We start from the raw sequence: 113,048 nt of genomic DNA on the forward strand, positions 1-113,048 counted from the left end.
GTTGTTTATATCGATTATAAAGATCAAAAACGTCTCAGGGGGTTTATTACCGAAAGGGGAAAAATAGTTCCTCGAAGAATATCCGGTAACTGTGCCTATCATCAGAGGCGTCTTACCACCGCCATTAAGCGGGCAAGACATATTGCTCTGCTTCCATTCACGGCAGAATAATTCATTGGGCGATGAGTCCTGGGGGATGAAGAACGGCCCTCTCTTTTATCCCTCATCTCCCAGGATCCATCGCCTGGGACTTCTAACATGCAGGTGATTTTAAAACAGGATGTAGAAAAGCTGGGTAAACGGTGGGACCAGGTTAAGGTAGCAGATGGATATGCCAGGAATTATTTGATTCCAAAAGGATTAGCCATGGAAGCTACTCCCCAGAATCTGATGATCCTTAAGCGGTTCCAGGAGGCTGAAGCAAGGAAGAAACAAAAAGAATTGGAACAGGCTGAACAGATCGCCAAGAAAATCAGAAGTTTATCTTGTGTTATTACAAGACAGGCCGGGGAAGGTGATAAACTCTTCGGATCGGTAACATCCATCGATATCGCTAACTTTCTAGAAGAAAATAAAATTCAGATAGACCGAAAGAAAATCGATCTGGAAGAACCCATTAAATCTCTTGGGGTGTTCAGGGTTCCGATCAAGCTTCATCCCGAAGTTATTGCAGAGCTTAAAGTTAAAGTTGTTAAGGAAGAAAATCCAAAGTAGCCAGCAGGAATAAGAGTGGGAGAATAGGAGAACAAGAAATAGGGGCGGATCCTAGATCCGCCCTTACTTCTCCTATCTTCCCATCCACCCATCCTTTTAGATGAATACAGATCCCCTTTCAAATCCAGACAGCGAAACCTATATTACTCAGCTACTTAATTTATATAAGGATTCCCCCAATACCGAACTTGTTAAGGGTATTATTTTAAATATCTTAAAGCTGTTAGAAAACAATACCGATCGTGGTGATATTAAAATCATTTATAATACCTTGAAAGATATGGGGCAGGCGCTCAGAACTTTTGCACCCTATCGACATATTCGAAAGGTAAGCATTTTCGGTTCTGCCCGAATTCCAGAAACAGATCCTGAATTTGAACAGGCCGTTAAGTTTGCTGAGAAAATTAGGGAGCATGGATTTATGATCATCACCGGAGCGGGGAATGGAATTATGAAGGCGGCCCAAAAGGGAGCCGGTCGAGAACATAGTTTTGGGGTTAATATCCGGTTGCCCTTCGAGCAACAAGCCAATGAGTATATTCGAGGCGATCCGAAGCTTATTCATTTTAAATATTTCTTTACCAGAAAGCTGTTCTTTATCAAAGAGACCCATGCGGCTGTGTTCTTCCCAGGAGGTTTTGGTACCCTGGATGAAGCCTTTGAATCCTTGACTCTGGTTCAGACTGGTAAGTCTATGCCCCTTCCCCTTGTTTTTTTAGATATCCCTGGAGGAACTTACTGGTCGGAGTGGAAAACCCATATTGAACAGCATATGCTTAAAAGAGGGCTTATCTCTCCGGAAGACCTCCACCTTTTTAAGGTTACCGATCATGTGGATGAGGCTTGTGAGGAGATTCTAAACTTCTACAAAGTTTACCATTCCCTCCGCTATGTAAAAAATCAACTCATTATTCGGTTACAAAAGCCTATTGAACCTGAGTTGTTGGATATCTTGAACGCTGAATTTAAGGATATCCTGGCCCAGGATAGGATACAACAAACACACGCCGCCTATGAGGGTCTGGACGAGGGGGATCTGGCCAACCTGCCTCGATTGGTCTTTTATTTTAACCGCAAAAGCTTCGGTCGGTTACGTCAGATGATCGACCGGATCAACAAGGGGATATAGCTATGCGTGCCATTTTTATTTTTATCAAGGTCGATTTAGGTCGCGTTAAAGAAGTAGCTGATAAACTCATCGAGGTCGATGAAGCCTCGGAGGTATATTCCGTTGCCGGAGAATATGATATCTTAGCGAAATTCTATGTTTCTGATCTGGAAGCCCTGGGGGAGATTATCCAGACCAAAGTACATACCATTCCCCACATCCGGGAAACCCATACCCTTATTACCTTTAATGCCTTTAAAACACCGCACATAAAAGTGGAATCGGTAGGAGATAGACCCCATAAATATGCCCCTCGCCTGGTGGAATGACCCTATCTTTGGGACTGAGAATCCCGGGTCATGAGGAAAGGTCTTAAGCCCCCTAACCCGAGACTTTTCCGGCAAAGGGGATATGCGGTTGTATTTCGCTCTTTTACTTTAAGCGCTCCCAGGTAAGACGCGCAGTCGCCTGTTCACCGGCATACAGGAAAGGAGGCGGCCTGAGCGTCAACCGATCCCCGGAGAACTCGAAGAATCGCTTCTGATCCATACCTAACCAGTTGGGAAATAAACTGAGTTCTATATGATGAATGACAAAACCCTCCTCTTCGTTGACTGTATAGGTACTACAATAAGCGATGTATCCTTCATAAGCAGCCTTTTTCTCCTCTGGAGTCCCTCCCTCCAAAAGATTATCTGAAGAAAACTTCGTACGATTGGGACGCATAATCTGAACACACATGTGCCCATTCGCATCATACATGATCCAACCGGTTGCATCTTGTCCAAAAGGGGGTTGGATCTTTTCACCGTTTGATCTTTGCATCTCCCAAGAAACAAGCTTCCAGGTTCCAACAAATCGGTCTTTGACCTTTTGAGAAGACTTCTGGGTCGTCTGAGAAGGCTCTTGCTGACCTCTGCCGGGGTAATCCCATAAGAGGATTAAACTTAAGAGAAGGGCCATTATACCTAGATATTTTATAATTTTTAAACTCACTGCTAACCTCCTTTTCTTAAAAGGGCTATCTTCTATTAAAGTATTTCAGCTCTATTTCATTGAATCTATTTAAGATTTTAGTGTCAATAAAAATGATATTTTATCCGATCAAGCGGGACGCTTAACCTACTATTTATTATCCAACACACACCAGTTTAACAAACCCTTTACAGGAGAACGATAATTATGAATAAGTATACCGCCTTGCTTATCCTCGCGTTTATTATTAAGCTCATCTGCCTCATAGATATCTTTATGTACGTGCTTACAAGCCGCTATTTTTTTCATCCCTTTGGGGCAATTATTTTGTTCATCGGTGCTACCTTCTTATCCTTGTTGGTTAAAAAGAAGAGTCGGATCTAATCCCTGGATCCAGTCTACAGAGGGTGCGAATAGGAAGGCAAAGGAGTTTATCACTTCCTGTTGGCTTGAAATATTCTACCCATCCTGAATTTTATGCCTTCAACAAGAACGGTCCACATAACAGGCTAAATCAGAGGTATCGGAGGGATGAGAGATCTTGCCATTTCTTTTGTAAGTTGTTGGCTTAGAAACCTTTCCACCAGAGTCCTCAACCCTGATTTCTTTAATAAACACGGGGAGATTCATTGCTTTAGATATTCTCACCTGCTCGTGTTCGGCTTCCTGGATACTTTTAAAGCTACCAACACAGGCCATAAATTTAATCCCTTCTGGAGTCCTTCTCTGAAGTAAATAGAGATCAGAAAAGTGATTAAGGGATGATCGAATTTCCAAAACGGAATTTTTCGCCTCCTCTTGGATCCTGTAACCTTTATCCAAGCAGACGAGATAAGTAACAGGAGGAATTTCTTGTTCTATCTTCGGAGGGATTGAAGGAACGGAGGCTTCAGAGAAATTATTTCCCATAGAAGATGGGGTATCTATAGACTCGGATTTTGTTTTTATAGAAGATGTAGGATGGGACAAATTTTCCTGTTCTATTAACTGTCTAACTTTTGCCAAGTAATGATCTGTTTCCGGCGAGGGAATGTTCAAAGGATCAGTAGGTTCAAGTCCTTTTCCATGATACAGGGTGCCGTTGGGGGTTTGTAGCAAGGCCGTTGTAAGAATAAGGGCAGAGCCATCTTTTAATTCGATGACATCCTGCATTATCCCCTTTCCATAAGTTTTTTCACCTATGGACCTGGCACGGTCATTTTGCACCAAAGCAGCGATGAAAACCTCGGCGGCACTGGCTGTTCTTTTGTCCTGCCATAAAAAGAGCTGAGAGGTTCTATTTGTGGGAAGACTGGTACTTTTATACTGGATACTCACTCCGGCTCGGGTTTTGATACTTACGATTTTTTTATTTTTATCTAAAAATAACATGGCTGAATCAACGGCCTCATTTAGATCTCCCCCCGGATTTCCTCGTAGATCAAGAACCATTTGAGACACTTCTCCCAAAGTAAGAAGGAGGTTTTTAAGCTCACGTTGGGTATTGCTTTTAAAAGATGAGAGGGTAATCACCGGAAGGGTTCCCTGCCAGGTTATCCACACAGACCTGGCCTGTATTTCTTTACGTTTCACCCTGAAGGTTTTCAATTGGTCTCCGCGTCGAACTTTGAGGACAACTTCCTTTCCGGCTTCACCCCTTACCAGGATACTCACATCCATAAGAGATTTTCCTGAAACGCTTATGTCATTAACCGATTCAAGAATATCACCGAATTTAATCCCCGCTTTCTCCGCAGGTCCATGGGCATGGGGAATACAAAGAATCCGATCGGAGGAAGTCACTTCGATATCCATTCCTATACCCACATAGCGGCTTTTCTGAGATGCCTTAAAAGAGGCGTATTCTTCCGGAGATAAATAGGTGGAGAAACGATCCAGGTTTTTTAAATAGGCTTTGAGAGTTTCCCGAACAATATCCTGGGGTTTGGTTCCCGGCTCTAAATAAAAGGCATTTTTTTGAATCTGGTTAATGGCCTCAAGATAAAAAGGGATATCCTGGTCTTGGGAATAGGTCGAGGAAGTCTTGAATCCAAAAAACAAGCAGAAAAAGAATAGAAAAGCCCATTTCTGTGGGTCCATAACTTTGTCCTATGGGTTAAATTCTCACTGAAGGAACCGGATTTAAAGAAACAGAGAGTTTCCCATTAAGCCCTTAGAGCGAAGCTGCCATTTCTAAAAGGGTATCGATTTCCTTGTTAAGATTTTGAATGCGTTGTTCTTTTTCTTGAATCGTGAGCTGGGTATGTTTTCGCAGGGCCTGGATTTCATTTTTTAGCCGGGTAAGTTCCTGCTCAACGCGTTGTTTCTCTTTTTGTTTCGCATCGGTTTCCGCCTGATATTGTGCTAGGATCTCCCTAAGTTGTTCCAGCTCGACATCCAAACGCTCCAACATCTCCCTTTGCTCATCGAGCTGAGCCTGTAATCGGGCCCTCTCGTCTTCTAAATCCCGGGATCTTTGTCTTTCTTTTTCTCCCTCTCTCCGCAACGCTTCGAGTCTTTGTTGTCGCTCTTCGATTCGTTTTTTATAATCTTCCTTATACTGCCAATAACCGATTAATCCACCTTCCCGGGGATTACTTGAAGTAGCACAACTCGTCAAGAATCCCAAGAAAAAAATGTAGCTTAAAATCTTTTTCATCGTAATGCCTCCGTTTAACAGGCAAGAGGTGCTACCCTTGCCGATATGAATTCTCCTATCCCTCAAATGCTCATCTTTTGATTGATGGCAGCTAAGTGCTCCGTTGTTTGCTCAAGTTCTGCTACACTTTGTTCGAGTTGTTTGATTTTAGCATTCAAGGCAGCCAGACGTGCCTGAGATTGTCCCTGTTCTCGCCTCAAAACCTCTCGCTGGATTACAATTTCATCCCTCGCTCTCTGCAATCTTTTCTCGGCCTCATTTAGACTGGCCTGTAGGGATTGTTGCTTTTTCTTGAGTTCAGTTTTTGTAACCTGTTTGCTATTATAGGCGTCTATTAATCTATCCACTTCCTGTTCCTGGTCTCTAATTTCGCTTTCCAGGTAAGCGTTATACTGTCGCGTTTCCTGATTTACCTTTTCAGCCGAGGCGATACAGGCATCCAGATAATCTTCTTCTTTAACATATTGGGCTTTAAGATTAGCCACATGGGTAGCATAGGCATAACCCCCTATCAGTCCGATTCCTCCACCTATGAAGGCTCCTTTCAAGGCCCCTTCTTTACCCCCGGCAGCGGCGCCTATGGCCGCACCTACCGCAGCACCTGCAGCAGCCCCCAGACCGGCCCCCTGGGCCTTGGTTCGCTGCTGGTCTGTAGCACACCCTACGATCCATACAACCAATAGCATTAAGCTTATGATTTTTTTTAACATAGCCCTTCCCCCTTTTTCCTATCGGCTTTACAGAATTTCTAAAATTCTGCAAGCTTATTTGTTAGACAGGTTAATAAAGAAAAAGCTGATCAGAGATTTTTTAGATCGGCTTCCCATTGCTCTTTGTTTGATCTTCTGGTCCGAAGATACTCTTGAAAGTGTTTTTTTACCAGGGTATTGACCTTAATTTGCTCATCGGCACCCTGTAATTTTAGATAATTATTGTATTCTTCAAAGGCTTGATTCACCGTATCTTCTTTGATTTTTGCCAGTTGCTCAAAGGCACTGCCATATCTCGTTAATCCCCCTTCGATATTCTGCTCTGTTTCGGCAACCCGTCCTTTAATGAGTTCTGTCTGGGCCGATCTTCCGATACTTTCTGCGGTTTTGAGGGCATCTTGAAGGCGAGGAAGCCTTTTCAATTCCCGGTTAATAAAAAAAGCGGCTTCTGCGGCAATTTTTACCCAGGCATAAGCGGAATCGTTTTCTGCTTTGTTAACGGTAGCTTCTATATTTTTGAAAGAAGCACTCAAGAGTCCTAAGTGGTTCCAGACGGTGGGTGGTATTACCCCAGAAGACTTATCCAGTGCAGTCAATTCATCGGTTAAGCGTTTCAAAGCATCTTCGGCATCGGCAAGCTGAGCATTGGTTTTAATAGTAATGGGAGCGATGGTCAGAGCCGGCTGAACGGGGGTTGCCCGGCTCTTTACATACTCAACCCAGGCTTCTTCTAGTTTTTTATTGGTATCCAGGCCGGTAAAAATTTGAGAAGAAATTACAAGGCGCATTCCTAGCGTCTCCTGTCTGGTTTGTGTTATTTTACCCTGGCTGTTAAGTTGATAGAATGGGATTTCGGTCCGTAAGGAAGAACGAAGGGCACTTTCTTCGGAATGGACGTGACCCCCCCGAGCCACAAAACCACCTACACGTCCCTGATAATATTCAATTTGATAAAGTGAACCTGTCATTTCTGAAACATTCCCCAACATATCGTGGATACCTAGAGGATTTGGCTCACGGAGGCCGATATCCTTTATCTTTCCATGGGAAGAGGTCGGTCCGGCAAACCACTCGTATTTGCTGAGGGGTCCGGTGTAGGGATATTTCTTATCAAACTCAAGGGGCTGAACTTCACTTCCACCCCGGGCTGCAAACTCCCATTCACTTTCGGTTGGTAGCCTCAAAAATCCAACCGCTTTATCATTTCTAGGTAATTTGTCCAGGGCGTTTTCAAAAAGCCAGAGGTTATATTTATTGATGAACTCCTGGGCCTCAAACCAGGAAATATTCGTTATCGGCTTCTGGCTATCGCCTGCTTTCCCAGGGTCCACAACGGCATAATACTGGGCCTCGGTGACTTCATATTTTCCCATATAATAAACCCAATCCGGCTGATTATGGAGATTATTTTCAACAAATGCCCCCCCGAGGATCACACTGGTCGGAAACTCTTTAAACCCGCCACCGGATCTATCCCCAACTTTGAATTCTCTCAAGGCAAATGGTTTATCTCCCTTCCCGATAAAAACCCGCCGGAAAACCATCTTTGCCTGGTTAGGCATAGGTAAAATAAAGTCATCGTTCTGAGGCTTCGGATTGTAAATGTCTGCGGCATCTATGGATATCGTCCAGAACAGGTAAAGGATAAAAATAAAAACAATTGGCAGGTATTTCTCGGGATTATTCATCTCTCAAAGCCTCGGCAGGCTCTATTTGGTTTACTCTGAAAGCAGCCGTCATGGCGGCACAACCTGCGATCAGAAGGGTACCAATCCAGGCCCCGAGGATATAGAGAATCGGAATCTGGCAGAGATTTTGTTGGACATTTAATGTACTCAATGAAAATCCAAGCAACCTCTCTACATGGGGTTTAAAAAGGGAATTGATGAGCATAGAGAAGATCCCAAACAGGGTTATGGCCAGCAGGAATCCTCCTATCCCGAGTAAGATTCCCTGATAAATGGGGAAGCGAAACAGGGCGGCTCCGGACAAACCGATTAACCGTAAAACCCCCAGTTCCCGTTTCTTTCGCTCAACGGAAGCATAAAGACTGGCAATGAGCGAGGCCACCGTACCTGAAATTCCGACCGTCGCAATAAGCCAAAAGATCAGATCCAGATAGGTGGTTAATTCGATGACTTTTCGAATCTCTTCTGCGGCAGATTGAACCGGAAGGGATTGTTTTTCAAAAAATTGCCTTAACCCATCCACATCATAAATGGTCCTGGCATACATCCGGAAGCTTGCATACCCTCGTCTGGCCAGAACAAATTCCTTATGATTTTCATCGTAATGGAGATCCCTGGATTGATACAACCTCAGAATTCCGGCAAGCCCGGTGGGGATAAAAGCCATACCGTTTATCGGCGACCGCTCAGAAACAACCGAAACCGGAAACATCAGAAATTTATCTTCTTTAATTACTTTTAGAAACAGGTTTTCTTCACCTGGGAACAGGTCAGGGGGCAACATGATTTTAAGTATTTCCTGGGTTGAGGTCTGGGATTCTCCCCAGGGGGGAACCGGTGAGATCCCGATTTCTTCGACCTTTTTAGGATCCACAGAGAGTGCATAGAGATTTAAAGAAGCCATCTCTTTTTGAGAGGAGTCGACGAGCCGGGCCATAATAGGAGAAACATAAGGGAAGACAAAAGCTTTTTTACCTGATAGCTTCCTCTTTACGTTTTTTATGCTATCTTCTCCCACCGATTTACTTGCCGTAGAGAGGAAATAAATTCCCATTTCGGGAAATACTTGAAAACCTGTTTTAGAAAGAAGGGTATCGTTGTTCAATTCCTCAAATTTTGTGAAACCTGTTCCGATCAGAAGTTCTCGCTTTTGAACCTCCTCTAACCCCTGGGGGGTTATCACAACAAGTCCATCATATTGAGGATAGGCTTTAGGTATATCTCCCGACCAACCGAGCTCAGGGACTGCCTGTCCATCTTTAAAACGTTCAACGGCTTCCAGGATATGGAGTTGAACATACATCAACTTTCGAACGCTGGCCCTTAACGGTAATATGCCTGCAACCCGAAGCTCTACGGAGCCGTATTCATATTTACCTTTGACAATGCGACTGGCCGTAGCAATCAGGGTATCTCCGATTTTTGCTTCCAGGGCTTCGGCGGCGTACTGGGTTAACACACATTCTCCCGAATAGGGTACTTGCATGCCATTTTCTAAAATCAAGGGGTCCCCTTCGGCTGTGGGGATAAGTTCAAGTTCTTCTTTTTTCTCCTTGTCTTTTACATGGGCGATGATTGTTGCCGAAAGCTGTCGGGTGTTAGGAATGATAAAGGCAACCTCGGGCCGCTGCCTTATTTCTTCAAACCAGGCTTTATCATAGGATCGGCTGCTGAGGGGCCTCATCTCCCGGTTAACAGGATTTTGCGTCATGTAATGGGTATAAATGGTAATAAGGCCGTATTTTAGGCCAAATAGAATAAACAAGGGAGATAAAACGGCGGTAATGGCGGTTATCAAACAAAGTGTTAAAATCCACTCGTGCCGAAGATCGGCCCAGGATAGCCATAGCACACTTCCCTTCGACCTTCTTACTTTATGAATTACAACCTTCTCCTCAAGAGCAGACATGGAGTTTCTTCGTAAAAGTTTTTGTCGGTTATTTATTCCCTCTGAGGGTTTCCGATGACCCCTCCCTACATTCCGAGTAAGTATACTCATTACTCTCTTTATGCACATCAAAGGTAAACGTTCGATCTACCACTCCCTCCACCAGGTGTTTATCATGGGTTACTATCAAAAGTGTGACACCGATCTGTCGGGTTAATTCCTTGAACTGATCTCTAATTTCATAGGCTGTAAGTTTATCCACTGCCGCCGTCGGCTCATCGGCTAAAACAATAGAAGGGCGATGCGCCAGCGCACGGGCAATGGCAACTCGCTGGCGTTGTCCACCCGATAGAAACTGCGGTTTTTTGTTCAACTGATCGGCAATCTTTAACCGCATGACAAGGGTCTGGATATGGTCTTCCACCTGGTTCATCCCATTAATCGAGCACGGCAAAAGAATATTTTCCTTAGCCGTTAAAAACGAAAGCAGACCACCCGTTTGCAACACATAACCTAGATGGGATTTTCGGATATTAGCCAGCTCTCCCTCAGATAAGTCCATAATGGAATGTTCAACTCCTGTTTGAGGGATACAAACTGTAAATTCCTCTGCCCGGGTCGGTCGCATAATCAAACCCAGCATATCCAACAGTGTACTCTTCCCACATCCGCTTTCTCCTACAATGGCAATAAACTCTCCTTCCCAAAGGATAAGTTCAGGAATTCTAAGTTCAAATAAATTCCCACCTTTTTCTCTTTTCTTGACGACATTCTTTAAACGATACACCTCAGACTTAGCGTGATTATGAGAACCTGGACCCATCTCTGCTTTTGTATTTTCTCGTAGATGATGGATTTTATTTATCCACGAAGAAACCGAAAAGTATGGGAGTATTTATTTCCATACTCCCATACTCCCATACCCCCCATACTTTATACCCTTCACAGTTATGGCAAGGCTTCTAAACTGATGGGGTGAACGTATTCACTGGGATCATCTCCCGGATTCAGGGCAATCCATCCTTTGGGATTATCATGGATGGCTGCGTAGAGTTTTATTTTGGCATCGATCTCATGGAGAAATTCCTCCTGCTGATCCGGGCTCCAACTGGCCCATAGTTCGTTACTCATCTCCATAATTCGGCTTCTATAGGGTAAATCCAGCATAAATTCAGGGAGAAGCCCGCTTTCGGCCAATGTTTTTGCGTTTCTAATCTGATCTCCAGCCCGTGCGGCGACACTGGGAACTGCCTGCAGGGCTTTAAAGAAATCCTGGCCTCCGATCATACCAGCCCTACCGGCCGTCATGATTTCTTGAAGGACCGTTTTCAATGAATCCAGTTCATTTTTGGTGACCAAGACCCGTACCTCCAGAGATGGGATATTCGGATCCATAAGGTCTTTGTCGGTAATCCAGGCTGTGATATCTGGCGGAGCTTTGGTTCCTTTTTCCCGACCAAGCCATTGAACCAGGGCAGCATAGCCCATCTTCAGGACCTTAGCACCAACGTCCTCTTTTTGAGAAGGCTTCTCCGATTTACCTGTAGAAGTAGTAGAGGCCACATCCACAATCTTCCCCTCTTTAGCCTGCTCTATGATATAGACAAGCTTACTGGCGATTTCTTGAGAGGCCTTGTCAAATCCGGCTTTATCTTTTGAATCCACGCTCCAGTAGGAGGACTCTCCTTGTAATCCTGGATTTTTGGAGAGGGTCTGGAACTGCCTTTCTGCAAGGTCCCAAAACGCCTTTGCCCTTTGATCCTTGATATGGAGGGCAAAAATATAAAAACCGTTATCACTGGCAAAGGTCCGCAACGTATCTGCACTTTGTCCCGATTGGTTCCATTTATGGCCCGGCTCGTGGCTTGGGGCGTCTCCTATCAGGATAAGCATATGAAGAGCGTCCTCGGTCCATTTGGTTTGCCGCATGGCCCCATCGACTCCGGAGAAAACATCTTCAGGATAATCTCCACCGGATTTTGCATGAACTCCGGCCAGCGTATTTACAAAATCACTTACCTGCTGGAGCTCTGGGGTAAAATTTTTAGTAACAAACTCTATATCAGGTATTTCCAGAGAATCCCGATAACCCCACAAACCAAATTTAACACTCTTGGCAACTTCAGCATTTTGGGTTATGGTTAAAGTCATGTTTTTGATGGTCTCTAAAGTGGCCTGTATATACGGGTCCATACTGCTGGTCATATCCACTACATAGACGATATCCATTTGCACCTTTCTGACTACTTCAGAATTACTTGGAATAGATTCAGGATGCGTCTGGATTGTTTCAGGGCTTTGGGAAGGTTCTTCCAGGCTTTGGGAAGACTCCTCCGGGTTTTGCTGATTTCCTCCTCCCGACTTTTTTGCCGCAACAACTTCGGTTTCTGAAGTTCCTATAAGATTCTTAAGGTTTCCTCCACCTCTTTCCGACTTTGTTGCTGCTGCTACTTTAAGGAGTCTTCCTTCGATCCCATCAATTTCAAAAGGCGCGTATTCCAGGATGGGGAGAAGATAGAATTGCTCAACAATATCGATATAGTCATTGGGCTCCTTAGAGATAACAGGAAAATCTTTGGAAATATTTCCCGATTCGATATCCTGGTAATATTTCTCCGCCGCCTGTTTGCGTTGATCCTCCGGTGATTTCAGAAGCTCTCGTAAAGGTTCAAGCTTTTCAAACATTAATACGGGTTTTCTACCCCCTGGGTGGGTATAGGAAAGGCATAGGGTCTGCTTCCATTCCATGACGTCTTCTGCTTTCATCCAGCCGAGAACTTTACCCCGCACATCGCTACCCACTTCATACCAACCTTTAGTTGTTGTCGACGTAGTACTCACATCCGGACGGGTATAGACAAAATAAGATTGAAATACAGGGACATCTTCCACTAGAATTTCCCCGTCGGGTTTTTTATAGATATGAGAGAAAGGCCGGGCCAGTACCCGCAATGGCAGAAATGTTTTCCCCGGTACGGTAACAGGTTTTCGCTGCTGGGCAAATACATCAGAATACATTCCACCTACCCAAAACAGGGCAACAAATAGGATAAGGCATCGTCTAAAAGGTATCATGAATTCCTCCTTAAACGGTAATTCGGTATTAATACCATTCTTCCCTACATCTTTTTTTATGGTATAGAATACAAGAGTCCTTTGTTTACTTAGTTTTGCATAGCTTTTAAGTCACCCCTCCAGCCCCTCTCCTACAAGGGAAGAGGGGAGTTGGGGAGTAAAAGCAGTCCTGTGAGAGCAAAATTAAGTAAACAGTGTAAGAGTGTTTTTCTAATTTAGTCAGGGATAGAGAATTCTTCCGATTTAGAATTAACCTCCTTTCTTCTCGGAAAGGTTTTTGGTTTTAGATTTTACTAACAGGCCACCCAGGATAAAAACCCCAAAGTAGCTAGAAGGTTCTGAAATCGCGATCAGCCCCTGGGAAACTTTTTATGATGTTGTCCCTGCGAGATGCCTTTTTAACCATTCTATCTATATCATCCCTTAAACTTGCTTAGCTCCCCAATCGGGCTGGTTTAAAAAATTTTCTGGCTAAAGAGTAGAATCCACTTATGGAAGGAAATAGGGTTCGGCGGGAAATCTTATAGGAAGTTCTATCTAAATTCTCTCATCTCCCTATTCCTACAAGTAGATCGCATAGGAGAGAAATTTTTTATATTCTTTTCTATATCTTCTATTATCCCGGGGTTGTCAATAAAAAAGTTATTTGGAAAAGAAATTTCTACCTATGATCTTCATGGGAGGTCACGGCAATTCTAAGACATGGATTTTTATTTCTTTTTTGATTAAATCGAATCCATGGTTTTAGATTAACCCTACAAGGGTGATTTTTGCCGGTAATCGGGCCAGGCTATTCCCTGCATCCTGCTTTTAAAATTTCCGGGTAAACAACTCTTGACTTGTAAACTTAGGGGTTCTACCATCGTTTTAAGCTCTTATGAATTCATTCTCAAAGCTCAAAATCAGAAGCCTGTTTTTTCTGAGAAAACGGGTTTTTATGGGGTAAGTTTGAAACTGAATTCGTATCCATTTAACCAGTTAAAAGGAGGGATCCATGAAGATAAAAAGTTCTATCAAAACTTTATTAATTGGAATTCTGGCCGTGGGGATTTCACTTCTACTCCCCTTGAGGGTAATTGCCGCCTCTGTTTCCACAGAAGATCTGTTAAATGCAGACAAAAATAAGTCTGAGTGGCTGATTTACGGACGTACCTATAGCAATCAGCGCTTTAGCCCCCTGACGCAAATCAATCCCGACAACGTTGCCAACCTTCGTCCAGTCTGGGCTTTTTCCGTGGGGAACCTGGACGGTCTGGAGGGAACGCCGATAGTTCACGATGGGGTGATCTATATCACGGCGGCTTATGCCCATGTATTTGCCTTGGATGCAAGGAATGGACGTATGCTCTGGCATTATGCTCCCAAGTATCCAGATGGCCTCGGAACGGTACTCTGCTGCGGTCCTATCAATCGAGGCGTTGCCATTAAAGGGGATTTGATCTATGTGCTGACCCTGGATGCCCGTCTGGTTGCATTGGATAAGAATACCGGCTCAGTGGTTTGGGAGAGAACAATAGGGGATTGGCAGGAAGGGATTACGGCTACAGGTGCGCCGCTGGTAGTGAAGGATCATGTCATTGTCGGAATTGCCGGAGGCGAATACGGCGTACGGGGTTATATCCGATCCTATAATGCAAAAACAGGAGATCTAGAGTGGAATACCTTCACCATTCCAGGTCCTGGCGAACCGGGTCATGAGACCTGGCCGGGCGATACCTGGATGCACGGGGGTGGAACGACCTGGCAGACCGGAAGCTACGATCCGGAGTTGAACCAGCTTTACTGGGGCACCGGCAATGGAGGACCCTGGAATTCCGACCTGCGCAAAGGGGATAATCTATGGATCAGCTCTCTCCTCTCTCTGGACCCGGATACAGGAAAGATTAATTGGGGCTATCAATATACACCCAATGAAGGATGGGATTATGACGGAAACAATGCCCCAATCCTTGCAGATATTACCATTGACGGTAAACCGATAAAGGCCGCGATACAGTCCAACAGAAACGGCTTCTTGTATGTTCTCAATCGGGTCAACGGTGAATTTATCTACGCGGTTCCAACCGTCGAAGGCATCAACTGGGCCAAAGGTCTCGATCCCAAAACCGGTAGACCTATCGTGAATGAGGCGATGCGACCGTTGTCCAACGGTAAAACGGTAGAACCCATTGTTCCAGGCCTGGAAGGCGGAACAAACTGGTTCCCTATGGCTTATAACCCGGATCTGGGGTACGTATTCTTTGCCACCAATCAATGGGCTATGGGTTTAACCGCCCATCCGGCCTCTGAAGTGAAGTATGAGAAAGGGAAGGTATACATGGGGGTAGACTACCAGATGTATCGTCAGAGTCCGACCATAGGGCATCTCAAGGCGTTCGATGTGATAAAGAGGAAATTTGTCTGGGATATGCCCAGCCCCTTGTTCTTGTTTGCCGGTGTGCTTGCCACCAAAAGTGGATTGGTATTTACCGGAGATCAATTTGGATTTTTCATGGCTCTGGACGCCAGGTCAGGTAAAGTCTTGTGGAAATTTCAAACCGGATCAGGGATTAATGCTTCCCCCATCACCTATGAGTTAGACGGTAAACAATATGTGGCCATTCTCTCCGGTTTGGGCGGGGATCCTTCTTTTTATATTCAAAGTCCCAAAGGGGGAATGCTTTGGGTTTTTGGGCTTGAAAATCTTCCTCCAGACGTTGCCGGCGGTGGTAACTGGCAACCTCAACCTGTAGAAAATGCATTGAAAGACTATCCCCCTAAATAGGAACTGAGGTAAACGACCTACCCTTCAAAAAGAAGCCGATAAATGCTGTTAAAAATAGGGGATTGCAGGAAAGTTCCTCAGGCCATTTCTTAAGTACAGGACAATTTAAAAATGAACGATCCAGGTAAGTACTTTCATGACCATCGAAGATTTGATAAACTACCCCGATGGGTGACGGGAAGTCTAGACCTATTGTTTTTCCTGACTGTTCTCATCCTGTTTATCGTTCCGATGACTCTTGGGGTCCGAGCTGAATCCAATGAGGCTGCGCCCCAGGAGAAGAAAGGGCAGACGAATCCCTTTTCGGGGGATCCTAAAAGTATCCAGGAGGGAAAAGTTTTATACGGGAGTACCTGTGTAATCTGCCATGGAAAAAAAGGGGGTCGAGGGCCGGACCTCACTTCTACCAGGCTCAGTAATGAAGCATTTATAGAGGTCGTGCTGAACGGACGTAAGGGGACCCAGATGCCCGCCTGGCGGGAAAAATTATCGGAAGAGGAGATCTGGAAAATCCTGGCCTACCTGGAAGACCTGAAAAAGTCAACGACGCCACGCTGATCAGTAACTGTAATCATTTAGTTATAGTTAGTAAGTGTCATGTTTTTCTGTCTGAACCCTCCCCATCTCCTCTCAAGGGAGAACTGAGGTAGGGTTGCTCCTACTGAAGTCTCCCCTCCAGGGAGCTTTTAAGGGTAAGTTTTTTCTAACCTATGTCAAGGGGGGATGATTGACCTACCACCCCAACGTAGGAAGGGAGCCCTTGGGAATGATCTGGGTCTCCAATCTCCCCTTCTCTGAAAGGGAGTCGGAGAGGTTAAGGTTCAAAAAATCTACCCCTGAAAGCCTCCAAGGAGGATGAGGAGGCACAGACACCAGAATACCAGTAAGCTCCATAAGGAGCGCCCCCTTCTGAACCTTCCCCCGCTTGGCAGGGGAAGGAACTTTGAAGCGAATGTAAAATGGGGGAGGAACCGGGGCGGGGGCATCTTAACCTGGCGCCCGGGAAGTGTCTGGACCCCACGCCCCGTCCTTGGCTGGATAGGTATAGGACCGGGATTAGAAGAGTTTAGTTTGCTTTAGCGGCCTTAGATTTAATAGATATAAGCCAACCTTTGCATTATATTTATGGTACAGATATCAGGTAACCTATCCACGGATAGGGATTAATGCCCCTTTGAATATTCTCGCTGTAGGACGGGTACAACATGCCGTGCGCCTGGCTTGGGGATTTCTTCCCTGGAAGTCCAGGCCTGGTAATACCTCGGGGTAGTCACAAATATCCTGAAAGCCCATGACTTCCGATGGGGTTTTTTGTTTTGAAGGGGAGGATATTTCTATCTTACAGGTTGAGTTTGGAACTAAGGGGTTTGTTCTCCACTCCAGAAAATCTTATCGCGACACTTTAAGAGATTTAAAAAAGATAAAGTTTGCAACGAAGGGATTTGTTTGCCACTTCAAACAACAGAGGTATAAAGACGGAAACAAACCATAGCCGGCAGAAAATACTAAAAAGAAATTAGAACACAAACTGCTTACAGGCCATCTGTTTACTGCTTTTTACCTCTGTAGGAAGTGGGGGGAATGGGATTATGAAATTAGAAGATATCCAAAGAGTCGCCGTTATCGGTGCCGGTACCATGGGCCATGGGATTGCTCAGGTATTTGCTTACAATGGCTATCAGGTTCGTTTACACGATATAAAACAAGAGTTTGTAGATCGGGGTATGCGTCGAATCCAACTCAATTTAAAACTATTCATCGAAAAGGGTCTAACGACTCCAGAACGGATGGAATCAACCCTTTCCCGGATTCGACCCACCACGGATTTAGCTGAAGCTCTTCGAGACGCCGATTTTGTTATGGAGGTGGTACCCGAGGAAATGAGTTTGAAGAAGGACACGTTCAAGCAAATGGATACTTTGGCTCCGCCTCAAGCCATTCTGGCCAGTAATACCTCTACTTTCATGATATCTGAGCTGGCTTCGGTAACTCAACGTCCGGATAAGGTCATCGGAGCCCATTGGATGCAACCCCCCCATGTTTTACCCCTGGTAGAAATTATCCGAGGTGCAAAAACCTCTGAGGAAACCCTCTCTATCACAAAGGAGATCCTAACCCGAATGGGTAAAGTTCCTATTATCTGTAAGGAAGTTCCCGGCTTCATTGTCAACCGGGTCCAGGGAGCTATGTTGAAAGAAGCCTGTAATTTGGTGGAGCAGGGAATTTGCAGTAAGGAAGACGTAGACAGGGCCTGGACCTATCATCTGGGATTACGTTATGCCTTGTTTGGACCCTTTGAAGCTCTGGATAGTTTGGGGATAGACACCTGGTATAAGTGTTTCGTTTATATGTACGAAACTTTAAAAGATCCCCGCTTTGAACCCCCCAAATTAATGAAAGAGAAGGTTGATGCTAACGAAGTAGGTCTTAAAACCGGTAAAGGCTTCTTCGATTATACAGGTCAGGATATCGATGCCATTATCGATCAACGGAACGAACAAATCATCCAGTTACTTTTGTTCTTAAAAAGGGCCCAGCTTTAGAAGGACACGGAAGTGTGGAAGTGTGGAAGTGTGGAAGTGTGGAAGTATGTATGGAAGTGTGAGAGGGTAAGTGCAAATCCTCCCACACTCCCACACTTCTATTTAAGACTTTTTCTTTATTTCGGTCTTTGCAAAGTCTTCCAGAAGTTTGACCAGCGAACCGTTATCGTCTTCTCCTAAACCTCGAGTGGTCAGAGCCAGCATCATCTGTTGAACCAGGCTGGTAATGGGAAGGGGAACACCTAAATCTTTGGCTGCCGATAAAGCATTATTCAGATCTTTAAGGTGGAGTTTTAATTTAAATCCCGGCTTAAAGTTTCGTTCCATGATAGCCGGAATTCGAGATTCCATCATGTTACTACCGGCGAGGCCACCTCGAATGGCCTGAAATATTAAATTAGGGTCTACCCCGGCTTTAACTCCCAGGACAAAAGCTTCTCCGAGGGCTTCTAAATTGATGGCCGCAATAATCTGATTGGCCAGCTTGGTAAAACCGCCGGCTCCTATATTGCCAACCCGTACGACACTCTTTCCCATGGCCTTAAATATGTCCAGGCATTTATCAAAAACTTCTTGATCACCTCCTACCATGATGGCCAGGGTTGCGTTAATAGCCCCCGTTTCACCTCCACTGACCGGAGCGTCTAACATCTTAACCCCTTTTTTTGCGACCTCAGCGGCTATTCTTTGTGAAACAATGGGAGAGATGGAACTCATATCAATGAGGATGGTACCGGCCCTGGCACCCTCCAGAACCCCGTTTTCTCCCAAAATGACCTTCTCTACATCGGGTGAGTCCGGCAGCATGGTAATAACCACTTCAGCTTTTTGGGCAACCTCCTTGGGAGAATAGGCAGCCTCTGCGCCTTCCTTCATTAACTCTTCCACCGGTCCTCTGCTACGGTTATGAACAACGAGGGGAAATCCTGCCTTTATAAGATTCCGGGCCATGGGCTTTCCCATGATCCCTAAACCGATGAAACCAATTTTTTTCATATCTATGAGACTGCAGGCTAGAGGCCGAAAGATAATAAGACAAGTCTCCGGTCTCTAGTCCCCGGCCTCTATTCAAAAATCTTCCCCGGATTCATGATATGATTCGGATCGAAGGTATCTCGGATGGCCAACTGGATGGTATAACTGGCTCCCTGGAATTCCCAGGAACAGTATTTTCGTTTGGTAATGCCGATTCCATGTTCACCGGAGCAAGTTCCGTTCAATCGAAGGGTCAGCCGGAAGATTTCATCGATGGCCTCCTCACCCCGTTTAATCTCCTCGGGATCATTTTCCAGCATAATATTGACATGGATATTTCCATCTCCGGCATGGCCATAGTTGACCACATGGACCTGATATTGTTCTGCTATTTTCTTTGTACCTTCCAGCATTTCCAGTAAGGCTCCTCTGGGAACGGCAATATCTTCGGCGATTTTAACCGGTTTATATCGCATAATAGCCGCATTGAGGGAGCGTCTGGCAAGCCACAGTTGATCCCGTCGTTCTTTGGTTTCCGCTATTTGAATACTGGCGGCACCGTTATTTTTACAAATATCCAGGATTCGGTTAAATTCGATTTCCGTGGAGATAGAATCCCCGTCCGTTTCGATAAGGAGGAGGGATTCGGCCTCTACAGGCAGTCCGGCATGCATGTAGGCTTCTACACAACGAATGGCCGCATTATCTATAAATTCCATGACGGCTGGTAAGATGCCGGAGTAAAAAACTCCAGTCAAGGTCCTGGCCATAGCGGTCAGATCATCAAACCCAACCAGCATGGTACGATAAACTTTAGGGAGGGGAATTAACTTAATATAAGCTTTGGTAATAACGGCCAGAGTTCCTTCGCAACCGGTAATCAGACCGATCAAAGCAGAACTGGCATAATCCCGGGTCCCAAAGGGGCCTGTGTCCACAATCTCCCCATGGGGTAAGACTACCTCTAATCCTTGAACATAATCCCGGGTAACGCCATACTTTAAACAATGGGGACCTCCGGCGCATTCTGCAATATTACCCCCAACGGTTGAGACGCCCTTACTGGAAGGATCTGGAGGAAAGTATAACCCATATTTCGCCACCTCCTGATTCAGGTGATCGTTGATAACATGGGGTTGGATAATGGCCAGACGGTTTCCTACATCTACTTTTAAGATGCGATTCATCCGTCGGGTGGAAAGGACGATTCCTCCGAAGATGGGTACAGATCCGCCGGTTCTTCCTGTGGAAGCGGCAAAGGGGGTAATGGGAATTTTATAATGATTGGCCAGCCTGACAATTTCAGAGATTTGTTGTGCAGAAGTAGGCTCTACCACTACCTCCGGCATCGCACTGTAATCTTGAGAATCATAGGAATGACAGACAAGGACTTCTGGAGCCGTATGAACCAGATCCGGACCGAGGATCCGCTGGAGTTCGGCTAAGACTTCGGGTTTCACAGGCTGATAAGCCGTTTTATCAAGGGTTGATTCGATAAACGCTTTCACGGGCCATGAACAATCAACAATGAACCCTGTACCCTAGAGGATAGATACCCGCTCATTGCAAATTGTTCACTGTTCCTTGCTAATCTGTTGGGCAATATTTATGAGATTTTCTTTTTCTTCGGTAAAAACACAAAGTTGACTTATTTCCAGTCCGGCCCAGGCTTCGGTCAAAGTACGTTTGGCGTTGGCAATCACCATCTCGGAAGTAACCCCGGCATGGGGCTTGATCTCAAAACCTACGAACCGTCGTACTTTCCCCCTTAAGAAACCAATCTCAAAAAGGGTCTTGAGATAGTTTCTCAACTCCTCTACATCGTTGACACCACCGGGAACGCCGAACAGGGGATGTTGATCGCCATACAAAGGACTGGATTTGTCCAGAACACAATTCCCCATGTGCATGGCTACCAGATAATCTTTAATAACGGGAAGTACCTTGGCCGGATCTTCCCCTAACAGGGGAAGGTGGCTGAGGTCATGAATCAACCCAAAATCGGGATAATCCTGTCGTATAGCCTCGGCGAGCTTTTTGGCTTCATCAACCGGCCCGATGAGGGATTTTTTCTCAATTTCACGGTCGAAAATTTTGAGGGCAACAGGAATTCCGGCTTTTTCTCGGGCATAGTAACAGATTTGCTTAATGGAATCGATTAAGAGCTCCATGGCTTTCTCCCGTTTGTTCGGACCCGGGTCGTAACCACTCAAAATGGATAAGCTACTCGCATTGAGATCAACGGCATGGTCTATACATTCCTTAACTATCTGGATGGCTCTTTTTCTGGCTTCTGGATCTTCTGCATTCAAATCTCCTTTGAGGGGAAGGAGAACAGATTGAGCTGCAAAATTGACTTGAAGGCGACTGTATTTCAAAAGGACTCCGACTTCCTTTCGAACCTTTTCATCCTTAGCACCTACAATATCAATGGCCCCAAAGAATTCATCTTCTGCAATTCGCCGGATGGTTTCAAAAACAGGACCTTCCTGTCGAAGGGTCTCGGGAAACGCCATAGGATGAACAATCCCAACCTTCATGTACATGTCCCAGGGTGTTTTCATGTGAGAATCTCCTTTCAAAATCTTATGAAAAGAATAAAAAGTGTTCAGACAAGATTCATTTTAAGTTTTAAGGACAGATCCGTCAAGGAAATTAGGAGGGTGAAGTATCTGTTAAGGAAAGTGGCCTTTCTTTCCAGGCAAGCTTTTATTAAAACAAAAAACAGAGAACCAGAAATCTAAAATCGGTTTGGATTCGTATTACTCTTACGAGATGAAAAGGAATGAGATTTCATTTTAAAATTCTTATCTGTTGGCCCGGGGTCTAAAGGGTATAAAGACACCGGACTAACCTTACAGATACAAGGAGCGTAGCCATGAAACGACTGAGATTTTTGGGAATGTTTCTGATAATGGGATTGGTCTTTACCTTATTAAGCTGCACGAAAAAAGAGATGAAGGATCAGGGGACGATGACACAAAAGCCGGCTGCGGAAACCCAAAAGCCCATGGGTAATCAGCAAATGGCGCAGAAGTCCCTTTACGAGCGTCTAGGTGGAGAGCCCGCTATTACGGCAGTGGTGGATCAATTTATTGCCAATGTCCTTGCAGATGAGCGGATCAATAAGAGATTTGCAAGAACCACCGGTGAACGGGCTCAAAGATTTAGAACCAACCTTATTAATCAAATCGGGGAGGCAACTGGTGGTCCCCAGAAATACACCGGTCTAAGTATGAAAGCGGCCCACGCCGGAATGGGAATTACCACTGCTGAATTTAATGCTTTGGTTGAAGACCTGGTCGCAGCCCTGAATAAATTCAACGTGCCTGAAAAAGAAAAAAGCGAGCTACTGGCCATTCTGGGTCCTATGCAAAAAGATATCGTGGAGGCGCCCTAGATACTTTTCCACTGCCCTCCTTCGTCAAACGAGACGTTTTACCTACTTTAAGATTTTCGAATTTAACCTGCCTGCTGGTAGGCAACATGGTTTATTAATACAATTTTTAATTTTATTTGACATCTTTATTAAATATTTCCTACTATCTCTGGACGTAGAGACGCAGCCCTACCCCTTCCCTCCCCGCATGCGGGAAGGGAGAGAGGGGGGGGGGACTGCATCTTTATGCTGAAATAAGACTGAGTAATCGTAAGCAGAGTAGGATACGGTACCTTCTATTTCGTTCGCAGGCATGCCACTCTTCTTAGGATTTCGTCTGAAAAAATAACCTGCAGGTTAGTCTCAGTTATCCTGAGAAGGGAGGACTCTCACGCTTCCGGGAGGTAAAGGGAGAGTGGGAACCCAGGCCACCTGCAAGCTCCTTCCTGACGCGGAGCTAATCATTACCCATATTTTTCATTTCGAGGATTAAGAGAGGGTTCAAGGAGTCCCCGGGTTGAGTAGCAAAATGGATTAAACCCCCTTTAGGCGGGCAAGATCCTTCTTTTTGTAAAACGAGTCATTAATCCTCAAAGTCTATCCTGCCCCATGGAAGAGGCTTGGATACGAGCTTCCGTTTCACTTCCAATTTACTTGATCCCCAAGCCTGGTTAAGCAGTTTTGAGTCCCCTTCTCCGAAATCGAAAAATGCAGGTAAAGAGAAGAAAGCTTCGAGAGAGGGGAGAGGAAAGTACCATCGCGCTTCCAACTAAGCCTTATCCCGACGTGTCCACAGCATGGGAGAGGGGAAAGGGGTGGAGGCCGATAAATAATTTGCACAATTTGTTCCAACCGGCCAGACCCTCTGCACTATCAAATGAGGACGTTTGATCTACTCTTTCCTATGAGTTGCTGTGTGAAGGACTGGGGAATGCCTGGGAGGATACCTTCAACGGGAGATGACAAGGGTAACCTGTAACGCTCTCGAGGAATTCAAAATTCCGTCAAGTTTCTGTAGGAAGATTTATAAATTTGCTAAGGACCTGTGTTATCAGGCAATTACGATGGATTACCTGGAAGAAGCATCCAGGATCTGCCCTGAGTAAGACAAAGGGTTGCCGTACCTGACCTTAAGTCAACAGGTTAACCGATCCCTTAAATCCCAGAGAATTCCCGGTTTGGGAGGTTGACAGGGGGAGAATTAAAAGCTATATTTCGCATAGGATTCAATGATCATTGGCGATTATTATTTGGGAACGAGAAAGTGTAAAACGTAATGCCGGGTAAAACAACCAGGTAAACCTTATTCCATTTGTTCATTACGTTTTACGTTTTAAACCTGTGCCGTATCGTGCTTCTTTTTATACCCTGGGTTGTCGCTTAAATCAAGCCGAGACTGCCATCATTAGTAAGACCTTCGAGGAGAAGGGTTATCAGATTGTTGACTTTGATAAAGAAACGGATCTGTGTGTTATTAACACCTGCTCGGTCACAGAACATAGCGAAGCCAAGTGCCGAAATATTATCCGTTCTGTCCTTCGGAGGTCTCCCCGGGCATTCATTGCAGTGACCGGTTGCTATGCCCAAATTGGAGTCGATAGCCTTAAAAAAATAGAAGGAATAGATCTGATTGCAGGGACCGAATATAAAATGAAATTAGCCCAATATGTTCAAGAGCCTCTCAAGCTCCCGACCCCGGTCATTCTTCATTCGCGGCGAATATCCCGGGATAATTTTATCCTGGAAACAACCGGAAATCATAATGAGGTGACCCGGGCTAACTTAAAAATCCAGGATGGTTGTGATTTTTTCTGCACATTTTGTATTATTCCTTTTACCCGGGGGCGTGAAAGAAGTCGGAAGTTAGGAGATTTACTCCGGGAAGCCACCGAGCTGGCCCGACAAGGCCATAAGGAAATCGTTTTGACCGGGGTCAATATTGGAAGATATTCCGATGAAGGAAAAACCCTTTTGGACGTGATTAAGGCCTTAGAGGAGATCGATGAAATCCAGCGTATTCGGATTACTTCCATTGAACCTACCACTGTTCAGGAGGAAGTAATAGATCATATGGCCTCTTCGCAAAAGCTCTGCCCTTATTTTCATATTCCCGTTCAAAGTGGGGACGATAAGATCCTTCGGGCCATGAACCGAAGGTATACGGTCAGAGATTATGTTCAATTTGTAGAACGGATTATGCAAAAAGTTTCCGAGGTAGGATTAGGGACCGATATCATCGTAGGATTCCCGGGAGAAGGAGAGGCTGAGTTTGAAAATACCCGAAGGCTTTTGGAAGAGCTTCCCTTAAGTTATGCCCATATATTCAGCTACTCTAAACGTCCCATGACCAAAGCGTCTAAAATGAAAGAGACGGTCCATCCTGAAATTATTAAGGAGCGGAGTCAAATTCTTCGAGAGCTTTCTGCAAAGAAACGGCAACAGTTCTACAGTCATTATCTCGGGAAGACGGTTCGGGTTCTGTTTGAGACTCGAAATGAAGAAGGAATTTTTACCGGTCTTACTTCTAATTACATGCGGGTCGGTACCATTACCGGTCTGGATCTGTCCCGCCAAATTCGAGATGTCAAGATAACCGAAATTCTGGGAGATATGGCCTTAGGAATCCTGATTTAACAAAGGAACAGGTTTTTTCAATGACCACATCGAGGTTCTTGTTTTCCTTTATCATACCCTTTCTACGTTGAAACTTCGTATGCCTCACCCCCTTCCCCATAGGAACGATCCCACCTTGTGGAGGGGGGATGCTAACCTCCTGACCTCCCTTCCCGACGCGGGAAGGAGGAACCGATGGTTGCTAGATTCCTGGGTTCTCCTCTTCCCTTGAAGAGTACATTTTTGCCTACAGCCCTGTTTTCTCATCTCAAGACTCTATTTGCCTTAAGAAAACATAGGGCAGAACCTGGAAGGAAAGGGGAATGGGAACTGTGATACCAGGTATAGGCTCCTGAACTCATTATTTTCTTGACAGAATCCGGAATTTGTTCTAGAGAATTCAAAAACAGTTAAATCGAGAGGGTTTTATTAAGAGCTTTAAAAAAGAGGAGAATCTAAAGTATGGGTCAAGTGAAAATTGTAACAGATACCACGGCGGATCTGTCGAAAGAATTGCGAGAGACCTATGATATTAGAATGGTTCCCACGACGATTTCTATTGATATGAAGGCTTATAAGGATACCGTAGAGCTAAGTGCCGAAGAGTTTTACCAAAAGATGAAAGAATCGGATAAAACTCCTGTGACTTCTCCTCCTTCTCGAAAGGAGTTTTCTACCGTTTATACCGAATTAAGCCAGATCACCGACACCATCATCTCCATCCACCTTTCCTCTAAACTCAGCAAAACATTCGAAGTAGCCACCAATATGGCTAAATATTGTATAGATTTAGCCCGAAAGCAAGGAAAAAATCTCACCATTGAAGTTGTAGATTCTCAGAATACCAGTATTGCCTTAGGGATGATTGTTATGGAAGCGGCGAAGTTGGCAGCCGCCGGGAAAAATAAGAAAGAAATTTTAGACTATCTGGATAGACTGATCCCACAAGTTAAGACGCTCTTTATGGTAGATACCCTGGAATATCTTCAAAGGAGTGGTCGGATTGGTCGGGCGGCTGCTTTCATTGGGAACCTCTTTAATTTGAAGCCTATCTTCAGTATCGAACAGGGGGAAACGACGGCTAAGGATAAAGTCCGGGGAGGAAAAGTCTTCGAGCGCCTTATAGAACTCATGAAGGAGGAAATACCCGCCGGGAGCAAGATTAGTTTAGGATTTGCCCACGCCATGGCTGAAGATAAAGTTCGAACCATGCAGCAACTGGTAGAAGCCCAGTACGATTGTGTAGATGTTTATATTTCGGTTATGGGTTCCAGCGTAGGAGCCACCGTTGGTCCAGGCTCGTTTGGAATGGTTTATTATCCTGCACAGTAGATTCGCTTCAGGTTCTAGCCCAGAAGTTCAAATAACGCCCTATCCAATCCGTATTTTTGAATAAGTTCTTCGTCTACCATCTTAACCGAAGCTAATCCTTTTTGAGCATAGGAGACGATTTCTGCACGGGGGTGCTGAGGGGTTTGCAGATAACTTATACACTGATCCAGTACGTCGCTAATCCCCAATACCATCTCATCTGGAGATGTTGCATCCTCTATGGTGAAGTTGTTCTTATTGGCTAATAAATTGTCATGGAGCGATTTGAGAAACGGATAGTCTTCCGACTTTTGAGAAAGCGTCTGCAAAAAGACTCTGAAGAATTGACCTTTTCCAAAAAGTCGATCTAAGGATTGTTCTATTCCCAACACGATCTTTTGTATCACTTCCAACACTTCTGTAATATCCGTAGTTGAAAATGCTTCTGAGGTCTCCAGCTCCTCCTCTTCTGCTTCAGAAACAGGTTCCAGCTCGGCTTCCCCCTCCTCTACCGGGTCAACTTCTTTCTCTTCCTCTATTTCCTTCCTGGGAGTCGGGATAGGTTTAGCCGGAGTTGACTTTTTAACCTTTCCGGAATCTGTAACCTGGTATACGTTCATGACATATCCTACTTCGTTAGCAACTTCCAAAATTTTAGCCAGACCTTTTTTCCCGGATAACGTAACGCCATCTTCTCCGCTAAACAAACTTTCAATAAGCCTTCCTTCTTCCAGAAAAATAAAAGCCTGACCGTGGCCCTCGTTCATTTGAATTTCTACGTGCCCGGTAATCGCCTTGGTTTTGAGGGTAACCAGAAGATTTTTAATCTGGGTAAACTCGGATAAAAGGTCTTTATATAAGATTGAACTATGAATCGTCCGCAACATCATTTTAATGACCTGAGGAGAAAGCTCCTGAACGGTTACAAATCCTCCGGCCCCTTGTTTAACTTTTTTTATAATGTTAACGACCGCTTCTTTGCCAAGAACTTTAGGTTTTCCATCCTGATATTCCTCTATACTTTCCATTAACTTCCCGTCTTCATAAATAAGGGCACCCTCGTAATTATCAAAGCGAACCCGAATATACCCGGTAAAGTTATCTTTTTCTAGTTCCCGGAGAACTCCATCTATATTTATAAAGGATGTTTTGAGATTTTCAATGATTGCCTTTCCTTGCGGGTATAACATAATCGTAACTTCGGGATTCCAAGGCTCAAGAGATCGGACTTGATACCTTAGAGTCTTCTTATTTTTTTAACCGAACAGATCATCCGCCAACTGGTCATAGTCTGGTTTTTCCTGCTTCTTTTTACTTTTCTTCTTTTCAGGAACCCGGATAATCTTCTGGTTGTAGAGTTTGAGAATTAATTTGAGTGTATCCAGTTGGTTATAATTACTATGATAAACAACCTCGTCAAGGGTTGAATACCGATTAATGAGATTAAGAATATTTAACTCCTGGATACTTAGCCCTTCTTCGGTTAAAGAGGTTACTTCCAGGGGAGTATCCGGAGAAGGAAATTGATCCAGCAAACGGTGATACTCATCTAAACGCCGCATCCCTTCCATGAGCAAACCTTCTGCACTTTTTTTCATAGTGGCGACGGGTGGGAGAACTCCTGTATCAAAGGTGAATTGTCCACTTTTCCAGGTCAGTAAGCGATATACCGCTTCTTCCCCCTTTCGTCGATCCACTATGGCATGGATTACGTTCCCATCCTGAAAATAAATCTCTCCTTTTCGTTGCCCCGATGTAACAACCAATCTGCCGGTCTTTTTGGTAAGAACCACAAAGGTCTGAAAAAGCTCTCCGATACCTACTTCTTGCAGGTTACCTTTAATGGCGGCGACGTCTTTTTCCGTCTCCGCCGTTGAGGTTCTCTGAGCAACCTTCACCCGCTCAGATCTCTGGAGTAAAGACCGGATACGGGCTACGACTTCCACGATGTGGAAAGGTTTACTGATGTAATCATCGGCACCGGCATTTAGACCTTTGACCCGATCTGAAACATCTTTTTTAGCCGTCAGAAAGATAAAGGGTATCGAAGCCGTACGAGGATTATTGCGCAACTGTTGACAAAAATCGAAGCCGTTCATATCCGGCATCATCACATCAGAAATAACCAGGTCTGGATCTTTCTTTTCTATTTGTTCCAGCCCTTCTACCCCATTGCTGGCAATAAAAACTTCATAACCTTCATCCTCTAAAGCAACGGTTAGTAATTCTATCATTCCAGGTTCATCTTCCACGATCAGAATCCTGTGGGCCATCGCTCTATCCCTCTTTAAAATCTTTAAGGTTAAATCCTTTCTGGTGAGACAAAGATCAGATAATTAAAAATGGACATATAAAAATGGCATATAAATTGTAACTTTGAGAGAAAAGATTAAATTGGAAATCATTATATAAAGTAAAAATTTGGAGTCAAGAAAAAAGTATGAAGGTTTCTACCCCGGGTTCCTCGATTTATTTATCTATTATTATTCCGGTCTATAATGGCGGAAACCAAATTGCAGGTAGTGTAAAAAAAATTATTGATTCTGTAAAGGATCGGGGTTATACTTTTGAAATCATTTTGATCGATGATGGAAGTCTAGATAATACAGGTCTTGAAATTACAAAACTGGCAGAAAATCTGCCCTGGATTCGCTCTCTGTTTAATGAGCAAAACAAAGGAAAAGGATTTTCTGTCCGAAAGGGAATCTTAGCTTCCAGGGGAGAGTATGTGCTTTATACCGACGCAGATGTAGCTTATCCGATTTCTCAAGTAGAAGATCTGCTAAAATGCCTTCAAGAAGGGTACGATATTGCTTTGGGTTCCAGGGCGTATGAAGAATCTCGATTTATTTTAAGTCCTCGAGATTTTAGATATATCTTTCAAAGACATCTGATCGGTCGGATATTTAATCTATTTGTTCGTGCCGTTCTTTTAGAACAAATACGAGACACTCAGAGCGGTTTTAAGTGTTTTACGAGAAAAGCCGCCTTGCACCTGTTTTCTAAACAGTTTCATAATGATTTTAGCTTCGATGTGGAGGTCCTTTTCCTGGCCCAGAAACTGGGTTATCGTATTAAAGAAATCCCTGTCGTTGTTGAGTACACAGGAGGGCCCAGTAGCGTTAAGTTGCTGAGAGATTCCTTCAGGATGTTCTGGGAAGTCTGGCGCATTAAATTCGATTACTGGCGAAGATGTTATCGATTAGATGAAGTCCGACGGATTTAACTCTCTCCGATTATGACCATCGAGATTAACCATCTTACTAAAAGATACGGTAACATCACGGCAGTATCTGATCTGACCCTCCAAATTGCCCAGGGGGAATTTTTCGGGTTTTTAGGTCCCAACGGAGCCGGAAAAACAACGACCATAAAAATCCTGGCCGGATTGTTAAAACCAACCTCAGGAACAGTTCGAATTGCGGGTTTTGATATCCAGCACCAACCTTTGGAAACCAAACGGATTATTGGATTCATTCCAGACCGACCGTTCATCTACCCAAAGCTAACGGGACGGGAGTTTCTGAAGTTTGTCGCAGGGCTTTATGAATTGGAGAGCGATGTCTGTCTAAAACGGATCGAACGGCTTCTAGACATGTTTGAATTAACCGCCTGGGGAGATGAACTCATAGAAAGTTACTCCCACGGCATGAAGCAAAAATTAGTCATGTCTTCAGCTTTACTTCATCAGCCCAAAGTTCTCATCGTAGACGAACCCATGGTGGGATTGGATCCCAAAGGGGCCCGGGTAGTTAAAGAAATTTTTAAACGGGTCAGTCAGGAGGGAACTACGATTTTCATGTCGACCCACAGTTTGGAAGTTGCCGAACAAATGTGCCATCGTATCGGGATTATCCTCAAAGGAAATCTTATTGCCCAGGGAACTATGGGTGAATTACAGCAAATGGCCCAAACTTCCTTGAACCGACTGGAAGATATCTTTTTAGAACTGACCGGTGGTTCCGAGATACAGGAAATCGCCGTGTTTTAAAAAATCATGCCCTCCTTATTCCTGATCTCTGACTCCCAAAGAAAATGACCTTTTCCGCCGAACTCGGCCTTCTTTTCCGGCTTAAAAGAAAAACCCTTAAAAACAACCTGACTTACCTCACCGGAGAGAAGGTAACTAAATTTCTTCTCCTCTTAACCCTGACGGTTGGTTTCCTCTGCCTGGATTACCTATTTTTCCACCGAATCCTCTCTTACCTGGCAAAAGTTCCCGTGATCGGAACCATTTTGACCGTCCGTCTTTTAAATATGACCTTTCTGACCTTTTTTTCTATGCTCCTTTTTTCCAATATCATTACTGCACTTTCGACCATTTATCTGTCCACGGACCTTAGTCTTCTTCTCTCATCCCCTATCCGAATTACTTCTGTGTTTATTTCCAAGTTTATAGATACCATGCTCCATAGCTCATGGATGATCCTTATTTTTGGTTTTCCTATTTTTATGGTTTGCGGTCAAGTCTATGCGGCCCCCTTTTTTTATTATCTTCTCATTCCGGTTATTCTGATTCCTTTCCTGGTTATACCGGCGAGTCTGGGGATCGGGATAACGGTTCTCCTCATGAGATTCTTTCCGGCCAAACGAACCCAGCAAGTTTTAACAATTCTGGGTGTCCTACTGGCCGGAGTAATGGTTATATTTTTCCGGTTTTTAAAACCAGAACAACTTATTCAAGAAGTAGGAGTGACCGAACTCCTGCAATACCTCAGTCAGTCCCGAATACCCTCCTCTTCTTATCTACCCAGCACCTGGGCCACCGAAGCCCTTATGGGTATCATTGAAAAAAAACCCGAAGCAGTCGTGAAAAACCTCTTCCTGCTGGGTTTGGGAGCTTCCCTTTCCTTCGGGTTTATCCTTTACCTGGCTACTCGATTCTATTATGAGGGTTGGTCCGGTTCTGCAGAATCTAAAACGGTTAAAGCAGTTCAATGGCAGACTTCACCGGTAGATACCCTCCTTTCCTCTCTTACCTTTCTCCACCCTGTCAGCCGGGCTCTTCTGATGAAAGACCTGAAAATTTTCTGGCGGGATACCTCCCAATGGTCTCAATTACTCATGCTAGGAGCCCTCCTGATTATTTATTTCTTCAACATCCGAAATCTTCCATTGGATAACATTTATCTCAAGAACCTGGTCTCTTTTCTAAATCTCGGTCTGGCCGGGTTTGTCCTTGCGGCCTTGGGCTCACGATTTGTTTATCCCACGACCAGTCTGGAAGGGGAGAGTTTTTGGGTCCTCCACAGTGCTCCTCTGGATTACCGCCGATTTCTGCTTGAAAAATTTTTTCTCTTCCTATTCCCCCTTATAGGTCTGGCCGAGGTGTTAGTCGTGGTGTCTAACCTTCTTCTTAAAGTAGATTCTTATATGATGGGACTGTCTGTGATCACCATTTTTTTTATTACACTGGGATTAACCGGTCTGGGGGTCGGGATGGGAGCTCTATATCCTAAATTTATCAATGAAAATCCTGCCCAGATAGCAACCAGCCTTGGTGGAATTCTGTATATGATTTGTAGCCTGGGCTATATTGGATTGATAATTGTTTTAGAGGCCCGACCAGTCTATGTTCACTTCTCAGAACAGCTATTTTTCCGTTCTATAGGTGGAGTTGAGGTTTATCTCTGCTATGGGATAGCCCTGCTAATCAGCCTGGTGGTTACCATCCTGCCCATTCGAATGGGGATTTCTGCATTGAAAAAATTAGAGTTATAAAATCGGAATCCTGAATAATTACTAAAAAATTACTTGCTTTTTGTCTCCAGAGCGCGCTACACTAAAAACAAATTAGTTAAGTTCTTGGTTAAAAAGGGAGGGGAAGCTATGAAAGTCTCGGCAGGCCTTGTAGTTAGTTTTCTAATCCTTTTATGGGTAAACAATCCGGTTTCTGCCAGAATATATAAGTGGTATGACCGCAATGGGGTTGTGCATGTCGCCAATAAGTTTCCCGACCAGGCCCATGAAAAGGATGGGGTGTTTTCCCTTGAAGAAGTGGATGTATCGGAACCTTCAGGTGTGGTATCTTCTGCAAGCTTATCGATCCTGAATGCTCAAGCTTATTGGAGCGATGGGCGAGTGACGGTGGTAGGGGAGGTGCAAAATAATACTTCGTCTCAATTGGTGGATCTACGACTTCAGGTGGTAGGATATGATTCTTCTAATAAGCTTTTTAATATGACCTGGGTAACTCCAGACCCGTCGGTCCTGGATGTAGGAAAGTCCGGGGTTTTTAAAACCTATCTGGAAGATCCTTATCAATCTGTTAATCGGGTAGAAATTCGATGGGTTGACGCGGAAAATGTCCAGAGAACCCTTTCAACGGTTTATGTTACGAAACCCGGGACGGAATCCTCTACAACTTCCCAAAACGTATATACCCCTAGACAAGAAGCCCCTGTAACCGGCGCACCCTATTCATCCGTACCTTCCAGTCCGACGCCTTATTACGGTACCACCGGGGGATATGGGTCTATGATGTATGGGTTTGTCCCTTATCTACCCCCTGTTTATGTTCCTTATTCTTACGTGTATCCGGGTACGGTTATCTATAACAAAAAGATATTTATTTGTCATCGCTGTGGGATACCTCCTAAATTACCTTTTCGTTTCGATCCACCTGTTCGTTTTAATCCCCGGGCTATGCCGCAGAGTCCTGTGATTCCTATTCAGGAAGGAAAAGCAAAGGGAGGTTCGGATGTTTATCGGAGAAACCGTTAACTTTTCTTTGGAATTAAGTTATGAGATCAAAAACGGGTATGCTAACCTTTGAAGGTAAAGAGAAAAAACTGATCACCCTTCTTATCATCAGTCCCATTCTTTTAGTTCTGGGGATTTTCACGGTGACTTTTTTCCACAAAACCGGTACCAGTCAACCCCTGCAAAAACTGGAACCTCCACGGGAAGGATCTCTGGCTCCGAACTTTACCTTTCCTGACCTGGAAGGCCGGCCGGTGAGCTTGAGCGACTTCAAAGGCAAAGTGGTTTTTGTCAATATCTGGGCAACCTGGTGTCCGACCTGTGTCGATGAAATGGCTTCTATGCAACAGCTTTACGACCGGTTCAAAGGAAGAGATTTTGAGATTCTCTCGGTGAGTATCGATGCGTTGGGAGAGCAGGTTGTGGTTCCCTTCATGAAAAAGCATCAACTGACCTTCCCGGTGCTCTTGGATCCAACCGGAAAAATCAAAAAACTTTATGCAACTACCGGAGTTCCCGAGAGCTTCATTGTAGATAAAAACGGAACCCTCGTACTAAAGGTTATAGGACCTCAAAACTGGGCGGCCCGGGAAGTTGTTACCTACTTTGAGAATCTCCTCAAACAGGGATCAGGATAATCCTTTATCACCTTACATAGAACCTTAACCGGTGTGACCGGTGCTGACAGAAGCAGAGTAATTTATTGAGGTAAACCTTTGATTCCTCTCTAACGCTGCCTGGTAGGGGCGCAAGGCCTTGCGCCCCTACCAGGGGGATTTCTTCAACTCTGTAAACTTTCCAATAAGCTGGCGAGGTTAGGTGAGAAAAAACTATTCCTGAAAGCTACACCTCTCTCCCGAAGTTTCGGGAGAGGAGCCGGAGGTGAAGGCAAAGTAAACAGGTTCAGGTTTCAGAGGAAATATCCGATATTTTAGGCTCTGTCAACGCACGATTCAGGCTTTCCAGCAATCTTGAATTTTCTCCTACATAACGATACTCAAGAAAAAACGCCCGGATATTGAGAATAACGGCCAGAATCGCAAAAAATCCATGGATCCAACCGGGGATAAGGAGGGTATGGGCTGCCGAGCCCATGGCTACAACAACGATGGTAAGAAGGGTAGAAAGGAGTGCGAAAGGAAAAACTCTGGCTTTGAACCTACGGGTCTTCTGAATATAATCAAAGCCTAAATTGTTGGCGAGAACGGCTTCTTTAACACTTAAACCAGAACCGATGAAGTGGGTAAAGACGATGGAGTGGACAACGCAGGTGAAGAGAGCCGTGAGCAATCCGGCTCCGATGTGATATTGAAAAAGCCAGAGGGATTTCATTGCAATAAATCCGAGAATAACTGTGATACTAAAAGCAAGGAGGTTCAGGCTAGCCAGAAGGACAAAAATGAATTGCATGGGTTTCAGGAATCAGAGATCAAAAGTCGGAGACCACTTTAACTCTTGGTTCCGATCTCTGGTTCCTGGCTTCTAAGTAAGGTTTTTTTCCAGTTGAGTCCGGATTTCATAGAGATGAACGTTATCTGTAAGTTTCTGTCCTTTTATATCTGTAACATAAAACACGTCAATAACCTTATTGGCTTCTGTGTTGATTTTAGCCAGGTAAATATCCAAACCCAGACCGGTTAAGGTTCGAGCAATGGTATAGAGAACCCCCAGCCGATCTTCGGTAATGACTTCCAGAATGGTATGGGTACTGGAAGCTTTATTATCGAACCGAATTTCAGTAGGAATTTGAAGTGCCTGAGGCCTTTTACTGGGATGGGGCAGGGACCCTGCTTTAAAGAGGGTTTCTGTAAGGCGTGCACCGGTGAGCACGGAAGTTAAATCCTCTTCAAATCGTCTCAGTTTACCGGGGCTGGGGGGTTCATCCGGATAGAAATCGGAGATCCATAGGGTATCCAGGGCAATGCCATCCTTTCGAGTATAAATTTCTGCTTTGAGAATGTTAATCCCATTTGCCGCCAGACAACCTGTAATATCGGCGAAAAGGCCGGGTCGGTCGGAGGTACAGACGGTCAGGGTTAGATACCCGGTTTTTGGATCTTGTGCATACCAGGTTTTGAAAATTTTTTCTCCTCGTTCATCAATCAACCGCAGATGTTCTAAGATAATCTCGGCAGAGGTTCTATAAAAATAGCTGGAGGGCATGGTGTCCAGGTGATATTGAAGCCTGGCTTCATTGTAATGACCACGGAGTTGCTCTCGAAGCGAATCCAGGATACCGGGCTTTTGGATTTCTGTTAAATCTTCTTCAAACTTTTGTCGGGTTAAATTGTAAAGTTCCTGGAGTAAAGTGGCATTCCAGCTATTCCAGATATTCGGCCCTACGGCCCTCATGTCGGCATAGGTCAGTAGATATAACATGCGGAGATTATCTGCAGAACCCAACTCCTGGGCAAATCGCGTAATAATTTCCTCATCGTAGATATCTCGACGGGTTGCCAGCTTGGACATGCTTAAATGTTTGAGAACCAGAAGCTCAACGGTCTTTATATCCTCTTCCTTAGCTCCGAGCCGGGTTAAAACATTTCTGGCAATCTGGGCACCGACCTGGGAATGATTCTCTTTGACATGCTTACCGATATCATGAAATAAAATTCCAAGCCTCAGATTAGCCGGTTTCTTTATCTGGGTGAAAATCTCGACCAGGGGTTTCAATTGAGGATCTTCGGATTCGGTGAGTTCCTCCAGATTCCGTAGAGCGATCAAAGTATGTTCATCGACGGTATAATGATGGTAGAGGTCAAATTGAACCCGACAGGTAATATGTTTAAATTCCGGGATGAACTTTTCCAGAAATCCAGAGCTTTGCATGGCCCGAAGAATTCTATACAGGTCCCTACCGGATTCAAAGAGAGATAAGAAAAGCTGATTAACCCGTTTTGAAGCACAAAAGGCGTCATCAACCAAATGTAAATTAGACCTTATGAGACGGAGGGTGTGGTCGCTGGGAATGGCACCAACTTTCTGAGCAATAACAAATACCTCCATTAATTTCTCCGGGTCTTCTTCAAAAATGTTTTTGTTCCCTTTGTCTGGAAAAATCGTACCATCGTAAACTGCAAAACCGTTATGGAGGCTTCTTGTCCTCAGTTTAGCGATCAATCGACGGGTCCTGGATTTATTTTTGCAGGCCTTACGCATAAAGATAGAGGTAATATCTGCAATCTTTCGGGATTGACGATGATATTGCTCCATAAACTCCTCAACGGCCAGAGAAGAAGAAGTATCCTTGTATCCCAGAAAACGGGCCACTTCTGTCTGTACGTCCACATATAACACATCGGCTTTTCTACCGGCCAAGAAATGGAGATGATTTCGTATCTTCCAGTAAAATTCCAGGGCATTTACAACCTCGTGACGATCTTCCTCCAACAGATATCGTTCTCCGACGAGATAATCCAGATCCGAAGTCCCAAATTTAGCCTGGGAAACCCATCGTATCTCATGGATATCCCTTAAACCCCCTGGACCCTCTTTAACATTGGGTTCCAAAACACATCGAGAATCTTCATACTTCTTTAACCGGGCTTCTCGATCCAGAAGCCTGTTTTTAAGATAAGTATCCAACAGGGAGGTTCCGATCAGGTTCATGGCCTTTCGATAGTATTCGTCATAGAGTTCCCGAGTTCCGGCCAGATAACGAGAATCAAGAATAGCCGTTATAATCGTATGATCGGTGGGCATAAGCTTGATCACCTGATCGATGGATCGGCAACTGTTTCCAATTTGAAATCCCAAATCCCAGAGCATATACAGAATCCGTTCGGTGATCGTCTCCACAAAAGGGGTCATGGTATAAGGATACAAAAACATGATATCAATATCCGAATACGGATTTAACTCCCGTCGCCCATATCCCCCCAGTGCAATCAAAGTACACTCAGAACCCAGTCGGGTCATTTTCCGTTGATATTCTTTCACGGCCCGATTAAACAGGTTGATCAAAACCGCATCCAGTAAACCCGTATATTCTCGAACGACCCATTCCCCCCTGACGCCTCTTTCATGATCCTGTCGGATTTTATCCTTATATTCCCTGATAAAGGATTTATACACTTCAAAATCAATTTGCCGTAATTGAACATCCTGCTCCAGTTCCTGGGTCCTGGAATTGGTTTGAAGCCAGACCTCCTCTGCCTGATCTAGCCGCTGGGTAAGTTGGGTTTTGAGATCCGAGATCATAAAATTATCATTTATCCGCCGTCCGTTGCTCCTGGCCTGTAGGGGTGAAAACAAATATAGAAATGAGAGCCTTCCATCACAAACAACGGTTCACGGGCTATTTTTTAAAGTTTTTTATAACTCAACACCTGTCGATAGAACCAACAGCCGCCGACATAAATACTATTAAAGATTAATATAGATTTGACTAAAAAACAATTTCTTTTAAATTTTCTTAATTTTTTTTATAATAGAACCCGATATTTTCGATTTCAAGGAGCTTTTTCCTTTTCAGAAGAGGAGGGAGATAACTTTTGCATTTTCTGGGGCTTGGGTAATTAATAACTTCCCTTCGAAGAAGGAGGGAAAAAATATGGGATTCAGGTATCCGAATCCGTTTAGTAGGTGAAAAAAGAAACACCCCCTGGCCCCCCTCCAGGGGGGACTGACACAGAGTTGCTGCTGCTGAATCCCCCCTGGAGGAGGGCCAGGGGGGTGTTCAGACAGAAAAAGTGATATCTACTAAATTGTTACAGTTACGGATTCAGTTTTTCTCTTGACTTCCCTTTAAGCCTACTTTATGATGATTATATCTTTGTTATTAATAAGTTATTAATAAGGTCTCTTAACAAAGATCTTTTAAAATAAATGGAATTTTCTGAAGATTCAAGATGGGAGGAAGGTGGGTCGTGTTAGATAAGGATAAATTAAAGTACTTTAGAGAACAGCTTCTTAAAGAACGGGCAAGTCTTTTACAGGAGGCCAGTAAAACTCTCAATGAAGGGGTTCTCCTTGAAAATAACCACATACCCGATTATGCAGACATTGCCTCCCTGGAGTCTGATAGATTATTCTTATTGAGGTTGAGAGATCGGGAACGGAAGCTTATAAGAAAAATTGACCAGACCCTGGAACGGATTGAAAATGGAACCTTCGGAATTTGTGAGAATTGTGGGAAACAAATCGGCGAGGAAAGGCTCAAAGCGAGACCGGTTACGACCTTATGTATTTCTTGTAAAACTAAACAAGAAAGGCAAGAAAGGGAATAATTTCCGATTTTTCCAGATCCTACTGAATGAATTTACCGAATCTGCTTACGATTTTGCGTATCCTTCTTATCCCGTTCTTTATCATTGCCTTATCTTATCAATATCAGGGTTTGGCCTTAGTTGTCTTTGCCTGTGCAGGCCTGACCGATGCCCTGGATGGTTTTATTGCTCGCACTTTCCAGCAAAAAACTTTGATAGGAGCCTATCTGGATCCTATTGCCGATAAACTTCTGCTGGGAACCTCGTTCGTTACCTTAACGGTTCTTTCTTTTCCTAATAAAATCCCCTTCTGGCTTACCATTGTTATTATCAGTCGAGACGTTATCATACTTTTGGGTATTGCCATCCTTTTTATGTTAGGTAAAAAACTGGTTATTGCGCCTTCCTTACTGGGTAAAAGCACCACCTTTTTCCAGATTCTTATTATTGCTGTCATTCTCCTTTTTAATTATCTGGCGCGACCTATCCCTCAGCTGGTTACCTTACTGGCCTGGATAACTTTAGCAGTTACCGTCGTTTCAGGCCTGGACTATCTTTATAAGGGGATCAAGCTCCTCAACGAGGTTGGAATGTAGGAAGAATTTTGGTAGGTCAATCGTCCCGATTGAAAGGAATGGAGAGAAAGGGTAGGTCAAACGTCCTCGTTTGACATAAGGTAGGAGAATAGGGAAGGGAAAAACAGCTTCCCTTTCCCCTATTTTTCCACTTTTTCCACTCTTCGACTCTCCTGCTTTCGACATTGGATTACCTTTTCATCGGTCTCTGGATTCTGCTGGGTACTATCCTTATCGCTATCATCGGACACCCTTTATGGTTATTGTATGCAGCACTCCTTCGAAAAATTTTCAGGATAGGTAAAAAACCCTTGATCCAGGTATCTCCTGAAGAGAGAGGCCCGGCTGAAAGGGAATGGCAAACCCGATTTTACTCCCACCTGTTCTCCGGAGAAGGATTGAAATACGTGGCCTACTTTGGGAGCATCGTCTTTGCCCTGGCTTTCATTCTTCTCCTCAAGGACTTCATTGCCCGGCTTCTGACCATTCGGTATGTTCAATTCGGAGGCCTGATTTTGTTTACTGTATTAACTTACGGAAGCGGGTGGAAGCTCTTTATCCGGACCCACCATCGAATACTGGCCAATGTACTCCTTTTGATTGGGGCCATTCTCTTTCCCGTAAACTTTTGGTACTACCAGGTATATATTCTCGAAATTGAAAGCCGGGATCACCATCTGGTGGGTTTTCTCTGTACTATTTTATATTTTCTGACCGCCGTTCGACTTTCCCATGTAATTTTTTCCTATCTGGTTCCGTTGGGGTTTTATGTTTCCTTACTCCTTCTCCTCTATCGGCTCAATGAAGGACTGGAGTGGTTTACTCTTGTTTCGGCCTTTATGGCAGTGCTCTACGCCTACCTGGCAGAGTATCTACAAAATCAGAATAAACCTTTTTTCAAATACCCTTTGATCATGACCTCCCTAATAGGTCTTCTCTTTTCTGCAATCAGCTTTCCGTTTCTTAAATCCATGGAAAACACTTACTTACCTGTCTACCTGTTTATTTGTGGGATTTTGGTCCTCTATAAAGTGACCCAGATTCAACTGGATTTCCGCTATTTATTCCTGGGTATTCCCTTCGTAGGGATGATTTATACTAAATATCTTACCCAGTTTGATTTAGCCTCCTATTGGACAGGTATCTTCTTCTCGACCCTCTCCCTGACAATGGCTGTGATTTTCTGGCTGCTGAATTATAAAGCCTTCGCAAACACTGGACTCTCAGTTCACAGGGATTTACCTACCCTCGGGTTCTCCGATTCCCAAACTTCTTTAAACCGTAAGAATTTAAAAGCCTTGCCTCTCCTCTTTCTGGCCGTAACGCTTATGGTCTTTTCCTTTCCCATGGATTTTGCTTCCTATGTCTATCTGGTCTATCAGTTAACCTCTCTGTATGAATTAAGTCGGCAGTATTTGAATATGAATTTTTCCTTTGATCTTCTGGGAGAAATGTGGAAAGGACTTCAGATATCCATTTATTACCTGGGCCATTTCTCCTTTATGAGTATAATTATTCTATTATCCATGTTATTTACAGCCATAAGTGCCGGAATACTGGGCAGAATGATTCTGTCCAGGTTTCTTGGATTTTATAGTATCCTGGCTTTTTTAGGCTTTTTTACGGTGACTTTAATTAGATTCTGGCATCCCCTCTTATATCTGGAGTATTATTTTTTGTTTTACTTAGGCCTTGCTATTCTATCGCTATTCCTTCTCCTAGGTTTATCCCAAAAATCGGGAGAAATGTCCCAAATTTTTACCCCTCCCCTTTATACCCTGACGATTGTCTCTCTCCTGATTTCTTATATACTGGCCGGACGTTATTTCAATTTCTCCCTGGACCGAAACTTCGATTATTATCTCTGCACCCTCTCTCTGTTTGGGATTATAATGCTTGCTCTAACCCATTCAAAGGGTTGTGGGGAGTTTTCTCGGGCCAGATTATTCGGAGCTTTAGCTACAATCATTCCTGTCTGTTTGAGTTCTTTTGTAGATTGGACTTCTTATACCTTTTTTATTTTTGCTACCATTACCCTGGCACTCATTTATTTGGTCTATGGCTGGATCCGACAGGACATGGTTTTTGCCTCGATAGGTATTCTATTTTTACTCATTCAGGTGATTTATATTTTAGCCACGGTCCAGCCGGGCCAGGTTTTGATAAAATTGATCCTGTTAACCCTGGGAATGATTCTGATTGGTCTGGGCATTTACCTGAAAAAATGGAGTTCCCGGATCCATCTTTTGCCCTTTGTTTTTTGCTTTTTGTGTTACTCCTCAGCATGGGGAGCCAACCCGACAGACACCAAATCTAAACTCGACAGGTTGGTAAAAATGTCCCTCATCAATCCCGAGGATGAATTACTCAAAGTTCGGATTCGAAGATATGCTACCGAAAACCAACTTCCTGTTCCCGATCTTCCCATTTCTGAGGCGAGGAATCAATTCCACAGAACCTTCCTGAAGGACAATCTGGCCGTGGTAACAGCAGCCAGGGCCATTGAAGGAACACTCCAACTGAATGCCTTACGACAACGTATTTATCAGCGGGAACCTCAAGATATAGAAGTTACAACCCTTCAACCTGTCCTGATAAGGTCCTACGATTATCAAACCCTCTTGGAAAAAAAGGGCCTTTACCGTCCTATACCCCCCATCGCCCGAATAGTACCCGAAGATAAAATTTATCTGGGCTTTAAAAACCTCAGGGCCCTCTACCAGTTTATTAACCTGTGGGACACCTTTGTGGTCCCGGCTCTCAATTACTTAATGACTTCTGTACCTCTTGAACCGATGAAAGAGCTTCTGGAATCCCAACTGGGAATATCGGAAAAAATGGTAACCACCCCGGAATGGAATGATGTTGAAGAAATAGCCCTTCTGTTTGGTGATCCTTATTTACAGGAAGGAACCGATATAAGTCTGATTGTTCGATTTAGTCGAGAAGATTCTCTAAAGGCTGCTCAGAAACTTCTGTTAGAAGAAAAACAAGAACCCCTTCCGACATTGCCGGAAAGGTCTTTTACCGAGAATCTCCTTATCGGAACGTCTCCTCTAACCCTTTCCCATGGGGATCTTGAGAAGAAGCCCATCATTACATCCATGAACTCGTATCTGATTATTTCTAACGATGCCCAGGTCGTCGACCGGATCCAGAACGGACAAGATAAAAAACTGGCAGAGAGTTTGGATTTTCTCTACGTTTACAACTTAAACTTACCGGGTAAAGATGGATTTTTCTTTCTGGGTGAAGGATTTATCCGAAAACTGACGAGTCCGGCTTTTAAAATCAAAGACCTTCGACGGCACATCTGTCATCTTACCCTGGAAGATCTTCAAACTGCTTCCCTTGTTTTTTCCATTGAAAAAAACTACTCGGAGCCTGTGACCATCTCAAAGCTTATGGCAGGAGGGTATTTACCCTATCTTCCCCTTTGTCCGGATCAAGGGGAGTATCAACCGACTGATACTGGATATGGCTTTGCCTGTTCCATTCACGGTCGCCTGAACTCTTTAACTCATTTAGAATCCCTCTCCATCCATAGAATCACACAGACCGAGCGTACAGAGTATGAGCAGTTCAAGGCCCAATATGAGAGTTACTTCAGTCGATTTATAGATCCTGTTGGGGTCGGAATCAGTCTGGAAGACCACTCCCTTCAATTGAGTACGGTAGTACTTCCCCTGATCAATGATCCTCTCTACACCCATATCCTTCGTTATAGGGATCGGAGAGTATCGACCTCTTTGAAAGACGCCGTGGGAGGACCCTCAAAATTTTTTGTTTTTAACACCATTACCCCGGATTATGGTATAACTACGGCTATTCGAAGTTCCATGTTGAAAAATATTTTGGACAATGGCTTATGGTTGTCGAATTACGCTTATTTTCACCGTATCTTGAGGACCTATCTGGATGAGAGTATTTTTGGTAATGAGCTGGTGGTGGGAGTTTTTGACTTTAAGTTCCCCGGAAAGATTCCTAGGGATCTTAAAGAACTCGCCCGGGCTCAAATAGAAATTCCCCTATTTCTTATCCAGAATTTAGAACGGGAAGGAAAGGCCTGGGAATATTTGCAAACGCTTTTTCACCTGGCATCCACCGAGAGTTATAAAGGGATTGAAATCAAAAAAGTTAAGATCACAGACTATTTGAATATCTACGGCGCGATAGTCAGAAAATTATTCGTATTATCAACCTCCTCTGAAGCCATCAAACGGATCATAGATTTTCCTCAGATCTCCCAACAGAAGGATCATCTTCCGGAGGCATCGATGCCAGAGGTTGACCTCCAGACAGAAATTAATTTTGATAAAATTCCGCAGTTGCAGGGATATTTGCTTCAACTGGTTAGGAACCAGATGAAGTGGTCCTGCAAGAAAAATCTGGTTACTCTCCAAAATCTGTTGGAATTATCTGGAGGCCCGAAATTAGGGTTGGATGATTCCGAAGTAATTCAAGACTTACTCAAATTTGGAAATGTAAAGCACCCGCCGTTTTGTCCGGAAGGAGGTCGATACTACGTTGAAAACAACCAGGTCTATTGTTCTATTCATAATTCCCTGGAAAACTACGTAGAACCCGAGGAAATAACCGAGAAGTTTTTTCTCCTGCCTCTTTTTGCAAAGCTTGAGAAACTTTTAGCCCAGCTTCATTTTATGGAGGATGGAATCCTTTCACGGGTTGAGCTTTTTTTCAAATAAAGCCATTGACAGCTTTTTCTTCAGGCTGTTTTATATTTTTAAAGTAGGGATAAGACATTTGCCGGGCAGACTCAAAAAGTCGACACCTGAACGACCGGTGAGGGTCTTATATCAAATCAGAATTGGTATTACACCCTAAAGTAGGGATCCCGCAAAGTAGGTATGAAGGACACCTTGCTAGCCGAAAGAAGACCTTTTATGAAAAAAAAGATATGGATGCTGAGTCTGTTAATATTCCTGGGAATTGCTTTGGGTATTGGTCTTTTTATTGGAATTCCCCTTTTTCTGGTAACCGGAAATGAAACCATTGAAAAAGACTTAGAACTTCCGACGGCGCCGGAAAATACTTCCCATCCCCAGGGCTCTCCATCCCCGGAAAAAGAGGATTCTCAGTTGACCAAGAAGATTTCCTCATACATGCGACAGATGGCCATACAAAAATTTGAACGAAACCTGCAATCCGAGGATTTTGCCTTACCCAGCCTCTCTGGGGATGAAGTTCGATTAAGTGATTTTCGTGGAAAATGGATTCTTTTAAACTTTTGGGCAACCTGGTGCGGGCCTTGTCGGGAAGAAATGCCCTCCATGGAAAAACTTTACCAGGAGTTTAAAGATCAAAATTTTGTCATCCTGGCTATTTCCATTGATCAAGAGGAAATGGGAGTGGTAGCGCATTTTGCAGATGCCTTTCATTTGAGTTTCCCGATTCTATTAGATCCAAAACAAGCAACCACCTCCACCTATGCGGTGAATTCTATTCCCACCACTTATGTAGTGGATCCCAATGGGATGATTATCGGAGGAGCCCGAGGTTCTCGTAATTGGGAAAGTGAAGCCGCACGCAATCTGATCAAAGTTTTGCTGGAGACTTCACAGAAATCTCGGAGTTAGAATAACATCCATTGATAGTGTATAACGTAAAACTGTTAGTACGAGGAACGGGAGCGAGGTCAAAGGTTATAAAGATGAATCCTAGAGAGGATAATCTCTTTGACTTACAAACTCCTCGTAATTTCGCTTCTCGTAATAACAGGAGGCCCTTCTAAGGGAAGTAAGCCTATGTCTAAACTACCTCTTACGCTTGCATGTTGGGATTACGACCGGGTTAAACCCTTGATGCTCAAGCAAGTAGAACCTGAAGGAATTGCTTTAAATCTCTTGCCTTATGCACCCGACGATTCGGTCTGGAGAATGGTTCGAGGACAGGAATACGATGCTTCAGAGATGACCATGGGAACCTATGTCCTTTTAAGATCTTTAGGACAGGCTCCTTACATTGCTATTCCGGTATTTCTGGCCCGATTCTTCCCCCATTCCGGTATTTTCGTCAATACCAAAGCCAATATTCATGAACCTGCAGATCTGCGAGGCAAAAAGGTAGGAGCTCCTCAATATCAAATGACCACAGCGGTCTGGACTAAGGGAATCCTTCAGCATGATTATGGGGTCATGCCGGAAACCATAAACTGGTACTTGGGACGGGCCGAAGTTGGACTCGATCTTCCACCCAATATAAAGTGGCAACTGATTCCCCAGGGAACCGGCAAGATGCTGGCGGATTTACTCATTGAAGGAGAATTAGATGCGTTATTCATGCCTCGGGTTCCACCGAAATTCAAAAATGGCCCTCCTCATATCAAACAACTCTTTGCCAATCCCAGACAACTTGAAATCGAGTACTACAAGCGTACAGGTATCTTCCCCATTATGCACTGTGTGGTCATTAAGGAATCTCTTTATCGAGAAAACCCCTGGATTGCTTTCAGTTTGTATCGGGCTTTCTGTAAAGCTCGGGATATCTGCTATGAAGATCTGGATCAGACGCTGGAAGGACTGAAATATATGGTTCCCTGGTTAGATATGCATATGAACGATGTCCGTCAAATTTTGGGAAAAGATTTCTGGCCCTACGGGATCAAAGCCAATCGGAAAGTGTTGGAGACCTTCATAGAATATATGTTAGAACAGCACCTGATCAAGAAGAAACTTTCGGTGGAAGAGTTGTTCTGTGAGACTACCCTGGATACCTGATTTTAAGGAAGTCATGACACACATATATACCGGCATAAAGAGTGAAAGCTCCGGTGGGGCAATAGGGTCGTAGCCTTCGATTCCTACCGAAGATGAGGGAAGAGAGTCGAAGAGGCGCTTCCCTCGTCGGTCTCAAACCGATACGCCTTATCGATCTGAACCCACGGCAACTCCTGTCGCCGCCGTGTTGCGTGAGTTTCTTCTCCACCCCGAGCCGCGCTGCAAGTCACGCTTCACGTGTCCCAGTCTTGTGGCTCATCACCGTTCTTATCTCCCTCTGGTTAGTTGTCAAACCTGTCAGGTGGTCTAACGGCAAAGGCTAAGTTGACGAGAAGGGGGGGAACGGGACGTGGTTCTCAACCCCTTCCCCCACCGCCCCCTTCCCATCAGCTTCAGCGTGTGTTAGACTGTTTTTACGGATTCTCCCGTTGCAAGATTTCTTCAATTTCTCGGCGAAGTAAAGGAATCTTATTGGTTACTACATCCCACACGATATCATAATCCACGCCAAAATAATCATGTATGAGCCGATCCCTCATGCCAGCTATCGCTCTCCACTCTACTTGGGGATAACGTTGCTTCAGATCAAGGGGAACTTTCTTTGTCGCTTCCCCAATGATCTCCAAACTCCGTACAAAGGCCCGCTTAAGCGTCTCATCCTGATCAAACTGTACCTTACTTAATCCCTGTACCTTGGCTGTAAGATAATTGGCCTCCTCAAGGATATGTCGAAGGTACTCAATTGCCAAAAGTGACATATTCAACCTCCTTGAGGATATGGGGACCAATATAGGGACTCAGGGCTTCTGGAGTCACAAGCTCTACCCGGCGATGCAATAACTCTTCCAATAAGAAGGCGAGATTCATGAAGTTGTCAAAGGTCTTTTGGCCCGGCTCAAACTCAACTAACAAATCTACATCGCTCTGGTCATGCGGCTGCTCGCGCACAAAAGAACCGAAAAGCCCCAACCGCTTTACCTTGAGCTTCCGAAGCTGTGTACGGTGTTCAGAAAGTACTTCTAAAATATCCTGTTTAGTTTGTACAACCTTATTCATTGCTATTCGACTTTCATAGACAGGCTAACAGCTCGCCGTTCGGCTACCGACGAAGCCAGTCGGCTGCAGTGGCTTGTTAGGTGATACCTCCTTTTTCTTGGTTTTTGCCTAGATGCTGCGCTTTGAAAGATATGCCTGATAAGCGCTCTACCGCATCCTTACCCCCTTCATTATTACCGTAACGTCTTTTGTGTATCATTTCTTTGGTAATCTTAACACTCAGATTATCTTTTGTAAGTGGAGTTTTTTCATACATTATATATATATAAAATCCATATCCCTCTTGTAAGACAGATAAAGGGAATTTTGCCAGAACTCCTTACTCGGTTACTCCTACTCCAAATACATGGGTTGCTATTATTTCGATTTTATGAATGGATAGCTGAGCCGTCCCCACCCGCCCCGCTGGCAAAACTAACCTGACTAACCAGCCACCCTCGCAGGCAGAACAAAGTGGTGAAAAGCACAAGGACGGGAATCAGCTCCAGCGTGGGTTAGCCTACCGCTCGTCCTTTCGGAAGAGGTAGAACCTCTCCCCTTTGCGCCTTCTCAGACATTTTCATGATGAGGTGAGTGATAACCACTCTTTAGAGTAAATGTCAAGAACTCCATCCATGTTCGGGTCTTTCAAGTCGAGCGTACCTTGCATCTCATAGATGTAATAGGCCAACTCGAGGAATTTAGAGAGAACCAGCTTGGGAATATCGTCCAGACGTTCAGATCCGTACTACTTCGAGTTGCATTTCTTACACGCGCAGACACAGTTATCAGATGAGTCAAGGAGGGCTGTAATTCTGGAAGCAACCCCTGCTCTTGAGACTGGGATAATATAATCAGTGCTCAGACTGCCAGTGGCCCTACAGTAAACGCAAACCTTCCCTTTCTCTAGTTCCTTCTCGTAGTCTCGTATGGATGAAGACCAGCTCATCTCACTGGATTCGAGCTTCTTGTAGCGAGAGATCACAAAGCCGTAATTACCCTCAAAACCGGCAACTTGAGTAATAAGCGGGGCATACTGCCGGTAGATAAGGCGTCGTACCGTGTCAACGTATTTTGGGGGCTTGAGAGGCATATCGACCGCCTTCGATCCTCATAGTCATGGCTTTTCAAGCAGCGGGCTAACAGGCAGTTCCCCTGCGAGCGGAGCGAGCCGGGTGTACCTTCAGGGTTTGTGAGTGCGAAGCAGAGCACCTCACAAACCAAGTTATTGTATAGTTTCTGGATAACTCCACGACGTTGGAAGGCTCCCCGGGTCTCTATGCGGCAGCAGGCTCTCTGATTTGAGGTCGCTCGCCGGTGCCAGGACCTCCCACATCGTCCTTTGTCGGATTATATTCCATACCTAAATTCTTAACAAGTTTTTTCTGCTATTTTATCTTCTTCTTTCTGTATATCCTGTCAGGTAGAAGATGATCTGGAAAACTATGTCACTTCAGGAGAATACCTTAGGCTCAATAGCTCTCCAATCTTACAAACCTCCTTTGAGACTCGTTTAATGGAGTTCAGGTGCTATCTGGAAAAGATAAAACCGGGTTTATCTATCGGAAGAGGATATTCCATCCCCCGTCCTTAGGTCGCCAGGTTGCCAGGTCTATACTTCCATTTCCATCATAGTCGGCGGGTACAGGAATATCTCCCGGTTGACCCCCTGGAATTACCTGGGAACCGCCGCCGGAGAAAAGGATATACCAGTTTGCCTCCCCGGGTCGCCAGACTGCTATATCTGCCTTTTTATCTCCATCGTAATCGGCGGGTACGGGAATATCTCCCGGCTGGCCATGCCGGGTGATTAAGAAGCCACCGGTAGAAAGAAGAATATACCAGTTTCCCTCATCGGGTCGCCAGACTGCTATATCGATCTTCCCATCTCCGTCATAGTCCGCCGGTACCGGCGTATCCCCCGACCGACCCCATTGAATACTTATGGGATTTTTAGTATCTGGGGACTGGATGGTCCATTTACCCAGAGATGGTCTCGAAAAGGGCGTAGGGTTGAAGGTGGCCAGATCCAGGATTCCGTTTCCGTCATAGTCTCTAGGAACAGGAACATCTAAAGCATCTCCAAATTGGAAGATTTGAGTCGCACCCTGAGAACTTAAGATATACCAGATGGCTTCGGAGGGTCGGAATACGGCAAAGTCTGCCTTTCCATCCCCATCATAATCCCCGGGTACGGGTCGATCTCCCAATATCCCCCAGGGCTGAATGGTAAGAAAACCGGTACTTCCTAAAACATACCAGTTTCCTTCCCGGGGTCTCCACACGGCAATATCCGCTTTTTGATCCCCATCGTAATCTTGAGGTACCGGGATATCTCCGAAGATCCCCCAGATCAAAAGAGGATTTGATATGGGAATCGGGCTCAAGTTGAAGTTTTGGGTTAGCAGGTTACCGTCAGGGATCGTGACAGTACTCGGGGTTGAAGTCTGATAGCCTGGTGCCGAAGCGATCAGGGTATAAGTCCCTGGTGGTAGAAGTCGGGAGTAATTTCCGGTTTCATCCGTGGTGGTTTCAAAGGTATGGGTTCCATCATCGGCCATAATACGGGCTCCTGCAAGGGGGCCACTTGAAATAGTATCGGTAACTACTCCTTGCAAGGTACCCTGGGGGGGTGGGGTACACGAAGGAAATCGGAAAGTACCTATACGGGTATGCCAGCCTGTTTTGCTGGTGGTTGGGTAGTATTCATTGGTATACCAGAAGGTGCAATCGTCTAGGGGATCAACGGCCAGCATTGAGTAATCCCCCCAACGGCCAGAAAAATCCTTTTGTGAACCATTTCCTGTCATAAGCACCGCTTCACCTCGAAACAATCCGTTGGGTGGATCGGTGGCGAGTCGACCTGCGTATCGGATGGAAGGAAAAGTTGTCGTACTGGAAACGCTATATCCGACGGCGAGGTTCCCATCCTTATCCATGGCCGCACTTCCCATCCAACGATGGTTGGTATCAGGGGCAAAGCTGGCCTGTTCCTGGATGAAAAAAGATCCACCGGGGAGGTTACGACGTATCTCATAATAACGAACTCCAGCATGGTTTTTATCTACATCTACAGTATGATTAACCACCAGCGATTCATGGGTACCAAAATTTCGATACTGTAAGCGGAACATCAACCGGTCCGAGATAACCGATAATTTTGCGTTTGTCCCGGGTTGGGGAATACAAAGATCTCGGGGATTTGCCGAAGACGTACACAGAAAAACAGGATCAAAAGGAGCCGTGATAAGAGGGCTTTCAGGCCTTTCGATAAAGGTAGATCCGGCGGGATTGAGAAAATCAGCATGAAACTCAAAGATCCTCAAAGCATCCCCGGGGGCTCCTGCTTCATCGGCTACACCGACAACGAAATAGTTGGGCGTACCGGCCGGTGGAGGGGAACCATCCAGATCGGCAGGAAGCATACCAAGTAAGGAAGGATCTAAAGAGTTCAAATCAAAATAAATAAAGCCGGCATCCGGGTCCCCTGCCAGCATTTTGGTCCGATCTAAAGCAAACACCCCTATACTGGCATAGGGACCAAAAAAGGGATCGAACTGATTAACAGTCATGTAATAACCATCCGGCCATACTCCTAATTTGGGATAATCGTTAAACTTGTTATTGGGCATAATAAAATCATATCGAAAGTAAGCTCCCGTTGGATCATTGGTTTGAGAAATTGCAATACACTCATGGTAGGGTGGTACATCAATGGCACCGGGTGTAAGAAGAAAAGCGAATTGACTGATCAACCACCGATCGGCCAGGGGATCATAGAGAACAATGGGATCTCCTTGATCTACCGTCTCACAGACCCCTCCAAAACCGGCAAACAATAAACTAATCGGAAAAGGACCGAATAAAGAGAGTCCTGTTTGTTTATCAAAAACTTCGATGAGTGTGTTAACAGCCTGAACATAATGCCTGGGACCTACATCTCCGTTGGTATCGGGCGGAAGACTTCCAAGTCCTATAACTGCCAGATTATCTGCATTACTGATTCCTTCAAAGCTCTGTAGGGGAGCCGGCATGAGATTAAGAAACAATTCACGTTGAACTACCGGATCCCCGGATGGGGCCAACCTGTTTTCAACCAGGGGCAATCGATAGATCGGAATCTCACGGACCTTGTTTTTCCCCCCGGTCCCGGGTTTAGGCAAAATCGGTTTGAGATGGCGAATCGGTGGGGATATATCGAAATGAGCAGCATACCCTACCCGGGGAACCAGATTCTTTTTTACAAGATTTTTCTCTACCTTCTCTTCTATGGGAGGACGTTGGGCATAGCCCGGAATTAAATAAGCACTTATAGCCAGAAAAACCAACAAAGTTAGAACAAAAGACCAGACTTTCATATTTTATCCCTGTTTGGTGTAGAGAGGTTAAACCAAATGACTATCCAGAAGGGATCCTTCTTTTACCCCTGCTACAGTTTGTATGGTGGTTCAGTGTAAGCCTCCAGTGAGTTCACAAGATGCATTGATGTTATTAAATTATTTAATGGCTCCCTCGGTTAAACCCTGAATAATATAACGTTGTAAGATCAATACAATAACCAGCAGAGGGGCACTGGCGATGATACTCCCTGCTGAGAGTTCACTGAAGTGAATATCATAAGGGGTAATCCAGTCAGAGATGGCTGGTGTGACAAGCCTGATATTAAAGACTCCCAGAACCTTAGCGAACATAAGTTCATTCCAGGAAGTCAGAATGGCAAAAATAGCCGTTACCGCGATCCCTGGAGAAGAAATGGGGAGGATGACCCGGGTCAAAGATTGAAGCCGTGTGCATCCGTCTACCCGGGCTGCTTTTTCGAGATCTAAAGGTACACTTTCGAACAGGCCTTTTAAAAACCATATCACTAAGGGAAGGAGAAAGGCACTAAGAGCCAGAATAATCCCCAGATGGGTATCGATAAGTCCAAGCTTGCGGATGATAATGAGTAAAGGGATGAGCATGGCAATTCCCGGCAGCATATAGAGGATCATTAAGGAAAAGTAAAGGGTATTCCTGAAGGGGAATCTCAATCTGGCAATGGCATAAGCGCCTAAAGTACCTGCAATTAAGCAAATTGCCGTTGTTGTAAAAGAAACAATGGCGCTGTGATAGAGGGAATTCACGAATTTCTCATCCTTCAGAACAAAGTTATAAGATTCTAGGGTTAATTTTTTTGGAAGGATGGGCGGGGGGTAGTTGTATAGATCCAGCTCTTTTTGCAGACTGGTTAATATCATCCAAACATAGGGAAGCCATATCAGGAGAAGCATGCCTATAATTAGGCCGTAAACCAAAAGTTTTCTCCCCTTTTCAAGGTAAAGATATTTTGTTTGTTCACCTGAAAACATGTGAGTAATAACTACACGGCCATGAAGCCACCCAGACCGTAAAATCTTTGTGGCTAGATGGCCTTCCTTTCTCTAAAAAATCGATGCATTAAAATAGCCAGGATCACCACGATAAAAGTAACCCAATAGGCGATGGAAGCCCCATAACCCAATCGCAGCCAATCGAAGGAGGTCTTATAGGCCAGGAAGTACAGCATGAAGGTAGAATCTGCAGGTCCCCCTCCCGTCATGGCATAGACCAGATCAAAAGTTAACAGAGAGAAGACGATCAAAACAATGGAAGCAGCCAGGATGGTGGGTCTGAGATGGGGAAGAATGATATACCTGAAACGTTGAATCGCGTTGGCTCCGTCGATCTTTGCAGCCTTGATCTGGTCCCGGTTCAGGTTTTGTAATCCGGTTAACAGAATAAGGGTGACCAGAGGAACGAATTTCCAGAGATTAACGAAGGTAATAGTGTAGAGGGCATAGGCCGGATCTCCCAGGAACTGGATCGGCTCCCGGACAAGACCTAAACTGAGTAAGGCATAGTTCACGATGCCATAGTTTGCATGGAAGATCCATAGAAACATGACCGATACAACAATGGGAGAGATGGCCCAGGGAACCAGCAGAGAAGTTTTATACAAGGCTTTTCCACGTATCGGCTCATCCAAAACCAGGGCCAGGATAAGAGAAATAGTTATACCCAATATGAGGTTTAAAAGGAGATAAATCAGGGTGTTTTTCAAGGAAATGGCAAATCGCTGATCCTCAAAGATCACCAGATAATTCCTAAAGCCCACATAGGTTCGGGTCATTTCCTGAATATCAAAATTCGATAAGGATAACACAAAGGAATAGATCAAAGGGTAGAGGATGAGGACGGCTATGAGGATTAGAGAAGGAAGGAGAAGGAGAAAAGCGAATTTTCCTTCACTCATTTGTCTTCTATCGGCCATCTCTTGTTCATTATTTTTTAGGGATATTGCCCATGAATCGTAGGTTTGCATAGGACTTAGAAAGTTTACTCTTGTTATAGTTTTGGGTCTTTACCTGCTGTTAACCCGGGCTTTCAAAGGCAGGTTTTTAGGAAAGGTTTTTAGGAAAGTGTTTGTTCCTGGGTTCCCTTCCCTGACCTTTCTACACCCTAGCAGGGTAAATCACTTTGCCCCAAAATTCCCATCCTTGGGATAGGCAGGTCAGGGTAGAGGCCTGTTCCCCTTCCCTCTTAAACCTAAAAACCTACCTTTATAAGGCCGGTTATAAAGGGTAATCTTTCCAGAACGAATAACCTCCAAAACAGATTTTGGACAGCCTTTAAGCTTTCTCTCTGGAGATGATTTCTTCACATTTTTTCTGGGCTGCTTCCATAGCCTGTTCCGGGGTTTGTTGGCCAAGCAGAGCTTTTACAATGGCCGGTTCGATGGTATCTATCAACTCCTGATGGGCGGGTCGGATCATTCGGTCGTAGTCGTATTTCCACTGTTCCAGGGTTACTTTGACATGTTCCATGTCTTTCACACGGTCGTCTTGATGATTGGAATAGTAGCAGGGCATTCCGCCGCCGGACTTTTCGTAACCATCTAGAATAAGGGCCACTTGAGGCTCATAACTGGAGAGATATCGAATGAGTTGCCAGGCCACCTCTTTTTTCTTGCTGGTCTTGGGTACCACATAACCTTCCACAGATTCTACCGTACCGGATCGAACCACCCCTTCGTGTCCCGGAATCAGAGCAACTCCTCCGATATTGAGCAACTTGGTTCCAGGTTCTCCGTTCTCCCACTGGCGATAGGTCTCGCCGTAGTAGATGGTATGTCCGACCTGTCCCTGGACCCATCGTTTATTGCTGACACTATCGGCTACATCCTTGGCAGCCGATGCAGGCATGTACTTGAGGATCTCAACCATATCTTTGAGCCCTTTAATCACTCCCTCGCTGGTAAGCTGGATTTTACCATCCGGCGCGGTGAGTTTGCCTCCGTTGAGATGGGTAAAGACGCAAAATTGAACAAAGTTATATCCCTGTCCGAATCCCACATCAAAACCGTAGGCATTCCCCTTTTCATCGGTATGGATCTTCTTGACGTTTTCCAAAAATTGTTCGTAGGTCTCAGGAACGGTGAGTTTATGTTTATCGTAGAGGGCCCGGTTGTAGTGGAGAATCATAACCTTGGCAAATCTGGGCAATCCGTAGACAACCCCCTTATAACTGGCTCCTCCCGGGGCCCCCGGTAGCATATCTTCCAGGACTTGTTGGGGGATCTCGGCACCTGGAATCTCACTGAGAGGGGTATAAAAATTTCGCCATTCCGCAGTCCAGGCAGACCATGTATAGGCAACGTCATACAAATGGGTTCCGGAAATGTACATGTTAGCGAGCTTATCATGCATACCGAAGAAAGATCCTTCATCCAATCTGACCTTGATTCCGGTTTCTTTTTCCCATTTTCTTACCCACCGGGTAAAACCTACGACATATCCGCTGGGTTGAAACATGGTAATTTCTTTTACATTGGTCTTGGCTGCAACTTCTTTGGCTGCTTCAAAAAGCTCCGCCTCAGAGGGTAAAAATTTGGAAGCACTGACCGGTTTGGGCCGGGGTAATCCACTCCATGCCGCTAAAGCCGCTGCCCCGGCTCCTATTTTAATTCCTGTCTTGAGAAAATCCCGCCTGGACATCTGAGAATCTGGATTGGGATTAAAAATATTTTCTGGCATAGTTTATGTCTGTTGTCCGTTGCCCGTTATCGGTTATCTATAGGCCGTGTACCTGTTGTAACCGACAACGGGCAACGGACAATTTCACCTGATGGCTATTCCGGTCTCCTTATCAAAGAGATGGGACCTGGTTTTATTCAAGGTCAGATAGACCGTATCTCCGACCCGCAAAGGAAATTCCGGTGTTGTATAAAGTACAAAGGGGGTTGAATGGACCAGGACTTCTACAATATTCTCTTTGCCGACAGGTTCTATCACATTCACAACGGCAGGAAGGAACTCATTGCCAGATCCTTTTTCCCTGAAAAGGCTTATATCTTCTGGTCGTATTCCAAAAATGACCTCCTCGGTCTTTTTCCTTTTCAGAAGGGCCTCTTTTTGGGACTCTGTAAGGGTTATTTTCAGATTCTCCCCCTCAAAAAAGAGATGAGGATGGATTTCTCTGATCTTTCCAGGGATCATATTCATGGAAGGACTTCCGATAAAACCTGCTACAAAGAGATTAACAGGTCGATTATAAATCTCAAAGGGGGTATCATACTGAAGTAACTCTCCTTCATTAAGGACTGCGATTTTATTTCCCATGGTCATGGCTTCCTGCTGATCGTGGCTCACGTAAATAAAAGTAGTTTTGATCTCCTGATGCAGCTTTTTAATCTCCAACCTCATGTTGGCTCTGAGTTTCGCATCGATATTACTTAAAGGCTCGTCTAAAAGGAAAACCCCAGGATTTCGGATCAAAGCTCTACCGAGGGCTACACGCTGGCGTTGACCTCCTGAGAGTTCCCGGGATTTTCGGTGGAGCAGGTCCCCAATACCTAACATGGTGGCTATTTTTTTGACCCTTTCGGCAATTTCACCTGGGGGAACTTTTCTGAGCTTAAGGCTAAATCCGATATTTTCCGCTACCGTCATGTTAGGATACAGGGCATAACTTTGAAACACCATGGCCACATTTCGTTTGTTGGGAGGGACCCAGTCCACCGGTTTATCATCAAAGTAAACATGCCCCGAAGTCTGCTGTTCCAGACCCGCTATGATTTCCAGAGTCGTGGATTTTCCACAACCGGAAGGACCTAACAAGATCACAAAATCGTGGTCCTCAATTTCAAGGTTGAGATCTTTAACGGCCACAACCTCTCCAAAACGTTTATGAATGTTTTCTAACCGGACTTTAATGGGTGATTCACCTCCTATGTTAGGCTAAAGGGTCGTAAAAAATTAAAATCAAAAATTAAATATGAAGTCAAGGATTAAAAGTGAATTCTGAAAAAATACTTGACAGGATTCGGTTTCCTGGATACATGACAGATAAGTTTTCCTAAAAAATCAAAACAGGAAACAAGAAATAAAAAGCGAGCAGGAGGCGATAACCTCTTGTTTCTTATCCCTTGCTTTTTGCTTCTTGTTTTACCATGAAGCGGCTGGAGAATAAAAAAGCCATTATCACCGGAAGTGCCAGAGGGATTGGGAAAGCCATTGCCCGGAAGTTTTTACAAGAGGGGGCCCATGTTTTTCTGGTGGATATTCAACAGGAAAGGCTCCTGAAAACCAGGGATGAACTGGCTTCTCTGGGTGGAGAAGTACAGGTCTATACCGCCGATGTTTCGCAAAAAGCTCAGGTTCAGAGTCTTGTAGAAACCGTTCTAAAAACATGGGGGGAGGTAGACATTCTGGTCAACAATGCAGGAATCGCCATTGTAGAGAATTTCCTGGACCTCAAAGAAGAAAATTGGGATCGCACCTTAGACGTGAATCTTAAAAGCATGTTTTTAGTCTCCCAACTTGTTGCCAGGGACATGGTCAAAAAAGGTCGAGGGGGAGCCATTGTGAACATGGCCTCCACCAATGGACTCCTGGGTGAGGCTGGACTGGCCCATTATAATGCTTCCAAGGCAGGAGTTATTCTCCTGACCAAAACCTTAGCGATTGAGTTAGCTCCTTATAACATTCGGGTCAACTGTGTATGTCCAGGATTTATAAAAACAGAACTGGCGGCGGAAGCCGGATTTAACGACACTTTTATCGCGGAATATGTAAAAAAGATTCCCTTAAACCGACATGGAAAACCCGAAGAAGTTGCCAATGTTTTTGCATTTCTGGCCTCGGATGAGGCTTCTTTTATTACAGGAGCTTCCATAGTCATCGACGGGGGACAGATTATTAAGGAATAAAAAAGCCAGGAGCCGGGAGTCCGGAGTCAGAGGAAATTTTGGCTTCTGGCTTTGGGTTTTTCTTTATAATGGAGGAAATTGCTAAAAAAATAGATCGTTGGGTTGACACCCATGCCGACGAGATAATCGACCTGGCCAGTCGGCTGGTTCAAATCCCTTCAGAGAATAAGCCACCCGTTGGCTTTGAGCTGGCCTGCCAGAACTACTTGAGAAAAGTATTGGAAGACGCAGGGGCCCATGTGGATTATTTCTTTCCGGAAGAGGTCCCCGGCTTTAAAGAGAGTCCTCTTTACCTGCAAGGGCGTACTTACAAGGACCGCCCCAATGTTGTGGGAACATTTCCGGGAACCGGAGGGGGAAAGTCCCTCCTGTTAATAGGACATATCGATACGGTACCTATGGAACCCATGCCCTGGATCGAATCCTCTCCTTTTAGTGGTGAAGTAAAAAATGGTAAACTCTACGGTCGTGGGTCCTATGATATGAAAGGGGGCATGGTGAGTATGTTCTATGGCATTAAGTGCCTTCGAGATTTAGGGATTTCATTGAGGGGAGATGTCCTGGTGGAAAGCGATGTAGATGAAGAGTATGGCGGCTCTAACGGGACCCTGGCTTCCCGAATCCGGGGATATACCGCCGATGCAGCTATCGTTCCAGAACCAACCAATATGGTGGTCTATCCGGTCCACAAAGGTGGCAAATGGTGGAAAATTAATCTGAAGGGAACCCCGGGTAGATCCTTTAGTCAGGAAGAAATCGTAAATCCTATCCATCAAATGGCCGAAATCATCCAAATCCTTCGGGATTTCGAGAAGGAGAGAAATACCCGACCAGGTCCTGATATTCACCCGCTTTATCAGGATAATCCGAACCTGCTGGTGCATATTTGGCAGGTAGGATGTGAAGGGGCTACTTATAGCCCGGCCCCGGGGATAGATGAAAAGGAACATTTAAACGTCCTGACCGGAGCTCCCAGTGGTTGTTACCTCCATGTCTTTGTAGAAACCCATGAAGGAACTTCTGAAGAGGATCTGGAGAAAGAGTTTACAGGTTATATCCTGAACAGGATTGAGAAAAATCCCCTCTTTAAACATTCTAAACCTGAGTTTGAAAAGAAAATTCGATACCTGGAAGGAAGCCATATCCCCATGGATCACCCTTTGCTAAAATCCATGGAAAAAGCTTATCACTCTTTATCCTCGCGTCCTTTTACCGTCCAGGGGGCTCCCTACCAATGTGATGTATACCTGCTCAATCGTTATTATCGCGTGCCCACTGCCATTCTGGGACCTGGAGGGGCCAATGCCCATGCCCCGGATGAATACGTGCTTATCCAGGACTTGATTGATCTCACGAAGATTTTTGCCAGAATTATAGTGGATTGGTGTTCTTGAAGCCGTTCACCGTTTTTGGTTAGCAATGAATAATTGGCTAATTGTTCATTGTTAAGGGAGGAAGGAGGGAGTTATGGCCAGGAAGTACAGAGTCGCCGTGCACGGAGCCGGTTGGGTCTCCGGAGAACATATCAAAGCTTTTCAGAGTAATCCCCACGCTGAAGTCGTTGCTGTAAGCAGTCGAAAAGAATCCAGTGCCAGAGCTAAGGCTCTGGAAGCCGGATTAAAAGACGCAGAGATCTACACCAATTATGAAAAACTGGTAGCCAACAAAGATATCGACATTGTTTCTATCTGTACCCCCAACGATCTACATGCCCAGGAGACCATCCTGGCGGCTGAAGCCGGTAAACACATCGTGATCGAAAAACCGGTTGCTCTGAATCTGGAAGATCTGAAAAAGATGCGGGATGCTGTAAGAAAAGCGAAGGTCAAAACCGTGGTCAGTTTTGTCCTTCGCTGGAATCCTTTATTTGAAACCATTAAAGCTTTGCTGGCCGATAATGCAGTGGGAGATGTTTTCTATGTGGAGACGGATTATCAACACAATGTGGGTCCCTGGTATGCGGGTTATGAATGGGTTACCAAATTTGCCCGTGCGGGTGGGACGTTTCTTGCCGCCGGATGCCATGCCATGGATGCCTTACGATGGTTTGCCGCAAAAGGTCAGTACGAAACCATGGATATTGCGGAAGTTACCGCCTATGAAGGAGGGTATCGTCAGAAAGTCGATTTAGACTATCCTGGCTTTAGTTTGGCCATTGTCAAATTCAAAAACGGGGCTTTGGGAAAGGTGACTTCTAATTTTGATTGCATCATGCCTTACAATTTCCCCATCGAAATCCATGGTGACAAAGGAACCATCAAAGATAACCGGGTCTATTCCCACAAATTTCCAGGACAAAAAGGATGGGTCACCATCCCCACGATCCTTCCCGATAGCGGTGATGTAACCCACCATCCCTTTAAAGGCCAGATTAATCACTTTATTGAATGCATTATGCAGGATAAAGAATCCCACTGTAACCTGGAAGATGTGGTCAATACCCATGAAGCCTGCATTGCTACCATGATCTCGGCCAGGGAGAAACGAACGGTAAAATTGCCATTGATAGAGGATTAAAGAGATTGCCCTCTGGGGAGGGGTGACCCTGCGGAGTCCTCACGTAGGCCGCCTCCTCCTTTTCTCCTTACTCCCGGCCCCCATACGCACCAGGATAAGAGTGAGATCCCTGAGAGGGTCCCCTTAATGTCAAACGAGACGTTTAACCTACTAACCTTTCCCCGCTTTGCAGGGGAAGGAACTTTGAAGTGAAGTCCCCTCTTCCCCCACCCCTTCCCTCCCCGTATGGGAGGAGGGGCTGGAGAGGGGTCGGGGGTGAGGGTCACTTAAACATTAAGCAAAATTAAAGTAACAAAGCAGTAATAACTAAGGGTCAAAAATTGACTTGAAAAATTCCAGATCGTTGGTTATCCTTCCCTTATTGCCGTAGAGCTTATTCATCCCGGGGAATATATTTTTTGAAATCAGGAGAAATCCAGGGGTATGGAACAATCCATTCTGGGAAAAGTACAGGTACTGCCTTTCGACAAGCAGCGGGAAGTTTTAGACTCTGTTAAATTCCTTCGGCAAAGGGCCACCGGGAAACGACCAGGACGAAGTATAAGGGAGATGCAGGGGAATTCTGTCCTCCGTATTCCCGCATTCCCCTGTCTCCGCGTCTCCATATCCCCCTGTCCTCGCGTCCCGGGAGTGGCGGGAAAGAAGTGGGGCAAATTTTTGTTCGATGGGGTAGTTCGGTGGTGACTCCTTCTCACTGCTCAATTTTTCCCTTAGAGCACCGCGTGAAGTAAAAATTTCAGGCGGTTGTCTACTGGAAAAGGAGGTTAACCCTTATGGAAAGATTATCAATAAATCGGCGAATTTTTCTAAAGACCGGAATAGCCTTACTTGCAAGTGGGGCCACCACGGTTATGTGGAGTAAAAGTGGTAATGCAGGATCTTTGAAAGAGAATGTAGATGGGTTACTGCGAAGTGCTGCCGACGCAGGTGATATTCCAGGTGTGGTGGCCATGGCTACTAACCGGGACGGCACGATTTATGAAGGTGCCTTCGGCCAGCGCATACTGGGTCAAAACATCGCGATGACCACCGATACCGTGGTTTGGATTGCTTCCATGACCAAGGCCCTTACCACTGCTGCAGCCATGCAGTTAGTCGAACAGGGAAAGCTTGAGCTGGATAGTCCTGCGAGCCGCTGGGTACCGGATCTTGCTAACGTTGAAGTGTTGGAAGGTTGGGATGCCAGTGGCCAGCCACGCACCCGTGCCCCTAAACGGCCCATTACCCTACGCCACCTGCTCACGCACACGGCGGGGTTTTCCTACGAGTTCTGGAATGCCGATATCCAGCGTTACCAGCAAGTTAAAAATATTCCCGGAATCGGAACCTGCCAGAACGCCGCCTTACGCACACCCCTCGTGGCCGATCCGGGTGAACGCTGGGAATACGGTATCGGAATCGACTGGGCGGGAAAGATGATTGAGGCGGTAAGTGGGAAACGATTGGGGGTTTATCTGCAAGAAAACCTCTTCAATCCCCTCGGCATGAAGAATACGGCGTTTAAAATCACACCGGAGATGCGGGAACGCCTGGCCAGGGTTCATCAACGTGGTAGTGACGGTAAACTTACCCCTACCGACTTTGCGATGCCGGAGGAGCCTGAATTCGAGATGGGTGGAGGCGGGCTTTACTCCACGGCCGGAGACTACCTCCTGTTCATACGTATGATCCTTAATCGGGGTAAAGGAAACGGTAATCAGGTGCTCAAGCCGGAGACCGTAGATCTGATGTCACGAAACGCCATAGGAGATCTCAAGGTCCGGATGCTTAAAACCGTGATGCCGGATCTGTCCAACGATGCGGAGTTCTTCCCCGGTATGCCGAAGAGTTGGGGTCTTGGCTTCATGATCAATGAACAGACTGCACCCACAGGTCGCTCGGCAGGCAGTCTGGCTTGGGCGGGCCTGGCAAATACCTATTTCTGGATTGATCCTTATAAAGGTCTAGGTGGGGTGTATTTAACCCAGATTTTCCCCTTTGCAGACACGAAATCACTACCGTTGTTCTATGCCTTCGAAAAGGCAGTGTATCAATCCCAGGCCTAATCGGTGAGAGCAAACGTGTAATTGAATCTAAAGCTGGAGGTGAAAGAAAAGGGTTCCCTATCTCAGGGTCGGGATCTAGAGGGGGATACACGGATATAAATATCCTACCCTCCCATGACCGCCTTTGGACAGACCGCCTTACCCCCTCTCCTGAAGTTTCAAGAGAGGAGATAAGGGGGATTGAGGGGGGAACCGGATCGTCCAGGACGTACTTCAATGTAAAACCGATATCCGGGCCCTGAAACCTTTATTTAGTCGCCTTTTTATATCCTAAAAGGACCGTAATTTTGGAACCTTCTCGAAGGTTTTTGGAAGCATCCGGGAAATGGAGGGTCAGGGTACCGGCATCGGTATGCACGTCTACCAAATCCTTTTTATCTGCAGAGGTGTAAATTTTTATAATCGTACCCGTCATCTCATGTTCGCCATCGTATTTTCCAGCCGTACCGGTTGTGGTTTCAGGTTTCTGGCCTGTCTGGGTTGAATAAGGCTGCTCCGATCGAGCAATCTGATTCATTCCCATCCAAACGGTTGTTACTATTAAAGCCAGAAAGAGGATAAACACTTTCCTCATCATATCCTAAACCTCCTTTTTAAAGGTCACTCCCTTTGAAGCATTGGCTTCAGGGGTTACCTTTTTTCTTTTTAAGGTTCTATTACAACCGAGAAGATTTAAGACGAGGAAACTACTTGAGGTACTACTTCCAGGGGAAACTACCTTGTGGTAAACCAGGTGCGGGATTGGGAACTGCTCAAAATAACCCTTGTCCTGAAATAACATTAAAGAAAAAGATTCTTTTTAGCAAGAAAAATTTTTTATCCCCTTCCTTTGAATCCTACTCCGGTTTTTCTATCTGGATACCGATAGGATAAACCTTTCTGGCCAGTAAGAATCCGGGATTCTTCCTGTGATAGACAAATGAAATGTTATCTATCCAGATATCGATTTTACCATAATAGCGGATCCGAAATTTAAAAGTATCCGCTTCGGCCAGGTGAAAATTTAAATTAAAATTCTGGTACATATCCGGTTCCTGAAAGGCCGTTCCTGTAACCTCCAACTGTCCTTGATCCTCCTGGTGATTGGCAATCACTTCCCAGGTGAAAATTTTATCGGCGAGTTGATTACTCTCTGCCTTTACCCGGAGACTCAACGTGTAATCTCCTGGAAGGAACTTTCGGTTGAGGAGAAAAGTCCAGGTTCCGGAAGACCCCGGCTCGGCTCCTATAAATACCGCCTTTCCTCCAGAGGCTTCTGGATCCTCCTGAATCTTACCGAGATTACCCTTTACCGACTCTGCTTCCACAGAGAAGGTCTCCCGGTTATCCTCTTCATCTCCGGGTTGAGCAGCCTGTAGAATAAGTGTATAAACTCCTGGATGATTCGGCGCAGGAAGGGGAATCGAGATCGATTTTTCTTCTCCACCATCCAGTCGGACCGTCACCTGCTGGCCGTTTATAGAGGAAGTTTCGTCAGGCAAAGATGAAGTTTCTCTGGGAACTGCTTCAGCCTGGATATTTAACGTATGGGATTGAAAACTATCTTGATTTTTCAAAACTACCAGGGCAGTTCGATTTTCCTTTACTTGAATGGGAAGGGGGGTTTTCATGTTCAGGGTTATGAGTTCCAGCTCATAGGAACGAACTTTAAAAATATCCACTTTGGAATTACTGTAAACCTTCTCAAAGAGTCTAGGAAAGTGATAAAACTTTTGAACCCCAAAGGGATAGGAGGATTTTTCCCATTCTCCTACATAAACATAATCGATCTGGTACCTTTTTAAGATTTCTTGAGCTTCAACCAGGTTGTTGGTTTCAAACAAACGGGAGATATCTTTCTGCCGGTGATCGACTTTAGTCTGGGGGATTTGAAAGATACGGGAGTAGAACCAGTCGGATATGGCCGTTCTTCGCTGGCCTAACATAGGGACAAGGGTCAGGTAAGTAATCTTATACTCGGGAGGTAGAGATTGGACAACGGCCAACTCCGGAACTTGAGTCCTGATCCAGGTCACCGCCTGCATATCCTCTTCTGAGACATAATAGGTAAACTTCGTATTGTAGATATCAGCCAGATGACTCCGATCCATTAAAACGGTTAGAAGGGCCGGGAGGCTGATAAGGCCAACCCAGAAGTAAAAAGCCGGTCGAGACCATTTCTCATAGAGAAATTCTAAAGAAATAGCCGAGAAAATCAGGAGAGTCGCTACAAGTACCAGACCCAATTTTAAGCTTACATCGGATAAAAACCCTTTAAGGGCTACCGTAGAGATGACCGTAATGGTTAAAATAAGGAGAAGCAGAAGAAACAAGAAAGGAAACCCATAGGAAGGCCACAGCGCTGCTGTGCCTGTACCAGAGGAATGGAAAGGTATTGGTACCCCTATTTTTCCATTTTCCCAGTCCTCCCTCTTTCTGTTCCTTTTCCATACCAGGATAATACCCGGGATTCCAAAGATAAAAGGTGGGCCATAATTCATCAGGAAAACCAGGGGGCCATACTTTTTCAAGGCTCTTCCTACATGAATTATTAACCCGGTGTTGGGGTCTCGTATAAACATTCCAAGGCTATAGTAAAGGATTATCAGGAGACCCGCTATGCCCATGCTCAGGAGGAAGGAAGGCCATTGTTTTTTAAATTTTTTACCTGACAGTAATTGTATTCCAAGGCAGAGTCCGTACCATAGCGTAATAAATAATCCGATAAATAAACTGTACCCCGCAGAGACTCCAACCATAAATCCGGTCATCAAAGCCAGGGAAGGACTTTGTAATACCCGACCCAGCGTAAAGATGGTTATCACTCCGAGAAGAATAGATAAGGATTGGAGGTGTTGAGGGCTATACAGGATGGAGCGAAAAAATCCATCCATTTGAGGCTCTCCCCAAAACCACCGGGTGAGCCCATCGAGATTGTAAGCCCGGGCCTGCTCTAAAAAGCTTGTAAAGGATCCTCCCAATACCCACCATAGGTAGATCGCTTCGTAACTATAGGCCCCGATCCCGATTAAGATGGTCAGAAACGGCACGATCTCACGTTTGGTAAAAAGTCGAAGGGTTGAAAGGAGCATGAAGAGGAAGAGGACATCTGACAACAGGGTAGACAGTACGGTGAGGGCCTTGATAGAGATCTCCATTCCTGTGAGACGATAAAATGTAGCAGAAGGGATAAAATAAAGCCAATAGTAGTGAAGGGTTTCCCCGGCAACCCAGGGATTTTGCGGGGGGATTTCTCCTTTAACGAGTTCGGCCGTAATAACCATCTGCTTCACCACATCTCCCAGGAAATACTTTCGATAAGCGTATCCGGCAGACGTTTTCTTCCCCAGATTGGCAAAGGGCTCAAAGGCCAGGGCCAGGGTTATCACAACGAGTACCCCATAGGAAATATAAGTCCGACGGTTCCACCCTTTAAGGGGGAGTTTAGCATGGGTTTGAAGCTCACGACCGGGGGACCACCGTCCCTCATCCCCACCGGTCGGGTTCGACAGGCTCACCCCCGATCTGTCTCTAAGGAGGTATTTAAAACTGATAACCAGCCAGGCCAGAGCTAAACCGATAAAGATCCAGATCGATAAAGAGGAAAAACCAAACAGGTAGATGAGAACAACGGCGATACCGGAACTCAGAAAATGGCCCAGAAGGAAACCGTAGGCAATGGCTTCAGGATGTTTTCTTATATTTTTTCCGCAGAGCCATAACCCCAAGGGAAATCCCGGAAGACAGAACAACAGGAAAAAGCCGAAATAGGATATCAATTTGAGGGTTGTTTCCATAATCGTCTCAGCGGCTGATCAGGCTTTAAAGTACTCATCTTTCTCGGCCATGGCATGTCCGTAAGAAAGATGCCTTGCCATATCCATAGACATTTTCATGGAATGATCCGAGTTGTTATACCAAAAAGCACCGGTTCTTCCTAAGAGCTTTAGATTTTTGAAAGGCTTGGCAATTCTAGCTGCCTGGGAGAAGTTCTTCCGATAATCGAGGTCATAGATGGGGTAACTATCCCGAATCCGCTCGATATGTACACCGAAGATACAGTCTACCCTGGGAATGAGTTTAACCCGAACCAGATCCTTCTGGATCTGGGGAACCAGACTTTCCGGAGTTTTCCATACTTCATCTCCTTCCAAGCAGGTTACCTCCACACAAAGTCCGGACATTCCTTCTGGAGCCATATAAGGGGCCATTTCCCTGGTAATCGAGACCCGGCTCATACGGAGATCCGCTCCACCATAATAAATCCACTGGGCTCGTTGGAGAGGGTCTCCCTTCATTTTAAGGTTATAACAGATGGTGGAAAGGTATCTGATCCTCGGGGCAGGCTGGGCCAGAAGTTGAGCTAAATTCAACAAATTTCCACTCCAGACCACATAATCAGGTCGTAGTCGGGTTCCATCTGTCAAAAGAACCTCAGAGATCCTATGGTCTTGTATATTCAGTTGGGAAACCGTCGTCTGGAGAAGGATCTTCCCTCCCATTTCACGAAGTCTGGCCTCTAACTTTTTACAGAAAGTACCAAACCCGCCGTAGCTCGGATAGATAAACTCCGTTTTAACCGGTGCAGGCAATAAAACCGTCTTTACCAGATCCAACAAGGACTCTGATTTAACCCGCTTGTCGATTATTGCTCGATTGATACCGGTCTTAGCCCAGTCTACATGGACTTGTTCACAAGGAATCTGCAAGAATTTTTCCGTGTAAGGTTTAAAAAACAAACGATAAAGGGTTTCTCCATAACGGGACCGGGTATATTCAGAAAAGGAATCGTTATTTTGGGCTTCACGTTTTCGAATCAGATCGATAAAAGACCGGATCATAATCGAAGGCGGGAGTTTAAATAAAGCTTTGGAATTAAGGGGCCAGTCAAAATATTTACCAAACATATAAACACTACTGGCTCGGGTTACAATCAGGTGATCCCCCTGCAAGATCTCATGGAGAAAAGCAAGAACTTCTTTATCATCGGTATGAAAACGTTTAGGCCCGATATCAAAGATAAAATCATCGTATTGAAAGGACCGTGCAAGTCCTCCCACGGTTTTGTCGCGCTCAATAACGGTAACCTCCCACCCTTCCTTTTTAAGAAGGTATCCTAAAGTCAAGCCGGCGACTCCTGCGCCCACAATGACAACACTTTTCGAAAAGGATTTATTCATAGGGCTTCAAATTCCAGATTTCAGATCAGCTTAAAATGAACCGCTTACCTTTCATCTTGACGACTAGCAAGTAGTAAGTAGCAAACAGTCCCCATCCTCCTCCCCTTTCTGGGGGTAGAGTTTTGGGAACTGACTCTTCCGACTCCCATACGCGCCAGGATAAGAAAGTTAGCCCTGATAGGGCAACCTGGGGATAGCCCCTGACTTACGCCAGGGGAAACAACATCCTATCTATCAAATGGGGACGTTTGACCTATTAAGCCCAGGCGGAACGACCTGTTTCACAGGCTGCTGCTACGGAGCTTGAAAAATTCTAAATTATTGAATCCCCCGACTTGTGTCGAGGGCTACCGACTGTTCGTTCCGGAGGGGCTTTTCAGCTTAACCTGGCGCCTATGCTTCCGACTTCCCTTCCCTGCGAGGGAAGAGGAGAGTTGGGACCCCGGCAATCCCCGAGTACCCCTTCCCGACGTGGGAAGGGGAAGGTCAGGGAGTTAAGTTAGAAAAAACCTATTCTTGAAAGGGGTTGTGGAGGGGGCTACTCACCAACTTATTGACAATAACAGGTTGCCCATACCACAATCCTTTCGTAAACTCAACCCGAATTCGATCGATCCAGATATCCGCTTGGCCATGGGAAAGTACTCGAAATTCCAGTTTCTCAAGATCTTCTAAGTAACAGAACAATTCAAATTCTTCATAGGCCCCCGGCGTTTTAAAATCCCTCCCTTGGAGATCCCGGATGGCCAGGGCCTTCCTTCCCATCTCTGAGGTTACGTCGATTCGGGCAATGGGTAAATCTTCCGTATTATCGGAAGTTTTCAATCGAAAAGCAACTTTAAGGTATCCTGGTGGATACCTGAGATAAGGGCCGAAAACCGCATAATTCCTATCCCGACCGGTTTTGGAAACCTTCCAGGCAATCCCGTTATAGGCTTCAGGATCCTTCTGTTCTTCCCCAATCCGATGATCCAGATATTCAGCTTCAAATATATTTTCATAGGATGGTAAAGTAAAGGCCAGGAGGTGATAAGATCCCGGGGTTACCTCCCTGGATAGGGTAACCTGACCGATTTCACCGGGTTGAAGAGAAATTGAAGAAGATGCTAAAGCGATTATATCTCCCGAACCTGAAGGATTTTCTAAATCTAGAGGGTTCGACACGTTCTCCTCGGATTTTAAAGGAGAGGGATGTAAAACCCAACCAATTTTTACATCTCGCCGATTGGTATACTCATTGTTTCGGACAAATAAAGTAACCTTTAAAGGACGGGCAGGCGAAAGAGAAAATCCCCCTTTTTCTATTTCCCCACTCCCCCCTTCTGGGTCTTTTTCCTCAGAGATCCTGATCTTTTCGATGGAGGGTTCCACCAAAGAGTAAAAGTAAAAATGGGAATCCTTGATGGGATAGACTTTTTCTAAAACGGCCCTTTGCATTTGTGGAAAGAATTGTCGGTAGTAAAATTTAACCTCCTGGTTATAAGCTCCCATGAAAAGATGGGTTATGGGATAACGATCGAAGGTATTTCGATAGTTAAAAAAGTTTTCATAAACATGGATAGCCCGATGCCTGTTTTCCAGGCAGATGGTGGGAGCCCCCAGGCCGGCGATAAAGGCATTTTGCAGCCTATTTCCCAGCTCCCGAGAAATATCCCGAACGGTATATTGAGGATAAGCTGCCCATTCATAATACTGATAACCATTGATAAAAATCGTAGCCATCAGAGGTAACAATAGAAACCCCGTGAAAAAGGCTCTATGAGGAAGAATCCAGCTCTGCCCACCCCATTTCTTAAAAATCGAGGCCATCGTCCCGATAAAAATTACAGAGATCAACGCCGAAATCCCCAATCCTCGCTTCCAGGTTAAATCGGGAAGCTTCAGAGAAAAGACCCCGGCGAACCGATAAAGAAGAGGGATCACTCCATAACTCAGGAATACGGTCAACCAGAAGATCAAAAAGGGTATCGATCCAGGGGATAATCGTTTTTGAACTCTCCAGGATCTTAATCCTCCCCAGGCCATCATGGCTCGTGCAGTCAGGGCGCACATAGGAGGAATGATGGGAACATAATAACGTACGGGGCGATAAGTTATTATCGCAAAAAGGAAAAAGTGCATGAGATACCAGCAAAGCATAAAAAGATCGACGGGATGAAGCCGTCGGTTATCTGCTATCGGTTCTTTGTCCGGGATTGTTTGCGGATGGTCATGGAAGAAAAGATAGATAAAATACCCTATACAGGCAAAGGAAAGAAAAAGCTCAAGGGGGGTTTTCATGAAATAACCAAAGAAGGGGAGGTGGGAGATATTAAAAAGTATCTGGTCCAGGGATCGGGGTGCCGATTGTTGTTTATAATAGCTCATGGCCTGATGGATGGAGGGAAAGTAGCGGAGATAAAAGAAAGTATACCAGATGAGAAAAGGAACCAACATTCCCAGCAGAAGAGAGGTAAGGATACGAAGATAAGAAGGCAGAGGCATACGGGAATACGAAGACCTGGAGACGGGGGGTTGCGGAAGAATATGAAAAGACAGAAGCGTTGCCAGGAGGGGGACAGGTAGAAGATAGGGGAGATTCTTGAAAATATAGGCGGTAAAGCAACTGACCCCGGAGAGGAAGAAATAGATCAAAGAGGCTGTATTCTGAGATACAGAGCTACGAAAATCCGGGGGTACGCTCGTTGAGTCTGGTTGTAGAGACGGATTGTGTGCTTCGATCTCTTCCCATCTCCCCTTGTTCCAGCCTCTCTGCCAGAAATACGCCGACAGAATCATAAAAAAAACCACGGAGGTCTCTGTAAGCCCGGGACGGTTGAACATAAGGAAGAGATAGTTAAAGCCCAGGAGAAATAAAGCCAGGGAAGCTACTTTTCGCTCGAAACTTTCCTTAAAGGTCAGATAAAAGAAGATAAGACTCAGGCTACTGAAAAACAAAGGAACCAGACGTACCTGGGCTATTCCAACACCCGCCATATAGAAAACCAGCCATTTAATGTAGGCCAGGATAGGGCTGATATAAAAATCATTCCATTCATCGAGATCCCACTGACCAAAGAGAATTTTATTTCGGGCTCCATGGGCCAGCATCCCTTCATCAAAGAAAACCCCACCGCTCCAATCTAAATTGGCCGGGGGGTCTGCGGTTAAGTGGATAATCCGAAGCGAAATAAGAAAAAGAAGCAGAAGAAGAATCCCGCAGGAAGATGATACGTATTTTTTGCTCACCCATCGCATTGAAGTAACACCCAAGATATCAAACGAGGACGTTCGACCTTATCAAACGAGACGTTTGATCTACCAAACCCCGGTTTTTACCCATCAGATTTCATTTCAGAGTCTTGCCCTTGGGGAGATCCTAAAATACCCCGCACGATATATAAAGGGCGATTCTTAACCTCATCATAAATACGTCCCAGGTATTCGCCGATGATGCCAATGGTAATAAGTTGGACACCTCCGAGGAAACAAATCATGATAATGGTTGTGGTATAGCCGGGAACGGTGGTATTGGTAAAAATTTTCTGAAAGAAAGTTCCCAGACCATAGATCAGACTAAAGGCAGAAACCGAAAACCCGGTATAAGAGGCAAAGCGGAGGGGTGCATAGGAAAAAGAGACAAAACCATCCAGGGCCAATTTCATCAATTTGCCCAACGAGTACTTAGACTCTCCCCCGAATCTTTTGTCCCGTTCGTAAGGGATTCCGATCTGGTTAAAACCCACCCAACTTCGTATTCCACGAACGAACCGATTTCTCTCCGGAATGGAATTAAGGAGCTTAACAATTTTTTTATCCATCAGGCAGAAATCTCCGGCGTCCAGGGGAATTTCTATGGTTGAAACCGTTTTTAGCATTCTATAAAAGAGTGCATACATGATTCTGAGAAAAATATGCTCTTTTCTCTTTTTTCTGATTCCATAAACAACCTGATAACCTTCTTGCCACTTTTGAACGAACTGGAGAATGATTTCGGGTGGATCCTGAAGATCTGAATCCATCACCACTACGGCATCTCCGGTGGCATAATGAAGACCTGCGGTAACAGCCGTTTGATGCCCGAAATTCCTGGAGAAGAGGATGACCTGGATTCCGGCATCTTTCTCACACAAACTCTGGAGAATCTGAACAGACCTATCTTGACTTCCGTCATCCACAAATAGGATTTGATAGCGGACTCTCAGTTCTTCAATGACCTTTTTGATTCGTTCATATAATTCCAGCAGAGTTTTTTCCTCGTTATAAACCGGAATAACAAAGGATAATTTAAACTTCTTATTTTCCACAGATTGACTTTCCATATAAGAAAATAAACAAAGCGTAAAATACACTGAAAGTCAAGGAAAATCCAGGATATTTCACAAATTCTTAGGTAATTTTTACGCCTGTTTATAGATAAAGAGTTTCACCAAATTCTCCAGACCGATTAGTCCTCCGGCCAGGGATCAAGGACGTTGAAGATAAAAACCGAATTACCCGTAAATCGCCACATCGGTTAAGGTAATAAGAAAAAACAGGATACTAATCACTCCATTGACTTTAAAGAAAGCCAGGTCGATCTTTGAAAGATCCTCCGGTTTGATCAACCGATGTTCATAGATGAGTAATCCGGCTATTACGGAGAGACCTACGCCATAAATAAGGTGCCGATGGGATAGAAGACCTATGGCAAAAAAGCAGAGGAACGTAACCCCATGGAGGGCCCGGGCCAGGAGCAAAGCGTTAGGGATTCCGAACCGTTGGGGAATCGAATGGAGTCTGTGCGTGATATCAAACTCATAGTCCTGGCAGGCATATAAGATGTCAAATCCTGCGATCCAGGTTAAAACGGCCAGGGTTAATAAAAGAGGAACCCTATCGAGGCTACCTGTCAGGGCCAGCCAGGCTGCAGAAGGGGCGATACCTATAGCAGTTCCCAGGAAGAAATGACTGGTCCAGGTAAATCGTTTGGTATAAGAATAAAAGAACATCAGGAACAGAACCACCGGGGAGAGCAGAAAGCAGAGGCGATTGAGCTGATAAGCCGAAAAGATGAAGAGCAAAGAGAAGAAGACAATAAACAGGCTGACTTCCTTTTTAGATACAAGACCTCGAGGTAGAGCGCGATTTTGCGTTCTGGGATTTAAGGCATCGAGGGAATGATCAACCAAACGGTTAAATCCCATGGCAGCACTTCGAGCCCCCACCATAGCCATCAGAATCCAGAATATCTGCTCAAAGGTAGGCAAGTGTTCTCGAGAAGCCAGAACAACGCCACTCAAGGCAAAGGGAAGAGCAAAAACCGTATGGGAAAATTTAATCATCTCCCCGTAAATCCGGATACTCTTATAAACCGACATAAGGTTTAGAGGGCCTGGTTGACCAGACGTAGGTCAAAGAGAATATCTGAGATGGTTATAAACCCGATCATTTTATCCCCTTCAATAACCGGAGCCCGGGTTATTCCCGTATTTGCAAAGAGCCTGGCCACATACTTGATATTAAGATTAGGTGTCACGACGATAACCGGTTTTGTCATGACTTCATGGACTTTGACATGATAGGCATCTAATCCCTTAGCAACAACCTTATAGGCCACATCTTTATAGGTAATGATACCATACCCATCCTGCTCATTTCGTCGCTCGACAATCAAGCTTCTAATCTTTTTCGCTTTCATTAACTCAACAGCATCTGCCACCGTAGCATTTCCATCAATGGTAACAACGTTTTTCGTCATTATGTCCCGTGCGGTTGCCATAATCTTCCCTGGCTTTATAGCTACCAAAGCGCGCAGGCAGTAAGATTTAAAAATCAAAAGACAAAGGTAAAAAACCCCTGTGCCTTTGACTTTCCCGGCAGCTTTGCAGCTCAAGCATAACCCCTTATAAAAACACAAAAATTTACCTGACCGATTGTTTATTAAATAACTCTACCCTTTTAAAAGGTCAATTCAAAAATAAGAGTTCTTGGGTTGACAGAGTTGGAAATTATCCTTAATTTACTCAGCAACATGAAAGAGCTTGTCCTTAAATCTCCGGCTAAAATTAATTTAGGTCTCCAGGTTTTGGGAAAGAGGTCCGACGGCTATCATGAAGTTCGGACGATCCTTCAAGAAATTGAACTTCATGATCTTCTCTACCTGAGCCGGATCGAAGAGGGAATACAACTCCAGTGCAATCACCCTCGTCTTCCCCTCAATGAGCAGAATCTGGCTTTTAAAGCCGCCCGACTCATCAAGGAAAAAACAAGGTTTTCGGGGGGGGTTAAGATTTACCTGGATAAAAAGATTCCCATAGGCGGAGGGTTAGGGGGTGGAAGTAGTAATGCCGCCTGTGTTATTAAAGGATTAAATCAACTTTGGGGCCTGGGACTTACTCGGGAGGAGATGCAAAATTTGGGAGCAGAAATCGGTTCCGACGTTCCATTTTTTATCTCTGGAGGAACGGCGCTGGCTACGGGTCGGGGAGAAAAAATTCAACAACTTCCCTCTTTTCCCAAGACCTGGCTTATCGTGATCACTCCAGATGTGGAGATTTCGACCTCGTGGGCTTATAAAAATTTAAATTTGGAGTTGACAAATTGTTCTACAAATAGTAACGTGATTTTGCCGGAAGATGAGAGGAACAGGTGGTTTTCCCGAGTATGGGAAGGTAAGTGGATAAACGCCTTTGAAGACCTAGTTATCCGCGAGTATCCGGTTGTAGGGGAAGCTAAAAAACTTCTTGAGCAGATTGGGGCCAGGTGGGTGTCCTTATCCGGTAGTGGATCTTCTGTATTTGGAATCTTCAACAATCAAGGAGAAGCGGAGCTGGCCCGTTCCCAGATAACAGAAAGTACGTGGTTTGTATATCTGACCCACACGGTAGAGCGGTAACTTGAGAATAGTAAGCAGTTATAAACTATCCAACTGCGTAACCCCGTTTTTCCATTCTCATTCTTATTGGGGCGTCGTCAAGCGGTAAGACACAGGATTTTGGTTCCTGCATTCGGAGGTTCGAATCCTCCCGCCCCAGCCAAAATTGGACGTAAGCTGTCTACGTGCACGTCGTTTTCGGCATAGCGAAAGATGGAAAGCTTTCCTGCTATGACGAAGAATATAAGAGCCAACCTGTTGACCACGTCCTGCATCAACCGAAACATCCCTACTCCCTTCACCCGTCATCCAAGGCGATTTGCTCATATGTGACGAGAATAGGGGTGCAGGGTCCACCTCTTTTTGAACCCCTTCATACTTCCAATGTAAAGTGGTTTAAAGTGTCAGACCTCTTAAGGAAAAAAGCCATCTATTTTACTATTTTCCGTTTGATTCATCTTGGGAAATTCTCATGACCAGTCAACGAAACTTTTTTCTCTAAATTAGGAATAAAATTACTAAATTTCGTTTATTTAAATTGAGTCTAGTAAAGCATGTCGTATTCAAAATAAAGAGGAGTGACCGGCCGGTCACTCCTCGGAAAGGCCCTACGGCCTGTTCAATCGGAACTGGTATTACCTTGTAAGCTTCCTTTTTTGAAAAAAAGTGACGCCTTGCGGACTAAAGCATTGCAAGAAATTCTTTCCACGGTGTCGCGCTTAGTGTCTCGGTGGTCGAATGTCCATAGGCCCGAATAATCATGGCTGCTTTTTCAACTTGCCGGGGGTCATCCGATTCAACAATATCAACTACATCGAAGCGCCCCAGGGTTGCAAAACTATCCTTCCAGACCACACCAGGGCACTCACTCTTAATTTTTGCAGCCACGGTATCGGCTAATTGCTTAAGATCCTTAGGATCTGCAAAGGCTTCAGGGGAAAGCCGGCTCAGAATAATATAAGTTGCCATCTGATACCTCCTTTTAAGTAAGCTTTAAAGCCTGTGTGGTTCGAAGTTACCCTCAATGTCCTGCCCATATGGATCTGCAGAAATCTGATGGCAGGAGCCCTTTATAATCCCTCCGAACTCTTTGCTTCGTCATATCTAGCTTTTCCTGTATGGCTCTATTAGTTTGAGCTATTTCCTCATCCGCTATTTTCGCCCCAACCGGAGCAAGGACGGGCTGTTCCACTTTCTCTGCTTTCTCTATCTTCACTATCTTTTCAACCGCTTTCGGTACGGGCTCTCTTGAGCACTCTAAATTGCCCCGCAACCTCCTTCTTAACGGCTTCGATTCGATCGTCAGCCTTTTCTTGATCTGATCTGAGTCCGATGGATAAATAGGTGTCTCAACGGCAGGCAGGTACTACAAGGAAGAGCTTGTATTCTGCAGGAGGTTCTATGGGCAAGTTTACGGAATGTCCTCTCCCTTTGAACCACACAAGCCTATCAACTGAATAGATTATACCATTTTTTACCCCTTCGGGGGTGGGTGTCAATGAAAATGTAAGGGAGCTGCGGAAGAGCTTGAGGGGAGGGGATTTCCAAAGGAAAACTTTCCATTGTTTAACATCTTTGACCCTTCCTAAGCCGGGATAACTCCCTGAAGACTTAATTTTATAGGTATTATAATGATTTTTTAGTTTATATATAAATAATTACTAATAAATTAACTTAAAAATTAAAAACTCCCTTGACATTAAGATGACTTATCTTAATTTTTTTATAGTTACAAAATTATCTACTTAATTACACATAAAAAAGAAATTATAAGAAATTATAACTATATTTTAATATTTTAATCGGTTTAATAAATTTATTCCCTGTTACTGGGATTTAAAAAACAAATTTTAAAGTTCTCGGCGCGGTAGCCAGACATTGTCATAAGCGCCTTTTTTTACCTGATCAAATCTTTACCATCATCGGTTAATTCCTCTCCCCCTATGGCTGTAACCCTGGAGGTAGTCTACCCTTTGCTCTCAAGTAAAAACTACCGATCCTATCAGTCAGTGTATTTTTATATCTATTAAGATAATAATATATCTAATATTATCTTAAATTTAAAACGGAGACCCTGTGGCTATGAAATCATCTGGAAGAACCTTTATATTTTTAACTTCTATTTTTTTGTTTACTTTTTTTAGCTCATTTTGGATGTATGGCATGATTAACTTCTCATCCAGTAACCTCTTCCTGGCCGTTTTTTGGATGTCAGGCTTTGTGATTTTAACCTTCAATGTGGGCTATATGTTCATAAGCTCCCTGGTATCTTTTCTCCTGAAAGAAGATCGTCTAAAGGAAAAGGATCTCTGGATCCTTCCCCCTACGGCGATTGTGTATGTTGTCCGAAATGAGGAGGAAGAGGTTTTACTGAACAGTATGTATGGTTCCTTTCGAGATAATTTTCGAGAGCAGGTAGACTTGTGGCTGCTCAGTAATTCGGACTTGGAAGAATACATAGACGGTGAAAAAAGGGTCATTTCTACCCTGAGGAAGTATTTTGGTGAGAACCGGGTCAGATATTTCCAGACCCGAAAGAATCCCCTGAGGAGAAAACATATATGCATTCAAGAGTGGTTAGCGGCGTATCCAGAGTATAAATACTTTCTGGTCTGTGATGCAGACTCCAGGCTTTCTTCAGACTCCCTGCTCCGGCTTGTCCAAAAAGCCGAGCATCCCGAAAATAGAGATGTGGTAGTCTTTCAATCTCAGATAAACATCCAGGGAGCCACAACTTATTTTGCGAAGTTTTTAGGATATGGTCAGGATATCTGTCAGAGGATTTATGCAAGGGCCAGCCAGAAGGTATTTCGAAGAGGTGTCTCCTATGGGAGCGGTTGCCTTATAAGATGTAGAGAGTTTAGCGAAATTGGGGTCCCCGATTGGGTCTTGAGTCATGACATCTGGGACACGGTACTCTTAGAAGAAAAAAAATACCGGGTAGTATTTTGTGGAGATGTCAAGACCTTCGGGAAGTTTCCAAGCAATTATGTGGAGTGTTTGAAGAGGAATCGAAGATGGATTATGGGTACGTTGGAGAGCCTTGGAATTATTCTACGAAAGAAAATTTCCACAGGTACCAGATTCATGGCCCTTTATCCCATCTATATTTATCTTTCTCAGCCGATTTTCCTTCTCTGGATTATAGCCGGATTCTTCCTGGACTCGAAGTTATGGGACACCCTCTTTACAGTCCAAAGATATGCCTTGCTGGGAGCTAACTATATGGATTTGGAGATGGGTTCCCATCTGTTTATGACCCTCTTCATTATTACCGGTCATCGATTTATCAAATGTAAAAATATCAAGGAGATGGGAATGGTCTTCCTTGAATTAACGATCTCCTTACTCATCTGTCTGAATAGTATCTTTTTTGATTCCCTAGTAGTTTTTGAATGGCTTCTTAAAGGGAAAAAAGGGATGTCCTGGGTTCCCATGAAAAAAAAGGACGATCAACCTATTCTCTTCTCTATCGTTGCTCGAAAGTTGTGGCCTACGACCCTACTTGGAATCGCAGGCCTTATCCTGGGTTCTATTTATTCTCCCGTATGGGTTACGGTCGTGATACCCTTTCTCTGCAGTTTTATCTTGGGTATTCCGGTAACCTACTTAACTGGAAGACCCATCAAAGGTACTACCAGGGTTGAGGACCAAAGGTATCTTCAAATCCCACCCGACTTAAGTTCGATAACGGTAAGTTCTTCCGGCTAATTTCATGGTTGATGGGTTCTAAGGGCTCTGGATAGGCATAACGAAGGATACGCTCAACAGCTTCCCTGTAGCCCGGTACCTGATAAGTAAAGTGGAGGAATGTCCGGCCACACTTAAGCCTTTGGAGTCCCTCGTAGATAGGTAAAACCGTATAGGCCTGGCTCAACGTTTCAAAGATGTAGCGTCCATCATCTGCACCTTTGTAATTCGAGTCATTCAGATAGGGACTTGCAACCACTTCGAATCCGTAGGGATCTTGACTGAAGTTGGGGTGCCAGTAGCCTTGAGAGTCGTTTTTAAGGAGCAAGATTTTCTCAAAATAAGCCTGTACCAGGCTATCCTCCAAAACATCCAGAGCTCCCATCCATACAAACAACCCATGGGGGGCAATGTGGTGGGGGGGATTCGTTTCAACAGTATTGGGAATGTTCGGTGGAGTGTATCGGCGGCCCAGAATATCCCCCTGGTGGGTTTGGGACATGGGATCTGAAAAACCGACTTGATCCAGATTGAGAAAGCGGGCATAAGCCAGATGGGAGCGGGCCGCCGGTAAAAAGGAGTACAGACCATACTGGCGTTCCCTGGGATCTCCAAACATGGGAAAGCCAGCCATGATCCGTTCAGCCCAGGTAAAGGCCGCATTAAACCAGGTACTCTCCTGGGTTGTAATGTCCTTCCAGGTTGCAGCCGGACGCATCTGGGTATCGAGAACCTTTGTAAACTCCGACCAGCTCAGACTCCCGGAAAGATAAGCGACGATTCCTACAATGCCCCCTTCATCGGCCCAGATAATCCATCGATGGGGACTCAGCCTGCCGGTCTTTGCGTTAACCAACATGGAAAGATAATGACGCCCGCTCTCCTGGGTATAAGCAACCCGGAAATTGAGGGCCTTCTTCAGCCTGGCAACTTTATCGACAATGGCCATATAGCCTTTCTCCAGCAACCATCCGTGAACCACGTTAAGGCTGCTCCAAAAGAGAGCACAATCCCCCACTGGCAGTTCTTCATATTTGTCACGGTAGGGAAACTCCACATCACTCCCATCCGGTAAGGGCTTTACCAGCGTGTAGTAGGGGTAAAACAGCCCATACTTGAACTGATGGGGGTCCCTTTGCAGTGTCAGCAGAGTATCCATACTCCTGTCGATCTTTGTCACGGCCTCTGCCTCTGAGATCTTTCCGATTTCAGAGGCCACGATCCAGGCCTGCAAAGTATACCCCCACTCCACAGGATTGGTATAACCGAATCGGGCCCGGTCGGTAACCTTCCAGGCACTCACAGGTAAACCGCTTTGATGGATGACCCGGGGGCTGAGGAAATAATTGAGGGTCGTGTCCATGATTTCCCTCAACAAGTTTTTGACCACCTCCGGCTGATCTGTACGCTCCATCAGGGCAATCCGGTCCCAGGTGACCGTTGTAGTACCGCTGGATCCCGACCCGGCATGTAAACGCCATTTGTTGAGACCTTCCTTCAAGACATCTGCAGGAACTTCTATAACCCCCGGCTGACTACGGCTCAAGGCTACCGTGCCGATCCGGTCCCATCGGGATCCCTCCCAACGCTCTAAACCCACATCCAAAGTGCCCTGCCCATCACTCCAGGCCACACTTAAATTCAATTGATGGGGTCTCTGGCTTTCTTCCCCAGTCAATAAAAAGAGAAGGTATTGATCCGGGTACCAGGTGTTGTTAATTTCCTTGGGGAAATCTCCATCACCTGCCAGGTCTACATTGATCACCAGATCATAGTCCTTTTGCTTGAACTCCTTCTCACTTCCGTCCTTGATCCCAAACGCCCAGGTAGGTTTTTGCGCCTGGGTCTGGAATTTAATCTGATCCCAGGTTACCGCGGTGGTTCCCCCCGTCCCAGAGTAGGCAACCAGCCGGATAAGGTTCTCACCAACCTTGAGAAAAGCCGGATGAAGGTAAATATACCCAGCATCGTGCATGCTGCAGGGAGTACGACCTACTTCTAACCATTTATGACCTACCCATATCTCTACCCCTACGTAGAGAACCCCTGAACCATTGCTCCAAACAGGCTCCAGGGTCAGGGTCAGTCCCTTATCCGCTTCGGCCCTGCTCAAATCAAAATAGAGATATTCCATGGAATACCGTAGAATATTTAATTCCTTAGGAAACCTGGAAACCGGATCTTTCCCAACATGGAAGTAGAGGTTAGAACCAGGTGGAGCAAATTCCCGATCACTTTGATCCTTTGTACCGATAACAAAAAGGGTTTTGACAGAACCTTCCAAAGTTTCCCTGTCTTCCTGGATATCCTTAATACCAGCCTGGAAAGATAGGTCCAGAAAGTCTATCCCCTTACAAGATGAAAAAGTACCGATCCCCAAAACTAAAATACCGGCGCATAGAGTTTTGAATTTGAACCTGAACAACGTTTGATTAAACGACATATAACTTCCTCCTGTTGAAATATGAATTTCTGACTGGAATTTATAAAAACTGACTGTTAATGAGATATTTTACTGCAAAATATAATCTTACTCTTTATCCCTGTCCAAACGTTTTCACCTTAACCCCTACGCCATGGGTCTGGATCTGTACGGCGCCATCTGCATCGGTTCGATATACTTTAATCCCTGCTTTCCGGTATCTTTCCAGAATCAAGGGGGAGAAACTCTCAAAACGGCTATACTTTCCTGAAGATATGACCGCTATAGAAGGTTGAAGGGCTTCTAAAAATTCCTGACTGCTGGAGGTGGCACTACCATGGTGCGGAGCCTTCAGGATGGTACAGGGTTCCAGGTTCCCACTCTGAAGGAGAAATTCCTCGGCTTCTTGTTGGATGTCTCCCGGAAACAGAAAACATATCTTTCCATACGTTACCCTCAAGACCAGGGAATGGTTATTGGTCAAGTGATCGGACGTATGGACAGTCCCCTGGAGATAAGTTGGAGAAGGATGGAGGATCTGGACGTCTACCTCACCAAACTTCTGCCGATGACCCTGTTGAACCTTAAGAAGGGGGATTCCCTTCGTCATTGCAGTCCGGAGTAATTCTTTATACAAGGGATTTCGAGATTCCCAGGGCGAGATCCACAGGGCTCCTATGTCAAATTTTTCTATGAGATATCGAAAACCCTGGAAGTGATCGGCATGGGCGTGGGAGATAACCAGAACATCTACCCGGGAGATCCCTTGATGCCACAGGTAAGGAGCCAGGATACTTCGACCCACATCGAACCGACTCCCATAGGAAGAACCCCCCCCATCCACAAGGATCGTAGAACCTTTTGGAAGCTCCAGAACGGTACTATCCCCCTGTCCCACATCCAGGAAGGTAACTCGAAGGGGGGTTGGAATGATCCAAAGGATAAGGGTGTAGATAGAAAAGATGAGCAGGACTGTTCCCAATGCAAAGATCATCCTTTGACCGGCAGGTCGTTTAAATCCCTTGAAAATCCCAAACACAAGAAGATAACTTAACAGGAGAGGGATTAAGAATCTTGTGGAGACGGGAATTTCCGAATAAGGAAGATGTGCGATGAAGTTAGAAAGATCCATAAATCCTCTGACTAAAATTAAGTCCAACTGGAGGAAGAACTGGGCCAGGGCAGGTACAAAGAAATTCATTCCGCAGGCCAGAATTCCCAGGGGAAGAATCACCCCGGAGAGGGGTAAAGCCGGGATATTGGCTAAAAGTCCATAGGGGTAGAGGTGATTAAAGTAGTAAATAATCAAAGGGGCGGTACTCAACTCTGCAAAGGCGGTTGAAAGGAGAATTCCTACAAAGAATACCCGGACTTTTCCCCCTAGGTTTTCTTTTTTTAGGGATATCAGCCGATAGGCATACAAAATCGCCGTGGTAGCCACCATGGTTAATTGGAAGCTTGCCTCGAATAAGCTGACAGGATCTATAAGTAAAAGAAGCAGGGCGGAGACGGCCAGACTATAAAAAGGATCTGCGTTTCGATCAAACAAGGTGGCCAGAAGGAAAATGGAAGTCATCAGAGAAGCGCGAATCATGGGAGGTTCGAACCCAGCCAGGAAGGCATATACAAAAACCGCCCCTATCACTCCAAGGAGAAGGGGTCGGGAAAGGATTCTGAATAATTTAAATACTATAAATAAGAACCCTGCAAGAATTCCGATATTTCCCCCGGAGACCACCAACAAATGATAGAGTCCGGACAATCTGAAATTTTCCTGGAGTTCCGGAGTTAGAGAAGTTTTACTCCCCAGAATCATAGCCTGGAGAATGCCCCGTTCATCTTCCGATGGGGATTTTTTTTCAAGGGGATCTTGATCCTCTTCTCCGGCTTCCTGTTCAAGGGGGTCTTCAACCCCCTCAGGAAAACGGGTTTCAGATCCTATGTCAGAGGAAGGGTTCAGAAAATTCATCATCTGCTCCCGAACATGGAATATCCTGCGTAATAGAGAAAATCCGCTTCCGGTTTCTAACCGTCGAAGCAGATAGGGGGAGTAGTGACTCAGGGAACCCGTTAAATAAATCCCCTGGCGGGCAAGATAGGCTTTGTAGGCAAAGGCCCCAGGGTTTTGATAATTCACAGGAATATGGAGTCGGATGCGAACCCTCAGGCGATCCCCATATTGAAAATCGGGAATATCGTGAAGAGTGGGCACTTTATGGACGGTAATTCGGATCTTACCCGTTACAGCCTGTCGGGACACCCCTTCTTCCAGGATTTCAGTCTCCAAATAAAGGCGGTCCCGGTCCGGAAACCTCTCCCGGGGTTGATACAGTCGGCCCTCCAGGGTGACTAGTTGATGATTTTGAATCAGGTGAATCAGGTGATTGGCCGGGAGTTTCTGAGAAAGGGCATATCGAGAAATTCCCAAAACCATGAACGCCAGCAACAGAGTGACCGTGGCAGGCCGGTATCTTCGGATATAAAGAAACCCACCCGAAATAAGAGCCAGCAGCAGAAGGACCCAGGGAATATAAAGAAAGAGTCGGGGAAAGGGGAAATAATGGGCTGCAACCAGCCCCAGGGCATAACAGATCAGAAGAGGATAAATGGGGCGTTTCATGGGGCAACCAGGTAGACCCTTAGTTTCTCGAATTTATATTCGTTGATACCCGGAATGTTTTTCAGTTCGTGGATATTTTTGAATCCGCCCTGTCGCTCCCGATATTCCAGAATTCTGGTAGCGTAACCTGGGCCGATAAAAGGAAGGAGTTGCAGGTCGTAGAAATCGGCCGTATTTAAATCCAGGGGAGTTTCAGGAAGAAATGGGGATTCCGAGGTAGAGGGGGCAGAACCGGAGGTTAAAGGAGTTTCGGTTGACCCTCCGGCGAAAAAGAGACCGATCAGATAGGTGAAGAGAATCAGGAGAAGGAGGGTTGCCTGGGAAGGGGAGAAAGAGCTCTTCATAGTTTCGGGGGGATCGTACGACCCTGACCATTTCCTCCAACAAAGCAGGACTAAGGTTGTTACGACCCATTCATTTATTCCAATTTGATTTTCCTGAGTCTCAGAGAATTACTTACAACCGAAACCGAACTAAAGGCCATAGCCGCAGCAGCAAAGATAGGCTTGAGTAAGATTCCGAAAAATGGGTACAAAACCCCAGCGGCAATGGGAATTCCGATTACATTGTAGAAGAAGGCCCAGAAGAGGTTCTGTTTAATGATTTGCATGGTTTTTTTGCTCAGTCGGATAGCCACAAGTACGCCTTTGAGATCATCCCGAATCAGGGTAATATCTGAGGCTTCCATAGCGATATCTGTTCCTGTACCGATGGCAATTCCCACATCTGCTTGAGCCAGAGCCGGTGCGTCATTAATTCCATCACCGACCATGGCCACCCGCTTCCCCTGGTTTTGAAGTTTTTTAATCTCCAGGGTTTTATCTTGAGGGAGTACTTCGGCCAGAACCCGCTTAATCCCCAATTGATGAGCGATGGCTTCTGCAGTTCGGTGATCATCTCCTGTCATCAGGATAACTTCCAGTCCCAGGTTTTGGAGCTCTCGAACTACCTCAGGGGCTGAAGGTTTCAGCGTATCGGCAACGGCTATGAGTCCGGCCGACTTTCCATCTATCGCCACGAAAACAGGAGTTTTACCCTGATCGGAAAGTTTTTCCGCTTCCTGGACTAAGCTGGTAATTTCGATGGAGATCTTTTCGATGGCACGGTATCGGGATATTTCCTTCCCGGCTTCTGGAAAAAGGGTGGTAACCTCAACCCCTGCCTGGGTCATTAATCTTGGATTCCCCAAAAGAAGGGTTTTTCCCTCTACTTTTGCCCGGATACCCTGTCCGGGGATGGCTTCGAACTCTTCGGCCTCGGAGAGATGTAAACCTAAATCTTTTGCTTTATTCACCAGGGCTTCTCCCAGGGGATGCTCAGAACTCTTTTCGGCAGAGGCAGCCAGTCGAAGTAATTCATATTCAGAAAAGGTTCCTGTTGTGATAATATCTGTTACCATCGGTTTTCCCTGGGTTAACGTTCCCGTTTTATCGAAGATCAGGGTATCGATTTTATAGACCATTTCTAAACTTTCTCCCCCCTTGATGAGAACCCCGTGTTCGGCCCCCTTTCCGATACCGACCATAATCGCAGTTGGAGTCGCCAATCCCAAAGAGCAAGGGCAGGCAATGATTAGAACTGCCACAAAGTTGAGCATGGAGAGGGTCAGGGAATGCCCGGTAAAATACCATACAAAAAAGGTTAAGAAGGCTATTCCGATAACTAGGGGGACAAAGACCGCGGCGACCCGATCTGCCAGGTATTGAACAGGAGCTTTTGAACCCTGGGCCTCTTCTACCAACCGGATAATCTGAGCCAGAACCGTATCCTTCCCCACTTTGGTAGCCTGAAATTTAAAGGTTCCCGTCTTATTTAGGGTTGCCCCAATCACCTCATCCCCCACCCCCTTGAGAACCGGGATACTTTCTCCGGTTAACATGGACTCATCCACCACCGAACGGCCTTCGATAACTTTACCATCCACCGGAATTTTCTCCCCAGGTCGAACCACAATCACATCTCCAACCCGGACTTCTTCCACGGGAATGTCCAACTCTAGGCCATTTCGAATCACCCGGGCTGTCTTTGCCTGTAACCCCACGAGTTTCCTGATAGCTTCGGAAGTTCGCCCCCGGGCTTTGGCTTCCAAAAATCTCCCTAGCAGGATTAAGGCAATAATCATGGCAGCCGTATCATAGTAAATCTCTAAATCCAGATGAGCCCGAATAAAAACCGAAGGAAAGAAGGTAGGAAATAAGCTGTAGAAATAAGCAGCGGAAGTTCCCACGGCAACCAGCACGTTCATATCTGCCGTTTTGTGCTTCAGGGCGGCATAGGCTCCCCGATAAAATGGCCAGCCCCCCCAGAACTGGACAGGAGTCGTCAGAACAAAGAGGATAAAATAGAGGGTTTGCATGGGAATTTCCCTCAGACCCGGAATATGTTGATACATACTTCCAACCATCACCAAAACGGCCAGCGCGAGACTGAAGATAAATCGGGTCTTGAGGCGGGTAAGAGCCCTTTCCTTCTCAACCTGATCTTCTTCTAAAACATCTTTACCCTTCCCTTCCTCCTGTAAAAATTTTATCTGGGAGACCTCACCGGGACTTCCTTCTGGAACCTCGTAACCCACTTCCCGGATGGCCTGCTTAAGGTCGCCAGGAGTAACCTGGGAAGGGAGATATTCCACCGTGGCCTTTTCCGAGGCCAGATTAACATTAGCCTGAATGACCCCTTCTACCCTTTGGAGGGCTTTTTCAATTCGAGCTACGCAGGAAGCACACGTCATTCCCTGGATGGGAATGATAATCTTCTCGGTTTTAACCGTATAACCCAGGTCGGTAACGGTATTGATTAAGGTAGAAACAAAGCCGGATCCGGTCGGTACCGAGTCTGGATCATATTCTATGGTGGCCCGTTCGGTAGCCAGATTGACGTTTACCCGTGTAACTCCCGGAACCTGAGCCAACCCCTTCTCTATTCGATTTACACAAGATGCACAACTCATTCCCTCAATGGATAAATCTATTTTTTTAGTTACCATACCTTCCTGCTAATCCTGTTAAATGCCATGAAACCCTTAAGTCGATTTTAAGGAGACCCCGGAAATCCGGTGGCAAAAATTTAAGAATTTTGAACCCTTCTCTTCCCATCTCCGTTAGCTTTGGATCCTGATCGCTCAAAGGTTTTAGGCCATTTAACACAATCCGATTAGTATCTCCTGAACTTTGATAAAATATCCATGATCTCGTTTATTTTTTCTTGTTTTTCGCGTTCCGACCCGAATTGCATCGCTTCGGCTACACACGTTTCCAGATGCTTTTCCATGATCACGTCTTCAACTCCTTTTAAGGCTGCAACCACAGAAGTTAATTGCGTCAGTATTTCGATACAGTAACGATCCTCCTCTATCATCTTTTGAATCCCACGAATCTGCCCCTCAATTCGTTTGAGACGATCCAGGATGGATTTAGGTGAGCTTTTTACTTGCATAGTTTTTTGATTCCTTGATAAAATTAATTAAAAATCAAAACCTCGAATCGGTGATTTTTTAATATCTAAACCCGTAATGGGTCTGGCGGACGATCTGTTTATTCTAAAAAACCACATTTCAGAATCCCTTGATAAGATATAAGGTACCCCCCTACCCTATTTTGTCAAGAGGGTTAACCGGTAGGTAAAGAACAACCCTTTACCGTCCAAGGAGAGGGGTCATCATGCAAAATTTCCAAAAAATTTTAGAAGCCCTCTCAGATTTTCTTTTTCCGGCGGAATGTATTTTTTGTAAAAATTTTTTGGGAGAAGAACGGATCTTAAATTTTTGCAAAAATTGCTGGAGGAAAGTAGAATTAATACAGGACTCAGTTTGCTGTTGTTGTGGTAGACCCTTTCCATCTCAGAACGTCTCCGAAACGGCTCCCGGTTTTACCTGTGAAAACTGCCGGAAAGGTCTTTATCATTTTGATAAAGCCCGAGCGGTAGGAAAGTATCAGGGGGTTTTACAGGAGGCTATTCATCAATTTAAATATGAACCAACCCGAGTTGGGAGAGGAAAACCAGGTCTCGGAAAGCATCTAGCAAAGCTTATGGTTCAACATTTACCCCCGGATTTGAATCTAAATGCCTTTGATGTGATAATCCCGGTTCCCCTTCATAAAAGCCGTAAACGGTGGCGAGGATTTAATCAATCGGAGATCCTGGGCAGGTTCCTCGGCCAGCACTATCGAATCCCCTTGGATACCCGTCACTTATATCGCATCAAAGAAACCCGACCTCAGGTGGAGCTTACCGGTAAGGAACGGATCGGGAATGTACGGGGCGCTTTCGAAGTTCAGAGGGCCAAAGACTTAGAAGGAAAAAAGGTGGTTCTAGTAGACGACGTTTTTACCACAGGTTCAACGGTAAACGAATCGAGTCGAATATTAAAAAAGGCAGGAGTCAGGGAAATTCTCGTTTTGACTCTGGCCAGAGCCTAATCACTGGTATATAAGTTGCACGATCCTAGTTAATGTGTGAAAATCCAAGATGGACGGTAAGAGTTACCTATTTTCACTCTTAACTTTCTAACTTTCAAAAACAGAAAAGCATGGGGACTTCTAAAAAAGTTAAGGCAAAATCTTCTAAGATCTTAGTAGTAGATGATGAGCCTGGAATTCTGGAGTTTCTCACAGATCTTCTTACAACCTTTGGTTATACCCTTACCACGGCAGCCGGTGGAGAACAGGCCATTAAATTCCTGGAAACGGAGACTTTTGATGTCATTCTGGTGGATTTAAAAATGCCGCGAATCGATGGGTTAGAGGTTTTACGTAAAGCCAAAGCTTTGGATCCCGATGCCGTTGTGGTATTTTTAACCGGCTATATGACTCTGGAGAATGCCCTGGATATGATGCGAGCAGGGGGGGCCTTTGATTGCCTGACCAAGCCCCTTGAGGATATCGGGCATCTTCAACGGGTTTTAGAAAAAGCGATTTCTTTTCGAAGGTCTCGAGTAGAATACAAACACCGTTTGGAAGAATTAACGATTTTACATACCAGGGAAAAGGCGGCGAGGTTATTAGAAAAAAAGCGGGTCAGGGAACTTACCACCCTTATTGAAGTCAGCAGGCTGATTACTTCCTCTTTAAACTTGAAGGAGGTTTTAAACGAGATTCTACGACTTTGTAGCCGGTTAATGTCGGTGAACCATGCAGCGATTCTCCTGGCAAACCCTCACCAAGAATTGGAATATGTGGAAAGCATGGGATTTGTGGAAGAAAAAAATGGGTTCAAAATAAAGATCGGAGAAGGTCTTTCCGGGTGGGTTGCAGCCCATGGAAAAACCTTAGAGGTATGGGAGGTAACTGCAGACCCTCGATATAACTTTCCGGAGGTCGCCAAGAAGCATCAGTTAAAATCTTACCTGGGAGCCCCCTTGAAGCTAAAAGAGAAAACGATGGGCGTTTTAGATATTTATACGGTAGGAATTCCAAGGAAATTCTCGGAAGATGAAATCCGCCTGTTTTCCAGTTTTGCCGATCAAGCGGCGATTGTAATTGACCATGTTCGGTTGTATGAAAAACTCAGGGGATATAAAGTCGGGTCATCAGGTAATGAGCAGATGGTGTAATTCAGCGGGTTTAAACCGAAATGAGTTGGTGAACGAGGTTTCGACTTCTATAAATTCATCCAGAATTTTTCCGTTGACCTGACTTCCGTCTTTCAACTTGAAGGTAAAATATTTGAGTCTTGGAGTTAGAAAATCTTCATCGTCCACCCGGATAATTTCCGTAATGTCTTCTACAGGGAGGGTATATTGATCCGAATCTCTTTGCAGGATGAAGCTTCGAGATTTAAGTCGTCCCTTAAACTGTTCTGCTTTCAGTTTAATCAAGCACTCCTGGTTATGATCCTCCGAAACAGAAAGATAGGGAGAGATATGCTCGGCCGTGATGACCCCTCCCTCCATATCCGGTTGCGCGAATAGTGCATCCAGAGTTCTCTTCAACTCGGCCATGTTTCCGGGCCAGGAGTAGCTCTGGAGAAGTTCCATAGCTTCCGGGCTGATCTTCCGTATCTTCTTATGATATTTAGTGTTGAGTTCTTCCATGAGAAGGGCCACGATTTCTGGAATGTCTTCTCGACGCTCCCGCAAAGAGGGAACATACAAGACCTTTCCTCGATTCTTAAAGATTTCAAAAAGACCTGGATGTAAAATCTTATCGGTCAGGGCCTTATCTAAATCTCCCACCACAGAAGCCATAAATCGAACCTTGCTCTGGAGGGTATCGGTACTGTTCACCCGGAAGAAATCTATTAACCCATCTACATTTCCGGTTGCAATAATCCGTTCCAGGATTTCCTGGACAACCAGGGAACATTCGGTAGCCCGTTTCAAGAAAATAGTTCCTTCATGGGCTTCCTCCAGCCATCCTGGGGTGTCCTCAAAACCTAAAAATTGACGTTTAACCGCTTCGGGTTCCAGGGAAAAGCAGGTAATGGGAATAAATTTACCAGTCTGGGTAGCTGTATGGATGGTTTTTGCATAAAAAGTCATCCCACTTCCAGGCTCTCCCCAGAGAAGTAAAGGCCACATCGTGGGAGCCACCGTCTTAAGTTCACCTTTAAATTTCAGCAGAGCAGGAGATTGACCCACCAGATAATACTCTAACCCATGTCGCATAAGAACCTCCCTTCTTTCCGGGATTAGATGCCAGTCAATTAATATTAATGGTTCTTTTCCAGATGAATGTCAAGAATAAAAGAGAAAGAGCGTTTTTTGTTGACCGGGATGGAAAGGGTCGGTATAGTTAGTTAAAAGTAAAACCGGGGACAAAATCCCTTAGCTTAGTTCTGATCACCGAACAGGAGGTTAAAGTGAACGAAGAAGTTTTCAATATGGAAGTTCGAAAATTCCTTAAAAAGGTCGGAGTCACCTCACAACGGGAAATCGAGAAAGCGGTCCGGGAAGCTGTTCAATCGGGTAAGCTCACAGGTAATGAAAAACTCAAAGCCCGGATAAAGCTGGAGGTAGAGGGGATAGATCTGAAACTGGTCATCGAGGACGACCTTGCCTTGTCCTGAACAATTCTTATTTTAACCCAACAGATATACCTTCCCATCGGGTGGATCCCTGGGTTTTCTCCCCGAGGAATCCAAGGGGTCATACCCTGCTGGCTTTTATGGTATTTGCCCGATAATTCAACCATCCCAGCAACAAAACCCCCAAGAACAGATATTGAAGCAATGAGACAAACTCAACCATCCGCTCCCCATGATAGGACCACAGATCCATATAAGGAAACTGATTACCCGGTACCGTAAGGAGGGGAAGTGAGGAGGGGAAGGGATTAGGCAAATCGGGCAGGGTCCAGAAAACTCTTTGGGAAATAAGCTGGCTTCCCACCAGAACGGCCACCAATCCGGGTGAGGTGAGTAAGGCCCGATGATCTTCAATGGATTTTCCGCTGAGGAGATAAACCACCGGCAGCGCCCAGTATAAGATTCTTTCTGTGTCACTCCCACCTATCCAGGCTAAAACCGCAAAACCGATCAGATAAACGAGCAGAAATTGATGGGCCATGAGATAAGAAAGGCTCCGTCGCCAGTTATAAAGGGTAATGAAAATAAGCGGTCCAAAAGTAATAAACCATGCATGCAAGTAAGCCAGGAGAGGTTTCTCATAGGCCCAATAAAGTGCCGTCTCCAGAAAAGAATAGTCGTTGATTTGGATTACAACCTGCCGAACCCCCCAGAAACCTGAGATGGCAAAAATGACCGGAATCAGGAATCCCGCAGGAGGACTTTCAATCAGGTCGGAAACCTGTAAGTTGGCCCATTCGGAGAATAGCCTTCTTTTATATCGGACAGGATTGGTGGCAAAGAGCAAAGCGATGGGAACAACCATCATAGCTTCCCGAAATAGAACACCCACCAGGGAAATAAATCCCAAAAAACCCAGGGTCAGCCACCCGGGTTTCCGGATAACTTTATGAATACCTATGAGTCCGGCAAGTAAAAACACGAAGATCCAGGGGTCTACATAAACCGGGTAGAAGTAAACAAACCGGACCGGCCCATGCCACTGGATAATAAAAAGAAGGACAAGAATCACTCGAACTTCCCAGGCAAACAGATTTAATCGTAACCAGAAAAGCAATAAAAAGACCGCCGCCCCATTGGCCAGAAGATTTATCGTTTTAAAACCCAGGAGGAGATCATCTTTGAAAAACAGGGATACCAGCAGAGGGGTTCCGATGCGATACCCAAAGGGGGCACCCGCCCGGGGCTGTTGTCCTTTCAGGAACTGCTCGGCAACGGAATAATAAACGATCCCATCCCAACCTCTCCCGTTGTTAAGGGAAATCGGCTTTTGAAAAATCTGGCTAAGTACGTTAACCAGCAGGAAAGCGGTGACAAGGATGAGAACCTCGAGGGTATTTCGGGATATTTTATTGAAACAGATCATGGGGAGCCGCCCTAAAAAGCCCTGAAAAATGGGATTCGCAGATAGCCTATCCCATTTTGCAAACCGGCGTCAAGGAGAAAATCCACTTTTTTGCTGATTCCCCGGTCTTGGGTTTAAAAGGCGAATTTTATGCGAAATTTTCTGGAAAATTCATTGACGATCCCTTCAAATTAAGGTAACTTAATCACATAGGCGATTGGTTTAAAGCAAAATTTAAAATGAAAGGGATTTATGAAAGTTCAGGAGCTTCAAAAGTTCGGTATAGACCCGGAGATTATCCGAATCTGGGTTAAACAGGAAAGTGACCTTCTCCTTCCGGTTCAGGAACAGGCCATCAAAGACTATAAAATCCTGGAAGGAAGAGATCTTTTGGTTTCTGCCCCGACCTCGTCGGGTAAAACGTTTTTGGGGGAAATAGCTGCTCTTTATAATATTTTCCGGAGAAGAAAAGTTATTTATCTGGTTCCTTTAAAGGCTTTGGCCGAGGAAAAATACGCAGATTTCTGTAATAAGTATGCCGGGTTTGGGATCAAAGTTGTTCTTTCTACGGGAGACCGTTCAGAGTTCGATGCTGCGATCCTTCGAGGGGATTTTCAACTGGCGGTGATTGTTTTTGAAAAGATGAACCGACTGCTTACGCGGAATCAAGCGCTTATCAACAATTGTGGTCTGGTGATTGTCGATGAAATTCAGATGACCACCGATGATACCCGGGGGGCTAATCTGGAAATGCTGTTGACTCAGATTTTATCTTCCCGGGAAAAGGTTTCTCAGAAGATTCAGTTAATTGGGCTTTCTGCGGTTATAGGAGATTTAAATCGATTAGACCAGTGGTTAGGGATGACAGTTTTGAATTCGGTGCAACGGCCTGTTGAACTTCAGGAAGGAATTCTGACCCGGGATGGAACCTTTAAATACCGGGAGTTCCTGTCGGGCCAGATGGGGATTGAGAAATTTCCGGAATTTACGCCTGATCCCAGGATCAACTTGAAATCCGTGGAGGGGAGAAAGGAGTATCAATACCGTCGGTTAGCCCATTTTGTTTCTTATTTTGTTCGGCAAGGGGAACAGGTTTTGATCTTCAGAAAGTGGAAGGGATTGACCCGAGAGACGGCTTTCCGGCTGGCCATTGACTTGAATTTACCCCCCGCCGAGGAGGCTATTGAGGCTCTCCAAAACGTGGAGAACTCGGTTTCTAAAGAGATTTTGATGTCGGCCTTAAAGCATGGGGTGGCCTTCCATAATGCAGATTTAGGAAGTGAGGAGCGAAGGGTCATCGAGGAGTATTTTAAGGCAGAGGATAGCAAAATTCGGGTCGTCTGTGCCACCACCACACTGGCCATGGGAATCAACCTTCCGGTAAAGACCGTGATCATCAACGATATGGAGAAACCGGACCCGGATGCTAAAACTTTCCAGGAAATTCCCCTCTCTCCGGCAGAGTACAAGAGTATGAGCGGTCGGGCCGGGCGGTTTGGTAAACAGGATAAGGGTCGATCGATTATTTTTGCCGATACGGCAGCTCAGTTCAGTATCTTCTGGCGTAACTATATCGATGGCGAGTTCCCTAAAATGAATTCCCATCTCTATAACAGTCCTTTACTGCAAGAAACGCTTTTGCTGATTGCTTCGGAACGTTGCAGCTCCCGAGAAGAATTGATAGATTTCTTTACCCGTTCCTATGCAGGTTATCTGTATTGGAGCCCGAGCGAAGGAAGGACAGCAGGGCGGTTATCTTTAGTCAATAAAGTGGAGAGGGCTTTAAAAATCTGTGCAGAAAATGGGTTGATCAAAGAAACCGTGGCCGATGAGTGGAAACCAACAGAACTCGGGAGAATATGTGCCCTTCAAGGCGTCTCCATCTTTTCGTTTTTAAATCTTCTCCAGTTACTTCCCGAGATCCATCCCTCGGATTATCATCCCTGGGAATTGCTTTTCCTGGCTACCCACAACCGGGAGATCGAAGAACTTCATTTTCGGCTCCCCCTGAGTACTCTGGATTCCGGAGAATATATCCGGGACCTCCAGGATCTGAATCTTCCCCATTGGGAAAATCTTTTGCAAAGATCCGAGGAACTGTTTGGTGATCGCTACGAAACCATCAAACGTCTCAAGATGTCCCTCATTCTGTGGGACTGGATCCAGGGGACCGATCTTCGGGAAATCGAGCTCAAATACAATCGAGATTATCAGGACAAAGCTTACAGTGGCGTGATTCGAACTCTGGCCGAGAATAGCAGTTGGATGCTGGAGACCCTGGCCGAAGTTGTAACGGCAAAGCATTATGATGTTGAATTTGTCAAAAACCTCAAAATACTTTCCCGACGGGTACTTTATGGAATTCATGAGGAGGAAGTGGCCCTGGCAGAGCTCAGGATTCCCGGTCTGACCCGTGAAAATTTACATCGACTGTCCCAATGGGGTTATACTTCCCCGGAAGCGGTGGCTAAAGCCGATGTTGAGATCCTCCAGCGTATTATTCCCAGGGAACTGGCTGTGAAAATCAAAGAGATCCTTCAAAAGAAGCCGGCCTCTAAAGGGTTCCAGGGAATGGAGAATCAAAAACTCAGATTGGAAAAGCTGGGTCTGGAGACCTCCTTCCTGCTAAGTGTGTATCAGGCTGAGACCTTAACCGATCTGGCAGAATCTATCGGTCGTTTACTTCAACACCTTGAGGTTCCGTCCATCCTTAAAAAAGTGGGTGAGTCAGACTCCAGTACGGATTATACCCTGCGGGATGATAAGGCGGTAATCTTCCTACGGGTTCTTCCACCCCAGGAGAAGGAAATTCCGCTGAACCAGGTTGCAGAGGTTTTATCCAAAGCCGCCAGGTTTGTTCCTCTTTCTATCGTGATTATCGGAAAACCTGGCTTCAGTCAGGAAGCCCTGGAAGAAGCTAAGCAACTTTCCCAGGCTTATTCGGTTAACATTCAGCCCCTTTCTGTGTATGATCTGGGGGAGCGGTATGTGGAAATTTTGGAGGGACAGCGACCCATCGGGATGCTCTTTCAGTAAGAAGTAGCTGCCGATCGTTTACTTCTCCTTTCCAGGGCAGCCTTTCGGATGATGGTAGCGGCCTGAGCCGTAATGAGTCGCCCCTCCTTAGGCTTATCCTGATAAGGATCTAAGAGGACAATAAAGTCTCCCCTTCCAATTCGACGCATGTTCACATAACCTTTCTCAAAGAAGAAGGAGATTTCCAGAAATTTTCCGTTCATGAAATCGGCAGAACGTTTCTGGACAAAGGTTAAGAATTCTTTTTCATCTTTAAAGAGGCCGAATTTACCTGGGGTTTTCATCACTTTGAGCAGAACAAAGGTTTTAGTTTTCACCCGAACATAAAAGAGTTGGGTCGCCGTTGAACTTTTTATTAACTCTAAAAGTTCTCTTTCCAGGTTGGCCTTAAATTCCTTGTAAGATTCCAGGGGACCGGAAGCCTGAGCAGATTCACTCAGGAGCTTTTTCTCCCCGACTTCTCTGACATCTGCGGCTGCTAAAAGGGCAACCAAATTAAGAGGTTTTCCCTTGGGCATTCTCTCCGGATTGGCCCTTCCAAAGGAGAAGGTTCCTTCCGGCCAGTTAATAAGGGTATGGAAGGCCTCTTCTCCTTCAAGCCGTTTTTTCACCCCTTTGGAGTTATCGACCAGGACCAGATGCTCGATGTTACCGTATCGGATATGCATCGAGGCACTCTGGCGATTCCGGGGGTTTGTAAGGGTCACGTAACCTGAAGCACCTTCCAGATGAAGCATCTGAAGCAATGAAGGCAGATTCTCGTTGGTAAGATCGGCGATAAGTCCGGCTCCCTTCTTCAAACTCCTGGTACTTAGATTAAGCAACCTCTCCAGCTTTTTACGCAAATTATCTAAAAAAGATGACAGGGCTTCAGTATTGGAAGGTTTGACCATATAATCCAGAGCCCCGGCATCCAAAGCTTCACTGGCGATATCTTGTTCTCCAATACCTGTTAAAATAACAATGGGTATTTCGGCAATGGTTGGGTTTGGGTGTGCCTTGATTTTCTGGGTAGCTTCAATCCCACTCATGCCGGGAGCCATCAGGACATCCATGAAAATAAGATCCGGCAAAAGAGCCGGATCTTTTGCGGCAAACTCTTCCAGTAAAGCAATCGCTTTTTCCCCTGACTCTACCGCTGTAGCTGAATGGTTTGCCAGCTCTATCATCTGACTGAGATAACGTCGGACGGTACCGCTATCGTCTACAATCATTACTTTTGCCATGGTCGCCTACCCCGTGAAAACAAAAATGAAATTTCCGTCTTTAATGATATAGATGCCTTTTCTTATAAAGGGGTTAAAGATTTTTAGGAATTTAATTTCGCTCGATGCTTTTCATCTACAAGTTTTAGACAGGCGTAAATAACCTGGTTGACCGGAGTTGGGATAGATAGCTCTTTTCCCAATCGGACGACGGTTCCGTTTAAAGCTTCTATCTCTATCCGCTTTTCATTTTCCAGATCCCGAAGCAGGGAAGCCTTACTCTCTTTAGTGAAAGTTGTAGCAATGGCTAAAATTCTATCGATGAGATCCGGATCCAGAAAGAGGCCTAAACCTTCCGCCACTGCTATGGATTCTTTCAGGGCTGCCAGGAAGATCTCCCGTGTTTGTGGGAACTCTATGGCTTCCCGCATCGGAGTACGCGTCAACCCTGTTAAGCCACTGGCAGCACAAATAAACACAAATTTACTCCACAGGGCTTTCTTCATATTTTCAGAAAGCTCACAATTAATTCCGGCTTTCTGAAACAGGTTAAAAAGACGCCGTGCCCGGTCTGTTATAGGTCCCTGAAGTTCTCCAAAAACAATCTTCCGGGGTCCCGCTGTTTGAGAAATAACTCCCGGAGCACTGATATGGGATTCAATATAGACGGCTCCAACCATCACCTTCTCTTCCCCTACGATTTTCCCAATTTTCTCTCCGTTGTCAACCCCATTTTGCAAAGTTAAGACCACCGTCTGGTTACCGAGGTTGGATAAAATCTGCCTGGCGGCATTTTCGGTATCATAGGTCTTTACACAAAACAGGATCACATCCACGAGTCCCGCTTCCTGAGGTTGAGCGATGGCTTTTACTTTAAGAGAAAAATCTCCGACTACACTCTTAACCGTTAATCCCCGTTCCTTCAACGCCCGGAGATGTTCGCCCCGGGCAACGAAATAAACCTCCTCCCCGGCCTTTGCTAAAAGTCCACCAAAATACCCCCCTACCCCTCCTGTACCCATGACGAGAATTCGCATGAATGAAGCTCCACATCTGATGTTCAAAGCCCAAAGCTTCTCCTGTCCTGGTTTGTGACTTCAGACCTTGAATCCAGAATCCTCAACACAAATTTCTATCCCCTATCTCTCTTAGAATTGGTAATTACACATGATACAAGACCCCTGCCGGGTTGTCAATTAAAATTCCTTATCGCTTTTTAGCGATCCTGGAAATGGTATTCCCATATCGATGTGAGCTCCTTTTCACCTTAAAAGTCAAAACCAGATCAATAAGAAATCCCTCTTAAACTCTCCACTGAAAGCTTGACAGAAAGGCCGGGGGACGCTATCATACGGTACCATGATACCATATATTATTCGACGTTTGTTATGGGTTATTCCTGTCATTCTGGGAGTGTCTACCCTTGTCTTCTTTTTTATCCATCTTATTCCTGGGGATCCTGTGGAATTGATGTTAGGGGAAAGTGCAGAGCCTGCCGATAAAGCTGCTCTGCGGGAAGAGCTGGGACTTAACAAGCCTATCCTTCAGCAGTATACCCAATTTCTCTGGAGACTTGCCCAGGGTAACCTGGGAAGATCCCTGCATACCCACAAACCGGTTTTACAGAGTATTCTTACCCGGTATCCGGCTACCCTGGAATTGACCTTTGCGGCCTTAGGTATTGCAGTGATAATTGCGATCCCGGTAGGGGTTATGGCAGCCACGCGACAGTATTCCTGGTTAGATAACGGTTCTATGTTTCTGGCTTTGTTAGGGGTTTCCATGCCTAATTTCTGGTTGGGTCCCCTGTTCATTATTTTATTTTCCATTAACCTGGGATGGTTACCCGTATCCGGAAGAGGGGGATGGGATCATCTCATCCTGCCGGCCATAACCCTGGGTATGGCCATGGCCGCAATCCTGACCCGTATGACCCGTTCCAGTGTTCTGGAGGTGATCCATGAGGACTATATTCGAACCGCTCGGGCCAAGGGACTTCGGGAGAGTGTGGTTATTTTTAAGCATGCTCTCCGAAATGCTCTGATCCCGGTAATTACCCTGATAGGTCTTCAATTCGGTACATTGCTCTCCGGGGCTGTGATCACGGAAACGATCTTTGCCTGGCCAGGAATCGGACGGTTAACTATTGAAGCCATCAATAAGCGGGATTATCCTCTGGTACAGGGATGCATACTGGTTATTGCTTTGTCTTATGTCCTGGTAAACCTGATTACAGACCTGATCTACTCCCTGGTGGATCCTCGAATTAGATATGAAAAATAGATTGGCTCGCATAGGTTTACTGATCATCTCCCTGTTGATTTTCACGGCCATCTTTGCCCCTTTCCTGGCCCCCTATGATCCTACCGATCAAAAGATGGAAGAAGGTTTGAATCCTCCAAGTCCTGAACACCCCTTTGGTCAGGATCGTCTGGGGCGGGATATTTTAAGCCGGATCATCTACGGGTCCAGAATATCTTTGGGAGTTGGTATGGCTACCGTGGGTGTTTCCTTAACCCTTGGACTCTTCATTGGTTCTATAGCCGGATATTACGGAGGTTTAGTCGATCAGCTCTTCATGAGGATAATTGATATTTTACAGGCCTTCCCGGGCATTTTACTGGCCATTTCTATTATCGCCATCCTGGGCCCCAGTTTGAGTCATGTCACTCTGGCTTTATGCTTAATGGGATGGGTCAGTTATGCCAGGATCGTGCGAGGCCAGGTTCTATTTTTACGTGAATATGAGTATGTTGCAGCCGCAAAAGCCTTAGGAGCCAGCGCCTCAAGGATTATTCTCCATCATATCCTACCCAACTTATTAGCCCCCGTTATGGTTCAGGCTACTTTTGGTATGGCAGGGGCCATTCTGGCAGAGGCAGGACTCAGTTTTCTGGGATTGGGAGCACAACCTCCAACCCCAAGCTGGGGATCTATGCTCAACGAAGGAAGGCAATTTCTTTTAGTTGCCCCCCATTTGACGACTTTTCCGGGGTTGGCTATTATGATAGTCGTTCTAGGGTTTAATTTTCTGGGGGACGGATTACGAGATATGTTAGATGTAAAAAGTGCCGATTGAGCCTCCCTGGAAGGGAAAGGTAAACTAAGATTTTTTCAGTCGGGATTTCAACTTCTCCAGCTCATCTCCCACCGCCAAATCTTCGAATTTCTTATCGAGTGGGTGTTCCTGGGAATTCACCAGCATTTCTAACTCGGCCAGCAAGCGAGGAGCGTCTATGGAAGGCGCATGTTGTTGGGCCTTCAGTTTGAGCTTCTCTTTCAAAATAGCGTTTTTATCTCGAAGTTGTGTATATTCAGATTTTAACTTTTCGACTTCCTGTTCCAGGAAATCAACCTGTTTTTGAGCCTCCTGCATGAGGGTCAGGTCTTGAACGTGCTGAGCTAAGGAAACCCGCTGCTTCCATTGCTCCAGTTCCCGTTCTTTCTGTTGAAGATTCTTTTCGGTGATTTTCTCTGTCAGAAGAAATCTCCAGACATATTCTCTGGTTTCTTCATAGGAGAGAGGGTCAATCAGGAGATCCGAATCCTTTTGCATCCCGGTATTTGACGGGGAAGGTTCGGTTGAGTTAGATTTAGGATCTAGGGGATTTTGTTCCATGTTAGTTTATAATTTTAAATCGTCTGGCTTTCATTTCAAACCGGGGGAGGCTACCCGGTTCGGCCAGTGTAATGTGCGTTCTCAAATTCAATTGGGCACGCAGGGTTTGAAAAACTTTTTCCTGAATTTGCTTTTTTTCTTCCTCACTTCCTTTAATTTCTAACTTCAGATGAAGTTCTTCCATCTCTTTTTCCCGGTAAATTTCTGCACTGAACTCCTCAACTTGATGGAACTGACGGATAATATTCTCAATGGCGCTGGGGAAAATATTCACTCCCCGAACGGTAATCATATCATCCACCCGGCCCAGAATCCCTCCCATCATGCGCGCAAATCTTCGACCACATTCACAAGGATCTTCATTTAATTCCACCAGATCTCCCGTTCTATAACGAATCACCGGGGTTCCCCACCGGCCCAGATTGGTTATGACCAATTCTCCTTTTCTACCTGCCGGGAGAGCTTTCCCGGTACTGGGATCGATGACTTCGGCGATAAATTCTCCTTCATTGAGATGAATGCCGCCGGGTTGAACGCTGCATTCATACCCGAAAGCTCCCACTTCCGTTGCCCCGGCATGATCGAAACACTTGGCTCCCCAGGCCATTTCAATCTTTTTTTTCGTGGCCGGAATACTGGCTCCCGGCTCACCGGCATGAATGGTAATCCGAATGGAAGATTTAGCAATATCGATTCCGTTTTCCTCGGCAATACTGGCTAATCGGAGGGCATAGCTCGGGGTACATACTAAAACGGTTGCCTGGGTTTCCAGCATCAGTTTAAGCCTTTGCAGAGAATCCAGTCCACCCCCCGAAATTCCCAAACACCCTATGGATTGGGCTCCATCAAAGGCACTCCAGAAACCGATAAAAGGTCCAAAGGAAAATCCGAAAAAAACCCTATCGCCCCACCCGACCCCCGCAGCCCGATAAATGTAATTCCAACATTTAATCCACCACTCCCAACTTTCCCGGGTATCCAGGATTCGAAGCGGCTTTCCGGTTGTACCAGAAGTCTGATGGTAGCGAACATATTCCTTCAAAGGATAAGTCAGGTTGGTTCCATAGGGTGGATGGTCTTCTTGATCCTGGGATAATTCACTTTTAGTGGTAAAGGGAAGATGAGAGAGAGATTCCAGACTGCTTAAATCCTCAGGGACGATCCCGGCTTCTTGAAGCTTTCGTGTATAGAAAGGGTTTTTTTGGTAAATCTCCCTCAGAAGCCTTCTTAACCTTGTGAATTGATGCTGGATTAGAATCTCTCGTTCAGCACACTCTATCTCTGGATTGAAGTACATGGTATTATACTTTATCAAACAACCGGAATCTTGTCAAGGGAATTGTCCTTATCCAACAGGGTTTTTACCGGCTTCTTGAAAAAATATGGGTAAAAGCCTTGACAAGAACCGGAGAATTATATAAGTTCTTACAATTAACTTATCCTGTGTTATAGGTCCCAACTCTTAAACTTAAGCGAAGGAGAAAGAATCCTTAAACTTTGCAGGATAGTCTTGTTTGCAGAAGTTTAAGGAACTGAGAGCCAAAAAGAATGGAACGTAAAGACTATCTTTTTACGTCGGAGTCAGTAACTGAAGGACATCCAGATAAAATAGCCGATCAAATTTCAGACGCCGTACTTGATGCGATTCTGGCCGAAGATCCTATGGGTCGGGTAGCTTGTGAGACGATTGTAACCACAGGAATTGCCTTTGTGGCAGGAGAAATTACCACCAAATGTTATGTGGACATCCCTAAAATCGTTCGAAATACCATTAAAGATGTGGGATATACACGGGCCAAATATGGATTTGATTATGAGACTTGCGCGGTAGTTACGGCCATTGATGAGCAATCTCCGGATATTGCCATGGGGGTAGATCCTGGAGGAGCCGGGGATCAGGGTTTAATGTTTGGATATGCCACCGACGAAACCGAAGAACTGATGCCCACACCCATTATGATAGCTCATAAGCTGACCATGAGATTGGCTGAGGTTCGTAAGAAAGATATCCTGCCCTATATCCGTCCGGATGGTAAATCCCAGGTAACCATTGAATATATAGATGGGAAACCTGTAAGGGTTGATACCGTAGTTATTTCTGCTCAGCATAGTCCGGATGTGGATATCAAGACCCTCCGGGAAGACATTATCGAAAAAGTCGTAGAACCCGTTCTTCCCAAAGAGCTGTTCAATCCTTATAACATCAAATACCATATCAATCCCACAGGTCGCTTTGTGGTAGGAGGACCCCACGGAGATACCGGCCTTACCGGTAGAAAAATTATTGTCGATACCTATGGTGGCGTAGGGAGCCACGGTGGAGGCGCTTTTTCCGGAAAAGATCCTTCTAAAGTAGATCGTTCGGCTTCTTATATGGCCCGGCATATTGCAAAAAATATTGTGGCTGCCGGTCTTGCTAAGAAATGCGAAATCCAGATTGCCTATGCCATTGGCATTGCAGATCCGGTTTCTATTATGATAGATACCCAAGGTACAGGTATTCTACCCAATAGTGAGCTTAAACGTATCGTCCGGGAAATTTTTGATTTAACTCCTAAAGGAATTATTAACTATCTTGATCTTCGAAGACCTATTTATAAAAAGACCGCTGCTTATGGACACTTTGGCCGAAATGAGCCGGAATTTACCTGGGAAAAAACCAATCGTGTAGAGGACCTCAGAGCAGCCGCCGGTCTTTAAAGGTTGATCTGTTGTAAGGTCGTGAGGGGAAAAGGAGTAGAGCCGTGGAATGATGAAATCAGGGAGTGGTATAGAGGCCTCGTATCCCCTTATCACCTTACCCCAGAGGACAAATTACAGACACTAGACACATGGAATTTGACATCAAGGATATTAATCTTGCAGAGAAAGGCAAATTGAGAATTGAATGGGCAGAGCAAAGTATGCCGGTTTTAAGGCTCATCCGGGAGCGCTTCGCAAAGGAACAACCCCTTAAGGGACTAAATCTTTCCGCGTGCCTTCATATTACCACCGAAACGGCCAATTTATTAATAACCCTTAAGGCCGGGGGAGCTCATGTGGTTGCCTGTGCATCCAATCCCCTGAGCACGCAGGATGATGTGGCAGCTTCTTTGGTAAAGCATGAAGAAATTCCCGTCTTTGCCATCAAAGGTGAAGATAATCAAACCTATTACCGTCATATTCATAAAGCACTGGATCACAAACCCCATATGACCCTGGATGATGGAGCCGATCTGGTATCTACCATTCATTCTCAACGAAAAGATTTAGTTTCTAATATTATCGGAGGTACAGAGGAAACGACCACCGGAGTTATTCGGTTAACTAGCATGGCCCGAGATGGCGTCCTGGCCTATCCGATTATCGCAGTCAACGATGCTCAGACCAAGCACCTCTTTGATAATCGTTACGGGACAGGACAAAGTACCATGGACGGCATCATTCGAGCTACAAATGTCCTTTTGGCCGGTAAAAATGTCGTGGTTTGTGGATATGGCTGGTGTGGACGTGGAGTAGCTCTGAGGGCTCATGGCTTAGGAGCCAAGGTCATTATCACAGAGGTAGATCCCATTAAGGCCTTGGAAGCTGTGATGGATGGTTACCAGGTTATGCCCATTGCTGAAGCCGCCAAGGTAGGAGATATTTTTATCACCCTAACCGGAGATGTGAAGGTCATTCGAAAAGAGCACTTCGAGCAAATGAAGAATGGAGCCATTATCTGTAACTCCGGTCACTTTAATGTAGAGCTGGACATTAAAGGACTCGAAGAACTCTCCACAGGAAAGAGGAAGGTTCGTGACTTTGTAGAGGAATATAAACTTAAGAACGGAAAAAAGATTTTCTTACTGGGAGAAGGGCGATTAGTCAATCTGGCAGCGGCTGAAGGACATCCTGCCGATGTAATGGACATGAGCTTTGCCAATCAGGCCCTTTCAGCAGAATATTTGGTAAAAAATGCCGGATCGCTTAAAAAGCAGGTTTATAAAATTCCCGAGGACATCGATCGCGAAATTGCCCGACTTAAATTAAACTCCATGGGGGTCGAGATCGATCACCTGACCCCGGAACAGGAAAGGTACCTTTCTTCCTGGACAGAAGGAACATAAGAGGGACGCGGGGTTATGGGACACGGGGACTGGAAGACGCGGGGAAATGTCTCCCAGTCCCCGTGTCGCCGCGTCTCATAACTCCGCGTCCCAAAACCCCCAGGTCCCCCGGATTGCCGGTTACGCCGCATGCCACTTTCCGGTTCGTAGATTCCAACTGGCTACCCGAAACAGAACCAGCACAGCACTTTGACTGATCCTCTCATCGGGGCTGTGGGAGAGGTTTTCCAGGTTTCTAATTTCAATTTGTTGACCCTGTTGCCTTAACAACCTGGCCATATTGGCTTTTATAATATAAGGATCCGGTAAGTTTAAAAAGGGAAGAATCAGTTTTGTCAGCTCCCGATCCATTCTTTCCATGGCATCCAACAAAGCAAGGCGTTCTTGCCGGTCGGCTTTTTTCAACTTTTTAATAATTTCTACCAGAGGTTCCCCATCGTCTAAAGTTTCGAAGGTTTTAAAAACCTTTTGTTTAATTTGATCATTTTCCTCTTCAAGATACTGAATAATCGGTTCCGTGATCTCCGGATCTTTTAAGGATTTCAGAGTTTCCTCGGTAATCAAATTCTGCAGGAGCATTTCTAATTCGGCTTTTAAAACCTTTTTGAGAAGCGGGATGATCTGATGGGGTTGATTTTCAAGTTGAACGGCCTGTTCCTTCCACAATTTCACAGGAGCCTTAGAGATATAAATATCCCCTATGTATTCCAGAATTTCGGCTGCCAGAATCCTCCCAAATCCATCCACCGACTTATCCCGAAGTAGATCCAGGAGCTTTTCAACTACTCGAGGCGAGGCCATTTTTCTCAAAACCTCTGCTACGTTCATCCGCAACGGTTCTCCCTTTTGTCGGAGTATATCCACCAGAGCATCGACGGCTTCATCGTTACCCAACTCACTCATCGCCTCGATAATACTGAGGCGAAGAAAGTCCTCCTCTTCCCGGCTAAAAATCTCCTTGAAGAAGGGAAGTGCCTGGGGATTTTTCCATTTACCTACAATCTCAATGAGATTTCGTTGGGCTATTTTGTTTAAATTCTTAAAATAAGAAAAGATCTCCTCTACAGGAAGGTTGCGATATTCTTGAAAGATTTCGGCAGCAATTTCCTGAATCTCCGGATTTTCATCCCCTAAAGTTCTCATCACCAATTCCAGCTTTCGTTCACTCTCTAGATTTCGCAGGGCTTCAATGGCATTCTGACGAACCCGTGGGTCTCGATCGTTGAGGAGATCGGCCAGGATATCGATCATGTTATTGGAGGCAATCTTTCCGATTACATAAGCCGCCCCTGCTCGCATGTCCCCTTTGTTATCCTGAACCATATTTTTCAAGGTTTCCAGGGCTTCCTGGCTTCCAACTTGATGTAAAGCAATAATGGTATTAACTCTCACCCGACTATCCGGATCTTCCAGGAGAGGGTTTAAGACTTGATTGACTTTTTCCCCTCCAATCCGATGAAGGGCCTCTACAGCCTCCGCACGAACCATTTTGTCTTTATCCTTGAGTTTTGAGGTCACAAGGGGAATTTCCTTGGAGCTTCCTAATAATCCTATTCCTTTGACGGCGGTTGCTCTAACTAAAGGATGAATATCTTCTATAGACAAAATCATCGCTTCCAGTGCCTGCATGCCTCCAATTTTAATGAGAGCCTCCAAAGCCAAAATTTTAACCTCTGAATGGGTTTCTTGAATGGCAACCTGGACCAACGCCTTTACGGCTTTTTTATTTTTAAGTTCACCTAAAGCAAAAATAGCCTTTTTCCTTATTTCAATATCTTTACTCGAAAGCAACTCAACGATGCTTCTTGTCATAAGATCAACTCCAGAGGTTAGAAGTAAAAATAACTCATTATGTGGGTTATACAGCTAAACCCCCCTTTACGGCCTGGTTTGATTATTCGTTGGCACGGTTGCTTGTAATTACCCTACTTTAAAATATTTGTCAACTAAATAAATGAAGATATCCCTGAATATTTACTAAGAAAGACGCCGACCTTCAGGTTCTTAACCGTTTACCATCCGGAGTTCCTGATCGATCCCATTTTATAAGTCTTCCGCATCACTTTCCCTGGGATCTGGAGTTAACTCCCCGGATTCAACGGCCTCCTCAACCATCTGATCAAAATCATCTCCCACCTCTTCGCCCATTTCTTTCCCCATCTTCTTCATCCAACGGGCAATGCTTGCAGGATCATTTTCATCTAATCCACTTAAACGACTCGGATCGGCCAGGGCCTCCAATCGGGCTTCTTCGGATCTGAGGGTAGCAAACCTGGAGAAAAGACGTCTGAGGTCTTCGCTTCCACATTTTTGGCACTCCAGTTTACCTGGATTGTGGATATTTCGAATGAAAAACGTACTTTTTCTTCCACATGAATTACAGCGATATTCGTAAATAGGCATATCTGCAGTAAAACGTAAGGTGTAATACGTAAGTACCCGGCGGATAAAACCCGCAAAACTCTGCCGAAAACTTACTTCTAACGTATTACATTTTACGTTTTAAATTTCTCGTTAAGGAGGTAATCGGATACTCCTTCGATAGGTTAGTAGGTTAAAAGGACTCTGTCAATAAAATTATCGGTTCCGGGGAATACAGGCAGGACACCCGCCGGATCTGGTGAGTTAATTTATTAGAATAAGGTTTTAATTTTATTTGACACCGTTAAGAAAAGAAGGTATTCAGGTAAAACCACCCTCACCATCAGATTATAACCTTGCAATGGAAAAGGAGTTTTTATGAAGGCTTTTTTAACCCCATCTGAATTAGAGGCTCTGAAAAAATTTGATAGTCCGACAATTTCCAATGCCATTGAAACCTTTAACATAAGACCACGAACCGAAGGATACCTGGGCCCCGAAATTCAATGCAGGTTCCCCAAACTTGGGGTCATGGTCGGTTATGCTCTGACCGTTACCTTTGATACCCGACAACCGGGGGAAACCCGAAGCTGGGACATGCTCTTTAAGGTTTTTGAAGCGGTGCAGGCTGCCCCAAAACCGGTTGTAGCCGTGTTCAAAGACCTCTCAAAAAAACGTGGTTGGGCCGCTTACTGGGGAGAGATCATGACGACCATCATGAAAAAATTAGGTACTGTAGGGGTTGTAACCGATGGAGCCGTACGAGACTTGGAGCAGGTAGAGAAAATCGGCTTTCATTTCTTCTCCTCCACTGTCGTGGTTTCCCATGGGGATTTAAAAATTGTGGATATAAACATCCCGGTAGAAATTACGGGCGTTACCATCAAACCGGGTGACCTTCTCCATGGAGATATGAACGGCGTTGTGATGATCCCCGAAGAAATCGCAAAGGAGGTGATCACCGCATCCCAGAAAATTATAGATCGGGAGTCTCAGATTTTACATGTGATTAAGCGGGAAGGTTTTGATCCTTCTCAGTTGAGGGAGTTTTATCACTGAGGCTTCTCTGACTTGAACCCTTGAGGCGAGACGCTTCCTTCGATTTGCCCGGAACTTACTTTGAGCCTGTCGACGGGAGAGGGTTTCGCCCAGGGTAGGTCTGTGATTTGTTCTGCTCCCACAAGTTCTGACTCTGAAGCCCGACCCAAATTTTAACCTTATCCCCCTGCCACCCACACCTCAGGGATCTTCCCCGGAAATCATCTCCGGTTTCCTACCCTCCGGTTAATCAAAAAGACCTTTTATGGAATTAATGGCACTCCCTTTGCTCTTTTAATAACTAAAAGGCTTAAGATTCCTGTTATTTCAGAACTTTAAACCTTATGGGGCAAGTATCTTTCAACTCCCCTGGGGCATAGCCTGGCTACCTTACTCGGGTCTGATCCTAAGAGTCGAATGGATGAAGATCTTGTTCGGATGAAACCTTTCCTCGAAACCGGAAAACGACCCCATGATGCTGCTGCTTATAATCGCTCGTAATCTCTTTTTTCGTCCCTTGGATAAGGAGGAATAAGAAAATTTGGCCAAAACTCAATCGGTTACAGTCATTACAACGTTTACTTAAATCTGAATAGCCACCGTGATTTCACCCCCTCATGCCTGCCCCTCCCCTTCCTCCCTTCAGAGGTGGGTTTTCTCTAAACCTAACCCCCTTCTCGCATCGAGGAGGGGGGAAGGTGGGGATGGCCTGGGTCCTTACTTTCCCCTTCCCTCCCAGGAAAGGGGAGTCGGAGGAATCAGGTTTAAAAAACCTGCCCTTAAAACCTTTCCCCTTCTGAAGCTTCAGGAGAGGGAGAGCGAGGCAGACACGCCAGGATGAGAAAGTTAGCCCCAGGTGGCCCCGCCGGTGCTAGCCTTTTTATCTCCTGGCACGTATGGAGAGCGAAGGGGGTGAGGTAGACGGTTGTACTCCCAGCTAAGCCTGCCCGGTGCTACGGAGACCGGAATTGGCTTTACAAAGTATAAAAGGATTTAAAATTCCCCTTGACAGGAAACCAGGTCAGGTATTTCTTAATACTTAGGAATCCTAAGTAATTAACAATTTATCTGCCAGGATGAGAGATACCATCAGATAATCTATAAGTCGAGGAGGTTAAAACCATGAAAAAATCGATTATATTCTTAGGAATAGGGGGTTTCCTCATAAGTCTTTCTTTAGGGGTCATTGCGTTATCAGGTGAAAGCAATCAGCAGAAAGTTAATTATCCCAAGGATTACCGAAATTGGACCCATGTGAAATCCATGGTGATTCAGCAGGGTCATCCGCTTTTTGAAGCTTTTGGTGGAATCCATCATATCTATGCCAATGAGAAAGCCCTGGAGGCCATGACATCGGGCAAATCCTATCCCGATGGAGCGATTTTAGTTTTTGATCTCCTAGAAGCCAAAGTTGAAAATAATGCTATTGTGGAAGGCCCCCGGAAAGTTCTCGGTGTGATGGAAAAGAACACCAAAAGCTTTACCGAAACCGGTGGGTGGGGTTTTGAGACATTCAAAGATGATACCCAAGAGCGGGTGGTTAAGGATCCAAAGGGGGATTGTTTTTCCTGCCATGCTTCCCAGACAAAAACAGATTTTGTATTTAGCAGTTACCGAAAGTAAGGTTTCTTAGATTTGGAAGGGAGCCCAGGCTCCCTTCGAAGCCGGTTTGCTTAGTGATCCCCTTTCCACCGGTTCAGGGGCTCTGGTTATGGAATCCGTATTTAACCTATCTACACAGCATCGAGAAACAGACAGTAAAATTGTTGCTGCACTGGAACGGCTCTCTCAGGCCTTTCGTATTTTGCTTTGGGAGCAGGCAAAAGAACATGACCTGAGTCCTATTCAGATCCAGTTCCTTGTTTATTTACTTTATCATCAGCAGGAAAGGGTTTTCCTGTGCCGGGTCAGTCAACTTGCCAGGGAATTTGACCTGACCCAGGCTACGGTAAGTGATGCGGTTAAATCACTGGAAGAGAAAAATCTTGTTTATCGAGAACCCTACCCCGGCGATAAGCGTATTTTTACCTTGCGGTTGACTCCCCAGGGCAAACAATTAGCCCTAAAGCTTTCCACCTGGGCCAATGTAATCAAGGAGAATGTAGCCCAGTTTTGCCCTAAGGAACAGGAAATCGTCCTTAAATTCCTGATGCAGTTGATTGCATCCCTGCAAAGGGCGGGGATTATTACCATCTCCAGGATGTGTATAACTTGTAGATTTTTTCAACCAGACGCCCATCCTGGTACCGATTCCCCCCACCATTGCAGGCTCATCGACAAACCCCTGGCCAACTCAGAGCTAAGAATCGACTGCCCGGAACATGAACCGCTTATAGGGGCTAAAGGCCAGAAATGACCGGGGAGGTAAAAATTTACTCATCTGCCTGGGATAAAGGTACAGACGACCTCAAAAAGCCAATACAGGGACTCCTGAAACTGAAATCCACGGGGGGGATGGCCCCCTCTCACAGGTAAAAGATTTTCCCGGTCAGTTAATCAGGTGGAAGAGGGTCATGGTAAACTATCCTCTTCCCTTAAAATTATTCCACAGGAGAGAGTCTGTCAAAATTCCCTTTTTTCCGACCTACTTTTGCACAAGGAGTTCCTTCTACTTCCACCACATCCGCCGTCACATCAATTTTGTTTTTAAAGAGGCTGGAACCCACTGCATAGGCATCTACAGGGACAGCCAGTTTTTCGAAGAGTTCGATTTTATTCAGGTCAAATCCACCGGAGACTACAATCTTAAGTTCGTTTAAGCCGTTTTGATCGAATACCTGCCTGGCAGTATGGACCAGTTCCGGGCAAACTCCCAGGCTGGATTCATCTCGCGGTACGACCGATTTATCACGTAAGTAACCGGAAGTATCAAATCGAACTCCCCAGATCTTATTCTTTCCTTCTCCAATCACCTTATGCCATTGGCTCGGATTACCCGGGTCAATACCACCTCCATGGTACTCTTTATAGAAGGCCTTAACCACTTCCAGGGTAGTACCAATGCAATCGTTATCCCAGTCGACCAGGATAATACGATTGACAGAAGGATCGATCTGACGGTCGAAGGCCAGTGCAGCGGCACTGGTTGATCCATGGTAAGCACCGATGAGGGCATGGGGTATGGTTCCCAAACCCTTGGTACCCCAATAATTTGCATTGGCATCGGTACTTACACCAAAAGCTCCGGCTTTCATAGCGGCATACCCGTCGGTAGCCTGGACCCAGAAATGATCGAATCGGGCCGGGAAGAAGAGAATCGGTTTGCCTCGAGCCGCTTTAACCACTTTATAAGTAGCAGTGGCTGTAGCCGTAGGTCTTGCAATAACACCTAACAAGACGGTCTCCAGATAGGCAAAGTATTGTTGCGGCCCCTGGATAACCAGAAAAGGTTCCCAAGGCTCGACCATATCTCCATCGTAGAGAGCGCGGACTTTGATTTGATCCCAACAGTTAACCCACAACCGATTGAGCTCTTGACGAATTCTCGTTCGAGAAGCCGTTAATCTGAGAATCTCATCCTCATTCCCTTCTACAACGACCCGATGAAGTTGTTGCTCAACAGCTCGAAGTTTTTCGTACAAGTCCGCGGCCTTTTCCAGGTCGGTATAGTAACCGGTGCAATATTTCAGGATCGCAATGGCCTCATCGAGTCCAACCACCACAGCGTGCTCCCGAACAAAGAATTGATAGGTCACCGAAGGATTATACTTCTCCTTACGAAGAATCTCCGTAACACGTAGAAAATACTTGTCAGAATAATAACCCTCTCGGATTTTATCGATAGGAACTTTAAAAACAGTGGGATCTAATCGTTGTTTGGACATGGTCTTTAATTGTTAATTGTTCGTTATGGGTTGTTTTGGGGTTAGATGACAACGGACAACGAACAACGGACAAATGTCTAAAAAGGAAATAAGATACCTTTATCTTGTAACTTAATAAATCGGTCCAGAGCAAAAGAATAAAGTTGTGCAGGTCGATGATAACCTCGATAGATTTTTGTCTCCCCCTCACATTCTTTCAGAATTCCCATAGACAGAATCTTCTTCCTGAAATTTCGCTTATCCAGTTTTTTATTCAGGATAATTTCATAAACTTTTTGAAGCTCGGTTAAGGTGAATTTCTCCGGTAAAAGTTGAAAGCCGACCGTTGTGTAATTTAGTTTGTTCCTCAATCTTTCTAGCGCATAGTCCAAAATTTCCTTATGATCAAAAGCCAGCGGAGGGAGTTTATACATAGAAAACCATTGGACTTCTTCAACGTTGGGGGACGCCCGGAGATTCAATTCTTCAGAGTTGATAAGGGCAAAGTAGGCCACTGTAATGACACGCATTCTTGGATCCCGGTGAGGATCTCCAAATGTGTAAAGTTGCTCTAAATACACATCGGATACATGGGTTTCCTCCTTAAGTTCGCGTCGAGCCGCATGATCCAGGGATTCATCTTTGCGAACAAATCCACCGGGAATAGCCCACATCCCCTTGAATGGTGGGATTTTTCTTTTAACAAGGAGTACTTTTAAATCCGCTTCCAAGATGGTGAAGATGACGATATCCACGGTCACAGCATAGCACTCAACACAACTTACCGGGTCTTCGGATAGATTATCTATCTTCTCAAGGTTTTTCTCATCCATGGTTTCCGGTCTGGTTAAGGAAATATGATATTGTATTAAATACAATATCCAAAATAAGAACCAGGTCCTTTACTGTCAAGGAAAAATATTTCCTTCCCTGGAAGAGGGTATAATTCTCTTGACTAACGTTCAAGACTTTATTATCGTAGTACTAGCTATCTATCGTAAATTTATCATCAAAAAAGACTCCCCTTTTGGGAGTCGAATTGTTATAAAGGTGATAGAAAGCGAGTGTAGATCGGGAGGAGTCATAACGAATGAGTATGAAAGATTTGGAAAGGGTTACCAAAGAGAATGAACGGCTCATAGAGGAATTTAAAAGGTTTCTTGAGCGAAAAGGGGTCGAGAAGAGTCTAGTGGAAAGGCATGTAGAAAATGCCAGCCAGTACGCCCTTTTTTATACGACCTATGGGTTTGAGCCCAAAAGCGCTAAAGAAATCGATGGCTTTGAAATTCATTGTTTTCTAGGCGAGTTTATCATTCGTAAAGTCGTTAACTGTACGCCAGCTTATATGAACGAAGTAGCTGAATCTTTAAGAGAGTTTTGTTACTTTCTAAAAGAAACCGGAATTATTGATGAATATGATTTGGAAGAGGCTTTAGAGCGTTGTGAAAAAACGGATATTTATGTTCGCCGGTTGGAAGAATACAACCGATTGATCAGTAGCGGTCAATTTAATAAAGTCGATTCCTGGCGTATGCGGGTTTACGAGGAGTTTTAAACCCTATTGACTCATCTTTGACAGAAACATCTGTAATTTTAATCCCCTACCATTTTATGTAGGGTCTTGACGACCTTAAGGCCCTATGTTGTCTCCAAAGCTTGGTCCTGAGTTGAAACGTGGAGGTTAAATGGGTAACCAAAAGACATTCTGGTTCGTGTTAGCAGGTTTACTCTTTCAAGCGGTTTTCGTATCTGCTCAAAATATCGATTCCTTAACCGGGGTTGTTTTAGATATCCGGAGTAATCAACCGGTTAAGGGCGCTAAGGTTCACCTGGAACAAAGGGCCGGATTTTCAACCGTCACAGATGAGTTAGGCCATTTTAAGTTAAAATTTGATCCACCCCTTCGGGTGGATGAGCCGGCAAAAATTATTGTTGAGAAAAGTGGTTTTAAAACCCTTATTCAATCTATTCAGGCCGGTGAAGTGGCACTAACCCTGGAGTTAACACCTGTAGAAGGACCCAATTATCGAAAATGGATCTCCCTGGGAGCCAGTGCGGCAGCGGCAGGAACGGCTTTAGCCTTTTTACAGGCCGCTAATAACAGTCGGGATGAGGCGGAAGCCTCTCGAACCGAAAGTGACTTTAATCAATTTAACGATGATTTTCGACGTAATAAAACCCTGGCCATAACCTTTGAGATTATCGCCGGTGCAGCCGGAGGTTATTTCCTTTATGAGCAGTTTTTTAAGCCCAAACCCTCTTCAGAAGTCATTGCTAAAGAAAACCCTACAAACTTCCAGATCACACCTCAATTAACTCGAGAAGGAGCTATGATCGTAGTTCATAAGAGATTTTAAAATCTATGAAAAAAATCCGACTTCTGATCGTCCTGGTTATTCTGTTGGGGATAAGTTTTCTCTCTGGATGTCCCCAGGAACCCACAGCCCCTGTTTTTCTAAGTGTAGCTATTACCCAACCTCAAGGACAGATTACCTGTATTCAGACCTCTCGAGATGTACCGGAACCGTGTTCATTTGAGGTAACCGGGACCTCTACCCGGGTCGTTTCCGAGCCGGATGTAGGAATTTACGTCTTATTAGAACCCACAAGACCTTCTGCTGGAGGTTTTTTTATTCAGCTTCCTCCGGCTACGGTGCAAAGCAATGGAGACTGGTCTGCCACAGCAACCCTGGATGATGAATTGATACAAGTCCGTAATGGAGCCATACTGAATATCGAGGCCGTAATTGCGGAACGGGCCGGTGGAATTGAGAGCCAGATCAATCCTGTACCCAATCTGGCCGATATTCCCGGCATCCTTGTTCAGTCCGATCCGGTTAGCTTAACGGTTGTCGTACCCACCCCAACTCCGATACCAACGCGCCGGGGACGGTAGCCAGGAAGAAGCAGGAGGCAGATGGTTTTTCTGTTCGTATTTCTAAGGCCAGTTTACTACTTTCTCCGGCAATCCAAGGCAACCCCTCGTCAGTCCCTCCTTTTTGAGGCAGGTTTTTTATGGGAGTACTGGCTGGTAATACCCCCAGAGAATGGATAGGATGCGGCCTATAGGCTATGAACTTTAGGGAAGTATCAAGGTGAAAGGCCCGCCACGCAGGAAATCTGTTAATACACCACGTCTGTTCCCGGATTCAGCCTTTAGCAGCCTAACTTTGATTTTTTGCAAACTGTGAGGGCTTTGTGTTCATAAAGAACGGGTATAAGACTCTGTGGATAAGGGGTAAAAAAGTAAAACCCGCCATGGAGGGGGGCCATGGCGGCTGCCGTCTACCCGAAGGACCCCCTCACCTGCTACTTGTCAATACTTATAAACCACGTCCCAGTCCCAGGACGCCAAACAGCCAGATCCGTAATCCCATCTC

General features: G+C 45.2%; 88 protein-coding genes and 1 tRNA gene (1 of these 89 only partly in view). 43 read left to right on the forward strand and 46 right to left on the reverse strand.

Features of this window, described 5'->3' with window-relative positions; all coding sequences use genetic code 11:
• From rpsR to VNM22_14385, 4 genes are all read left to right on the forward strand, one after another.
• Positions 1-171: the 3' portion of a 30S ribosomal protein S18 gene (rpsR, locus tag VNM22_14370; GenBank protein HWP48346.1), read on the forward strand. It extends 63 nt beyond the left edge of the window; the window shows 171 of its 234 coding nt (coding positions 64-234); its start codon lies beyond the left edge, outside the window; it ends in the stop codon at positions 169-171.
• Between the two features lie 87 nt (positions 172-258).
• Positions 259-714, forward strand: coding sequence for a 50S ribosomal protein L9 (rplI, locus tag VNM22_14375; protein HWP48347.1), 456 nt, complete (start codon positions 259-261; stop codon positions 712-714).
• Between the two features lie 100 nt (positions 715-814).
• A complete protein-coding gene (locus VNM22_14380) occupies positions 815-1,843 on the forward strand; it encodes an LOG family protein (protein ID HWP48348.1) in 1,029 nt (342 codons plus the stop codon).
• A 2-nt stretch (positions 1,844-1,845) separates the two neighbouring features.
• Entirely contained in the window at positions 1,846-2,151 is a 306-nt protein-coding gene (locus VNM22_14385; protein ID HWP48349.1) for an Lrp/AsnC ligand binding domain-containing protein, read from the forward strand.
• A 103-nt stretch (positions 2,152-2,254) separates the two neighbouring features.
• Here the strand turns inward: VNM22_14385 and VNM22_14390 are convergent, their stop codons facing one another.
• Entirely contained in the window at positions 2,255-2,818 is a 564-nt protein-coding gene (locus VNM22_14390) for a lipocalin-like domain-containing protein (GenBank protein ID HWP48350.1), read from the reverse strand.
• 186 nt (positions 2,819-3,004) lie between these two features.
• Here VNM22_14390 and VNM22_14395 point away from each other — a divergent pair, with 186 nt between their 5' ends.
• On the forward strand, positions 3,005-3,181 hold the full coding sequence (locus VNM22_14395) for a hypothetical protein (GenBank protein HWP48351.1): 177 nt from the start codon (positions 3,005-3,007) through the stop codon (positions 3,179-3,181).
• Between the two features lie 99 nt (positions 3,182-3,280).
• Here the strand turns inward: VNM22_14395 and VNM22_14400 are convergent, their stop codons facing one another.
• The 7 genes from VNM22_14400 to VNM22_14430 all read right to left on the reverse strand — a co-directional run bounded on the left by VNM22_14400 (position 3,281) and on the right by VNM22_14430 (position 12,796).
• On the reverse strand, positions 3,281-4,876 hold the full coding sequence (locus tag VNM22_14400) for a S41 family peptidase (GenBank protein HWP48352.1): 1,596 nt from the start codon (positions 4,874-4,876) through the stop codon (positions 3,281-3,283).
• A 73-nt stretch (positions 4,877-4,949) separates the two neighbouring features.
• On the reverse strand, positions 4,950-5,435 hold the full coding sequence (locus VNM22_14405; GenBank protein HWP48353.1) for a hypothetical protein: 486 nt from the start codon (positions 5,433-5,435) through the stop codon (positions 4,950-4,952).
• Positions 5,436-5,497: 62 nt separating this feature from the next.
• The gene (locus VNM22_14410) at positions 5,498-6,145 is read right to left on the reverse strand and encodes a hypothetical protein (GenBank protein HWP48354.1); all 648 of its coding nucleotides are present in this window, start codon (positions 6,143-6,145) and stop codon (positions 5,498-5,500) included.
• Between the two features lie 89 nt (positions 6,146-6,234).
• The gene (locus VNM22_14415; GenBank protein HWP48355.1) at positions 6,235-7,833 is read right to left on the reverse strand and encodes an SUMF1/EgtB/PvdO family nonheme iron enzyme; all 1,599 of its coding nucleotides are present in this window, start codon (positions 7,831-7,833) and stop codon (positions 6,235-6,237) included.
• Complete coding sequence (locus VNM22_14420; protein ID HWP48356.1) at positions 7,826-9,742, reverse strand: FtsX-like permease family protein; 1,917 nt, start codon at positions 9,740-9,742, stop codon at positions 7,826-7,828. The genes VNM22_14415 and VNM22_14420 overlap by 8 nt, the downstream gene beginning before the upstream one ends.
• Positions 9,743-9,770: 28 nt before the next feature.
• Positions 9,771-10,544 (reverse strand): ABC transporter ATP-binding protein, encoded by a 774-nt coding sequence (locus tag VNM22_14425; protein HWP48357.1) that lies wholly within the window; start codon positions 10,542-10,544, stop codon positions 9,771-9,773.
• A 125-nt stretch (positions 10,545-10,669) separates the two neighbouring features.
• The gene (locus VNM22_14430; GenBank protein ID HWP48358.1) at positions 10,670-12,796 is read right to left on the reverse strand and encodes a vWA domain-containing protein; all 2,127 of its coding nucleotides are present in this window, start codon (positions 12,794-12,796) and stop codon (positions 10,670-10,672) included.
• Positions 12,797-13,790: 994 nt separating this feature from the next.
• On the opposite strand from VNM22_14430, the gene VNM22_14435 reads away from it, so the two are divergent.
• The 3 genes from VNM22_14435 (at position 13,791) to VNM22_14445 (ending at position 18,103) form a co-directional block, all read left to right on the forward strand.
• A complete protein-coding gene (locus VNM22_14435) occupies positions 13,791-15,560 on the forward strand; it encodes a PQQ-dependent dehydrogenase, methanol/ethanol family (protein HWP48359.1) in 1,770 nt (589 codons plus the stop codon).
• Positions 15,561-15,671: 111 nt separating this feature from the next.
• Positions 15,672-16,118, forward strand: coding sequence for a cytochrome c (locus VNM22_14440; GenBank protein ID HWP48360.1), 447 nt, complete (start codon positions 15,672-15,674; stop codon positions 16,116-16,118).
• Between the two features lie 1,031 nt (positions 16,119-17,149).
• Entirely contained in the window at positions 17,150-18,103 is a 954-nt protein-coding gene (locus VNM22_14445) for a 3-hydroxyacyl-CoA dehydrogenase family protein (GenBank protein HWP48361.1), read from the forward strand.
• 102 nt (positions 18,104-18,205) lie between these two features.
• On the opposite strand, the gene garR is transcribed toward VNM22_14445, so the two are convergent.
• The 3 genes from garR to VNM22_14460 form a co-directional block, all read right to left on the reverse strand.
• Positions 18,206-19,099: a 2-hydroxy-3-oxopropionate reductase gene (gene garR / locus VNM22_14450; GenBank protein ID HWP48362.1), complete on the reverse strand. Its 894-nt coding sequence runs from the start codon at positions 19,097-19,099 to the stop codon at positions 18,206-18,208.
• Between the two features lie 68 nt (positions 19,100-19,167).
• Positions 19,168-20,586, reverse strand: coding sequence for an FAD-linked oxidase C-terminal domain-containing protein (locus VNM22_14455; protein HWP48363.1), 1,419 nt, complete (start codon positions 20,584-20,586; stop codon positions 19,168-19,170).
• Between the two features lie 66 nt (positions 20,587-20,652).
• Complete coding sequence (locus VNM22_14460) at positions 20,653-21,642, reverse strand: TIM barrel protein (GenBank protein HWP48364.1); 990 nt, start codon at positions 21,640-21,642, stop codon at positions 20,653-20,655.
• A gap of 314 nt (positions 21,643-21,956) precedes the next feature.
• Here VNM22_14460 and VNM22_14465 point away from each other — a divergent pair, with 314 nt between their 5' ends.
• From VNM22_14465 to VNM22_14475, 3 genes are all read left to right on the forward strand, one after another.
• Positions 21,957-22,478, forward strand: coding sequence for a group 1 truncated hemoglobin (locus VNM22_14465; GenBank protein HWP48365.1), 522 nt, complete (start codon positions 21,957-21,959; stop codon positions 22,476-22,478).
• Between the two features lie 1,320 nt (positions 22,479-23,798).
• Entirely contained in the window at positions 23,799-25,091 is a 1,293-nt protein-coding gene (gene mtaB / locus VNM22_14470) for a tRNA (N(6)-L-threonylcarbamoyladenosine(37)-C(2))-methylthiotransferase MtaB (GenBank protein ID HWP48366.1), read from the forward strand.
• A gap of 441 nt (positions 25,092-25,532) precedes the next feature.
• Positions 25,533-26,402 carry a DegV family protein gene (locus VNM22_14475; protein HWP48367.1) on the forward strand — a complete coding sequence of 290 codons (870 nt, stop codon included), beginning with the start codon at positions 25,533-25,535 and terminating at the stop codon, positions 26,400-26,402.
• A 14-nt stretch (positions 26,403-26,416) separates the two neighbouring features.
• Here the strand turns inward: VNM22_14475 and VNM22_14480 are convergent, their stop codons facing one another.
• Together VNM22_14480 and VNM22_14485 are read right to left on the reverse strand one after the other, a co-directional pair.
• Positions 26,417-27,571 (reverse strand): DUF2226 domain-containing protein, encoded by a 1,155-nt coding sequence (locus VNM22_14480; protein HWP48368.1) that lies wholly within the window; start codon positions 27,569-27,571, stop codon positions 26,417-26,419.
• A gap of 66 nt (positions 27,572-27,637) precedes the next feature.
• A complete protein-coding gene (locus VNM22_14485; protein ID HWP48369.1) occupies positions 27,638-28,654 on the reverse strand; it encodes a response regulator in 1,017 nt (338 codons plus the stop codon).
• Positions 28,655-28,821: 167 nt separating this feature from the next.
• Between VNM22_14485 and VNM22_14490 the strand changes: the two genes are divergently transcribed.
• The 5 genes from VNM22_14490 to VNM22_14510 all read left to right on the forward strand — a co-directional run bounded on the left by VNM22_14490 (position 28,822) and on the right by VNM22_14510 (position 33,721).
• Positions 28,822-29,607 carry a glycosyltransferase gene (locus VNM22_14490; GenBank protein ID HWP48370.1) on the forward strand — a complete coding sequence of 262 codons (786 nt, stop codon included), beginning with the start codon at positions 28,822-28,824 and terminating at the stop codon, positions 29,605-29,607.
• Positions 29,608-29,619: 12 nt separating this feature from the next.
• Entirely contained in the window at positions 29,620-30,372 is a 753-nt protein-coding gene (locus VNM22_14495; GenBank protein ID HWP48371.1) for an ABC transporter ATP-binding protein, read from the forward strand.
• 44 nt (positions 30,373-30,416) lie between these two features.
• Positions 30,417-32,102 carry a hypothetical protein gene (locus tag VNM22_14500; GenBank protein ID HWP48372.1) on the forward strand — a complete coding sequence of 562 codons (1,686 nt, stop codon included), beginning with the start codon at positions 30,417-30,419 and terminating at the stop codon, positions 32,100-32,102.
• Positions 32,103-32,210: 108 nt separating this feature from the next.
• Positions 32,211-33,104: a hypothetical protein gene (locus tag VNM22_14505; GenBank protein HWP48373.1), complete on the forward strand. Its 894-nt coding sequence runs from the start codon at positions 32,211-32,213 to the stop codon at positions 33,102-33,104.
• A 20-nt stretch (positions 33,105-33,124) separates the two neighbouring features.
• Positions 33,125-33,721, forward strand: coding sequence for a TlpA disulfide reductase family protein (locus VNM22_14510; protein ID HWP48374.1), 597 nt, complete (start codon positions 33,125-33,127; stop codon positions 33,719-33,721).
• Between the two features lie 265 nt (positions 33,722-33,986).
• Here the strand turns inward: VNM22_14510 and VNM22_14515 are convergent, their stop codons facing one another.
• Entirely contained in the window at positions 33,987-34,493 is a 507-nt protein-coding gene (locus VNM22_14515) for a hypothetical protein (protein ID HWP48375.1), read from the reverse strand.
• Between the two features lie 72 nt (positions 34,494-34,565).
• A complete protein-coding gene (glnD, locus tag VNM22_14520; GenBank protein ID HWP48376.1) occupies positions 34,566-37,283 on the reverse strand; it encodes a [protein-PII] uridylyltransferase in 2,718 nt (905 codons plus the stop codon).
• Positions 37,284-37,933: 650 nt separating this feature from the next.
• On the opposite strand from glnD, the gene dksA reads away from it, so the two are divergent.
• From dksA to VNM22_14545, 5 genes are all read left to right on the forward strand, one after another.
• Positions 37,934-38,311 carry an RNA polymerase-binding protein DksA gene (dksA, locus tag VNM22_14525; GenBank protein HWP48377.1) on the forward strand — a complete coding sequence of 126 codons (378 nt, stop codon included), beginning with the start codon at positions 37,934-37,936 and terminating at the stop codon, positions 38,309-38,311.
• A 26-nt stretch (positions 38,312-38,337) separates the two neighbouring features.
• Positions 38,338-38,886: a CDP-diacylglycerol--glycerol-3-phosphate 3-phosphatidyltransferase gene (pgsA, locus tag VNM22_14530; GenBank protein HWP48378.1), complete on the forward strand. Its 549-nt coding sequence runs from the start codon at positions 38,338-38,340 to the stop codon at positions 38,884-38,886.
• A gap of 164 nt (positions 38,887-39,050) precedes the next feature.
• The gene (locus VNM22_14535) at positions 39,051-43,571 is read left to right on the forward strand and encodes a hypothetical protein (protein HWP48379.1); all 4,521 of its coding nucleotides are present in this window, start codon (positions 39,051-39,053) and stop codon (positions 43,569-43,571) included.
• 198 nt (positions 43,572-43,769) lie between these two features.
• Positions 43,770-44,462 carry a TlpA disulfide reductase family protein gene (locus tag VNM22_14540; GenBank protein ID HWP48380.1) on the forward strand — a complete coding sequence of 231 codons (693 nt, stop codon included), beginning with the start codon at positions 43,770-43,772 and terminating at the stop codon, positions 44,460-44,462.
• A 168-nt stretch (positions 44,463-44,630) separates the two neighbouring features.
• Positions 44,631-45,602: a hypothetical protein gene (locus VNM22_14545; protein HWP48381.1), complete on the forward strand. Its 972-nt coding sequence runs from the start codon at positions 44,631-44,633 to the stop codon at positions 45,600-45,602.
• Between the two features lie 413 nt (positions 45,603-46,015).
• On the opposite strand, the gene VNM22_14550 is transcribed toward VNM22_14545, so the two are convergent.
• The 8 genes from VNM22_14550 to VNM22_14585 all read right to left on the reverse strand — a co-directional run bounded on the left by VNM22_14550 (position 46,016) and on the right by VNM22_14585 (position 55,822).
• Complete coding sequence (locus tag VNM22_14550; GenBank protein HWP48382.1) at positions 46,016-46,360, reverse strand: DUF86 domain-containing protein; 345 nt, start codon at positions 46,358-46,360, stop codon at positions 46,016-46,018.
• Positions 46,341-46,658 carry a nucleotidyltransferase family protein gene (locus VNM22_14555; GenBank protein ID HWP48383.1) on the reverse strand — a complete coding sequence of 106 codons (318 nt, stop codon included), beginning with the start codon at positions 46,656-46,658 and terminating at the stop codon, positions 46,341-46,343. The genes VNM22_14550 and VNM22_14555 overlap by 20 nt, the downstream gene beginning before the upstream one ends.
• A gap of 76 nt (positions 46,659-46,734) precedes the next feature.
• On the reverse strand, positions 46,735-46,914 hold the full coding sequence (locus tag VNM22_14560; protein ID HWP48384.1) for a hypothetical protein: 180 nt from the start codon (positions 46,912-46,914) through the stop codon (positions 46,735-46,737).
• A 1,282-nt stretch (positions 46,915-48,196) separates the two neighbouring features.
• Positions 48,197-50,995: a carboxypeptidase regulatory-like domain-containing protein gene (locus VNM22_14565; GenBank protein ID HWP48385.1), complete on the reverse strand. Its 2,799-nt coding sequence runs from the start codon at positions 50,993-50,995 to the stop codon at positions 48,197-48,199.
• A gap of 138 nt (positions 50,996-51,133) precedes the next feature.
• Positions 51,134-51,931 carry a carbohydrate ABC transporter permease gene (locus VNM22_14570; GenBank protein HWP48386.1) on the reverse strand — a complete coding sequence of 266 codons (798 nt, stop codon included), beginning with the start codon at positions 51,929-51,931 and terminating at the stop codon, positions 51,134-51,136.
• 107 nt (positions 51,932-52,038) lie between these two features.
• On the reverse strand, positions 52,039-52,977 hold the full coding sequence (locus VNM22_14575; GenBank protein HWP48387.1) for a sugar ABC transporter permease: 939 nt from the start codon (positions 52,975-52,977) through the stop codon (positions 52,039-52,041).
• Positions 52,978-53,284: 307 nt separating this feature from the next.
• Positions 53,285-54,688: an extracellular solute-binding protein gene (locus VNM22_14580; protein ID HWP48388.1), complete on the reverse strand. Its 1,404-nt coding sequence runs from the start codon at positions 54,686-54,688 to the stop codon at positions 53,285-53,287.
• A gap of 84 nt (positions 54,689-54,772) precedes the next feature.
• Entirely contained in the window at positions 54,773-55,822 is a 1,050-nt protein-coding gene (locus VNM22_14585; protein ID HWP48389.1) for an ABC transporter ATP-binding protein, read from the reverse strand.
• Positions 55,823-56,103: 281 nt separating this feature from the next.
• Here VNM22_14585 and VNM22_14590 point away from each other — a divergent pair, with 281 nt between their 5' ends.
• The 4 genes from VNM22_14590 (at position 56,104) to VNM22_14605 (ending at position 61,424) form a co-directional block, all read left to right on the forward strand.
• Positions 56,104-56,862 (forward strand): SDR family NAD(P)-dependent oxidoreductase, encoded by a 759-nt coding sequence (locus VNM22_14590; protein HWP48390.1) that lies wholly within the window; start codon positions 56,104-56,106, stop codon positions 56,860-56,862.
• 68 nt (positions 56,863-56,930) lie between these two features.
• Positions 56,931-58,256: a M20/M25/M40 family metallo-hydrolase gene (locus tag VNM22_14595; GenBank protein HWP48391.1), complete on the forward strand. Its 1,326-nt coding sequence runs from the start codon at positions 56,931-56,933 to the stop codon at positions 58,254-58,256.
• Between the two features lie 73 nt (positions 58,257-58,329).
• Complete coding sequence (locus tag VNM22_14600) at positions 58,330-59,379, forward strand: Gfo/Idh/MocA family oxidoreductase (GenBank protein HWP48392.1); 1,050 nt, start codon at positions 58,330-58,332, stop codon at positions 59,377-59,379.
• Positions 59,380-60,152: 773 nt separating this feature from the next.
• Positions 60,153-61,424: a serine hydrolase domain-containing protein gene (locus VNM22_14605; GenBank protein HWP48393.1), complete on the forward strand. Its 1,272-nt coding sequence runs from the start codon at positions 60,153-60,155 to the stop codon at positions 61,422-61,424.
• Positions 61,425-61,671: 247 nt separating this feature from the next.
• On the opposite strand, the gene VNM22_14610 is transcribed toward VNM22_14605, so the two are convergent.
• The 7 genes from VNM22_14610 to VNM22_14640 all read right to left on the reverse strand — a co-directional run bounded on the left by VNM22_14610 (position 61,672) and on the right by VNM22_14640 (position 72,437).
• Positions 61,672-62,001 (reverse strand): hypothetical protein, encoded by a 330-nt coding sequence (locus VNM22_14610; protein ID HWP48394.1) that lies wholly within the window; start codon positions 61,999-62,001, stop codon positions 61,672-61,674.
• 259 nt (positions 62,002-62,260) lie between these two features.
• The gene (locus VNM22_14615) at positions 62,261-65,200 is read right to left on the reverse strand and encodes a hypothetical protein (GenBank protein ID HWP48395.1); all 2,940 of its coding nucleotides are present in this window, start codon (positions 65,198-65,200) and stop codon (positions 62,261-62,263) included.
• Positions 65,201-65,218: 18 nt separating this feature from the next.
• Positions 65,219-66,583: an FAD-dependent oxidoreductase gene (locus VNM22_14620; GenBank protein HWP48396.1), complete on the reverse strand. Its 1,365-nt coding sequence runs from the start codon at positions 66,581-66,583 to the stop codon at positions 65,219-65,221.
• Positions 66,584-67,093: 510 nt separating this feature from the next.
• Entirely contained in the window at positions 67,094-69,820 is a 2,727-nt protein-coding gene (locus tag VNM22_14625; protein ID HWP48397.1) for a glycosyltransferase family 39 protein, read from the reverse strand.
• A 77-nt stretch (positions 69,821-69,897) separates the two neighbouring features.
• The gene (locus VNM22_14630) at positions 69,898-70,869 is read right to left on the reverse strand and encodes a glycosyltransferase family 2 protein (GenBank protein ID HWP48398.1); all 972 of its coding nucleotides are present in this window, start codon (positions 70,867-70,869) and stop codon (positions 69,898-69,900) included.
• Positions 70,870-71,055: 186 nt separating this feature from the next.
• Complete coding sequence (locus tag VNM22_14635) at positions 71,056-71,922, reverse strand: UbiA-like polyprenyltransferase (GenBank protein HWP48399.1); 867 nt, start codon at positions 71,920-71,922, stop codon at positions 71,056-71,058.
• Positions 71,923-71,927: 5 nt separating this feature from the next.
• Positions 71,928-72,437 carry a CBS domain-containing protein gene (locus VNM22_14640; protein HWP48400.1) on the reverse strand — a complete coding sequence of 170 codons (510 nt, stop codon included), beginning with the start codon at positions 72,435-72,437 and terminating at the stop codon, positions 71,928-71,930.
• Between the two features lie 99 nt (positions 72,438-72,536).
• On the opposite strand from VNM22_14640, the gene ispE reads away from it, so the two are divergent.
• Entirely contained in the window at positions 72,537-73,439 is a 903-nt protein-coding gene (gene ispE, locus VNM22_14645) for a 4-(cytidine 5'-diphospho)-2-C-methyl-D-erythritol kinase (GenBank protein HWP48401.1), read from the forward strand.
• Positions 73,440-73,506: 67 nt separating this feature from the next.
• Positions 73,507-73,581 (forward strand) — tRNA-Gln (locus tag VNM22_14650).
• A 518-nt stretch (positions 73,582-74,099) separates the two neighbouring features.
• Here VNM22_14650 and VNM22_14655 read toward each other — a convergent pair.
• Entirely contained in the window at positions 74,100-74,387 is a 288-nt protein-coding gene (locus tag VNM22_14655; protein HWP48402.1) for a GYD domain-containing protein, read from the reverse strand.
• A 1,194-nt stretch (positions 74,388-75,581) separates the two neighbouring features.
• Here VNM22_14655 and VNM22_14660 point away from each other — a divergent pair.
• The gene (locus tag VNM22_14660; GenBank protein HWP48403.1) at positions 75,582-77,129 is read left to right on the forward strand and encodes a glycosyltransferase family 2 protein; all 1,548 of its coding nucleotides are present in this window, start codon (positions 75,582-75,584) and stop codon (positions 77,127-77,129) included.
• Here VNM22_14660 and VNM22_14665 read toward each other — a convergent pair.
• From VNM22_14665 to VNM22_14685, 5 genes are all read right to left on the reverse strand, one after another.
• Complete coding sequence (locus VNM22_14665; GenBank protein HWP48404.1) at positions 77,053-79,551, reverse strand: hypothetical protein; 2,499 nt, start codon at positions 79,549-79,551, stop codon at positions 77,053-77,055. The genes VNM22_14660 and VNM22_14665 overlap by 77 nt on opposite strands.
• Positions 79,552-79,645: 94 nt before the next feature.
• Complete coding sequence (locus VNM22_14670) at positions 79,646-82,150, reverse strand: DNA internalization-related competence protein ComEC/Rec2 (GenBank protein ID HWP48405.1); 2,505 nt, start codon at positions 82,148-82,150, stop codon at positions 79,646-79,648.
• Positions 82,147-82,494, reverse strand: coding sequence for a helix-hairpin-helix domain-containing protein (locus VNM22_14675; GenBank protein ID HWP48406.1), 348 nt, complete (start codon positions 82,492-82,494; stop codon positions 82,147-82,149). The genes VNM22_14670 and VNM22_14675 overlap by 4 nt, the downstream gene beginning before the upstream one ends.
• A gap of 74 nt (positions 82,495-82,568) precedes the next feature.
• On the reverse strand, positions 82,569-85,136 hold the full coding sequence (locus VNM22_14680) for a heavy metal translocating P-type ATPase (GenBank protein HWP48407.1): 2,568 nt from the start codon (positions 85,134-85,136) through the stop codon (positions 82,569-82,571).
• A gap of 167 nt (positions 85,137-85,303) precedes the next feature.
• A complete protein-coding gene (locus VNM22_14685; GenBank protein ID HWP48408.1) occupies positions 85,304-85,585 on the reverse strand; it encodes a metal-sensitive transcriptional regulator in 282 nt (93 codons plus the stop codon).
• Positions 85,586-85,809: 224 nt separating this feature from the next.
• On the opposite strand from VNM22_14685, the gene VNM22_14690 reads away from it, so the two are divergent.
• Positions 85,810-86,568, forward strand: a complete 759-nt coding sequence (locus VNM22_14690) for a ComF family protein (GenBank protein ID HWP48409.1) — start codon at positions 85,810-85,812, stop codon at positions 86,566-86,568.
• Between the two features lie 110 nt (positions 86,569-86,678).
• The gene (locus VNM22_14695; GenBank protein ID HWP48410.1) at positions 86,679-87,701 is read left to right on the forward strand and encodes a response regulator; all 1,023 of its coding nucleotides are present in this window, start codon (positions 86,679-86,681) and stop codon (positions 87,699-87,701) included.
• Here VNM22_14695 and VNM22_14700 read toward each other — a convergent pair.
• Positions 87,678-88,754, reverse strand: coding sequence for a sigma 54-interacting transcriptional regulator (locus tag VNM22_14700; protein ID HWP48411.1), 1,077 nt, complete (start codon positions 88,752-88,754; stop codon positions 87,678-87,680). The two genes, VNM22_14695 and VNM22_14700, sit on opposite strands and share 24 nt — an antisense overlap.
• A gap of 194 nt (positions 88,755-88,948) precedes the next feature.
• On the opposite strand from VNM22_14700, the gene VNM22_14705 reads away from it, so the two are divergent.
• On the forward strand, positions 88,949-89,155 hold the full coding sequence (locus VNM22_14705; protein ID HWP48412.1) for a DUF6494 family protein: 207 nt from the start codon (positions 88,949-88,951) through the stop codon (positions 89,153-89,155).
• 79 nt (positions 89,156-89,234) lie between these two features.
• Here the strand turns inward: VNM22_14705 and VNM22_14710 are convergent, their stop codons facing one another.
• Positions 89,235-90,539: a hypothetical protein gene (locus VNM22_14710; protein ID HWP48413.1), complete on the reverse strand. Its 1,305-nt coding sequence runs from the start codon at positions 90,537-90,539 to the stop codon at positions 89,235-89,237.
• A 231-nt stretch (positions 90,540-90,770) separates the two neighbouring features.
• On the opposite strand from VNM22_14710, the gene VNM22_14715 reads away from it, so the two are divergent.
• Positions 90,771-93,554 (forward strand): DEAD/DEAH box helicase, encoded by a 2,784-nt coding sequence (locus VNM22_14715; GenBank protein HWP48414.1) that lies wholly within the window; start codon positions 90,771-90,773, stop codon positions 93,552-93,554.
• Here the strand turns inward: VNM22_14715 and VNM22_14720 are convergent.
• A complete protein-coding gene (locus VNM22_14720; protein HWP48415.1) occupies positions 93,548-94,780 on the reverse strand; it encodes a response regulator in 1,233 nt (410 codons plus the stop codon). The two genes, VNM22_14715 and VNM22_14720, sit on opposite strands and share 7 nt — an antisense overlap.
• 83 nt (positions 94,781-94,863) lie before the next feature.
• Complete coding sequence (locus VNM22_14725) at positions 94,864-95,796, reverse strand: 2-dehydropantoate 2-reductase (protein HWP48416.1); 933 nt, start codon at positions 95,794-95,796, stop codon at positions 94,864-94,866.
• Between the two features lie 322 nt (positions 95,797-96,118).
• On the opposite strand from VNM22_14725, the gene nikB reads away from it, so the two are divergent.
• Complete coding sequence (gene nikB / locus VNM22_14730; protein ID HWP48417.1) at positions 96,119-97,042, forward strand: nickel ABC transporter permease; 924 nt, start codon at positions 96,119-96,121, stop codon at positions 97,040-97,042.
• The gene (gene nikC, locus VNM22_14735) at positions 97,032-97,838 is read left to right on the forward strand and encodes a nickel transporter permease (GenBank protein HWP48418.1); all 807 of its coding nucleotides are present in this window, start codon (positions 97,032-97,034) and stop codon (positions 97,836-97,838) included. The genes nikB and nikC overlap by 11 nt, the downstream gene beginning before the upstream one ends.
• Positions 97,839-97,862: 24 nt before the next feature.
• Here the strand turns inward: nikC and VNM22_14740 are convergent, their stop codons facing one another.
• A complete protein-coding gene (locus VNM22_14740) occupies positions 97,863-98,378 on the reverse strand; it encodes a hypothetical protein (GenBank protein HWP48419.1) in 516 nt (171 codons plus the stop codon).
• Position 98,379: 1 nt separating this feature from the next.
• Entirely contained in the window at positions 98,380-99,693 is a 1,314-nt protein-coding gene (locus VNM22_14745; GenBank protein ID HWP48420.1) for an AMP-binding protein, read from the reverse strand.
• Between the two features lie 233 nt (positions 99,694-99,926).
• On the opposite strand from VNM22_14745, the gene metK reads away from it, so the two are divergent.
• On the forward strand, positions 99,927-101,078 hold the full coding sequence (gene metK, locus VNM22_14750) for a methionine adenosyltransferase (GenBank protein ID HWP48421.1): 1,152 nt from the start codon (positions 99,927-99,929) through the stop codon (positions 101,076-101,078).
• 131 nt (positions 101,079-101,209) lie between these two features.
• Positions 101,210-102,466: an adenosylhomocysteinase gene (gene ahcY, locus VNM22_14755; GenBank protein HWP48422.1), complete on the forward strand. Its 1,257-nt coding sequence runs from the start codon at positions 101,210-101,212 to the stop codon at positions 102,464-102,466.
• 120 nt (positions 102,467-102,586) lie between these two features.
• On the opposite strand, the gene VNM22_14760 is transcribed toward ahcY, so the two are convergent.
• Both VNM22_14760 and VNM22_14765 read right to left on the reverse strand, forming a co-directional pair.
• On the reverse strand, positions 102,587-104,278 hold the full coding sequence (locus VNM22_14760) for a HEAT repeat domain-containing protein (protein HWP48423.1): 1,692 nt from the start codon (positions 104,276-104,278) through the stop codon (positions 102,587-102,589).
• Between the two features lie 231 nt (positions 104,279-104,509).
• Positions 104,510-104,869: an FmdB family zinc ribbon protein gene (locus VNM22_14765; GenBank protein ID HWP48424.1), complete on the reverse strand. Its 360-nt coding sequence runs from the start codon at positions 104,867-104,869 to the stop codon at positions 104,510-104,512.
• Positions 104,870-105,205: 336 nt separating this feature from the next.
• Here VNM22_14765 and VNM22_14770 point away from each other — a divergent pair, with 336 nt between their 5' ends.
• The 3 genes from VNM22_14770 (at position 105,206) to VNM22_14780 (ending at position 108,221) form a co-directional block, all read left to right on the forward strand.
• Positions 105,206-105,886 carry an RraA family protein gene (locus tag VNM22_14770; protein HWP48425.1) on the forward strand — a complete coding sequence of 227 codons (681 nt, stop codon included), beginning with the start codon at positions 105,206-105,208 and terminating at the stop codon, positions 105,884-105,886.
• A gap of 1,101 nt (positions 105,887-106,987) precedes the next feature.
• The gene (locus tag VNM22_14775; protein ID HWP48426.1) at positions 106,988-107,488 is read left to right on the forward strand and encodes a cytochrome P460 family protein; all 501 of its coding nucleotides are present in this window, start codon (positions 106,988-106,990) and stop codon (positions 107,486-107,488) included.
• Between the two features lie 88 nt (positions 107,489-107,576).
• Positions 107,577-108,221: a MarR family transcriptional regulator gene (locus VNM22_14780; protein ID HWP48427.1), complete on the forward strand. Its 645-nt coding sequence runs from the start codon at positions 107,577-107,579 to the stop codon at positions 108,219-108,221.
• 184 nt (positions 108,222-108,405) lie between these two features.
• Here VNM22_14780 and VNM22_14785 read toward each other — a convergent pair whose 3' ends face one another.
• Together VNM22_14785 and VNM22_14790 are read right to left on the reverse strand one after the other, a co-directional pair.
• Positions 108,406-109,689 carry a hypothetical protein gene (locus VNM22_14785; protein HWP48428.1) on the reverse strand — a complete coding sequence of 428 codons (1,284 nt, stop codon included), beginning with the start codon at positions 109,687-109,689 and terminating at the stop codon, positions 108,406-108,408.
• A 77-nt stretch (positions 109,690-109,766) separates the two neighbouring features.
• A complete protein-coding gene (locus VNM22_14790; protein ID HWP48429.1) occupies positions 109,767-110,501 on the reverse strand; it encodes an NUDIX domain-containing protein in 735 nt (244 codons plus the stop codon).
• Between the two features lie 263 nt (positions 110,502-110,764).
• Here VNM22_14790 and VNM22_14795 point away from each other — a divergent pair, with 263 nt between their 5' ends.
• The 4 genes from VNM22_14795 to VNM22_14810 form a co-directional block, all read left to right on the forward strand.
• Entirely contained in the window at positions 110,765-111,223 is a 459-nt protein-coding gene (locus VNM22_14795) for a hypothetical protein (GenBank protein ID HWP48430.1), read from the forward strand.
• Between the two features lie 130 nt (positions 111,224-111,353).
• Positions 111,354-112,025 carry a carboxypeptidase-like regulatory domain-containing protein gene (locus VNM22_14800; GenBank protein HWP48431.1) on the forward strand — a complete coding sequence of 224 codons (672 nt, stop codon included), beginning with the start codon at positions 111,354-111,356 and terminating at the stop codon, positions 112,023-112,025.
• Positions 112,026-112,030: 5 nt separating this feature from the next.
• Positions 112,031-112,564, forward strand: coding sequence for a hypothetical protein (locus tag VNM22_14805; GenBank protein HWP48432.1), 534 nt, complete (start codon positions 112,031-112,033; stop codon positions 112,562-112,564).
• Positions 112,565-112,866: 302 nt separating this feature from the next.
• Positions 112,867-113,048: hypothetical protein (locus tag VNM22_14810; GenBank protein HWP48433.1), on the forward strand; the 182-nt coding region annotated here is incomplete at its 3' end.

It is taken from the genome of Candidatus Limnocylindrales bacterium, from assembly GCA_035559535.1.
GTDB lineage: Bacteria > Moduliflexota > Moduliflexia > Moduliflexales > JAUQPW01 > JAUQPW01.

Bases quoted from the DNA above. Each gene is read 5' to 3' on its own strand.
- VNM22_14695 (HWP48410.1), top strand. From the start codon at position 86,679: ATGGGGACTTCTAAAAAAGTTAAGGCAAAATCTTCTAAGATCTTAGTA.
- VNM22_14515 (HWP48375.1), bottom strand. From the start codon at position 34,493: ATGCAATTCATTTTTGTCCTTCTGGCTAGCCTGAACCTCCTTGCTTTT.
- VNM22_14415 (HWP48355.1), bottom strand. From the start codon at position 7,833: ATGAATAATCCCGAGAAATACCTGCCAATTGTTTTTATTTTTATCCTT.
- VNM22_14385 (HWP48349.1), top strand. From the start codon at position 1,846: ATGCGTGCCATTTTTATTTTTATCAAGGTCGATTTAGGTCGCGTTAAA.
- VNM22_14700 (HWP48411.1), bottom strand. From the start codon at position 88,754: ATGCGACATGGGTTAGAGTATTATCTGGTGGGTCAATCTCCTGCTCTG.
- VNM22_14680 (HWP48407.1), bottom strand. From the start codon at position 85,136: ATGGTAACTAAAAAAATAGATTTATCCATTGAGGGAATGAGTTGTGCA.
- VNM22_14400 (HWP48352.1), bottom strand. From the start codon at position 4,876: ATGGACCCACAGAAATGGGCTTTTCTATTCTTTTTCTGCTTGTTTTTT.
- VNM22_14545 (HWP48381.1), top strand. From the start codon at position 44,631: ATGTCTAAACTACCTCTTACGCTTGCATGTTGGGATTACGACCGGGTT.
- VNM22_14665 (HWP48404.1), bottom strand. From the start codon at position 79,551: ATGTCGTTTAATCAAACGTTGTTCAGGTTCAAATTCAAAACTCTATGC.
- garR (HWP48362.1), bottom strand. From the start codon at position 19,099: ATGAAAAAAATTGGTTTCATCGGTTTAGGGATCATGGGAAAGCCCATG.
- VNM22_14770 (HWP48425.1), top strand. From the start codon at position 105,206: ATGAAGGCTTTTTTAACCCCATCTGAATTAGAGGCTCTGAAAAAATTT.
- VNM22_14710 (HWP48413.1), bottom strand. From the start codon at position 90,539: ATGATCTGTTTCAATAAAATATCCCGAAATACCCTCGAGGTTCTCATC.
- VNM22_14805 (HWP48432.1), top strand. From the start codon at position 112,031: ATGAAAAAAATCCGACTTCTGATCGTCCTGGTTATTCTGTTGGGGATA.
- VNM22_14720 (HWP48415.1), bottom strand. From the start codon at position 94,780: ATGGCAAAAGTAATGATTGTAGACGATAGCGGTACCGTCCGACGTTAT.
- VNM22_14380 (HWP48348.1), top strand. From the start codon at position 815: ATGAATACAGATCCCCTTTCAAATCCAGACAGCGAAACCTATATTACT.
- VNM22_14595 (HWP48391.1), top strand. From the start codon at position 56,931: ATGGAGGAAATTGCTAAAAAAATAGATCGTTGGGTTGACACCCATGCC.
- VNM22_14460 (HWP48364.1), bottom strand. From the start codon at position 21,642: ATGAAAACACCCTGGGACATGTACATGAAGGTTGGGATTGTTCATCCT.
- VNM22_14480 (HWP48368.1), bottom strand. From the start codon at position 27,571: ATGTTATACCCGCAAGGAAAGGCAATCATTGAAAATCTCAAAACATCC.
- VNM22_14405 (HWP48353.1), bottom strand. From the start codon at position 5,435: ATGAAAAAGATTTTAAGCTACATTTTTTTCTTGGGATTCTTGACGAGT.
- pgsA (HWP48378.1), top strand. From the start codon at position 38,338: ATGAATTTACCGAATCTGCTTACGATTTTGCGTATCCTTCTTATCCCG.
- VNM22_14655 (HWP48402.1), bottom strand. From the start codon at position 74,387: ATGGCAACTTATATTATTCTGAGCCGGCTTTCCCCTGAAGCCTTTGCA.
- VNM22_14725 (HWP48416.1), bottom strand. From the start codon at position 95,796: ATGCGAATTCTCGTCATGGGTACAGGAGGGGTAGGGGGGTATTTTGGT.
- VNM22_14485 (HWP48369.1), bottom strand. From the start codon at position 28,654: ATGGCCCACAGGATTCTGATCGTGGAAGATGAACCTGGAATGATAGAA.
- VNM22_14425 (HWP48357.1), bottom strand. From the start codon at position 10,544: ATGGGTCCAGGTTCTCATAATCACGCTAAGTCTGAGGTGTATCGTTTA.
- ahcY (HWP48422.1), top strand. From the start codon at position 101,210: ATGGAATTTGACATCAAGGATATTAATCTTGCAGAGAAAGGCAAATTG.
- VNM22_14605 (HWP48393.1), top strand. From the start codon at position 60,153: ATGGAAAGATTATCAATAAATCGGCGAATTTTTCTAAAGACCGGAATA.
- nikC (HWP48418.1), top strand. From the start codon at position 97,032: ATGAAAAATAGATTGGCTCGCATAGGTTTACTGATCATCTCCCTGTTG.
- VNM22_14715 (HWP48414.1), top strand. From the start codon at position 90,771: ATGAAAGTTCAGGAGCTTCAAAAGTTCGGTATAGACCCGGAGATTATC.
- VNM22_14560 (HWP48384.1), bottom strand. From the start codon at position 46,914: ATGTATGAAAAAACTCCACTTACAAAAGATAATCTGAGTGTTAAGATT.
- VNM22_14625 (HWP48397.1), bottom strand. From the start codon at position 69,820: ATGCGATGGGTGAGCAAAAAATACGTATCATCTTCCTGCGGGATTCTT.
- VNM22_14670 (HWP48405.1), bottom strand. From the start codon at position 82,150: ATGAAACGCCCCATTTATCCTCTTCTGATCTGTTATGCCCTGGGGCTG.
- VNM22_14765 (HWP48424.1), bottom strand. From the start codon at position 104,869: ATGCCTATTTACGAATATCGCTGTAATTCATGTGGAAGAAAAAGTACG.
- VNM22_14740 (HWP48419.1), bottom strand. From the start codon at position 98,378: ATGGAACAAAATCCCCTAGATCCTAAATCTAACTCAACCGAACCTTCC.
- VNM22_14440 (HWP48360.1), top strand. From the start codon at position 15,672: ATGAACGATCCAGGTAAGTACTTTCATGACCATCGAAGATTTGATAAA.
- VNM22_14635 (HWP48399.1), bottom strand. From the start codon at position 71,922: ATGTCGGTTTATAAGAGTATCCGGATTTACGGGGAGATGATTAAATTT.
- VNM22_14580 (HWP48388.1), bottom strand. From the start codon at position 54,688: ATGCCAGAAAATATTTTTAATCCCAATCCAGATTCTCAGATGTCCAGG.
- VNM22_14600 (HWP48392.1), top strand. From the start codon at position 58,330: ATGGCCAGGAAGTACAGAGTCGCCGTGCACGGAGCCGGTTGGGTCTCC.
- VNM22_14800 (HWP48431.1), top strand. From the start codon at position 111,354: ATGGGTAACCAAAAGACATTCTGGTTCGTGTTAGCAGGTTTACTCTTT.
- VNM22_14500 (HWP48372.1), top strand. From the start codon at position 30,417: ATGACCTTTTCCGCCGAACTCGGCCTTCTTTTCCGGCTTAAAAGAAAA.
- rplI (HWP48347.1), top strand. From the start codon at position 259: ATGCAGGTGATTTTAAAACAGGATGTAGAAAAGCTGGGTAAACGGTGG.
- VNM22_14510 (HWP48374.1), top strand. From the start codon at position 33,125: ATGAGATCAAAAACGGGTATGCTAACCTTTGAAGGTAAAGAGAAAAAA.
- VNM22_14475 (HWP48367.1), top strand. From the start codon at position 25,533: ATGGGTCAAGTGAAAATTGTAACAGATACCACGGCGGATCTGTCGAAA.
- VNM22_14565 (HWP48385.1), bottom strand. From the start codon at position 50,995: ATGAAAGTCTGGTCTTTTGTTCTAACTTTGTTGGTTTTTCTGGCTATA.
- VNM22_14675 (HWP48406.1), bottom strand. From the start codon at position 82,494: ATGAAGAGCTCTTTCTCCCCTTCCCAGGCAACCCTCCTTCTCCTGATT.
- VNM22_14620 (HWP48396.1), bottom strand. From the start codon at position 66,583: ATGAATAAATCCTTTTCGAAAAGTGTTGTCATTGTGGGCGCAGGAGTC.
- VNM22_14420 (HWP48356.1), bottom strand. From the start codon at position 9,742: ATGTCTGCTCTTGAGGAGAAGGTTGTAATTCATAAAGTAAGAAGGTCG.
- VNM22_14490 (HWP48370.1), top strand. From the start codon at position 28,822: ATGAAGGTTTCTACCCCGGGTTCCTCGATTTATTTATCTATTATTATT.
- metK (HWP48421.1), top strand. From the start codon at position 99,927: ATGGAACGTAAAGACTATCTTTTTACGTCGGAGTCAGTAACTGAAGGA.
- VNM22_14690 (HWP48409.1), top strand. From the start codon at position 85,810: ATGCAAAATTTCCAAAAAATTTTAGAAGCCCTCTCAGATTTTCTTTTT.
- VNM22_14785 (HWP48428.1), bottom strand. From the start codon at position 109,689: ATGTCCAAACAACGATTAGATCCCACTGTTTTTAAAGTTCCTATCGAT.
- VNM22_14615 (HWP48395.1), bottom strand. From the start codon at position 65,200: ATGGAAACAACCCTCAAATTGATATCCTATTTCGGCTTTTTCCTGTTG.
- VNM22_14590 (HWP48390.1), top strand. From the start codon at position 56,104: ATGAAGCGGCTGGAGAATAAAAAAGCCATTATCACCGGAAGTGCCAGA.
- glnD (HWP48376.1), bottom strand. From the start codon at position 37,283: ATGATCTCGGATCTCAAAACCCAACTTACCCAGCGGCTAGATCAGGCA.
- VNM22_14445 (HWP48361.1), top strand. From the start codon at position 17,150: ATGAAATTAGAAGATATCCAAAGAGTCGCCGTTATCGGTGCCGGTACC.
- VNM22_14410 (HWP48354.1), bottom strand. From the start codon at position 6,145: ATGTTAAAAAAAATCATAAGCTTAATGCTATTGGTTGTATGGATCGTA.
- VNM22_14685 (HWP48408.1), bottom strand. From the start codon at position 85,585: ATGCAAGTAAAAAGCTCACCTAAATCCATCCTGGATCGTCTCAAACGA.
- VNM22_14395 (HWP48351.1), top strand. From the start codon at position 3,005: ATGAATAAGTATACCGCCTTGCTTATCCTCGCGTTTATTATTAAGCTC.
- VNM22_14430 (HWP48358.1), bottom strand. From the start codon at position 12,796: ATGATACCTTTTAGACGATGCCTTATCCTATTTGTTGCCCTGTTTTGG.
- VNM22_14555 (HWP48383.1), bottom strand. From the start codon at position 46,658: ATGAATAAGGTTGTACAAACTAAACAGGATATTTTAGAAGTACTTTCT.
- nikB (HWP48417.1), top strand. From the start codon at position 96,119: ATGATACCATATATTATTCGACGTTTGTTATGGGTTATTCCTGTCATT.
- VNM22_14540 (HWP48380.1), top strand. From the start codon at position 43,770: ATGAAAAAAAAGATATGGATGCTGAGTCTGTTAATATTCCTGGGAATT.
- VNM22_14575 (HWP48387.1), bottom strand. From the start codon at position 52,977: ATGCAAACCTACGATTCATGGGCAATATCCCTAAAAAATAATGAACAA.
- VNM22_14780 (HWP48427.1), top strand. From the start codon at position 107,577: ATGGAATCCGTATTTAACCTATCTACACAGCATCGAGAAACAGACAGT.
- VNM22_14550 (HWP48382.1), bottom strand. From the start codon at position 46,360: ATGTCACTTTTGGCAATTGAGTACCTTCGACATATCCTTGAGGAGGCC.
- VNM22_14795 (HWP48430.1), top strand. From the start codon at position 110,765: ATGAAAGATTTGGAAAGGGTTACCAAAGAGAATGAACGGCTCATAGAG.
- VNM22_14775 (HWP48426.1), top strand. From the start codon at position 106,988: ATGAAAAAATCGATTATATTCTTAGGAATAGGGGGTTTCCTCATAAGT.
- VNM22_14465 (HWP48365.1), top strand. From the start codon at position 21,957: ATGAAACGACTGAGATTTTTGGGAATGTTTCTGATAATGGGATTGGTC.
- VNM22_14610 (HWP48394.1), bottom strand. From the start codon at position 62,001: ATGATGAGGAAAGTGTTTATCCTCTTTCTGGCTTTAATAGTAACAACC.
- VNM22_14495 (HWP48371.1), top strand. From the start codon at position 29,620: ATGACCATCGAGATTAACCATCTTACTAAAAGATACGGTAACATCACG.
- VNM22_14760 (HWP48423.1), bottom strand. From the start codon at position 104,278: ATGACAAGAAGCATCGTTGAGTTGCTTTCGAGTAAAGATATTGAAATA.
- dksA (HWP48377.1), top strand. From the start codon at position 37,934: ATGGGAGGAAGGTGGGTCGTGTTAGATAAGGATAAATTAAAGTACTTT.
- VNM22_14505 (HWP48373.1), top strand. From the start codon at position 32,211: ATGAAAGTCTCGGCAGGCCTTGTAGTTAGTTTTCTAATCCTTTTATGG.
- VNM22_14790 (HWP48429.1), bottom strand. From the start codon at position 110,501: ATGGATGAGAAAAACCTTGAGAAGATAGATAATCTATCCGAAGACCCG.
- VNM22_14660 (HWP48403.1), top strand. From the start codon at position 75,582: ATGATTAACTTCTCATCCAGTAACCTCTTCCTGGCCGTTTTTTGGATG.
- VNM22_14435 (HWP48359.1), top strand. From the start codon at position 13,791: ATGAAGATAAAAAGTTCTATCAAAACTTTATTAATTGGAATTCTGGCC.